Annotated in this window: 108 protein-coding genes, 2 tRNA genes, 1 other RNA gene, 2 pseudogenes and 2 riboswitches (2 of these 115 cut by a window edge); of the genes and pseudogenes, 65 read left to right on the top strand and 48 right to left on the bottom strand. The window is 56.4% G+C overall.

The annotated features are described in order from the left end of the window. A protein-coding gene (aceE, locus tag QMG40_RS02970) for a pyruvate dehydrogenase (acetyl-transferring), homodimeric type (protein ID WP_283527732.1) crosses the window boundary here: on the bottom strand, positions 1 to 2254 show its 5' portion. 491 nt of this gene lie to the left of the window's left edge; only the first 2254 of its 2745 coding nucleotides appear in the window; the start codon lies at positions 2252 to 2254; its stop codon lies beyond the left edge, outside the window. A gap of 322 nt (positions 2255 to 2576) precedes the next feature. Between aceE and QMG40_RS02965 the strand changes: the two genes are divergently transcribed. The 7 genes from QMG40_RS02965 to QMG40_RS02935 all read left to right on the top strand — a co-directional run bounded on the left by QMG40_RS02965 (position 2577) and on the right by QMG40_RS02935 (position 6342). Next, positions 2577 to 2996, top strand: coding sequence for a DUF3052 domain-containing protein (locus tag QMG40_RS02965; protein WP_283527730.1), 420 nt, complete (start codon positions 2577 to 2579; stop codon positions 2994 to 2996). Beyond that, on the top strand, positions 2996 to 3472 hold the full coding sequence (locus QMG40_RS02960; RefSeq protein ID WP_283527728.1) for a peroxiredoxin: 477 nt from the start codon (positions 2996 to 2998) through the stop codon (positions 3470 to 3472). Before QMG40_RS02965 ends, QMG40_RS02960 begins: the two co-directional genes overlap by 1 nt. Positions 3473 to 3474: 2 nt before the next feature. Beyond that, on the top strand, positions 3475 to 4422 hold the full coding sequence (locus QMG40_RS02955; protein ID WP_283527726.1) for a Sir2 family NAD-dependent protein deacetylase: 948 nt from the start codon (positions 3475 to 3477) through the stop codon (positions 4420 to 4422). A gap of 71 nt (positions 4423 to 4493) precedes the next feature. Further along, a tRNA-Val gene (locus tag QMG40_RS02950) sits at positions 4494 to 4569 on the top strand. Between the two features lie 116 nt (positions 4570 to 4685). After that, complete coding sequence (locus QMG40_RS02945; RefSeq protein WP_283527724.1) at positions 4686 to 5588, top strand: exonuclease domain-containing protein; 903 nt, start codon at positions 4686 to 4688, stop codon at positions 5586 to 5588. Positions 5589 to 5712: 124 nt separating this feature from the next. Further along, positions 5713 to 6015: a hypothetical protein gene (locus QMG40_RS02940; protein ID WP_283527722.1), complete on the top strand. Its 303-nt coding sequence runs from the start codon at positions 5713 to 5715 to the stop codon at positions 6013 to 6015. 192 nt (positions 6016 to 6207) lie between these two features. Continuing rightward, complete coding sequence (locus QMG40_RS02935; RefSeq protein ID WP_283527720.1) at positions 6208 to 6342, top strand: hypothetical protein; 135 nt, start codon at positions 6208 to 6210, stop codon at positions 6340 to 6342. Positions 6343 to 6405: 63 nt separating this feature from the next. Here the strand turns inward: QMG40_RS02935 and QMG40_RS02930 are convergent, their stop codons facing one another. Further along, positions 6406 to 7467 carry a D-2-hydroxyacid dehydrogenase gene (locus QMG40_RS02930; protein WP_459252954.1) on the bottom strand — a complete coding sequence of 354 codons (1062 nt, stop codon included), beginning with the start codon at positions 7465 to 7467 and terminating at the stop codon, positions 6406 to 6408. 237 nt (positions 7468 to 7704) lie between these two features. Between QMG40_RS02930 and gndA the strand changes: the two genes are divergently transcribed. Both gndA and QMG40_RS02920 read left to right on the top strand, forming a co-directional pair. Then, positions 7705 to 9171 (top strand): NADP-dependent phosphogluconate dehydrogenase, encoded by a 1467-nt coding sequence (gene gndA, locus QMG40_RS02925; protein WP_283527716.1) that lies wholly within the window; start codon positions 7705 to 7707, stop codon positions 9169 to 9171. A gap of 419 nt (positions 9172 to 9590) precedes the next feature. Beyond that, positions 9591 to 9863: a WHG domain-containing protein gene (locus tag QMG40_RS02920; RefSeq protein WP_283528606.1), complete on the top strand. Its 273-nt coding sequence runs from the start codon at positions 9591 to 9593 to the stop codon at positions 9861 to 9863. A 5-nt stretch (positions 9864 to 9868) separates the two neighbouring features. Here the strand turns inward: QMG40_RS02920 and epsC are convergent, their stop codons facing one another. From epsC to msrA, 3 genes are all read right to left on the bottom strand, one after another. Then, positions 9869 to 10456 (bottom strand): serine O-acetyltransferase EpsC, encoded by a 588-nt coding sequence (gene epsC, locus QMG40_RS02915; protein ID WP_283527714.1) that lies wholly within the window; start codon positions 10454 to 10456, stop codon positions 9869 to 9871. A gap of 174 nt (positions 10457 to 10630) precedes the next feature. After that, a complete protein-coding gene (gene cysK / locus QMG40_RS02910) occupies positions 10631 to 11566 on the bottom strand; it encodes a cysteine synthase A (protein ID WP_283527712.1) in 936 nt (311 codons plus the stop codon). 91 nt (positions 11567 to 11657) lie between these two features. Continuing rightward, positions 11658 to 12182 (bottom strand): peptide-methionine (S)-S-oxide reductase MsrA, encoded by a 525-nt coding sequence (gene msrA, locus QMG40_RS02905; protein WP_283528604.1) that lies wholly within the window; start codon positions 12180 to 12182, stop codon positions 11658 to 11660. Between the two features lie 86 nt (positions 12183 to 12268). Between msrA and QMG40_RS02900 the strand changes: the two genes are divergently transcribed. Together QMG40_RS02900 and QMG40_RS02895 are read left to right on the top strand one after the other, a co-directional pair. Further along, positions 12269 to 13351: a Nif3-like dinuclear metal center hexameric protein gene (locus QMG40_RS02900; protein ID WP_283527710.1), complete on the top strand. Its 1083-nt coding sequence runs from the start codon at positions 12269 to 12271 to the stop codon at positions 13349 to 13351. Between the two features lie 48 nt (positions 13352 to 13399). Then, the gene (locus QMG40_RS02895) at positions 13400 to 14137 is read left to right on the top strand and encodes a zinc ribbon domain-containing protein (RefSeq protein WP_283527709.1); all 738 of its coding nucleotides are present in this window, start codon (positions 13400 to 13402) and stop codon (positions 14135 to 14137) included. A gap of 51 nt (positions 14138 to 14188) precedes the next feature. Here QMG40_RS02895 and QMG40_RS02890 read toward each other — a convergent pair whose 3' ends face one another. Further along, positions 14189 to 14953, bottom strand: coding sequence for a YaaA family protein (locus tag QMG40_RS02890; protein WP_283527707.1), 765 nt, complete (start codon positions 14951 to 14953; stop codon positions 14189 to 14191). A gap of 219 nt (positions 14954 to 15172) precedes the next feature. On the opposite strand from QMG40_RS02890, the gene QMG40_RS02885 reads away from it, so the two are divergent. The 4 genes from QMG40_RS02885 (at position 15173) to QMG40_RS02870 (ending at position 18496) form a co-directional block, all read left to right on the top strand. Further along, on the top strand, positions 15173 to 16660 hold the full coding sequence (locus tag QMG40_RS02885; protein ID WP_283527705.1) for a glyceraldehyde-3-phosphate dehydrogenase: 1488 nt from the start codon (positions 15173 to 15175) through the stop codon (positions 16658 to 16660). 166 nt (positions 16661 to 16826) lie between these two features. Next, positions 16827 to 17210: RNase P RNA component class A (gene rnpB / locus QMG40_RS02880), an RNA gene on the top strand. A 104-nt stretch (positions 17211 to 17314) separates the two neighbouring features. Then, entirely contained in the window at positions 17315 to 17473 is a 159-nt protein-coding gene (locus QMG40_RS02875) for a hypothetical protein (protein ID WP_283527703.1), read from the top strand. Between the two features lie 216 nt (positions 17474 to 17689). Next, the gene (locus QMG40_RS02870) at positions 17690 to 18496 is read left to right on the top strand and encodes an HNH endonuclease family protein (protein ID WP_283527701.1); all 807 of its coding nucleotides are present in this window, start codon (positions 17690 to 17692) and stop codon (positions 18494 to 18496) included. Between the two features lie 47 nt (positions 18497 to 18543). Here the strand turns inward: QMG40_RS02870 and QMG40_RS02865 are convergent, their stop codons facing one another. The 6 genes from QMG40_RS02865 to orn form a co-directional block, all read right to left on the bottom strand. Continuing rightward, on the bottom strand, positions 18544 to 20154 hold the full coding sequence (locus QMG40_RS02865) for a peptide chain release factor 3 (RefSeq protein ID WP_283527698.1): 1611 nt from the start codon (positions 20152 to 20154) through the stop codon (positions 18544 to 18546). Between the two features lie 91 nt (positions 20155 to 20245). Next, complete coding sequence (locus tag QMG40_RS02860; RefSeq protein ID WP_283527696.1) at positions 20246 to 21100, bottom strand: acyltransferase domain-containing protein; 855 nt, start codon at positions 21098 to 21100, stop codon at positions 20246 to 20248. Positions 21101 to 21203: 103 nt separating this feature from the next. After that, positions 21204 to 22649, bottom strand: a complete 1446-nt coding sequence (locus QMG40_RS02855; RefSeq protein ID WP_283527694.1) for a sugar porter family MFS transporter — start codon at positions 22647 to 22649, stop codon at positions 21204 to 21206. A 240-nt stretch (positions 22650 to 22889) separates the two neighbouring features. Next, positions 22890 to 23462, bottom strand: coding sequence for a peptide deformylase (gene def, locus QMG40_RS02850; protein WP_283527692.1), 573 nt, complete (start codon positions 23460 to 23462; stop codon positions 22890 to 22892). Positions 23463 to 23616: 154 nt separating this feature from the next. Beyond that, positions 23617 to 23689: transfer RNA gene (locus QMG40_RS02845), tRNA-His, on the bottom strand. Between the two features lie 185 nt (positions 23690 to 23874). After that, positions 23875 to 24471 carry an oligoribonuclease gene (orn, locus tag QMG40_RS02840; protein ID WP_283527690.1) on the bottom strand — a complete coding sequence of 199 codons (597 nt, stop codon included), beginning with the start codon at positions 24469 to 24471 and terminating at the stop codon, positions 23875 to 23877. Between the two features lie 119 nt (positions 24472 to 24590). Here orn and mptB (QMG40_RS02835) point away from each other — a divergent pair, with 119 nt between their 5' ends. Beyond that, positions 24591 to 26090, top strand: a complete 1500-nt coding sequence (gene mptB / locus QMG40_RS02835; protein WP_283527688.1) for a polyprenol phosphomannose-dependent alpha 1,6 mannosyltransferase MptB — start codon at positions 24591 to 24593, stop codon at positions 26088 to 26090. Positions 26091 to 26154: 64 nt separating this feature from the next. Here mptB (QMG40_RS02835) and QMG40_RS02830 read toward each other — a convergent pair whose 3' ends face one another. Both QMG40_RS02830 and QMG40_RS02825 read right to left on the bottom strand, forming a co-directional pair. Then, positions 26155 to 27342 carry a glycosyltransferase 87 family protein gene (locus QMG40_RS02830; RefSeq protein ID WP_349361587.1) on the bottom strand — a complete coding sequence of 396 codons (1188 nt, stop codon included), beginning with the start codon at positions 27340 to 27342 and terminating at the stop codon, positions 26155 to 26157. 103 nt (positions 27343 to 27445) lie between these two features. Continuing rightward, positions 27446 to 28750, bottom strand: coding sequence for a glycosyltransferase 87 family protein (locus QMG40_RS02825; RefSeq protein WP_283527686.1), 1305 nt, complete (start codon positions 28748 to 28750; stop codon positions 27446 to 27448). 326 nt (positions 28751 to 29076) lie between these two features. Between QMG40_RS02825 and mptB (QMG40_RS02820) the strand changes: the two genes are divergently transcribed. The 3 genes from mptB (QMG40_RS02820) to QMG40_RS02810 all read left to right on the top strand — a co-directional run bounded on the left by mptB (QMG40_RS02820) (position 29077) and on the right by QMG40_RS02810 (position 32437). Beyond that, positions 29077 to 30693 (top strand): polyprenol phosphomannose-dependent alpha 1,6 mannosyltransferase MptB, encoded by a 1617-nt coding sequence (gene mptB, locus QMG40_RS02820; RefSeq protein WP_283527684.1) that lies wholly within the window; start codon positions 29077 to 29079, stop codon positions 30691 to 30693. Positions 30694 to 30991: 298 nt separating this feature from the next. Then, positions 30992 to 31915 (top strand): oxygenase MpaB family protein, encoded by a 924-nt coding sequence (locus QMG40_RS02815; protein ID WP_283527682.1) that lies wholly within the window; start codon positions 30992 to 30994, stop codon positions 31913 to 31915. 60 nt (positions 31916 to 31975) lie between these two features. Next, on the top strand, positions 31976 to 32437 hold the full coding sequence (locus QMG40_RS02810) for a DUF3817 domain-containing protein (RefSeq protein WP_283527680.1): 462 nt from the start codon (positions 31976 to 31978) through the stop codon (positions 32435 to 32437). Positions 32438 to 32484: 47 nt separating this feature from the next. On the opposite strand, the gene QMG40_RS02805 is transcribed toward QMG40_RS02810, so the two are convergent. The 4 genes from QMG40_RS02805 to QMG40_RS02790 all read right to left on the bottom strand — a co-directional run bounded on the left by QMG40_RS02805 (position 32485) and on the right by QMG40_RS02790 (position 35700). Next, the gene (locus tag QMG40_RS02805) at positions 32485 to 33264 is read right to left on the bottom strand and encodes a cupredoxin domain-containing protein (RefSeq protein ID WP_283527678.1); all 780 of its coding nucleotides are present in this window, start codon (positions 33262 to 33264) and stop codon (positions 32485 to 32487) included. A 153-nt stretch (positions 33265 to 33417) separates the two neighbouring features. Beyond that, positions 33418 to 34131, bottom strand: a complete 714-nt coding sequence (locus tag QMG40_RS02800) for a class F sortase (RefSeq protein WP_283527676.1) — start codon at positions 34129 to 34131, stop codon at positions 33418 to 33420. 14 nt (positions 34132 to 34145) lie between these two features. Then, entirely contained in the window at positions 34146 to 34943 is a 798-nt protein-coding gene (locus QMG40_RS02795) for a hypothetical protein (protein ID WP_283527674.1), read from the bottom strand. 169 nt (positions 34944 to 35112) lie between these two features. Further along, positions 35113 to 35700 carry a TetR/AcrR family transcriptional regulator C-terminal domain-containing protein gene (locus tag QMG40_RS02790; RefSeq protein WP_283527672.1) on the bottom strand — a complete coding sequence of 196 codons (588 nt, stop codon included), beginning with the start codon at positions 35698 to 35700 and terminating at the stop codon, positions 35113 to 35115. A gap of 177 nt (positions 35701 to 35877) precedes the next feature. Here QMG40_RS02790 and bioB point away from each other — a divergent pair, with 177 nt between their 5' ends. From bioB to bioD, 5 genes are read left to right on the top strand one after another with little or no spacing between them, the layout of a single operon-like run. After that, positions 35878 to 36978, top strand: a complete 1101-nt coding sequence (gene bioB, locus QMG40_RS02785) for a biotin synthase BioB (RefSeq protein ID WP_283527670.1) — start codon at positions 35878 to 35880, stop codon at positions 36976 to 36978. Then, the gene (locus QMG40_RS02780) at positions 36971 to 38344 is read left to right on the top strand and encodes an adenosylmethionine--8-amino-7-oxononanoate transaminase (protein WP_283527667.1); all 1374 of its coding nucleotides are present in this window, start codon (positions 36971 to 36973) and stop codon (positions 38342 to 38344) included. Before bioB ends, QMG40_RS02780 begins: the two co-directional genes overlap by 8 nt. Further along, positions 38331 to 39587: an 8-amino-7-oxononanoate synthase gene (locus QMG40_RS02775; protein ID WP_349361586.1), complete on the top strand. Its 1257-nt coding sequence runs from the start codon at positions 38331 to 38333 to the stop codon at positions 39585 to 39587. The genes QMG40_RS02780 and QMG40_RS02775 overlap by 14 nt, the downstream gene beginning before the upstream one ends. Beyond that, positions 39587 to 40654: a cytochrome P450 gene (locus tag QMG40_RS02770; protein ID WP_283527665.1), complete on the top strand. Its 1068-nt coding sequence runs from the start codon at positions 39587 to 39589 to the stop codon at positions 40652 to 40654. The genes QMG40_RS02775 and QMG40_RS02770 overlap by 1 nt, the downstream gene beginning before the upstream one ends. Further along, entirely contained in the window at positions 40651 to 41361 is a 711-nt protein-coding gene (bioD, locus tag QMG40_RS02765; protein ID WP_283527663.1) for a dethiobiotin synthase, read from the top strand. Before QMG40_RS02770 ends, bioD begins: the two co-directional genes overlap by 4 nt. On the opposite strand, the gene QMG40_RS02760 is transcribed toward bioD, so the two are convergent. From QMG40_RS02760 to QMG40_RS02730, 6 genes are all read right to left on the bottom strand, one after another. Then, the gene (locus tag QMG40_RS02760) at positions 41358 to 41537 is read right to left on the bottom strand and encodes a DUF1905 domain-containing protein (RefSeq protein ID WP_283527661.1); all 180 of its coding nucleotides are present in this window, start codon (positions 41535 to 41537) and stop codon (positions 41358 to 41360) included. The two genes, bioD and QMG40_RS02760, sit on opposite strands and share 4 nt — an antisense overlap. 41 nt (positions 41538 to 41578) lie before the next feature. After that, positions 41579 to 42334, bottom strand: a complete 756-nt coding sequence (locus QMG40_RS02755; RefSeq protein WP_283527659.1) for a hypothetical protein — start codon at positions 42332 to 42334, stop codon at positions 41579 to 41581. Positions 42335 to 43483: 1149 nt separating this feature from the next. Then, on the bottom strand, positions 43484 to 43741 hold the full coding sequence (locus QMG40_RS02750; protein WP_283527654.1) for a metal-sensitive transcriptional regulator: 258 nt from the start codon (positions 43739 to 43741) through the stop codon (positions 43484 to 43486). A gap of 338 nt (positions 43742 to 44079) precedes the next feature. Further along, positions 44080 to 45933, bottom strand: coding sequence for a bifunctional phosphatase PAP2/diacylglycerol kinase family protein (locus tag QMG40_RS17305; protein WP_349361585.1), 1854 nt, complete (start codon positions 45931 to 45933; stop codon positions 44080 to 44082). A 73-nt stretch (positions 45934 to 46006) separates the two neighbouring features. Further along, positions 46007 to 47083, bottom strand: coding sequence for an App1 family protein (locus tag QMG40_RS02735; RefSeq protein WP_283527652.1), 1077 nt, complete (start codon positions 47081 to 47083; stop codon positions 46007 to 46009). 70 nt (positions 47084 to 47153) lie between these two features. Continuing rightward, entirely contained in the window at positions 47154 to 47687 is a 534-nt protein-coding gene (locus QMG40_RS02730; protein WP_283527650.1) for a DUF488 domain-containing protein, read from the bottom strand. A gap of 159 nt (positions 47688 to 47846) precedes the next feature. On the opposite strand from QMG40_RS02730, the gene QMG40_RS02725 reads away from it, so the two are divergent. Together QMG40_RS02725 and QMG40_RS02720 are read left to right on the top strand one after the other, a co-directional pair. Next, positions 47847 to 48104: a DUF6458 family protein gene (locus QMG40_RS02725; RefSeq protein WP_283527648.1), complete on the top strand. Its 258-nt coding sequence runs from the start codon at positions 47847 to 47849 to the stop codon at positions 48102 to 48104. A gap of 58 nt (positions 48105 to 48162) precedes the next feature. Beyond that, a complete protein-coding gene (locus QMG40_RS02720; RefSeq protein ID WP_283527646.1) occupies positions 48163 to 49281 on the top strand; it encodes an FUSC family protein in 1119 nt (372 codons plus the stop codon). 24 nt (positions 49282 to 49305) lie between these two features. Here QMG40_RS02720 and treZ read toward each other — a convergent pair whose 3' ends face one another. From treZ to QMG40_RS02700, 4 genes are all read right to left on the bottom strand, one after another. Beyond that, entirely contained in the window at positions 49306 to 51093 is a 1788-nt protein-coding gene (treZ, locus tag QMG40_RS02715) for a malto-oligosyltrehalose trehalohydrolase (RefSeq protein ID WP_283527644.1), read from the bottom strand. Next, positions 51090 to 53438, bottom strand: coding sequence for a malto-oligosyltrehalose synthase (gene treY / locus QMG40_RS02710; RefSeq protein WP_283527641.1), 2349 nt, complete (start codon positions 53436 to 53438; stop codon positions 51090 to 51092). Before treY ends, treZ begins: the two co-directional genes overlap by 4 nt. Next, the gene (gene glgX / locus QMG40_RS02705; protein WP_283527639.1) at positions 53435 to 55681 is read right to left on the bottom strand and encodes a glycogen debranching protein GlgX; all 2247 of its coding nucleotides are present in this window, start codon (positions 55679 to 55681) and stop codon (positions 53435 to 53437) included. The genes treY and glgX overlap by 4 nt, the downstream gene beginning before the upstream one ends. Positions 55682 to 55930: 249 nt before the next feature. After that, positions 55931 to 56179, bottom strand: coding sequence for a hypothetical protein (locus QMG40_RS02700; protein ID WP_283527637.1), 249 nt, complete (start codon positions 56177 to 56179; stop codon positions 55931 to 55933). Between the two features lie 558 nt (positions 56180 to 56737). Here QMG40_RS02700 and QMG40_RS02695 point away from each other — a divergent pair. From QMG40_RS02695 to QMG40_RS02660, 9 genes and pseudogenes are all read left to right on the top strand, one after another. After that, positions 56738 to 57310, top strand: coding sequence for a YciE/YciF ferroxidase family protein (locus tag QMG40_RS02695; protein WP_283527635.1), 573 nt, complete (start codon positions 56738 to 56740; stop codon positions 57308 to 57310). Positions 57311 to 57413: 103 nt separating this feature from the next. Beyond that, positions 57414 to 57887 (top strand): hypothetical protein, encoded by a 474-nt coding sequence (locus QMG40_RS02690; protein ID WP_283527633.1) that lies wholly within the window; start codon positions 57414 to 57416, stop codon positions 57885 to 57887. A gap of 96 nt (positions 57888 to 57983) precedes the next feature. Further along, the gene (locus tag QMG40_RS02685) at positions 57984 to 58214 is read left to right on the top strand and encodes a CsbD family protein (protein ID WP_283527631.1); all 231 of its coding nucleotides are present in this window, start codon (positions 57984 to 57986) and stop codon (positions 58212 to 58214) included. A 414-nt stretch (positions 58215 to 58628) separates the two neighbouring features. Further along, the gene (locus tag QMG40_RS02680) at positions 58629 to 59618 is read left to right on the top strand and encodes a pyridoxal-phosphate dependent enzyme (protein ID WP_283527629.1); all 990 of its coding nucleotides are present in this window, start codon (positions 58629 to 58631) and stop codon (positions 59616 to 59618) included. Then, positions 59615 to 60064 (top strand): annotated as a pseudogene (locus QMG40_RS17350) (FAD/NAD(P)-binding protein); the annotation flags it as partial. The gene QMG40_RS02680 and the pseudogene QMG40_RS17350, both read left to right, overlap by 4 nt. Positions 60065 to 60154: 90 nt before the next feature. Continuing rightward, on the top strand, positions 60155 to 61261 hold the full coding sequence (locus tag QMG40_RS02675) for a hypothetical protein (RefSeq protein WP_283527627.1): 1107 nt from the start codon (positions 60155 to 60157) through the stop codon (positions 61259 to 61261). 9 nt (positions 61262 to 61270) lie between these two features. Continuing rightward, positions 61271 to 62677 (top strand): alanine racemase, encoded by a 1407-nt coding sequence (locus QMG40_RS02670; RefSeq protein ID WP_283527625.1) that lies wholly within the window; start codon positions 61271 to 61273, stop codon positions 62675 to 62677. A gap of 58 nt (positions 62678 to 62735) precedes the next feature. Then, a complete protein-coding gene (locus QMG40_RS02665; protein ID WP_283527623.1) occupies positions 62736 to 63230 on the top strand; it encodes a hypothetical protein in 495 nt (164 codons plus the stop codon). Beyond that, entirely contained in the window at positions 63230 to 63439 is a 210-nt protein-coding gene (locus QMG40_RS02660) for a hypervirulence associated TUDOR domain-containing protein (protein ID WP_283527620.1), read from the top strand. Before QMG40_RS02665 ends, QMG40_RS02660 begins: the two co-directional genes overlap by 1 nt. Before the next feature lie 43 nt (positions 63440 to 63482). Here QMG40_RS02660 and QMG40_RS02655 read toward each other — a convergent pair whose 3' ends face one another. Next, positions 63483 to 64892, bottom strand: coding sequence for a DUF2254 domain-containing protein (locus QMG40_RS02655; protein WP_283527618.1), 1410 nt, complete (start codon positions 64890 to 64892; stop codon positions 63483 to 63485). 151 nt (positions 64893 to 65043) lie between these two features. Here QMG40_RS02655 and QMG40_RS02650 point away from each other — a divergent pair, with 151 nt between their 5' ends. Further along, entirely contained in the window at positions 65044 to 65547 is a 504-nt protein-coding gene (locus QMG40_RS02650; protein WP_283527616.1) for a LapA family protein, read from the top strand. 70 nt (positions 65548 to 65617) lie between these two features. On the opposite strand, the gene QMG40_RS02645 is transcribed toward QMG40_RS02650, so the two are convergent. The 6 genes from QMG40_RS02645 to QMG40_RS02620 all read right to left on the bottom strand — a co-directional run bounded on the left by QMG40_RS02645 (position 65618) and on the right by QMG40_RS02620 (position 74894). After that, positions 65618 to 68455, bottom strand: coding sequence for an FAD-binding and (Fe-S)-binding domain-containing protein (locus QMG40_RS02645; protein WP_283527613.1), 2838 nt, complete (start codon positions 68453 to 68455; stop codon positions 65618 to 65620). A 43-nt stretch (positions 68456 to 68498) separates the two neighbouring features. Continuing rightward, the gene (locus QMG40_RS02640; RefSeq protein WP_283527611.1) at positions 68499 to 69638 is read right to left on the bottom strand and encodes a Glu/Leu/Phe/Val family dehydrogenase; all 1140 of its coding nucleotides are present in this window, start codon (positions 69636 to 69638) and stop codon (positions 68499 to 68501) included. 111 nt (positions 69639 to 69749) lie between these two features. Further along, the gene (gene amaB, locus QMG40_RS02635) at positions 69750 to 71279 is read right to left on the bottom strand and encodes an L-piperidine-6-carboxylate dehydrogenase (RefSeq protein WP_283527609.1); all 1530 of its coding nucleotides are present in this window, start codon (positions 71277 to 71279) and stop codon (positions 69750 to 69752) included. Between the two features lie 45 nt (positions 71280 to 71324). Next, positions 71325 to 72725, bottom strand: a complete 1401-nt coding sequence (hglS, locus tag QMG40_RS02630) for a 2-oxoadipate dioxygenase/decarboxylase (protein WP_283527607.1) — start codon at positions 72723 to 72725, stop codon at positions 71325 to 71327. 21 nt (positions 72726 to 72746) lie between these two features. Beyond that, positions 72747 to 73937, bottom strand: a complete 1191-nt coding sequence (locus QMG40_RS02625) for an NAD(P)/FAD-dependent oxidoreductase (protein WP_283527605.1) — start codon at positions 73935 to 73937, stop codon at positions 72747 to 72749. Between the two features lie 291 nt (positions 73938 to 74228). After that, on the bottom strand, positions 74229 to 74894 hold the full coding sequence (locus QMG40_RS02620) for a GntR family transcriptional regulator (protein WP_283527603.1): 666 nt from the start codon (positions 74892 to 74894) through the stop codon (positions 74229 to 74231). 252 nt (positions 74895 to 75146) lie between these two features. Here QMG40_RS02620 and QMG40_RS02615 point away from each other — a divergent pair, with 252 nt between their 5' ends. The 6 genes from QMG40_RS02615 to QMG40_RS02590 all read left to right on the top strand — a co-directional run bounded on the left by QMG40_RS02615 (position 75147) and on the right by QMG40_RS02590 (position 79846). Continuing rightward, a complete protein-coding gene (locus tag QMG40_RS02615) occupies positions 75147 to 75992 on the top strand; it encodes a substrate-binding periplasmic protein (RefSeq protein WP_283527601.1) in 846 nt (281 codons plus the stop codon). A gap of 61 nt (positions 75993 to 76053) precedes the next feature. Continuing rightward, positions 76054 to 77025 carry an ornithine cyclodeaminase family protein gene (locus QMG40_RS02610; protein ID WP_283527599.1) on the top strand — a complete coding sequence of 324 codons (972 nt, stop codon included), beginning with the start codon at positions 76054 to 76056 and terminating at the stop codon, positions 77023 to 77025. A gap of 95 nt (positions 77026 to 77120) precedes the next feature. Continuing rightward, complete coding sequence (locus QMG40_RS02605; RefSeq protein WP_283527597.1) at positions 77121 to 77894, top strand: amino acid ABC transporter ATP-binding protein; 774 nt, start codon at positions 77121 to 77123, stop codon at positions 77892 to 77894. Between the two features lie 3 nt (positions 77895 to 77897). Then, complete coding sequence (locus QMG40_RS02600; RefSeq protein WP_283527595.1) at positions 77898 to 78536, top strand: amino acid ABC transporter permease; 639 nt, start codon at positions 77898 to 77900, stop codon at positions 78534 to 78536. After that, positions 78533 to 79189, top strand: coding sequence for an amino acid ABC transporter permease (locus QMG40_RS02595; protein WP_283527593.1), 657 nt, complete (start codon positions 78533 to 78535; stop codon positions 79187 to 79189). The genes QMG40_RS02600 and QMG40_RS02595 overlap by 4 nt, the downstream gene beginning before the upstream one ends. A gap of 33 nt (positions 79190 to 79222) precedes the next feature. Next, the gene (locus QMG40_RS02590; protein ID WP_283527591.1) at positions 79223 to 79846 is read left to right on the top strand and encodes a short chain dehydrogenase; all 624 of its coding nucleotides are present in this window, start codon (positions 79223 to 79225) and stop codon (positions 79844 to 79846) included. A 9-nt stretch (positions 79847 to 79855) separates the two neighbouring features. On the opposite strand, the gene QMG40_RS02585 is transcribed toward QMG40_RS02590, so the two are convergent. Both QMG40_RS02585 and QMG40_RS02580 read right to left on the bottom strand, forming a co-directional pair. Beyond that, positions 79856 to 81985 carry a HelD family protein gene (locus QMG40_RS02585; protein WP_283527589.1) on the bottom strand — a complete coding sequence of 710 codons (2130 nt, stop codon included), beginning with the start codon at positions 81983 to 81985 and terminating at the stop codon, positions 79856 to 79858. A 99-nt stretch (positions 81986 to 82084) separates the two neighbouring features. After that, on the bottom strand, positions 82085 to 82492 hold the full coding sequence (locus QMG40_RS02580) for a hypothetical protein (RefSeq protein WP_283527587.1): 408 nt from the start codon (positions 82490 to 82492) through the stop codon (positions 82085 to 82087). 435 nt (positions 82493 to 82927) lie between these two features. Here QMG40_RS02580 and QMG40_RS02575 point away from each other — a divergent pair, with 435 nt between their 5' ends. From QMG40_RS02575 to crcB, 6 genes are all read left to right on the top strand, one after another. Continuing rightward, positions 82928 to 83080 carry a hypothetical protein gene (locus QMG40_RS02575; RefSeq protein WP_283527584.1) on the top strand — a complete coding sequence of 51 codons (153 nt, stop codon included), beginning with the start codon at positions 82928 to 82930 and terminating at the stop codon, positions 83078 to 83080. 84 nt (positions 83081 to 83164) lie between these two features. After that, positions 83165 to 83241: riboswitch (Fluoride riboswitch) on the top strand. Positions 83242 to 83261: 20 nt separating this feature from the next. After that, positions 83262 to 84017: a 2,3-diphosphoglycerate-dependent phosphoglycerate mutase gene (locus QMG40_RS02570; protein ID WP_283527582.1), complete on the top strand. Its 756-nt coding sequence runs from the start codon at positions 83262 to 83264 to the stop codon at positions 84015 to 84017. Between the two features lie 55 nt (positions 84018 to 84072). Then, positions 84073 to 85368 (top strand): phosphopyruvate hydratase, encoded by a 1296-nt coding sequence (gene eno / locus QMG40_RS02565; RefSeq protein ID WP_283527580.1) that lies wholly within the window; start codon positions 84073 to 84075, stop codon positions 85366 to 85368. After that, positions 85365 to 85886, top strand: a complete 522-nt coding sequence (locus QMG40_RS02560; protein ID WP_283527578.1) for a universal stress protein — start codon at positions 85365 to 85367, stop codon at positions 85884 to 85886. The genes eno and QMG40_RS02560 overlap by 4 nt, the downstream gene beginning before the upstream one ends. Continuing rightward, positions 85883 to 86434, top strand: a complete 552-nt coding sequence (locus tag QMG40_RS02555; RefSeq protein ID WP_283527576.1) for a fluoride efflux transporter FluC — start codon at positions 85883 to 85885, stop codon at positions 86432 to 86434. The genes QMG40_RS02560 and QMG40_RS02555 overlap by 4 nt, the downstream gene beginning before the upstream one ends. Then, positions 86431 to 86799: a fluoride efflux transporter CrcB gene (gene crcB, locus QMG40_RS02550; protein ID WP_283527574.1), complete on the top strand. Its 369-nt coding sequence runs from the start codon at positions 86431 to 86433 to the stop codon at positions 86797 to 86799. Before QMG40_RS02555 ends, crcB begins: the two co-directional genes overlap by 4 nt. Positions 86800 to 86945: 146 nt before the next feature. Here crcB and QMG40_RS02545 read toward each other — a convergent pair whose 3' ends face one another. Continuing rightward, complete coding sequence (locus QMG40_RS02545) at positions 86946 to 88274, bottom strand: MFS transporter (RefSeq protein WP_283527572.1); 1329 nt, start codon at positions 88272 to 88274, stop codon at positions 86946 to 86948. A gap of 18 nt (positions 88275 to 88292) precedes the next feature. Then, positions 88293 to 88370: riboswitch (Fluoride riboswitch) on the bottom strand. Positions 88371 to 88560: 190 nt separating this feature from the next. Here QMG40_RS02545 and QMG40_RS02540 point away from each other — a divergent pair. Beyond that, a complete protein-coding gene (locus QMG40_RS02540) occupies positions 88561 to 89298 on the top strand; it encodes an alpha/beta hydrolase family protein (protein WP_283527570.1) in 738 nt (245 codons plus the stop codon). 28 nt (positions 89299 to 89326) lie between these two features. On the opposite strand, the gene QMG40_RS02535 is transcribed toward QMG40_RS02540, so the two are convergent. From QMG40_RS02535 to kynA, 3 genes are read right to left on the bottom strand one after another with little or no spacing between them, the layout of a single operon-like run. Beyond that, positions 89327 to 90154 carry a PaaX family transcriptional regulator gene (locus QMG40_RS02535; RefSeq protein ID WP_283528594.1) on the bottom strand — a complete coding sequence of 276 codons (828 nt, stop codon included), beginning with the start codon at positions 90152 to 90154 and terminating at the stop codon, positions 89327 to 89329. 17 nt (positions 90155 to 90171) lie between these two features. Next, positions 90172 to 91410 carry a kynureninase gene (locus QMG40_RS02530; protein ID WP_283527568.1) on the bottom strand — a complete coding sequence of 413 codons (1239 nt, stop codon included), beginning with the start codon at positions 91408 to 91410 and terminating at the stop codon, positions 90172 to 90174. Positions 91411 to 91448: 38 nt separating this feature from the next. Continuing rightward, positions 91449 to 92318 (bottom strand): tryptophan 2,3-dioxygenase, encoded by an 870-nt coding sequence (kynA, locus tag QMG40_RS02525; protein ID WP_283527566.1) that lies wholly within the window; start codon positions 92316 to 92318, stop codon positions 91449 to 91451. Positions 92319 to 92546: 228 nt separating this feature from the next. Between kynA and QMG40_RS02520 the strand changes: the two genes are divergently transcribed. Then, entirely contained in the window at positions 92547 to 93182 is a 636-nt protein-coding gene (locus tag QMG40_RS02520; RefSeq protein ID WP_283527564.1) for a hypothetical protein, read from the top strand. Then, entirely contained in the window at positions 93182 to 93439 is a 258-nt protein-coding gene (locus QMG40_RS02515) for a helix-turn-helix domain-containing protein (RefSeq protein WP_283527561.1), read from the top strand. The genes QMG40_RS02520 and QMG40_RS02515 overlap by 1 nt, the downstream gene beginning before the upstream one ends. Positions 93440 to 93772: 333 nt before the next feature. Here the strand turns inward: QMG40_RS02515 and QMG40_RS02510 are convergent, their stop codons facing one another. From QMG40_RS02510 to QMG40_RS02500, 3 genes are all read right to left on the bottom strand, one after another. Next, positions 93773 to 94321, bottom strand: a complete 549-nt coding sequence (locus QMG40_RS02510) for a sigma-70 family RNA polymerase sigma factor (RefSeq protein ID WP_283527559.1) — start codon at positions 94319 to 94321, stop codon at positions 93773 to 93775. An 843-nt stretch (positions 94322 to 95164) separates the two neighbouring features. Continuing rightward, a complete protein-coding gene (locus QMG40_RS02505; protein ID WP_283527557.1) occupies positions 95165 to 95632 on the bottom strand; it encodes a GNAT family N-acetyltransferase in 468 nt (155 codons plus the stop codon). A 123-nt stretch (positions 95633 to 95755) separates the two neighbouring features. Continuing rightward, on the bottom strand, positions 95756 to 96403 hold the full coding sequence (locus tag QMG40_RS02500; protein ID WP_283527555.1) for a Type 1 glutamine amidotransferase-like domain-containing protein: 648 nt from the start codon (positions 96401 to 96403) through the stop codon (positions 95756 to 95758). Positions 96404 to 96720: 317 nt separating this feature from the next. On the opposite strand from QMG40_RS02500, the gene QMG40_RS02495 reads away from it, so the two are divergent. Next, on the top strand, positions 96721 to 97146 hold the full coding sequence (locus QMG40_RS02495) for an ASCH domain-containing protein (RefSeq protein WP_283527553.1): 426 nt from the start codon (positions 96721 to 96723) through the stop codon (positions 97144 to 97146). 377 nt (positions 97147 to 97523) lie between these two features. Here the strand turns inward: QMG40_RS02495 and QMG40_RS02490 are convergent, their stop codons facing one another. Beyond that, positions 97524 to 97901 (bottom strand): VOC family protein, encoded by a 378-nt coding sequence (locus tag QMG40_RS02490; RefSeq protein ID WP_283527551.1) that lies wholly within the window; start codon positions 97899 to 97901, stop codon positions 97524 to 97526. A 62-nt stretch (positions 97902 to 97963) separates the two neighbouring features. Between QMG40_RS02490 and QMG40_RS02485 the strand changes: the two genes are divergently transcribed. The 5 genes and pseudogenes from QMG40_RS02485 to QMG40_RS02465 all read left to right on the top strand — a co-directional run bounded on the left by QMG40_RS02485 (position 97964) and on the right by QMG40_RS02465 (position 102409). Beyond that, a complete protein-coding gene (locus QMG40_RS02485) occupies positions 97964 to 98545 on the top strand; it encodes a TetR/AcrR family transcriptional regulator (RefSeq protein WP_283527549.1) in 582 nt (193 codons plus the stop codon). Positions 98546 to 99053: 508 nt separating this feature from the next. After that, positions 99054 to 99574, top strand: a pseudogene (locus QMG40_RS02480) (IS110 family transposase); the annotation flags it as partial. A gap of 682 nt (positions 99575 to 100256) precedes the next feature. Further along, complete coding sequence (locus QMG40_RS02475; RefSeq protein WP_283527547.1) at positions 100257 to 101060, top strand: SRPBCC family protein; 804 nt, start codon at positions 100257 to 100259, stop codon at positions 101058 to 101060. Positions 101061 to 101062: 2 nt separating this feature from the next. Then, entirely contained in the window at positions 101063 to 101746 is a 684-nt protein-coding gene (locus QMG40_RS02470; RefSeq protein ID WP_283527545.1) for a DUF4166 domain-containing protein, read from the top strand. 387 nt (positions 101747 to 102133) lie between these two features. Further along, positions 102134 to 102409 carry a hypothetical protein gene (locus tag QMG40_RS02465; protein WP_283527543.1) on the top strand — a complete coding sequence of 92 codons (276 nt, stop codon included), beginning with the start codon at positions 102134 to 102136 and terminating at the stop codon, positions 102407 to 102409. A 108-nt stretch (positions 102410 to 102517) separates the two neighbouring features. Here the strand turns inward: QMG40_RS02465 and QMG40_RS02460 are convergent, their stop codons facing one another. Next, positions 102518 to 103681, bottom strand: a complete 1164-nt coding sequence (locus tag QMG40_RS02460; RefSeq protein ID WP_283527541.1) for an epoxide hydrolase family protein — start codon at positions 103679 to 103681, stop codon at positions 102518 to 102520. A 61-nt stretch (positions 103682 to 103742) separates the two neighbouring features. On the opposite strand from QMG40_RS02460, the gene QMG40_RS02455 reads away from it, so the two are divergent. Together QMG40_RS02455 and QMG40_RS02450 are read left to right on the top strand one after the other, a co-directional pair. Beyond that, positions 103743 to 104330, top strand: coding sequence for a helix-turn-helix transcriptional regulator (locus tag QMG40_RS02455; RefSeq protein ID WP_283527540.1), 588 nt, complete (start codon positions 103743 to 103745; stop codon positions 104328 to 104330). Beyond that, the gene (locus tag QMG40_RS02450) at positions 104284 to 104739 is read left to right on the top strand and encodes a WYL domain-containing protein (protein ID WP_283527538.1); all 456 of its coding nucleotides are present in this window, start codon (positions 104284 to 104286) and stop codon (positions 104737 to 104739) included. Before QMG40_RS02455 ends, QMG40_RS02450 begins: the two co-directional genes overlap by 47 nt. Before the next feature lie 42 nt (positions 104740 to 104781). On the opposite strand, the gene QMG40_RS02445 is transcribed toward QMG40_RS02450, so the two are convergent. Both QMG40_RS02445 and QMG40_RS02440 read right to left on the bottom strand, forming a co-directional pair. Then, complete coding sequence (locus QMG40_RS02445) at positions 104782 to 105747, bottom strand: alpha/beta fold hydrolase (protein ID WP_283527536.1); 966 nt, start codon at positions 105745 to 105747, stop codon at positions 104782 to 104784. A gap of 250 nt (positions 105748 to 105997) precedes the next feature. Next, on the bottom strand, positions 105998 to 106984 hold the full coding sequence (locus QMG40_RS02440) for an AraC family transcriptional regulator (RefSeq protein WP_283527534.1): 987 nt from the start codon (positions 106982 to 106984) through the stop codon (positions 105998 to 106000). An 80-nt stretch (positions 106985 to 107064) separates the two neighbouring features. On the opposite strand from QMG40_RS02440, the gene QMG40_RS02435 reads away from it, so the two are divergent. The 6 genes from QMG40_RS02435 to QMG40_RS02410 form a co-directional block, all read left to right on the top strand. Beyond that, the gene (locus QMG40_RS02435) at positions 107065 to 107907 is read left to right on the top strand and encodes a Rossmann-fold NAD(P)-binding domain-containing protein (RefSeq protein ID WP_283527532.1); all 843 of its coding nucleotides are present in this window, start codon (positions 107065 to 107067) and stop codon (positions 107905 to 107907) included. Further along, entirely contained in the window at positions 107904 to 108392 is a 489-nt protein-coding gene (locus tag QMG40_RS02430; protein WP_283527530.1) for an anthrone oxygenase family protein, read from the top strand. Before QMG40_RS02435 ends, QMG40_RS02430 begins: the two co-directional genes overlap by 4 nt. A 183-nt stretch (positions 108393 to 108575) precedes the next feature. Then, entirely contained in the window at positions 108576 to 109070 is a 495-nt protein-coding gene (locus QMG40_RS02425) for a hypothetical protein (RefSeq protein WP_283527528.1), read from the top strand. A gap of 346 nt (positions 109071 to 109416) precedes the next feature. Continuing rightward, positions 109417 to 110610, top strand: a complete 1194-nt coding sequence (locus tag QMG40_RS02420; protein ID WP_283527526.1) for an IS30 family transposase — start codon at positions 109417 to 109419, stop codon at positions 110608 to 110610. A 1163-nt stretch (positions 110611 to 111773) separates the two neighbouring features. Next, entirely contained in the window at positions 111774 to 112262 is a 489-nt protein-coding gene (locus QMG40_RS02415) for a DUF6998 domain-containing protein (protein WP_283527524.1), read from the top strand. A gap of 335 nt (positions 112263 to 112597) precedes the next feature. Beyond that, positions 112598 to 114964 carry the 5' portion of an NACHT domain-containing protein gene (locus QMG40_RS02410; RefSeq protein WP_283527522.1) on the top strand. The gene runs 2100 nt beyond the window's last position, so the window shows 2367 of its 4467 coding nt (coding positions 1–2367); it begins with the start codon at positions 112598 to 112600; its stop codon lies beyond the right edge, outside the window.

Below are 114964 nucleotides of genomic sequence, written 5' to 3'. Positions count from 1 at the left end.
CCAGGAGCTGGGTACGGGGCCCGTCATGCTCGCTTTTCTTGAGCAGATAGATCCCGCGGGTGATCCCTTCAACATCGATATCTTCGGGTGCTTTAGGTTGAATGATCGGCTCGTTATAAACAGTGATGTAGTACATCACGTTAGGATCCGTGGAGTCTTTACCGTACATCCGCTCTAGACCGGTGCGGATAATCACCCCGATCTCATACCCGTAGGCGGGATCGTAGGTGATCACTGCCGTATTGGTAGAGGCCAGGAGGGGGGAGTGCCCATCAGCGTGTTGGAGGCCTTCACCGGTGAGGGTAGTCCGCCCGGCGGTGGCACCAATAATGAACCCGCGCGTCATTTGATCCCCGGCAGCCCAGAACTGATCCCCGGTGCGTTGGAAACCAAACATGGAGTAAAACACGTAGACCGGGATCAATGGTTCCCCGTGGGTGGCGTACGCGGTACCGGCAGCGGTAAACGCCGCGACGGAGCCTGCTTCGTTAATACCGGCATGAACGATCTGCCCGGAAATGGACTCTTTATACGCTAAGACAAGATCACGGTCCACGGAGAGGTAGTTCTGCCCGTTGGGGTTGTAGATCTTCGCGGTCGGGAAGAACGCATCGATACCGAAGGTCCGTGCTTCATCCGGGATGATCGGGACAATACGCTGACCAATACCCTTATCGCGCATGAGGTCTTTAAGTAAACGCACGAACGCCATCGTGGTCGCGGCATGTTGCTTACCCGAGCCACGATTAGCGACTTCGTAGGTTTTATCCCCGGGGAGTTCTAACGCGGTGTGTTCAGAGCGGCGCTCGGGCACGAACCCGCCCAGGACCCGGCGGCGTTCCATCATGTACTGAATTTCCGGGGTATCCATCCCGGGATGGTAATACGGGGGACGGTACGGGTCCGCTTCAAGGACTTCATCAGAGATCGGCAGACGCAGGTGAGTACGGAAATCTTTCAAGTCCGAGAGCGTGAGCTTCTTCATCTGGTGCGTGGAGTTACGTGCCTCGAAGTGTGTCCCGAGTCCGTAACCCTTCACGGTGTGGGCCAGGATCACGGTGGGCTTGCCCTTGAACTCGCTTGCAGCTTTATACGCGGCGTAGACCTTGTGGTAGTCATGGCCGCCACGCTTGAGGTTCCAAACCTCGTCATCAGAAAGATGCGCGGCGAGTTCTTTAGTCTGGGGTGTTTGCCCGAAGAAATGCTCCCGAACGAACCCGCCAGATTCTGCCTTGTACGTTTGGTAGTCACCATCAACAGTGTCATTCATGACCTTGACCAAGGAACCATCTTCATCACGGGCAAGGAGGTCATCCCACTCACGACCCCACAAAACCTTGATCACGTTCCAGCCAGCACCACGGAAGAACGCTTCGAGTTCTTGAACGATCTTCCCGTTTCCACGAACCGGACCATCCAAGCGCTGTAAGTTGCAGTTAATAACAAACGTTAAGTTATCCAACTTGTCATTAGCGGCCAGTTGCAGCAGCCCACGCGATTCAGGCTCGTCCATTTCACCATCACCTAAAAACGCCCAGACCTGCTGCTCAGAGGTGTCTTTAATGCCACGGTTATGTAAATACCGGTTCGATTGCGCCTGATAAATAGCGTGCATCGGCCCGATACCCATCGAGACCGTAGGGAATTCCCAGAACTCCGGCATTAACCGTGGGTGGGGGTAAGACGACAGCGCGTGGCCTTCCTTGGATTTCTCCTGACGGAAACCATCCATGTCTTCCTCACTCAAACGCCCCTCAAGGAAAGCACGAGCGTACATACCAGGCGAGGCATGACCCTGGAAGAAAATCTGGTCTCCACCACCCGCATGATCCTTGCCACGGAAGAAGTGATTGAAACCCACCTCGTACAACGTCGCAGCACCAGCATAAGTAGAAATATGCCCGCCCACACCAATCTCAGGAGCCTGCGCACGATGCACCATCACAGCAGCATTCCACCGCAACCACGCACGATACTTACGCTCGATCTCCTCATTACCAGGAAAAACAGGCTCCTGATCAGCAGGAATCGTATTAACATAATCAGTCGTAGTCACCATCGGCACACCAACACTCTGCGCACCAGCACGCTGGAGCAAACTACGCATAATGTACTGGGCACGCTCAGTGCCACGCTCCTGAATCAACGAATCCAAAGACTCAAGCCATTCAGCAGTCTCTTCCGGATCACGATCAGGGAGCTGATTAGTCAACCCGCTAAGGATATGGGAGTTGTTCTCGTCTCCAGCAGCCACGTCCAACCTCTCTTAAAAGCAGTGTGGGGGGCCCAAAGCTGTGGCCATGGGCGTGTATAAACACTCTAGACCGCCGTTAGCGGTTGTGCGTAGCTGTGCCTATTGGATGACTACGGCCCGAACCCGCACCATGCTCACCAGCGCAGGGAACTCAAAGCTGTGCGAGTAATATAAATCACACCCAAATCGGCTTATTTACTGGTTTTTCGCAGGATAGGCATTGTCAATGATCCTTAAATAGAGGCAATATGGGCTGTCCCCCCTAGACTGGGGATACATATCAACAACCCGGCACGCAGGTGCTGACCCCAGGAGGAAAAACGTGAGCGAGGCCGACGCCGGCACTGTTGCCAAGGTGGCAGACAAATTGGGGTTCAAGGACGAGGATCTTGTCCAAGAACTCGGATACGACGACGACGTTGATTTTGACTTGCGCGACAGCATTGAGGACCTGATTGGGTCTGCAATGTTCGATGAGCATGATCACGACGTTGTAGACGCGGTCATCCTTTGGTGGCGCGCAAACGACGGAGACCTAGTGGATGCCCTGGTGGATTCACTGACCACTCTGGATGAGGGTGGGATTGTTTGGGTGCTTACACCCAAGCCGGGCCGTGCAGGTTTCGTCGAACCGGCGGACATTGCGGAAGCCGCACCCACAGCAGGGTTGCATGTGACAACGACGGCAGGTGCCTCTACTGACTGGGCCGCAACACGCTTGGCTCCGCGCAAGCGTCAGTAATGTACGACGGCGTCACGCACCCAGGTCTGCAAGTGGGGGACACTTCCCCCGACTTTTGCCTGCCAAACCAGTTTGGTGAGCCAGTTTCACTCACCGGGTTGCGTGGCACCGCCGTCGCCCTAGTGTTTTATCCCTTTGCTTTCTCTGGTATTTGTACCAGTGAATTGGCTGAACTGCGCGATAATTTAGCTGATTTTACCGAAGCTGGTGTGCGGGTACTGGCTGTGTCCGTTGATAGCAAGTACACCTTGCGTGCCTACGCGCAAGCCGAAGATTACAACTTTGAGCTCCTGGCTGACTTCTGGCCGCACGGTGAAGTTGCCAGCGCGTATCAGGTATTTGATTCTGTCCGTGGCATGGCTGGACGCAGCACGTTCCTGATCAATGCTGAGGGTGTCATTGCCGATATTTTTAGCACCCCTACGGCAGAAGGCCGTGAGCTTGCGCGGTACCGGCGGGCGATGGAGCGGCTCTGACCATGGACAGCGTGCGCCCAGGAATCGGTCAAACAGGCTTCGTGCGCCCTGATTCCGTGAGGAGCGCCGTAGCAACCAGTACAGGGTTGACCGCTACTGACATCGAGGCCTTGGATAGCCTCACGGTACTGCTGCGCGAATCCCCTGCTGCGTTTCTGACAGGGGCAGGTCTGAGCACCGATTCGGGCATACCTGACTACCGTGGTCCTGATGCCCCGGTGCGTAAACCCGTGACTTACCAAGAGTTCGTGGGGGACACCCTCTTGCGGCAGAGATATTGGGCAAGGAACCATGTGGGCTGGACCCACATGCATCATGCCGTTCCTAACTTAGGTCACTATGCCGCGGCTGCGCTGGAGCGTGGCGGGTACTCAAGTGGCATCATCACTCAAAATGTTGATGGTCTGCACGAAGACGCCGGAGCCACCAATGTGGTTGACCTGCATGGCCGGTTTGACCAGGTTGTGTGCATGGGGTGCAACAACACGTATTCCAGGACTTTTCTTGCCGGCATCCTGACTGAACTCAATCCTGGTTTCCTGGACGCTGTGGTGGCCGCCGGCGGAGTTTCGGCGGCGCCCGATGCTGACGCTGACCTGGAGGGCGAGAAGCTCATCTCCGAGTTCCAAGTTGCCAGGTGTCCTCTGTGCGGTGGCATGCTGAAGCCAGATTTCGTTTTCTTTGGTGAAAACGTACCCAAGGAAAGGGTGCTGCGCTCCTTTGGGATGGTTGATTCGGCCGAGCTGCTGATTGTTGCAGGCTCGTCATTGACAGTCATGAGCGGCTTGCGTTTTGTAAAAAAAGCCGCCAAAGATGGCAAGCACGTGGTGATTATCAACCGGGGTATAACAAGGGGGGATCCGCTGGCTGACGTGAAGTTGGATATTGGTGTGGGAGAGGCTCTGGGTTACTTGGCAGATGAGCTGGGGCTCGATTGGCGCAATCACTAAAACATGATGTACAGTAGTTTCTCGTTGGTCAGGCCAACAAGCGCAATGCTTGTAAGCCTTAAGCAATGAATGGGTCTTTAGCTCAGCTGGTAGAGCGCCACGTTTACACCGTGGATGTCATCGGTTCGATCCCGGTAGGACCCACCAAAGAAAACCCCGTGAATTCAAGGCGAAAGCTAAGAATCCACGGGGTTTTTTGTTCGTTGAGAGCTGAGCAAATTTTGTACGTGTTGGGCATTATCGAGTACTGACTAGGGAAGCTCATGCAGGGGATATCTTTCACAGCTATTGATTTTGAGACAGCCAATAACTTCCGGGCATCGGCTTGCGCAGTCGGTCTGACGAAGGTTCGGGCAGGAGTTGTTGTTGAACAGGCAACGTGGTTGATGAATCCGCTGCCCGGTTACAACGAGTTCCACCCTGTCAATGTGGCAATCCACGGCATAACCGCAACTCAAGTGCGCAACATGCCTAGCTGGAGTGGCATTCACGGACCCATGATGGACTTTATTGCTGGCGATGCGTTGGTGGGCCACAACGTTAGCTTTGAGAAGTCAGTGATTTCCAAGGCAAATGAGGTGTGTGGGCTCCCAGCGCCCACACTGGATTTTCATTGCACGCTGGCTCTCGCCCGCAAGTTCTTGAAACTGGAGCATTACGCACTTTCAGATGTTGTGGATGCCTTAGAACTTCCGGCCTTCAACCACCACGATGCCGGTGACGACGCCCGGGCGAGTGCCCTGATAGCCCTGGAACTGGCCCGGCGCAACGATGTGTCCAGTCTGGCCGCTCTCTGGCCTGGTGGCGGCAGTGCCGCCCCGCAAACGCCCAGCTACTACGCTGCGGGCTACACAAGAAAACTGGCCGATCTACCGCAGGCTAACCCTAATGCAAATGCCTATGGTCCCCTTTTTGGTCAAACAATAGTATTTAGCGGAGACCTGGCGGCCATGCCGAGGGTGGAAGCCCAGGACGCTGCGGCAGCCAGGGGTGCCTCCATTGCCAACAGCACAACGAAAAAAGTTACCCTGGTTGTCTGTGCCGAGTTGGAGCGGGGCGGGCGCCCCAGCGCCAAGGTCAAGCGGGCCTACGAGCTCGCTGCGACCGGGCAGGATATTGCGGTCATCGGGGAGCTGAAGTTTCTGCGCCTGCTCGCCTTCAAGTAGCTGGCCCCCTCTTCGTGAGGTTGGAGATAATGACGCCACCGCCGACCCGGCGGAGGCGTCATTATCTCCAACCTCACGCTATGGGCAGGCACCAATGTCAGTCCCTGTCCGTAGCATCTGTGACATGAAAACGGGTGTGGAAGAAGTGACGGTAACAATGACCGCGGCAGGGGTTCCTGCCGCTGTTCACCGAGATGGCCGGGTCTGGCTGGTGGGCGCCGAGCCTGTGCGTTGGTATGAGCGGGTTGAATGGTGGAAACATGCGCAGCGCATGCCCAAGGGGCAGGGGCGCGTGGATGTGCAGGTGTGGCGCTTACAGGCTCGTCTTGGGCGTAACCTGCGCAGTGAGCTGGTCACCATGGAATTAGAGCGTGACGCTGATGGCGCGCCATGGCGGGTTCGCGGTCCACTGCAGATGGCAAGTTGATGGGGGCCAATGATTGCAAATGACCGCAGTGGCCCAAGCTGCTGCTTAAAATAAAAGGCTCCCCGCCACAGCTATTGGGGGACGCTGTGGTGGGGAACCAGTACTAAAAATATAACAACTGGCACGGCCAGATGCAAACTGACACACTCCATTGCCAGATGTTCACAGCTTGGGGTCAAGAAGAAGTTTCACATGCTGAAACTTGAGGCAAAAAAATCCGCAGCACCGGAGAAACTCTCAAAACGGGCACTTAAATTGGTGGACCTTCCACTGTGGCTATTGGGGGACGCCACAGGGGAAGGCCTGGAGAAAATATACCTCTCCTAGGGGAAAAACACAACAACGGACGTTCTACCTCTGCGGTGGAGGCCCTGTGGTGGCAGCTGTGAGCTAGTAGAAGTAGACAGAATCCACAGGGTGCAATAGCTCCTCGTCGGCCTGAAAGCGCGTGAGGTTCTCGATGAAACGCTCGGCAATGAGACGGTTCTCCGCTGCACTCAAGGCTGAGCAGTGGGGTGAGACCAACACAAGTGGGTGCGACCATAGTTCACTGTTCGTTGGCAACGGCTCCTCGGCGAAGACATCGAGGCAAGCGTATGAGAGCTGGCCATTGTTCAGTGCTGCCAAGAGATCCTCCTCGTCAACAACCGTGCCACGGCCCACATTGATCAGAATCGTGCCCGGTTTCATGGCGTTGAAGATTTTTGAATTGATTAGTTTTTCCGTATAGGGCGTTCCAGGGAGAGTGTTGATGAGAACGTCGGCTGTGGCCACAAGATCGGGAAGTCCGGCGGTGTCGGTGACTACGTCTATACCGTCGATGGCTTCTACGTTGCGTTTGGTGCCGCTGACGTTCATGCCTAGTGCCCGGGCCAGGCGCGCAGTTTCAAGACCAATCTCGCCAAGTCCGGCAATGACTACGTTGGAGCCACTGAGCAAACGTGTAGGGCTCCGGAGCTCCGGCCAGTGCTTCGCGGCCTGATCGGCGGCAAGCGCTACTGTGCCTTTGAAGCCGTTCAGGATGCCTAGCATGGCAAATTCAGCTAGTGGCAAGGCGTGGACGCCAGCAGAGCTGGTGACAGTTATACGCGCTAGGTCTGAGGGGGACAGGTTGGCCGCCTTGACGGTGCCACCTGCGCCGGCTGCCATGGCTTGAATCCACCGCAGCTTCGGGCTTGAGGAGATGCTAGCCAGCCCCTGAGCATCTTCATTGGGAAAACCGTAGAGCACATCGGCGCTGCGGAGCATTTTCCAATAGCGCGCTTCCTGTTCGGCTGTTCGTTTGAACGCCGGATCCCCTGCGTGGTCGGCCGGGAACCGCTCCGGTGGCAGCAGTTCGGGTTCATAGCGAACGGTCACGGTTGGATGCGCCGACTTGATGCGCTCCACAAGCTCGGAGCTGAGTGGAACAGCAATCGCAATCGTAATATTTTTAGGGCTCATAATCTTCATCGTAATGAAGTGCACACAAAATACTGAACCACGTCCATAGAAACTCGGGTCCGGCTCCAGACCCGTAAATTTTTATAAAGCCAGTCTCAAATGAGACAAGCATCTGTATGCCCGCTCAGCCGCGCACCACCAGCATGTTCGCGCACCTGTCCGCCCGAAAAATCCTGTAACCAACTGGGGAACCTGAGTCGTCACCGATATGCTGGAGGAAACTGTTCAATTCACTCTGGAGGTAGCATGTCTGCACAAAATGACACTGCACAAACTGGCACAGCACAGATGGGCGTCACTGGCCTAGCCGTCATGGGCGCCAACTTGGCCCGCAACCTGGCCCGCAACGGATATACAGTGGCGCTGCACAACCGCTCGGTTGAAAAAACCGACGCGTTGTTGGATGCCCACGGCACCGAAGGAAACTTCGTGCGCACCCAGACGCTCGCCGAACTTGTAGAGTCGTTGGAGAAACCGCGCCGCGTGCTCATGATGGTTAAGGCCGGCGCTCCCGTTGACTCGGTGATCGATGCCCTCGTGCCGCTCATGGAGGCCGGAGACATCATCATAGATGGCGGCAACTCCAACTTCCAGGACACCCGCCGCCGTGAAGCCGCCTTAGCCAAAAAAGACTTGCACTTCGTAGGTGTTGGCGTATCCGGAGGTGAAGAAGGTGCCCTGCTGGGCCCGTCCATCATGCCCGGTGGCTCCAAGGAATCCTACGACGCCCTGGGTCCGCTGCTGGAAAAGATCTCCGCCAAGGTGGACGGCCAGCCTTGCTGTGCATGGATTGGAACTGACGGTGCCGGCCACTTTGTGAAAATGGTCCATAACGGTATTGAGTATGCGGACATGCAGGTCATCGGTGAGGCCTACGACCTCCTCCGCAGCGCCGCCGGCATCGAACCGGCTGAGCAGGCAGAGATCTTCAAGAAGTGGAACGAGGGGCAGCTGGCCTCATTCCTGATTGAAATCACAGCCGAGGTGCTGGGTCATGTTGATGCCAAGACCGGCAAGCCGCTGGTTGATGTCATTGTTGACTCGGCAGGCCAGAAAGGCACGGGCCGCTGGACTGTCCAGTCAGCCCTTGATCTTGGCTCACCCACCTCGGCGATCGCCGAGTCCGTGTTTGCTCGCGGACTGTCTTCCCAGCGCAACCAGCGTGCCATTGGCCAAGAGGTCCTGACCGGCCATGAGGTTTCCGTGGAACTAGGCGCGGACTTTGTTGAAGATGTCCGCCAGGCTCTCTATGCGTCCAAACTGATTAGCTACGCCCAAGGCATCGACATGTTGACCTCCGCGGCCACCGAGTACAACTGGGATCTGAAGCTTGACGAGATCGCTTCCCTATGGCGCGGCGGCTGCATCATCCGTGCAGAGCTGCTCAAGGACATCACAAAGGCCTACGCGGCAGAAGAGAAGCCGGCGAACCTGTTGTTCGCGCCGGCGTTCGCAGCCGAAATTGCCGAGGTTCTCCCAGCTTGGCGCCGCGTGGTGTCCACCGCCGTTCAGCTTGGCATCCCGGTTCCGGTGTTCTCTTCCTCGCTTGCGTACTACGACGGGTTACGCCGCAAGCGCCTGCCCGCCGCGCTGACCCAGGGACTGCGCGACCTCTTCGGCGCCCACACGTACAACCGTGTTGACGAAGAAGGTACGTTTCACACCCAGTGGAGCGGGGACAAATCCGAGGTAAGTGCCGTAGACACTCACTAATCCACGGTGGCGAACGACGGCGGCGGGTAACCTTTGAAAAAAAGGTTACCCGCCGCCGTCGTTCTGGGGTGCGGTGATCAGCGGCCCAAGCGCTGACGTGCCGTTCCTGCGCTCTGCCTCATGAACGCTCGCCACGGGGCAAAGTGAAGGGGTCTCCAGCGCTGGCGGCAAAGTCCTGTCGATGCTCGGGGCTTTCCCAGTAGGCGAAAAATGTGGGGCCTAAGGCAAGACCTCCTATGCACACCGCTAAAGTTTTTATCAGGCGCATGGACGCGGCTGTCTAAGGCGTGGCAGCCGATGTTAAAGAAGAATTTCGCATGCTCGCGGCGTCTGCGTCCGCGGCAGCACCGCGGGGCTTGCTGGCGCTGGGTCGGGCATTTCGGGAATGGGCACTGTGACAACCGGTGCTTCACTTGCTCATGTTTGCCGGCTGGCAAGGATCAGGGGATCGCCGTGAGGGAGCGCTGGACTTTTTCCATGAAGCGCTGGCGCCACTGGTGGCTGCCGTGTCTGCACTGCTTGAGAACGCACCTGCAGCTGGACCTCCGGCCGCAGTCGCCATGGCAGTCTGGGGGCAAGTCCACGGACTCGTCAGTCTGGAGCTCTCGGGGGCGGGGCTGTCCATGGACGCCTGGACGGATGCGAATGAAGCCGCACTTTCCTCCATAGCCCGCGCCTACGTGGGTAGCTGAAAGAACTAAATCCACATGGCCGGGTCGATGTACTCCGCTGGATCGACGGCCGGAGCCATCTCACGCTTAGCGTCTCGATGCCGCCATGTGGCTGGGACGCCCGTGATGATGGAGTTACAAGGTGCCTCTTTGACCACGACGGCGTTGGCGCCAATGGCGGAGTCACTGCCAATGGTGATGGGGCCCAGCACCTTCGCACCGGCACCTATGGTGACACGGTCGCCGATGGTTGGGTGCCTCTTGACCTTGGCCAGAGAACGGCCCCCGAGGGTTACCCCGTGATAGATCATGACGTCATCACCAATGTTGCTTGTCTCGCCAATAACAACGCCCATGCCGTGGTCGATGAAGAAGCGCCTGCCAATGGTGGCACCCGGATGGATCTCGATTCCTGTGACAAAACGCGCCAACTGTGACAATGCCCTTGCAGGAAACCGCAATCCCGGTTTAGCCCACATCTTGTGGGTTAGCCGATGCATCCAGATGGCATGGAGCCCCGAGTATATGAAAAAGTTTTCTGCCGAACTGCGGGCAGCCGGATCATGCGAGCGGGCCGACTCGAGGTCTTCATGTATTCTGCTGAAAAATCCCACAGACTTCCTTCAGTTGAGCGCCACAGATAATTCTTGGCGTGGTTTGCCATGCCTGCGCAAAGGAGCCGTCCCACTACGCAGCGTTCGAACAAACAAAGTCCCCAGACGGCAAGACCCGCATCACTGACACCGACAGCGTCATTGATGCGGGAAATATTCCGCCAAGGATACTTACTAGCCCCGGATGTCGTCGTAAAGCACTGTGGAAATGTAGCGTTCGCCGAAATCGCAGATGATGGCGACTATGAGTTTGCCGGCGTTTTCCGGGCGTTTAGCCAGTTCCAGGGCAGCCCAGACGATCGCTCCGGAGGAAATGCCGCCCAAGATCCCTTCTTTGACACCGAGTTCGCGGGCAACCCGGACGGAGTCCTCTAGCGTGGCGTCGAATACTTCGTCGTAGATGTCTTGATCCAGAATTTCAGGAATAAAGTTGGCGCCCAGACCCTGAATCTTGTGGGGGCCAGGGGCCCCACCGTTGAGGATGGCCGAATCTAGGGGCTCCACGGCAACAATCTGCACGCCGGGCTTGCGTTCCTTGAGGACTTGGCCAACACCTGTGACGGTTCCACCGGTACCAACTCCGGCAACGAAGATATCAACGGCCCCATCGGTGTCGTTCCAGATTTCCTCGGCGGTGGTACGCCGGTGCGCCTCGGGGTTTGCAACATTGGCGAATTGTTGGGCCCAGACAGCATTTTCCGTGTTGGCGACGATTTCCTTCGCTCGGTCTAGGGATCCGCGCATACCCTCGGAACCCGGCGTCAAAACAATCTCAGCACCGTACGCACGGAGCATGACGCGCCGCTCAGTGGACATTGTCTCTGGCATGGTCAGGATAACTTTGTAGCCGCGTGCAGCGCCAACCATGGCCAAGGCGATGCCTGTGTTCCCTGAGGTGCCCTCCACAATAGTGCCACCGGGCTTGAGTTCCCCCGACGCCTCTGCTGCATCAACAATGGCGACACCGATCCTGTCCTTGACGCTGTTGGCAGGGTTGTAGAACTCCAGCTTCACAGCCACCGTGGCATCCAGGCCTTCAGTTAGGCGGTTGAGGCGCACCAAGGGTGTGCCGCCCACCAATTGGGTAACATTGTCATAAATCCGTGCCATGACTTCTCCTTCAATTCTTTCGTGAACCGGTGTGCTGCAGTCTCGGGGTGCTCGGTATGTTCGCCAGCGTAGCGATTCCTGCGGGGTGTTCCTACGCGGAAAGCCACTTCGCGTAATGTTTTCTTACTTTGGCGATTTTTGGGTCGATAATGACCCTGCAGTAGCCGACTTCCGGGCGCTGGGCATAGAAATCCTGGTGATCTGCGGTGGCAGGATAGATGACCCCCAGTGGTGAGACTTCCGTAACTATTGGGTCATCCCACAACGGCTGGTTGCGCTCAATAGCAGCATGGAAAGCTGCTTCTTCCTCAGCATCGCGGTAGTACATGGCTGAGCGGTACTGGGTTCCGGCGTCGTACCCCTGCCGATTGAGCGTGGTGGGATCGTGCTGCACAAAGAACATGTCCAAGATGACGTCCGGGGGAATGATACTTTCATCAAAAGTCACCGATACCACCTCCGCATGTCCTGTCATGCCAGTACAGATTTGTTCATACGTGGGATTTGGCAGGGCCCCGGCAGTGTAACCGGACACTACGGATTCCACGCCTTTGGTCATTTGGTAGACGGCATCGAGGCACCAAAAGCACCCACCGCCCAATACAAAAGTCTTCATGTTCATTTATAAGTCATTTGGTGGCCACAAGATTCCCCAACGGCTTTGAAGTCTCCACTGGGCGCTCTCGCCAGTAAGGTAGGACTATGAGTAAGGAATCATTTCTTCCCACGCACGACGACGGAACTGGCGCAGGTGCCCACGGCGCCGAGGCAGTCACCGGCACAGATCAGGAACAAGATCCAGATCAGGAAAAAGATCCAGTCCAGGAACAAAATCCAGACCAGGAACAAGATTCGTTTCCGGAACAAGATTCGCTCCAGGCTCCGGATCAGGACTCAGGGCCGGATCAAGTCTCAGGGCCGGGCGAGGATGCATTGTTTGCCTTGGAGACTCCGGTACTCTCAGACATTCTCGTCGCTGTTGAGGAGCTGTGGCCGGAATCCTTGGCTGAAGAATGGGACCGTGTGGGTCTGGTAGTTGGCCGCCCTGAGGCGGAAGTAGACAGAATCATGTTCGCTGTTGACCCCACACTTGAGGTCATTGATGAGGCGTTGGAATGGGGTGCGCAACTGTTGATCACCCACCACCCCTTGTTGCTTAAAGGCGTGAACTCGGTGGCCGCCACCTCGGGGAAAGGCAGGGCAATCCACAGGCTGATCGAAGGTGGTTGTGCCCTGCTGACTGTCCATACCAATGGCGATAGCGCTGTAGGTGGCGTCTCCGATGTACTTGCCGACGTTCTTGGCCTGAGCGATGCGCAACCGCTTATGGCAGCCAAACACGGTTTAGTCGAAGAAGGAATTGGCCGTGTTGGCATGCTGCCGGGAGCCGAAAAGTTGGGTGACTTGGCCGCGCGGATCTTCTTAACGCTGCCAGCCGTTGCCGGAGGTGTGCGGGTGGCGGGGGATAAAAACGCGCTTGTCCATAAGGTGGCGGTGTGCGGAGGGGCCGGAGATAGCTTGTTTGACGCTGTTCGTGCCAGTGATGCCGATGTATACGTCACTGCGGACCTGCGTCATCACCCGGCCTCGGAAGCCCGTGAGGCACGCGCGGACGGAAAGCCTTTCCTCATCGACCTCTCGCACTTTGCCAGCGAATGGCTATGGCTTCCTGCCGCGGCCCAAGCCCTGGGTAATGTTCTGAGCGACCAGGGCTTTGAGGCTGAATTGGCAGTGAGTCAGACAAACACGGACCCGTGGGACTTTATTCTCACCCCCGGGAACTAGGCTTGCCCATGAGAATAACCACGCACGTGATGTAGCAGGAGGACTTACATGGCTAAGGCAGCACCGGGCGAGCAAATGCGCTTGCTGGAGATTCAGGGCTTTGACGGCAAACTACGCGGGCTTGATGTTCAGGCTAAGGCGCTGAAAGAAGATCCTCGCCTTCCGGATTTACACGCTGGGGTAACAGTGGCTAAAAGTGATCTTGTAGTCCTTGATACGGCAGTGAGTGATGCTCACAGGACACTAACGAAGGCTGAAGATGATGTGGCGGCTGTAGTTGCCCGGATTGAACGCGACGAGACGAAATTGAACAGTGGCAGTGGATTGTCAAAAGATCTCATGGCGCTGCAGAGTGAGATTGAATCCTTGAATCATCGCCGGGGCGATCTTGAGGACACCCAGCTGGAGGCTATGGAGGCCTTCGAGGAGGCAACGTCGAAGCAAGAGGCTCAGCACGGCCTCGTGGCACAGATGCAATCTGTTCTTGACGAGGTTTTGGATGAGCTGCGCAGCAAATTGGGTGCACTGAAAATGGAGCGCGACGCCACTTTGGCCGAACGGGCTGAGCTGGCCGCCACCTTTGCCCCGGACCTGCTGGCCATTTACGACAGGGCCCTGGGCAAATACGGTGTTGGCGCTGCCCGCTTGTTCCACGGAAAATCAGAAGGTTCAGGCATGCAGCTCAGCGCTGGCGACCTGGTTGAGATCAAAAAGTCAACGCCTGAGACCCTTGTCTTTTGCCCGGATTCAGGTGCCATTCTGGTCCGTTCCGAGGACTGGGGCTAGACCGCATTCCCACTGGTGCTTGGCTATTTGGAGCTTCGGTGGTCGGAAAGCTCAGTCACTGAGGATGATGTTCAGGGCGTGCGCTTTGCGCGAAGTTCCTGCCACGAGTTCAACCGTCCATCGTTCTCCGGCGGCACGGGCCAGCTGCTCCGGGTTTTGTGGTGACGCACCACGGCGAGTCAGCAAGTGTCTGGCTAGTTCCCCGCGGGTGTGTTTGGCGAAGTGTGAGACCACTTTGCGTGTGCCGTCACGTTCTGTGAAAACGTTGATGGCCACAGTGCGCACGGGGTCAGGGACCCACGCGGCGGCGTAACTGCTGGAGCGGCAATCGACCATGAGATGATCTTGGGCGTGCTCCGCCAACGCCGCGGCTAGCCGCGGTTTCCAGTAGCTGGCTAGCTTCCCCAGCCCTGGCAGGCCTACGGACATGGAGAGACGATAGGCGGGGATGCTATCAGCGAATCCCACGGCTCCCCAGAGACCGGAGATCACAAGGATTGTGGCATCCGCTTTGCGTTTTTGGGTTGTTGTGAGGTTTGAATACCCTAGGGCGTCAAAAAGCACACCGGTGTAGATGCTGTGGGCCGGTGCGGCTGGCTCTTTCATCAGGCGCATGTTCCGTGAGACCTCATGCCCCAAGGTTGCTCCTACGCCCAGCTGACGGAGTGCATCATCTTGTCCCGACACGGAGGCCAACGCAACTGCCACCTCGTGGCGGGCGGCGGTCAGCGAGGGAAAGCTCAAATTAGCCAAGTCAGCGGGGGAACCGGTCTGGGCCGGGGTCTTACCTTCAGAAGGGGGAAGCAAAATTAGCACTGTTCGAGCTTATCTGTTGGTGAGTGGGTCAATCTCCACTAAGACTCCAGGTCATCAGGGGATGCTCCGGCGTAGAGACGTCACGTCATCCCGTATAGTTCATTTCTAGATAGACCGGTCTAGTGAACCGTCTCACTGAACTCGCCAGTAACATCTGTGCGCTGGCACACTAGAGGTGGCTTGAACCAAGGGTGTTTTGAGCTGGAAGAGGATGATTACGTGGTGCAAGAACTCGCGGCAAACAATAGTGAAGCCGTCCTAGAGTCATGGATCGAACGCGAAACCATGGCGGAAGCTATGATTCCGCTTATTGGCCGCCTGTATCGTGAGAATAACGTGATTCTCTCAGTACATGGACGCAGCCTGATCAACCAGTCCGCCGTCAGCTTGCTGAAGGCGCACCGTTTTGCCCGCCATGTTGACGGAGTTCTACTCCGTCCAGAAGAAACACTGCCCATGCTCCTTGCATTGACAGCCCTTCGTCTGGGCCCGGCGTCGATTAACCTGGCCACGTTGAATCTCAAATACGCCCAAGAGGGTGTAGGTCAGAGCCGCGAAGAATTCCTGCGCGTTGAGCTAGCTGAGATCGTGGACCGCCAGGGGCAGGATCCGCGGCGAGGCAAGGATGTAGTCCTCTACGGTTTCGGGCGGATCGGCCGGCTGCTGGCCAGGATCCTCATTGAACACGCCGGGGGCGGTCAGGGCTTGCGGCTCCGGGCGATTGTTGTGCGCAATGGTGGCGAATCTGACCTGACCAAACGTGCCAGCTTGTTGCGCCGTGACTCCGTCCATGGGCCTTTCAACGGCACTATCACCGTTGATGAAGAGCGCAACATCATCCAGGCCAATGGCACAGCCATTCAGGTTATCTACTCGGATGATCCTTCCGCCATCGACTACACCGCTTTCAATATTCACGACGCCCTGATTGTGGATAACACCGGCCGGTGGCGCGATGAGGAAGGCCTCTCGCAGCACCTGCAGAGCAAGGGTGCCTCCCGGGTGTTGCTCACCGCACCAGGCAAAGGGGCGCTAAAGAACGTGGTGCATGGAATCAACCATGACACCATCAAGGATGAAGATAAGATCATCACCGCCGCCTCCTGTACCACCAACGCCATCACACCGGTGCTCAAGGCGCTCAACGACAAGTACGGTATTGTCCATGGGCATGTTGAAACTGTGCACTCCTTCACGAATGATCAAAACCTGACGGATAACTTCCATAAGGGAGACCGCCGGGGGCGATCTGCAGCGCTGAACATGGTTTTGACCGAAACCGGAGCTGCAAAGGCCGTAGCCAAGGCACTGCCCGAGCTCGCCGGTAAACTCTCTGGTAACTCCATCCGTGTCCCTACCCCGAATGTGTCGATGGCGATCTTGAATTTGACACTTGAAAACGGCACTACCAAAGAAGAAATCAACACATATTTGCGGGATATGTCCTTGAATTCCGGGCTGCGCAAGCAGATCGATTTCATTGACTCTCCGGAAGTGGTTTCCAGCGATTTTATTGGTTCACGCAGGGCCGGAATTGTGGATGGTCTAGCAACGATCAGCAATGACAAGCATTTGGTTCTCTACGTCTGGTATGACAACGAATTCGGCTACAGCTGCCAAGTGGTCCGCGTGATGGAAGAGATGGCAGGGGTCCACCCGCGTCAATTCCCCGCAGTGGAAGAATCACCGGTACTGTTGCCGGCGTAACGTAACGGCGTGTCAAAGGTGCTGGTCGGCGTCGTACTTTAAAGTACGACGCCGACCGGCACCTTTAGCTTTAACCTCACCCCGGTAGAATTCTGGACCAGACCCAGCTGCCCAGTCTTGCTCCGCTCGATCGGTGTCCCTGCGACCTGTACACTTAGTTGCTGGATAGGGCAGCTAGGCAACCGCGAGCCACGCAAGTGACTCGAGGAACGTCCGGGCTCCACAGAACAGGGTGGTGGGTAACGCCCACTCGGGGTAACTCGCAGGAAAGTGCCACAGAAAGTAAACCGCCCGCACGGCTCGCAAGAGCCGGCGCAGGTAAGGGTGAAACGGTGGTGTAAGAGACCACCAGTTCCCCAGGTGACTGGGGAAGCTCGGTAAACCCCGCCCGGAGCAAGGCCAGACAGGGCATGACTGAGGGCTGTTCGCCCGAGTGTCTGGGTAGGCCGCTAGAGGGCGTCGGCAACGGCGTTCGTAGATGGATGGTTGCCTCTCCGCAGCGGGTAACTGTTGCGGATGACAAAACCCGGCGTATCGGCTGCCCTATCCACTTAAACTTTCCCAATCCGTGAATCGACCGCGAGATGTACCACTACTTCCTACCCGGCTGTGGGTCACTTTTCATTAGCGGCGATGGTGCGGTAAGTTTATGCGATGGTTGGAATAATAATTGCACTTCTTGTCATTTGGCTTGTCCTTTCGATCCTTGGTTTTGTGGTCAAGGGCCTGTTCTGGCTGGCGGTCGTTGGAATCGTCCTGTTCGTGGCTACGGCTGCTATCGGCTGGGTCCGGCGAAACGCCCTGAATAAATAGCACCACTGAATGAGTAGTTGTAAATGGGTCGGTCACTTTAGGTGGCCGGCCTTTTTGCTGCCTGAGGGTTACAACGGCTGCCAGATTCTTCATACACACGCCACATCGGCCTGTGGATAACTCAGAACGCGCCAACGGCTATGTCTCTAGACTTGTTCCAGCACGACATATTCAACGACACAGCCGCTGGTGAGGGAATCAAGGTGGGCAGGGGCCATGGCACGCCACACACAACTCCAACTCCAACGGCACCGACCGCAGGCGCAATGCCGTGCCCCCGTGCGCGCCGCAATTGCTCTAGCCTTGCTGGTTCTAGTGCTCTTGAGCGGCTGGCTGCACAGTTCGGGGCGGTGGCCTTTCGTACCAGAGGCCGGCCCGGCTCCATCGTTCAGCACACCGACGCCAGTTCTGGGCGGGCCAGTCATTGCAGTATCGACAGGAAGCGCCATGATGCTGCTGGACACTCTGGAGGTTAAGGGGAAAGCTCCGGGCAAGGACTACCAACGCAGCGCCTTCGGTGAAGCCTGGATGGACGCCGACGCCAACGGCTGCGACACTCGCAACGATGTCTTGCGAAGAGATCTTCAAGGGGTTGCGTTCAGTGCCGGTTCCCATTGCGTAGTGGCCTCCGGTGTTCTCGCTGAGCCATATACAGGAGCGGAAGTTCACTTCCAACGGGGCAAGGACAGCAGCGGGGCAGTTCAAATCGACCATGTGGTGGCTCTTGGCAATGCGTGGCAGACCGGCGCACCAGCGCTGTCGGGGTTGCAACGCCAAAGTTTAGCCAACGATCCCTTGAACCTTCTGGCGGCAGATGGGCCGGCGAATCAAGAAAAATCTGATGGCGACGCAGCCACGTGGCTGCCAGCGTCCAAAAAATTTCGCTGCCACTATGTTGCCCGCCAAATTTCCGTCAAAGCCGCCTACAACCTCTGGGTAACGGCAGCAGAAAAAGCGGCCATGAAACGTGTCCTTGGCCCGTGTCCGCAGCAGCAAAGCTTGCCATCTGGATACCTGAATTGAAGAGAATCTTGTTGTCAACGCCAGCTGCAGATAAAGCAGGCCAAGTGCTACTTCTGCATGGAAGTACCGATTTCTGCCAGTGAGAGGCCAGGGTGGTTCTTTTCCACCCTACGCATAGCCCAAATATCGTTGAATAGGGCCAAGAACTCCCCGTCGCTTCGCTCAAGTACCTCAGCTCCATGAACCGCGCTCAGCGTGGCTGTGGCCTCCTGCGTGGTCAATCTGGCGAGAGAATACGGCAAACGCTCCAAACGCATAGGAGCGTTGAAATCATGATGCATGCGGTCCTCGACAACTTCAAACTGCATGGGGCCAACAGCAGCGAGCACAGGTGCCTGATCGCCGCGTAAATCCGAGCGCAGCACCTGAATAACACCTTCGTGCTCCAGTTGTTCAATTCCCCGGCGGAACTGCTTGTACTTGCTGGGATCCTTGGATCGGGCCACCTGGAAGTGCTCCGGCGCGAACAGCGGAATGGCAGGGTATTCCACGCCTTCCTCAACGTAAAGGCTGTCGCCCACTCGCAAAGCTGAAGCATTTACCAGCCCCACTACATCACCAGGAAACGCGGTATCGATGACCTCTCGTTCGCGGCCAAACACTTGCTGTGCATACTTGGTGGCGAAGGACTTGCCTGTGCGTGACTGGGTAACAACCATGCCTCGTTCAAATATGCCAGAGCAGACGCGGACAAAAGCCACGTGGTCGCGGTGTGCCTGGTTCATGCCTGCCTGGACCTTGAACACAAAGCCGGAGAAAGGGGCTTCTACCGGGCGGGTGGTGCCGGAAATGTCGGCGCGCGCGGAAGCCGGAGGGGCAAAGTCCACCAGAGTGTCCAGGATTTGTTTGACCCCAAAGTTCAATGCTGCTGAGGAGAACAGCAGGGGAGTGGCTTTGCCAGCGTAGAACGCATCAAGGTCCAAAGGTGAATCGACATCAACAACCAGACTGGCTTCATCGGTGGACTCAACCCATGCTTCACCTTCGGATTCGGCTGCCTGCTCGGGCGTGAGGTACTGGGTCAAGGCGATGTGGGCGCCGGAGCTGTTGCGGGCAAACTTGGCAAACTCGTTGCGTCGGATATCCCACACGCCACGGAAGTCACCGGCAATGCCGATGGCCCACGTCAGTGGCATGGGGGTCAGCCCGGTGCGCTCGGTGATCTCATCCATCAATTCAAGGGGGTCAAGTCCTGGCCGGTCCCACTTGTTGATTACGGTGATGATGGGTAGATTGCGCTGACGGCACACCTCAAAGAGCTTCATGGTCTGAGTTTCCAAGCCCTTGCCAGCGTCAATGAGCATAACGGCGCAATCGACAGCAGCCAATACGCGGTAGGTGTCTTCTGAGAAGTCAGCGTGCCCGGGGGTGTCTAGCAAGTTAATGACAGTGTCGCGGTAGGAGAACTGAAGAGCTGCGGAGCTAATTGAAATCCCGCGGTCCTTCTCCATCTGTTGCCAGTCAGAGACTGTGTCCCGGCGGTTGGACTTGCCGTTAGTTGCCCCGGCGGTACCAATCACTTTGGCATGCAGCGCCAACGCTTCTGTCAGCGTTGACTTACCGGCATCCGGGTGGGAGATGACGGCAAAAGTTCTGCGACGCTGCGCCTGACCGGTAATTTCGGTGGCGCGGACGGGGGACTGGGCCGGAGAGGACACAAGACTACTTTCTAGCGGTGAAGAATTTTGTCAGGCAAAGACAGGACAGCAAATAATAAGTTTACCGCAGCATGGCGGCGTGTTGTTGGCATCATAACTCCAAGGTACCGAAGCCCAACTGCCAGGTGCCTCCGGCATCGATGCGCTCAAGAACAACCTTTTCTAACGTCGTGTTCCGTGGCAACGTGTGCAACTCTTCTAGAGTGCGGGTGCGGAAAGTGAAGTACACGGCATCCGTTGGTTCATTGCGAGGCTGCCCGTAGGGAGTGAAGCGGGCGGCGAATTTGGCAATATTGGAGCTTGGGTCAAGATGATCCCGCAGATAAGGATCCAGTAGCCAGGACTCACAGTTGGCTATTTTTACCGGCTGTGCGGGGAAGTGTTTGGCAAAGAAGCTGCCAGCCCATGCCAAACTTTCACGCACGTTCTCGGCAGCTAAGCCACCACCTTCTGGGATATGGATCCCCAGTATCCATTCTCCGCTGGAAACACCGGGGATGGGATTTGCTGGTTGGTGGATCAGATATTGGAGCCGACCAAGCTGATATATACGGCCCGAGAACACGTGGTTGAGCCATTTCCAGGTGTCCATGCCGAACCGGTTGTGGACTCTGCGATTGATGACCAAATTGCGACCAAAATCAGCCAAGGTGGCACGCGAAATGGCGTCGGGGATGGCCCGCCCCTGATGCCAAGCCAAAAGGTGAGGAACAAAACGCATCATGGCACTGAGCCAATCCTGCTCATTAACGGCCAGTTCTGCAGTACCAAGTTCAGGGACAGGCTCGTCGGCGCTGCCCAAACTGGCGGATAAATATGTCAGAACCCTGGATACTGGCGGGGTGGGGGGTCCCTCAATCAAAATTAAACAGCCACTGCGATCTTCTTCGGCGATGTCAAGGTAGGCAAGGACCAGGTTTGGGCTGAGGGTGGTTCGGGAAGTCATTTTCCCAGCCTACCGAACACCACCGCAGTTGAGGTTGGAGGTGATGACACCCCGTTCATTCCTCCGGGGTGTCATCACCTCCAACCTCAACCTAAAGAGGTGGTTATTTGGCGGCCTTGGGCTTCTTTACGAACAGGGTGTCCGCCTGCTCCAAGGACATGCCGTTGGTTTCCGGGATCTTGAACATCACAAAGAAGAACGATCCCACCGCGAACAATGCGTAGATTCCGTAGGTCAGCGGCAGTGAAGCCGAAGCCATGGAGGGGAACGTCAAGGTGATGATGAAGTTGGCAATCCACTGAGCTGCGGCTGCCAGCCCAAGCGCGCGGGCCCGGATGCGAGAAGGGAAGATCTCGCCCAGAAGGACCCAGACAAGCGGTCCCCACGAGGCGCCGAAACTAACCACAAAGATGTTGGCAGCAACCAGCGCTACAGGTCCCCAGGAGCCGGGCAAACTGATGTCGGAACCTGAGCCAGTGGCATTGGCAAAAGCCAGTGCCATGGTGCCCAAGGACAGTGCCATACCAATGGACCCTGTCAGCAGGATGGGACGCCTACCGATTCTGTCCACGAGAGCAATGGCGACGAGTGTCACAAGAATGTTCACGATCGCCGTTACCACCGAGATAGTCAGTGAATCCTTCTCCTGGAATCCCACCGCCTGCCACAGAGTTGTGGAGTAATAGAAGATGACGTTGATGCCCACAAATTGTTGGAGCATGGAGAGGATGATGCCAATCCACACCACGGGCATCAAACCAAAGCGTTTCCCACGCAGGGAACCTTTCTTAGCGGAAAGCGAATCTTCCTTAACAGCCTCTTTAATTTCGCGGATGCTGCGTTCGGTGTCCTCATGCGGGGCAATGGTTTTGAAAACCTTTGCGGCTTCCTCTTCTTTTCCTTGCAGTACAAGGAAGCGAGGGGATTCAGGCAGTACCAGAGCGATTAGGAAGTACGCCACGGCCGGAACTGCTGCGGCCAGGAACATCCAACGCCAAGCAGGCAAACCAAACCACAGCGTCTGGGCGGCGCCTCCGGCGGCATTTGCAAACAAAGCATCGGAAAGAAGTGCCGCAAAAATACCTGTCGTGATAGCCAGCTGCTGCAACGAAGCCAAACGTCCGCGGTGTTTGCGTGGTGAAATTTCGGAAATGTAGGCAGGAGCAATAACGGAGGCCAGCCCAATACCGAGACCGCCCACGAGCCGCCAGAAAATCAAGTCGTAGACGCTGAACGCGAAACCGGTACCCAAAGCACTGACGAAGAAGAGGAGGCCACCGAGCTTCATGGCCGGGATGCGCCCCTTGGCGTCCGCAATTTTTCCGGCCATGTAGGCGCCAACCGCGCAGCCCAAAAGAGCAACAGCTACGGCGAAGCCGGTCAGGGCGTCCCCTAGAACAAACTGGCCCTGGATGGCGTCTACCGCGCCGTTGACTACTGAGGAATCAAAGCCAAACAGGAATCCGCCTACGGCACCGGCCACTGCAAGGCCTATGACTTTGCGGGGAATCCCTGTCGGGGCTGGGTTGGTCGTGCTTGAGTCGGACATTGTTCCCCTTTGCGGCCACGTCGTAAAGAAAGAAGCGGCCGGAGTAAAAATTTACATACTTTCTGTATGCCCAAGCTACTCCATGCAGGCTGGCTCCGCAGTAATATTGCGCAGAAAACTCCACGTGAGAAACCACTCACAACATCGCATCGCCAGCATCATCGGAGCCGGAGCCGGAGCCGGAGCCGGAGTGGATTGGTGCTGGCGCGGAGTAGTGCCCGGAGCGGAGCCCGGAATGGATTAGTGCCCGAAAGGGTCCGGGTCAACCCCTGGCATCCAGGTCAGATGAGGCACGCCCCAACCGTTGCTCTTTGCGGAGCGCCTGGCTTTCTTGGAAAAACGTGCATTGAGCCTGTCAACGTAGAGCTTGCCGTCAAGGTGGTCATATTCATGCTGCATGCAACGGGCAAACCAACCCGTGGCTTCAAAATCCAAGGGGTTGCCATCTACATCGAATCCGCGCACACGCACCCACTCGGCTCGTTTGAGTGGAAAGTCAATGCCGGGTACTGACAGGCAGCCTTCAACTTCTTCTTCAGGATCCGGAGCGTTCCCAGAGATCTTACCCACTGTCAGCGTTGGATTCACCACAACCCCAAGGGAGGGGACGTCGTCGTCGTTCTCCATCTTGTAGGTGAAGATCCGCAGACCGACTCCTATTTGCGGTGCTGCCAGACCAACACCGTTGGCCGCCGCCATGGTTTCATACATATCTGCGACAAGGGATTTGAGGTCTTCGTCAAAGGTCTTAACCTCATCAGCGCGGCGGTGGAGAACGGGTTCACCCAAGATGGTCACGGGCAGGATGGTCATGACAGCTTCCTTTTCAGGCTGGAAATCAGATCAGATTTTACTATGTGGTTCAAAATTCGGGAGGTGCGGACACCGGGGCAACGCAAGGGAGAGAATGAAAAACACCCCGATCAATTGACCGGGGTGTTTCGTGATTCCTGTGAATCACACTCGGGGTGAGATACGGGGGTTGAACCCGCGACCTCCTGGACCACAACCAGGCGCTCTGCCAACTGAGCTAATCCCACCATGTCCGCCGAAGTGCAGAAATACATCTATTCGATGTCTTCCGCGCTTATGGCAACGACGACTAGTCTACCCGATCAAAAAGGTTGCCAAGACCAAAGCGGCTCTTTTTGACTTTTCTGTGAGTTAAATCGCATTTTGGCGGCGGAAATTGTGTTGTGAGAATTTTACAAGTTCACAAGGAGGGTTAGAGAGCCGCTGAAATGTTCTTGGCTGTGGCGGAATCCGGACCTGGAGCAGGGACAAATACTGCTTCCCTGTAGTACTTGAGTTCCTTGATACTGTCCATGATGTCGCCCAGCGCGCGGTGCCCACCAGTTTTTGCCGGTGATTGGAAGTAGGCGCGAGGGTACCAACGGCGGGAGAGCTCTTTAATGGTGGAGACGTCAATGACGCGGTAGTGCAGATGCTCCACGAGTTCGGGCATGTCACGGGCAAGGAACACTTTGTCAGTGCCAATGGAATTTCCGGCGAGGGGAGCCTTGTTGGCCACGGGGACGTGCTTGCGAATGTATGCGAGTACCTGTGCTTGGGCGTCCTCCATAGTGGTGCCGCCGGCCAGTTCCTCCAGCAGCTTCGAGGTGGTGTGCATGTTGCGGACAAAGTCACCCATCTGCGCCAAAGCCTCCTCGCTGGGCTTGATGACGACGTCAACACCCTCGCCCAAAATATTCAGTTCGGAGTCCGTCACGAGCGCTGCCACCTCAATCAAGGCGTCATTGACGGCATCCAAACCCGTCATCTCACAGTCAATCCACACAATGCGTTCATTAGTAATAGCCACCTCCCCAATGTACCGGAACTGCGCTGCCGTGGCCGCGTGCGGTAAAATCTACTCCAGCGGTTCCGATACCGCCCAATATTTTGTTGCAGGAAACTTACGACGACGGCTGGAGACTTGAGATGACAGCCTCGCCTGCCGTGGAGAACGATGTTGCCTTGCATCGATCGTGGATTGCCGTAGTGCAAGGATTCATTGGTTCTCTCATGATCACGGTCGGCTCTGTAGGGGTGGGCTGGATCGCAAACGGCTCCCCGATGATTCGCAATCCTCTGGTGATAGCAATGCGTACCGAGGGTGCCGGGGTCATTACCTCAACAATTTTACTGACTCTTGGCGCCATGGTCCTGCTGCGGTCTTGGCTGCGGCTCGGGCAGCGACTTTGCAAGTGGGGGCCGGGTTCGCTGCGTACCGTGGTGATTGCCATCATCGCTTGGGGAGCGCCACTTGTTCTAGCCGTCCCTATCTTCTCCCGCGACGTCTACGCCTATACAGGCCAAGGCCGGCTCATGGCAGAGGGACTGGACCCCTATACTTCAGGGATTTCATCCTTGAGTAACTGGTTCATGCTTGGCACGGATCCCTCATGGGCTGAGAACCGGACACCATACGGACCAGTTATCCTGTGGCTGAGCCGAGGCGTTGTTGCCCTGACCGGGGGGCAACCTGACTTTTCCGTCCTGCTCTTCCGCGTGATCGCCTGCGTGGGGGTGGCATTGTGTGTTCTCTATGTGCCTAAACTTGCACGCCTTCATGGCATCGACGGTGCCAGGGCACTGTGGATTTCTGTGGCGAATCCGTTATTTCTGCTCTCGTTTATCGCCAGTGCACACAACGATTCCCTGATGCTTGGCCTGGCGGTGGCAGGGACCTACTTCGCCGCTACCAAGCGGGGACTGCTGGGAGTTGTGCTTGTGACGGCTTCCATAGCCGTAAAACCAATCACGATTGTTCTGTTGCCATTCATTGGTTTGTTGTGGGCGGGGCAGGCTGCCGGTTGGGGAAGGCGCTTCCTCTACTGGGCCGGGACTGCCTCGTTGAGTCTGCTTCTCTTGTGGCTCATGGGTATTCCACAGAATTTGGGGTTGGGTTGGACTTGGGCACTCACTGATACCGTGCCCGGTTACACGGGTTATTCGCCCTCGGGCTTCGGTGGGCAGGTGGTAGAACTGGCCGCCAATACGGTGGGTCTTAACGGAGCGGTCATAGGAGATGGCTTCCGAACCGTGTTGAAAATTGCCAGCATTGGGATCGCGGCTTGGTTAGTGCTCTTTGGAGACCCGCGAAAGGCTGTCCGCCGGATGGGGCTGGCGTTTGCCGCCGTGGTACTTTTGGCCCCGATCATCCAACCTTGGTACATTTTGTGGTTCCTGCCGTTTCTAGCCGTGACAGGGATCCGTAATAACTGGCAAACGAAGGTTTGTTATGTGGTGATTGCGTTCTTCGTGGTGTTTGGTGCCCAAGACCAGCTTTTTGTATGGAATTTTGTGCAACTTCCGATCGATTCAGAGGTGCTTTCCATCACCGTTGCGTGGGTGGTGGTCATTTACCTACTGGTTGTGGATGTCCACACTCGTAGGCTGCTGTTCGCACGCGAGGCTGACTCGAAGCAGCTGGTGTGATGGTGAATCAGCCGGTCAAACTCGGTCCGTGCCTAGCATCAGGGCAGGACCCGCTCCGGGTTCGTTAGCTCGGCGGGTGGGGGATCGCGTTGCGGCCCAGCTCAACCGTGCGTTTGGCAGCCCAGAGTAAAAGTGTCACAAGCAGTACGTTCCGGCTTGTTAGCACCGCAGCCATGATGGGGTTTGCATGGATCAAGGGTGTGTAGAACAACGGATAAATAATGAATGTGGTGAACGCTATACCCATCAAAAGAGTGGCAGGAACCTTCCACCTGTCCCAATCGTGAACTAGTCCGGCCACCACAACAGGCAGCAGCCAGATGATGAACTGCGGTGAACCAACTTTGTTGAACACTATGAATGCCGTGACCATCAACAGTGATCCTTCAAGAAGTAGTTCGTGGCGCTGGGCACCTCGCCTTAGAGCCCAGATCATCACCACCGCACCGGTTAGGGCGGCCATGATCAACAGCGGCTGCATTAACCAGGCTGCAACTTCCGCTCCCGGGCCGTAAACCTCGGTGGAGTTAATGGCCAAATTGTCCGCGATTTTGGATCCGCCCACATTAAACACACTCATCCACACCCATGGGGTGGAGAAAGTGGCTTCCAACTGCATGCCTCTATCGCCCTGATTGATGGCAAAATCCAACAGGTGAGAACCAGCCCCGGTCAGTACGGCAAAGGCCGCCACCGCCACACTGACAAAAATGCCTGTCACCAACACCTGAACCCGTTTGGTGCTGGCAATGAGCAAGGGAGCAATAACGGCAGCCGGCCACACCTTGATCCACGTGGCTACGGAGAGGAGCAGCCCTGCGATAACAGGGCGCTGAACTGCGTACAGGAGGGCAACCAGAACAAATGAGGTGGTGATGCCTTCTACACGGGCAAAGCTGAGAAAGCCCATGAACATGGTGAAGAACAGCCAAAACCAGGCCGGTGCTATCCCGCTCCGGGACCGCGAGCCACGGGTCAAGAAATACAGGCCCACGGCGTTGAGAACTGTGATGATCAGCGTCCAGCCAAGGAGGTACAGCGAGGGGCCAAACACGTTGGCGGCAAAGATCGGCAGCTGTGCCAGTAGCGGGTACACCCACGGACTGATCGCATCACCTAAAACCTCTGGGTTATAGCCAAGAAGCGCCCACTGGCGGTACTGCTGGGTGTCACTGAAAGTATCGCCGTGGACAATGAAGCTCATCATCCAGAGCAGGAAGAAAAGATGAACGGCGGCGAATCCCCACCACACGCTAGCGAGTGTGCGGAACCATGCCAGTACCTGCGGGGAGATGAATCTTGTGCGGATAGTGATGGCCCGTTCCAAGACCCGGTCGGAGAAAGGAGCTGAAATGTCAGGGCTCCTTGGTCAGCGGGGACTCGGTAGCCCCGGCGGGACTAGCGGCCGCAGCAGAAGTAGCCCCGGCGGGGGCCGAGCTGGCCGCTAAGGAGGCAACGGCGTCGTGCCGAGGAATCAGTGAAGGGTTCTTGCCCATGAGGAAGAGTTGGCGCACACTCCACACAAACAAGACCACCAGCAGGAGGTTACGTAAGGTCAGAACGGCGGCCATGGCGGGGTTGTTGTGGGAGAGTGCGTCGTAAAAGAGTGGGTAGACAAGGAATGTCAGCACCGCGACGCCGATGAGCATGGTGGCGGGGACGCGCCAGGCCTTCCACTGATAGGACAGACCAACAGCCACCGCAGGTGCCAGCCACACCATGAACTGCGGCGAGCCCACCTTGTTGAACACCACAAAGGCTGTGACAAGTGCCAGGGAGCCAAAGAGCAGGAGCGCCGTGCGATCGGCCCCACCATTGCGCTTACCTGTATGCAGGGCCCAGAAAATCAGGGCCGCAACCAGTAGTGCGGCGGCGATAAGCAGCGGCTGCATCAAAAAGCTCATGAGCCCAGATCCCGGGCCATCGACCTGCATCGAGTTAATGTCCTGATTCATGTACATGCGCGCACCACCAAGCCCAAGCACACTCATCCAGAGCCAGGGCATGGTGAACGTTGCCTCGAGCTGCATGCCACGATCGCCTTGTTCGAGCAGAAAGTTCAGCAACTTGGGCAGCGCGTCCATGCCCAGCGCTAAGGCAACAACAACTGCTGTGACGAGTACCCCGGCCAGGACCACCTGGACGCGTTGCTTCACTACAGTGAAAAGGGCAAGTACGACGGCGGCCGGCCAGACTTTTGTCCACGTCGCGATACTCAGGATCAGCGAGGTCAGGAACGGGCTTGCCACACCGATTGACAGGGCGATCAGGACCACGGGGGCTGTTAACCCGTCAACGCGGGCAAAGCCAAGCCACGCTAACAAAGCAGTGAAACCAATCCACCATAGGGCTGCCGGAATAGCCTGAGAGTTTTTACCCCAGCGGGTGAGTTTGCCAATGGCCAAGGTGTTCAGGGCGGTGATCAGCAGGACCCAGATGAACAGGAACGGGCCCCCGCCAAAAAGGTACGCAACCGCCATGGGCAGGAGGGCAAGGATTGGGTAAACCCACGGGCTGGGGCCGGTTACAAGGTTTTCGTTGAAGTCCACCGATGCCCAGATGCGGTAAATGAAAGTGTCACTGAACGCCTCGCCCCGAAGCGAGAGCAGGCCCGCCAACAGCAAGAAAAGTATGTGAACGCCAGCAAAGACACTCCACATGCCGCGAGGTGTTTTTACCCAGTTTTGGATGCGGGCGGGAAGCAGCACGTCCCGGAATCGGGCGAGGGCGGCAAAAAAAGTATCCGTGGAGATGATGCTGTCCTTCTCAGGTATTGTTCCAGCTTGGGCCAGGCCAAGCCTCGATACGACACAGTGGGTTCTAGGTGATCCAATGAACGCTCTGGCTGAAGTGGGTAGAATGCCAAGGACGGAGTCCTTGGCATTCTACATATTAGCGCAGCAGTTTGCTGCGCCCCGGATCTGCCCGGCCATGTACACGCCAATCTGCCCTGCGTTCAGGGCGGCAAAAGTTCAGGAGTTAGTTGTTGACCAGTACGCGCGCGGCCCTGCCGGAGGTGAAGCACAAGTTGTTCAGTAAACTGCCTTTCCGTACTGGCACGGCTGCATCAGCCATGTGGCAGGGATTTGCCGGTTCACTGCTGTTGCTCTTGGGATCCTTTGGAGTTGGCTGGTTGGCCAGCAGTTCGGTACTGATTCGCAACCCGTTGTTCATCCTGGCCCGAACAACACCTGTGGCCGTTATCACCACCACCGTGATGTTGTGCGTGGGGGCGGCATTGATGCTGCGGGCGTGGGTGAGGCTGCGCCAGCACTTGGCCGGCTGGGACGATGACTGCGGCCCTGTCCTGAAAAAGGCGTTGAGCTTGTGGGTGGCACCAATGATGCTTGCCCTGCCTTTATTCAGCCGTGACTCATACGCCTATATTGGTCAGGGCCGGCTCATGCAGCAGGGCCTTGACCCTTATACAAACGGTATTTCAGCGCTGAACAACTATTTTTCACTTGGTCCCGACACGCTGTGGACGGAGGCACCCACCCCCTATGGGCCGCTCTGGCTCTGGCTTGAGCACCTGGCGGTGATATTGCCGGCCAGTAGCCCTGAGATAGCGTTGATTCCATTCCGTCTGGCCAGTTTGGCGGGCGTTATCTTACTGGCAGTCTATGTGCCCAAACTGGCTGCACGCCATGGTTTCAACCCCCACCGCGCACTGTGGCTGACTGTGTTGAACCCGGTGGTTTTGATCAATTTTGTGGCTAGTGTGCACAACGATTCACTGATGCTGGGGCTTGTGGTTGCCGGCATTTACTACGCCTCGGCCAAACGGCCCATAGTGGGTATCTTGTTTGTCACGGCTTCTATTGCCATCAAACCCATCACCTTGATTGCCCTCCCATTCGTGGGGCTGCTGTGGGCAGGCTATCAGGCCGGTTGGGTGCGCAAGTTTGGTATTTGGGCTGCAACGCTGGGCATTTCAACAGCCATTATGGCGGCTATGGGTGCAATCAATGGGTTTGGTTTCGGCTGGCTTGCCGCCTTGCAAACTCCGGGCACCGTGTGGATTTGGTATGCACCTGTGGGCTTGTTCTCCAACGCAATTGGTTTTGTGGTCATGGTTCTCGGCGGTGCGGGTGCTGCAGTGACTGATGTTATTCAAACCATTGGTCAGCTCACCTCCATCCTGATTGTGATGGCGCTGGCGTTTTTGAAGCTCACACTGCCACCGCAGTCACCGCAGTCGCCGCAGTCACCGACGAAAAATGGTGCCATATTTCTTGATCAATCCCAGCGCTACAGCCAGGCGGTGCTCCGGCGCATGGCCTGGGCGTTCGCAGCCGTGGTCCTGCTGGCGCCAATGATCCAACCCTGGTACATGCTGTGGCTGTTGGCCTTCTTCGCTGTCACCGGCATTCCCGAAGGCTGGCAGACCCGTTTAACGCTGTACCTGAGCGCATTCTTTACCTTGATTGCCCTCACTGACCAACTAAGTGTTTTTCCCTGGATTCCCGTGGTGTTGATCAGAACCATAGCCATCGCATTGGGTCTTATCTGCATCCTGTACGTGATGTTCTTTGATAAAAAAACACGCGGACAGTTTCTGCGCCCACGCCAGCTCGCATCGTTTCCAACCACGGCACCGTAAACCACTCACCCGGGAAGCCGCGTAAGCGTTTGCCTAAACACGCACCAACCGTAAGGAAAAAACACGTGGACAACACCTTTGATTCGGTGTTGGGCGCGCCGTCACTGGGGAACCGGAGGCTGCCATGCTGGCCTCAATGGCGTTGAAATGGCGTTGGCGAGCACGTACGGAAACCGCCGAACAAGATACGGCCAAGCTCAACTTTTGATAGCTCTTAGCGCGGACTCTGAGCGTGATGGGGGAAGTTCCAAGTTGAGGCAGCTGTGCATTTGTGCTTGCAAGGGCTCAGAATAGAATCATGGAGAACATAGTATCCCGGTGGCAACGTGAGCTGCGTGGAACCTTCGCCAATAATTCGCTCACCATCCCGCAATGGCAGGTGGACCTGGAAAAGGGCGACGACGGAGGCTACTTTGGGCCCGGATCGGCAGTCTGGGCGGTGCACGGCTCCATGACGACTACTGTGGCAGGGATCCAAGCACTTTTGATCCAGGCGTTGCACCCTGGCGCGCTTGCGGGAGTGCACGATCACTCAAATTACCGCACAGACCCGTTGGGCAGGTTGGCCGGAACTATCCGCTGGATCTTCACCGTCAGCTACGGTGATACTGCTACGGCGCAGAAGGCTTCGGCAAAGGTCTTGCGCATCCACGAGCACATCCATGGCACATACACCACCAACAACGGAGACGAGCGCCCCTATACTGCCAACAACCCGGAATTGCTGCGCTGGGTGCATTTGGCTTTTACACAGGCATTTTTGGGTACACACCAAGCGTATGGGGAACCAATACCGGACGGCGCTGATGCGTACGTGGGCGACTGGGCCGTGGCAGGAGCCCTCATGCGGGTTCTCCAGCCTCCTGTTACCGTCCAAGAGTTACAGTCACAATTGGCTGGATTCACCCCGGAGCTTCGTTACGACCATCGGGTGAAAGAAATTGTTACCTTCATCAAGAACCCGCCGTTGCCGCGTTCGCAGCAGGGCGGCTACAAGATTCTCTTTGCCGCAGCCGTGGCGTCACTTCCGGAAGAATACCGTGAACTGCTGCGATTAAACCCACCCCGCCTGGGCCAGCTGGCCCTGCCAATGACTGTGCCTACCAAGGCAGTGCTTGGGGTAGTGGGCTGGAGTTTGGGCCCCATATCACCAAGTGAGTCTGCGGCCAGGAGGCGCAGGAGCCGATTGGGCATGGGGGAAATTCCCAAATTACCTCGCTAAGCTGTTTATGGCTTTATCGCCTTGCACCTGCCCCACCTACTCAAGGACCGCAACCAGCACATGACACCACGTATTTTCTACCGCACATTGGCCATCGCCGAAGCGGTCACCTGGACACTGTTGATCGCAGGAATGATTTTGAAATATGCGGTGGGTGTTGGTGACTGGCCTGTCAAAGTGGGTGGTTTTGCGCACGGCTTGGTGTTCATTGGCTATGTGACCGCCGCCGTGTTGGTAGGCCTGAACCAGCGCTGGCCCAAACGCCTCATTGTGGGAGCGGGTGCCACAGCCTTTGTCCCGTACTTGACCATCCCGTTTGATAGGTGGCTTGAGCGAAAGAATATGCTTGAGGGGAACTGGCGCACCAGCGTCACTGATCACCCACATGACGGACATTGGGTTCAAGTCCTTCTGCGCTGGATGCTTAACCGTCCAGTGTTGCTGGGGGTCATCTTTGTGGTTTTTGTTGGCGGCATCATGTCCACGATGTTGTTCATTGGCCCGCCCGGGGGGCGTGCTTAGACAGTCAGTGGACTCTGCCCAAGCACGGCTCCGGGGGACCTGCTCGATCAGTGGTGTGCCGTCCAGCAGCCCAGAATGGTGGTGGCCATTTCGTAGGCGAATTTGCTGGGGGTGACACGATCTGGACCCACAGCTGAACTCAGTGCTGTTGCGTCAACGTGGAGCGTCATATTGTCTTTTGCAAAGATGACAGTTCCGGAATCAGACTGGTACCCGGGCAATCCCAAATTGGCTAGCCCCTTGATAGGTGCCGCCTTGGCTGAACCGGCCATTTTTTCTGCCAATGCGCCCGCTTCGGCGTCACTGGCCGATTCGGTTACTTCCATCACGAACGTTCCTTCAGCGAGCGGGTAGGTACAGGAAAATATTTTACCGTCCCAGTTTTCTGATGTTTTAGGCAGTTCGCTCAGAGAGAGGATGTCGCGAACTCCCTCTTTTGCCACATCAGCGCACACCATTTTAGCGGCCTCGGACGGTCCCTGGGACTGGACAGTCAAAACACCCTTCATACCTCCGGTGGTGCTATGGAAAGGGTAGAGCCCAGCCTTCTTTGGCGCCTGGAAATTTGCCACCCCGCCAGCTGCGACAGTGAGTTTAAAACTGCTTGAATCATCAGCCACGATTTCTACCGTGGAGGCTTCCATATTCATGACGGTCACGGTGGCGCCCGGTGGAAGCGGCTTGGGGTTATGGAACATGCCGTCCTGAATGTGAATCATGGACTCCATTGATCCCATGGAATCCATGGCACCCATTTCGGGGGCTCCACTGGCAGTGGCAGAAGCACTTGGAACAGACGGGGCCTGTGCCACTGTTGTTGCGTTCATACCGCATCCTGTCAGGGTGAGCGCACCGGCCAGAGCCAATACCGCGGCAAGTCTGGGTTTTTTATACACGTTCTTCCAATCCAAAACTCTTAGGGGCGCTGGGACGCGGGGCGATTCTGTGATGCGGGATGTGAGGCTGCTGGCTGATTACTACTATCCGGCGTTGCTGGAGACAAGGTGTGCGTAGACTACGAAGTTCTCGGTGAATTCTCCCGAGCTGGCTTCATAGCCGTCGCAGGTGATCAACCGGATCTCGGCGCGATCGGTGTTGCCATATACGGCCAGGGTGGGGAAGGCGTTCTTTTTGAATATTTCACTTCTGTCTACAGCAAAAACGGCAACGCTACCGTCGGCGCGGGTGACGGAAAACTCTTCGCCTTCGGTGAGTTCATGCAACCGAAAGAAGACACCTTCGGGGTTGTTGGTTGCGTTGACGTGACCGAGGATGACGGAGGGGCCGAGCTCTCCGGGGGTGGGGGAGTGTTTGTACCATCCAGCGGGGGAGCCTACAGCTTCCGGGGGTACTTCTGCCTCGCCATTGGCCTCGCGCGCCAGGGTCATTAAGTTTGTGGTTAAACCAATGTCAGGGATCGTCAATGAAACAGGTGCTGAAGCCGGGAGTACCTCGCCTTGGATGGCCGGTTTAGCCGGTGGTGCTGGTGCGGGACTCGAGGGTTCAACAGTGGGTGGTGGCGCAGCGGTGGTAGGTGCTGCTGGTGAACTTGAGGTGCTCTGTTGTGTCTGTGTAGTGCTTGCGGATGTAGTGGCGGGCCCACATGCGGCAACACCAAAGGTGAGGGTTGCCAGGAGGACCGCCGCCGCCGCGGGGCCCAGAGGGCCTCCGCGACGACTGCAGTTTTTTACCATGGTGAAATCAGCCGCTACTTAACCGAAGCGGTCTTTTTGCGGTTCATGGCAAGAGCTGCACCGGCTGCAAGTACCAGGGCACCTCCGCCAGCAAACCATGCAACATCAGGAGAAGTGGAAGCGTTAGCTGCTGCTACCTGAGTTGTAACACCCGTTCCGGGTGCACCGCCGGGCATGGCCGCCATCTGTGAAGCAACTAGCGTGCCGCACAATGCTGGTGACGTTGCTGCCAACGGCAGTGAGGGAACCAGATCGCTCTTAGCTTCCTGGCCTGCAGCTGACAAGGTGGCCGGATCCAGTCCATGGACTACAACAACGCCGGTGCCGGCCTTGATAGCGTCAATGGTGGCAGCGTTCATGGTGAACGTGCGCTCATACTTGTAGTTGGCGCCCATGCCGCCAACGGCAAGGTCCAAAGCGGCCTTGTCACTGGTGTCACCGGTGGTGGAAAGCGTGGTGCCGATCTTTCCGTAGGACGGGCCGCCTTCTGTGGTGCTGATAACGCCGTCGCCGTCGGTATCAGCGCCGGGAGCCGGGCAAGTTCCGGCACCTTCGATGTGAATGTGCTGAACGTGGGGGTAGTCAGCGCCATCGAAGGTTGCTGCCAAGCCCTTGACGTCCTGTGTCACGGTGGCTTGATCGCCTGTGATGGAGAGCCAGAGGGAGCCGCTGGCATTGCTGCCGTTGATGGCGCCCAAGTTGGCTTCGTAGGTGGTTGCATCGCCGTCAGCGGCCATAGCGGCCCCACCGGAGAGGGACAGCGCAGCCAGTGCAAGCACGGGTGCTACGAGAAAAGCAGATTTCTTATTCATGTGAATTCTCCTCATAAGTGCCGGACGCCCCATCTTTGGGCGCGTCCACTATGTGCTTCGGAGCACAAGGAGTTTCGGATTGGAGAAAAGAAAAGATTCATTTTGGCCAGGGCACCAGAAGGCGTCCCAGGCCTCTTGCGCGGCTCGGTGGTAGGGGTTGTATCCCCTGTCAGCGCATCAATTTTGTAACCCCGGCCAAGAACAGATCCAGACCAAAATTGAAAGCAGCGCTCTCACTCTCGGGGTCAAGCGGGCCGGGGAGAACCCCGGCCTTCACCAGGCCGCTACGTGTTTGTTCTTGGGTCACTGTGCCCAAAATGTAGTGCACCAGCGTCAGGCCAGCCCACTGGGCCTGCTCGGCTGGCACGCCCGCTAAGACAAAGTGCCCTAAGGGTTCCTGCAGGCTAGGGAGGGAGTCCGGGGCTAGTGCGTGCGTGAAGGCAACCATCTCGGCCCCGTCACGGACCTGTATAAGTACGTCTCGGATGTTCTGAGCCCAACGTCTCAGGATCGAGAGCCCGGTGGTTGGCTCCGTGGAAACGTAAGCATCCGCAACCGTAATGCTCTCTCCAGCCGGAGCTAGGATCATGACCGAGAGGATGCCCAGGAGATCTTGTTTGTTCTTCACATGCCAGTACAGTGCGCCAGGTTGCACGCCCAAATCTCGAGCTAAACGGCGCATGGATAGATCTGCCAAACCGTAGTCGCGCAGGATCCCAAAAGCGGTTTCAATCACCTTTTCACGAGTCAAAGACATGGCGGGGTCCCTTCCTGAGGGTTTGTAGATGACTTGATTCGGGACCAAAAGGATCCACTGCGGTGGGCGGGAGGCTGCGTGTTTCCCCTCTATCCTGCCTTATGCCCGGGGTTCGGAGCTGAACGGGCACGCAGGGGCCCATTTGACAGCAGTCACACGTTTTTCGATACTTGAACGGTGTTCAATAACTTTCAAGCCCTAGCCGACCGGCAGTTGACCGGTGCCACCCTGACTCGTGAGGATGCTCTTGCAATCCTGACTTCTTCCGATGAGCAACTGTTGGAAGTCGTGGCCGCCGCGGCCACCTTGCGCCGTGCCTACTTCGCCAACACGGTAAAGGTGAACTACCTGGTAAACCTCAAGTCCGGGCTTTGTCCAGAGGACTGCACCTACTGTTCGCAGCGTTTGGGTTCCGCCGCACAGATTCTAAAGTACACGTGGCTCAAGCCTGAAGAAACCTTGAAGCAGGCATCGACTGGTGTTGCGGCAGGCGCTTCACGTGTTTGTCTGGTGGCCAGCGGGAAGGGACCCAGTGATCGAGATGTAGATCGGGTCGCGGACATGGTTGCAGGGCTAAAAAGCGAACACCCTGACGTGGAAGTTTGCGCGTGTTTAGGAATTTTGAAGGATGGCCAGGCGGAACGGCTCAAGGCGTGTGGGGTGGACGCGTACAACCACAACCTGAACACCAGCGAGGAGATGTATAAGGAAATCTGTTCAACCCACGAATTCTCCGATCGGGTGCGCACGGTGGAGCATGCCAAGAGCGCAGGCCTCTCACCATGCTCGGGCCTGATTGTTGGGATGGGGGAGAATAATGAGGACCTCATCGATGCTGTGTTCGCGTTACGCGATCTTGGCTCAGACTCCATCCCCGTGAACTTCCTCATGCCTTTCGAGGGCACTCCCTTGGCGGACACCTGGTTGCTGAGCCCTACTCACTGTGTGCGCATTTTGGCCTTGATTCGCTTCGCGTGCCCAGAGGCGGAACTTCGCATGGCAGCCGGGCGTGAAATGCACCTGCGCAGTCTCCAACCGCTGGCTCTGAACATTGCCAACTCGCTATTCCTTGGCGATTACCTCACCAGTGAGGGTCAACCTGGTCAAGCCGATCTTGAAATGATTGCCGACGCCGGATTCATCGTCTTGGGCGCTAAGTCAGCTGAAGGTGCTGTGCCTGAACACGTTGTGCCCGGGCATAGCGGCGATTCCGGAGCAGGTGCCCAGCCCGCCATTCGCCGCCGTGGTGCTGGAACGGAACTTGCCCCGAATGCCTGAGCGCACCGCCGCGGATCCCTTAACTGATACGTCATTATCAAAGGGAACCCACTCACGCTCACTGGTAGAGCGAGACCGTGGGCTGCTTTGGCACCCCTATGCTCCGCTGGACGGTCCGGATCCTTACGCCGTTCTTGGTGCGGCCGGGACCAAACTGCACCTGCAGGACGGGAAAGGGGAGGAATTTGAGGTGGTTGATGCTATGAGCTCGTGGTGGTCGGCCGTCCATGGTTACCGCAACCCGGCACTCGACGCTGCGCTGGCTGAGCAGGCCGGCACTTTTTCACATGTCATGTTTGGTGGACTGACGCATGCCCCGGCCGTGGAACTAGCCGAGCGGCTGGCGGCCATGGCACCTGCGGAGTTGGCCCACGTCTTTTTTGCTGACTCGGGTTCTGTCTCGGTGGAGGTGGCCTTGAAGTTGGCGCTCCAGTACCAACGCGCTCGCGGTTTTCCCCAAAGAAGCCGGTTTTTGGCGCTTGCCGGTGGATATCACGGAGATACTTTCGCTGCCATGAGCGTCTGTGACCCGGTGGATGGCATGCACGCGGAGTTTTCCAGCCTCGTGGCGAAGCAGTTGTTCCTGCCTCGACCGCCGCAGGCTCATCTGATGGGTGACGAGCTTGTGTGCGACCCGGTGGAGGTAGCGAACTGGGTGGCGGTATTGGAGGAAACTGTCCGTAGATACGGGGACGAACTAGCCGCAATTGTGCTGGAGCCGGTACTTCAGGGTGCCGGTGGCATGTATGTTTATGCACCCGAATGCCTGCACGCAGCGCGACGTGTGGCCAACGAGTTTGGATTGTTGTTGATAGTTGATGAGATTGCCACCGGTTTTGGCCGCACCGGAAAACTGTTCGCCGCCGAGTGGGCGGATGTGGTGCCGGACATCATGTGCGTGGGTAAGGCGCTCACCGGGGGGTACCTGACACTGGCTGCAATGCTGTGTTCGCGTGAAGTTGCGGCCGTCATAACCGCCTCGCCGCTCCGGGCGCTCTTGCACGGGCCAACGTTTATGGCTAACCCTTTGGCCTGCGCCGTTGCTGTGGCCTCACTGAAACTATTGGAAACCGTGCCTTGGAAAAAACAGGTGGCAGCCATAGAAACAGGATTAGCCTCCGCTCTGGCCCCTGCGTTGGCGCTGGGGCCGGTTCGCGAGGTCAGGGTGCTGGGTGCAGTGGGGGTTATTGCCTTGAATGCACCCGTAGATGTTCAGGCGCTTACCCGTGCGGCTGTCCTGAGAGGAGTTTGGGTGCGGCCTTTTCGCAATCTTGTTTACACCATGCCGGCCTATATAAGTACCCCCGAGGACGTGGCCACGATCGGGGCAGGCTTGGTATCGGCAGTGGCCAGTGTCCACGGCTGATAGGGGAACCAAAGACGTAAGCGGCGAAGGAACCGGGCCCGGGGCCATGGAGCAGTGGTTGCATAGCCGAGCTTTTGTCCGCGAGCGCCGCGGCCTGGTGCGGACGGCTGATGCGCCTGCCGGAACTACCCTTGAGAGCGGCCGGCACGAGGTAAGTTCCGGCCCACCGCTGGATCTGGCAGCCAACGATTACCTTGGCCTGTCCAGGGATCCTCGGGTGACGGCGGCTGCCATTGACGCCGTGGCACACCATGGCTGCGGTGCGCGAGCATCGCGGGTGGTCAATGGCACCTTGGCGGTACATAATTACCTCGAAGAGCAGCTGTGCCTGCTGACAGCAGCGCAGTCAGCGCTGGTGTTTTCTTCGGGCTACCTGGCCAATCTCGGTGTACTGACATCACTGGGTGGGCCAGGAACACTGTTGATTTTGGATTCCCATGTTCATGCCTCGCTATTAGACGCCGCACGGCTGGCCCGCTCTCCTGTGGTCATGGTTGCCCATGGCGATACGGCCGAAGTGGGTGCTGTGTTGGCAGCCCGCACACAGCCACGGGCAGTTGTGGTCGTTGAATCGCTGTATTCGGTGCTGGGGGACGCCGCGGACCTTAACGAGTTGGCCGTGCTGTGTGCACGTCATGACGCATGGTTGCTGGTAGACGAGGCGCATGGGATAGGTGTGGCTGGAGCTGGGCGGGGTGCCGTGTATGAAGCTGGTCTGGGCCATGCCAGTCATGTTGTGAGAACCGTGACGTTATCCAAAGCACTTGGTTCCCAAGGTGGTGCCGTACTGGGCTCCGCTACTTTACGAGAACACCTGGTAAATACGTCAAGGACCTTCATTTTCGACACAGCACTGGCTCCGGCCGCCGCTGGTGCTGCCGCAAAGGCCGCCCAGATCATCCTGGCCGAGCCGGCGCTTGCACAACAATTACATAGCAATGCAACTACGTTGGCGAGACTGTGTGGCTTTGCACGCTCTCCAGGAGCCGTGCAGTCCGTTCCCATGCGGTCGGCAGAAGATGCCCTCCAGGCTGCCCAGACACTGCGCACTGCCGGATTGTTAGTTGGTTGTTTCCGACCTCCTAGCGTGCCCGACGGCGTATCCCGCCTACGCCTGACAGCGCGCGCTGACCTCATGGCTTATGAACTAGAACATGCCGCCGTGCTACTTGGCCGGGTTATGCCCGCACTGCCGGATAGTTCTCTTGGCTCAGCTGTGGCTGAGCTAGATAAGGAAAAGTAATGACTTACCACGTTGTCAGCGAACCCTCTGCGGTCAAGGAGGTTATGCGTAGAAGCGATGATTTTGCACCGACGAATGCACTGACATCAGTAGTGCCGCTGACCCCTGCCACGCTGCGCATTCTCAGCAAAGCCGGATTTGCGCTGCCACCTGTCCTGGCCTCGGCCACGGGGGAGCGCCACCGTACCGTCAGGAAAGCTGTTGCCGGGTTCTTCACGCCCGCCAAAGTTGCTGCCGTTACACCACGGGTAAGGGAACTGACTCGTCACCACCTAAGTGAGACCGCTACTGCATTGACTGCAGGGCCCGTGGATCTAGCGCTCTGTCTTGCCCGCCATATCCCGCCAGTGATCATGGCCGAGCTGACGGGACAGGCGAATCCACCGCTTGAGGAACTCAAGAAATGGAGCCGTGACTCCTTGGAGCTGTTCTGGGGCTGGCCCCATGCTGAGCGTCAGATCGAGCTCGCTCACAGCGCAGCGGACTTCTACCGTTGGCTACGCAGTGAGGTGGTTGCTAGCCAAGGGAAGGAATCTCTCTTTGGCGTGTTGCTGGATACAGGATTAAGCACTGCCGAAGTGTGCTCGCTGGGCTATTTTTTGGTGATAGCTGGCCAAGAGACTACCTCGCAGTTGATTAACACCGCCCTGTACAGAGGGATCGGGCTAGGAAGACAGGAATGGGCCAAACTGGCAATCGCCGAGAACGCTTCGCACCATGTGCAGGGGGTATTGGCGAGCGAGTCATCTGTCCACACGTGGCGACGCCGCGCACTTCATGACACAGAGCTTGGCGGTGCCGCCTTACCTGCCGGTGCCGAAATCCTGTTAGAGCTCTCCGGCCGGCATACCCCCGATTCACCTCCCACCGCGTATTCCCTGGCGTTTGGCTACGGCTTGCACCGTTGTCTTGGTGCCAAGTTGGCAGAGCTTGAAACCATGCTCGTGATACAGGAGAGCGCTGCGGCGTTACCTGAACTGGAGCTGGCGGGTCCGGAACCCGGCTGGCTGCGCCTGCTTTCCTTTCAAACTCCAACAACCGTCACGGCGACAAGGATTCTAGGATGAGCCGCACACAGGTGGAGCTGCCCGCCGTCGTCCTTATTACAGGGACGGACACAGAGATAGGAAAAACACTCACCACTGCGGCCTTGGCCGCAACGCTGCAGGGGCAGGGGGCCACAGTGGCTGTGTATAAACCAGTTCAAACAGGAGTGCGTGCCCAGGAGGCCGGTGACGCCGGTGAGGTACGGCGGCTGGCCGGAACGCTCACCTGTGTGGAAGGGATTAGATTGGAATTGCCCATGGCCCCAACGGCGGCTGCCGTTCGTGAAAACCGCACGTTGCCTACACTTGCTGGCCATCTACGCACTATCCGCTCACTGGCTGACCAGCACGACCACGTGCTAGTGGAAGGCTCCGGGGGGCTGTTGGTTTCCCTGGATGAGCAGGGCAACACCATGGCCGAACTCGCCGCAGCATGCCAGGACTGCGCAGTGGTTGTTGTGTGCCGCAGCGGCTTGGGCACGCTGAACCACACGTTGCTAACCCTGGAAGCGCTCGCAGTCCGAGGGGTCACTGCTGCCGGGTTGGTGGTGGGATCCTGGCCAAACGAACCAACCATGGTGGAACTAGATAACGTGGACTACTTCTTGACGCTGCCGGTTCCTGTGCTCGGACGCCTGCCGGCCCAGGCATCCTTGCTCACCAAAGAATTATTTAGCGCGGGGGCCGCAACTTGGCTGTCCGTACTGGCACGCATAGCCAAGCGTTAGCTCAAGCGTTGCTGAAGATGCACGCTGACCTGCTCACCGGCGTCGGACTTTCCTATTGCCTTGCACAGAGCAGCGCGCAGTGGCAGCCAGTGTGGTCCCGTGCCGAAGGCTCCGTCCTTACAGATAGGAGCAGTAAAAGTGAAGTCGAGCGGCTGTGGCTCCTTGGCTGCTGCCATGATCAGTCCTTTGGATACGGTTTTCTAGCTCGCAAGAGCTCCTAAAGTCCCGGAATTGTGACAGTATCATTTTTTGCCGGGGCGGCATGTGGAGCCACTGCGTTCCATTCGCTCATGGTTATAGTCCCTGCGTCCTTACCGGTTGTCCCAAACTGGAGCAGGTACGGCTCACCCTCTGCTGCAATCCAGACGGTCGCTTCCTCGTAGACGTACTTAAATGCTTGAGCACCGTTGAGATCGGCCACTGATGAAGAGGCAAGTTTGCCCAAACCATCATTCACGGGTTTCTCGTTATAGATCCCGAGAAAGGAGCCAATATTCCGGTCTCCAAAGACGCTGGTGTCCTTGACGGAGATCCACTTGTTGCCGGCCATTTCCTTGACTAGATCGGCTGTTTGCTGTCCACTTTTCTGGACGAAAAATTCATTGTCGGCCTTTATATACGCTCCGCCATCAGCGTTGAGCAAGGTGACGGTTGCTCCGTCTTGAGTGACTTCGGAGAGTGAATTAGTACCATCACGGGAACCCGAGACCTTGATCTTAAGCTTTTTGGGGCCGCTTGTGGAGGTACCCTCCAAAGCAACAGAGGTGGCTTTCTTCACGGTGTCGGTGACTTTGGGAAAAATTACGTCCGCATCTGGGACGGTTAGGACCGGGGCTTGAGTGAGCTCGGGAGCAGACGTTTCCGCATTTGGGGCAGGTGCTGAAGCTTCTTTGGTGCTTCCACATCCAGCAAGTGCTAGCAAAAGCGCGCCTGTAATGGGCAGGACCAAAGCTTTGTGCTTGAGATTATTCATATTCGTAATGCCTCCATGGAGCGGCTAGTGAGGATGATGGTCCCAGAGCCTGGTGATTGGCTTTCCTTACTGGAAACGAAACCGGGGAAAGTCTATCTGATGGATTTAATGGTTGTTTAGTGTCCAAAGTGCTGTGACCGGACATCTCCAGCCCAGCGCAGCCATTGGATGTGCCGCCTCGCTCGAAATCGACCAGCACATCATTTGGTGCCGCTGCTATGCCAGCACCCTTGATCCTGAAGAAGCCAAAAATTTCAGTGACGCCCATTTTTTGTAATGTCACCGAATTTCAAGAAATATTCGTATATGTGCTGTTATGAACTGGATAGATGCCCATATGTTCGTGTATATTTATTACCAGTCCATGGTGAACTGCCTTGGATTTTCGCGTGCAACTGAAGGGAGGCAATGATGTTTACAATTTTCAGCTCCGGAGTTATCGGATCCCATCATGCCTGGCCCTGCACGCCTGTTAATTGCCGTCACAGCTAACACTGTCACCGCGTAGGGCTGCCAATATCAGGCTGCCCCGACTTGGCCGCAACTTATGCGGCCACTTCCCCACTGAACAACGTTTCTCAAACACCCCGCAGCTATTTTCATGGAGCCCCGAGTAGCATTGCTATTTTTGGCATCTTGATTTACCTGAGCATGTTTTAAACGTTGTTTCAGCGGAAATAATACACGCAAAATAACTCGCGCTTTTTTGTGTTCTTATAATTCCTTTCTGTTTTTGCTTCCAAATGAAACAAATACAAAAGGGCTTTATTTGTCGCGCCAACATACGTCCACAGTTCACGCAATATTCATGAAAGGGGGTGACACATTGAATCCCAAACCCACAAGGTCAGTTCTTCACAGACTCTTCTTCTCCCCGGTTGACCAGCGTAAGTTCATCGAGCTCCGCGAGCGTCAGTATCGCGAAATCGTACGGGTGGACCTGTTCAACATCCGCTAACCGTCCGCACCACTGATGGTGTGGAGGCGACTGTACACCGCTGAAGGGAGGAGCGAGATGGCCATTACACGTCTCAAGCACCTCATCTCTACTGCCGGCAAGACGCATGGTGTCCTTGTCGTATTCCGTGAACAGCCCGTGCTGACTAGCACGGGCTGTTCCGTTTAATCACAAGTTCTTGGGATAAAAGATTAGGCAAGGGACAGGAAAAGCTTTTCCAGATCCTTGATGCTCATGTTGGCGTCCTCTTTCCTAATGCACTGCTCAAGGCCCGCGGCGATAATGGCAAAGCCCGCCCTATCCAAGGCCTTGGACACAGCGGCAAGTTGGGTGACAACATCTTTGCAATCCCGGCCTTCTTCAAGCATGCGTGTGACGGCCGCGAGCTGTCCTTGTGCACGTTTGAGCCGGTTGATAACAGGGGTGAGTTCTTGTGAATCAAGTTCCATGATGGGCTCCGATAATCGATTGGTGTTACTGCAATCTTATACCCTATGGGGTATACTGTTCAAGTAATACACACAGACAAAGGAGCAATCAGATGTGCCGTGCAGTGACATGTAAGAATTGTGGAAAAACCACGTGGGCGGGTTGTGGCCAGCACGTTGAGCAAGTGATGCGAGCGGTTCCTGCTGCAGACCGTTGCCGAGGGCACGAGGGCAAGAAGCCCACACGAAAGGGTTTTTTTGCCAGCTTGTTCAACCGCTAATCTAAGAAGTCGCTAGCTCCGATGCGGAGTATAAAATCTTTGGGAGGTGCCGTGCTCGGCTTCTGCTGCCCCGTCAAATCAGTACGCTTCGGCCAAGTCCGCCGTTCTCATTCTGATACCTAGCGCCAGCGGTTCTACTGTGAGAAGAAGATGTTGCACAGGACCAAAGTGATCGCCGTCGAGCTGGAATTCTTGCGGCTGATCAAGTGCGATCTGTGCAGATTTACCAGAAAAGCTCTGCACTGACGCGGCACCTTTGCCCTTCTTCCCAAAAACACGCCACAGAACGCCCAGCCAGCCCAACTTGCCTCGTGGGGAAAGAGTGAGGAGATCCAGAATGCCGTCATCAACGACAGCTGCAGGGAAGATCTCCAACCCACCCATGAGCTTTCCGCAATTTCCAGCCATAACGCCACGGACCTTATGGCGAACAGGGTCTGCACCATCGACGGAAATTCTGGCAGTGACAGCCTTGCCGGGTAAATGTCGAATGCCGGCCTCCACATACGCGAGCCAACCGACCCGATCCTTTAGCCCGTCATGGGTATTCGCCATAATCGAGGCGTCATAACCCAGCCCGGCCGCAACGAGGAATAGGTGTTCTTCCCTTCCATGATCAAGCACGGCCCTGACAATATCTATCGAAGTTACCGTACCGTGCAGCACGTCTTGGGCTGCCGCCAGTGGGTCCTTAATATTAATTCCCAGATTACGAGCAAGGAGATTACCGGTCCCCAGCGGTACCACGCCCATCGGAGTTTTTGATCCAGCGAGAACGTCAGCAACATAGCGCACCGTACCGTCGCCGCCAGCAGCAATGACGACATCGACTCCAGCTGCTATGGCTTCTCGGGCCTGGCCCCGTCCGGGATCTTGCGCTGAAGTTTCCAACCACAATGGATCGGACCAGCCAGCATCCGCGCACAGCTGCACAAATGCGGCTTTAAAGTCATCTCCGGGGGATTTTAGCGGATTGATGACCATGGCGGCACTCTTGGGCTTATGAACGTGGGTCAGGGTCATGGCGTCCTTTGTTGTATTTTGTAAGCTACTTGTGCTGGTGGAAGTTCGGTTTGCTGCGGCTGCAACGTCTCTATTGACGGTCAGATATAACCGGTGCGCTGTAATGACCAGTGAGAGCCAAACGGCGCCCAAGGTCCAGGCTGCCAGGACGTCGGTGAACCAATGATGCCCCAAATAAACACGACTTAATCCAACAGCAAACGCAAAGACCCCGGCTACTATAACTGTCCATACCCGCCCCCGGACGGTGCGCCGACGAAGGAGAATCAGGTAGGCCACCACGCCTGCTATCACGAATGCGTTAAGCGTGTGGCCGCTGGGAAATGAAGGAGAGTATTCGTAGGGAGGCACGGCGTCGATCAGCGATGGGCGGGACCGGCCAAAAAGCTGCTTACCCGCAACTGTCATTAAAAGAGATCCCGTAGCTGCAGTGAGAATGAGGATGACGGGAGTCCAGGACCGCCGTTTGAGCGCAAGAATCACCATGATCGTTGCCGCCAAAATAGGCATCCCAATGGTCCCGGCAATGTCGGTGAAACCCGTCATTGCGGCGTTCAGTCCGGGCGAGCGGACACTCTTGGCTGCTTCCAACAGCGGGTGATCCAGGGCGGCAACCCCATCGGCTTCAGTGACGCTCTCATAGACTTCCGTGGAAGCGTACGTCAGCAAAGCAGCGATTGAAGCGCCGATTGCGAGGGTGAGGATCAACGCTGCGTTTGGGCCCAGCCTTTTACTGAGCCAGCGCACAGCATCGGCGAGCAATGCACCCAAGGGTGCATGCCACCGAGTAAGGTCTTTACGCCCCAGAAAACGGTCTTCGCGGAGTTCACCCTCCCGCCCTGTCGTTGGACCGGATGGATCCGCGGGATCATTTGGTTCCGTTGAGTCTTGAGGGTGTTGTTCAGTCATGCCGATGTCCTAATTTTTCGCCAGAATCAGATGGTGTTGGACGTTTGAGCGGCCTAGCCTGCCAGCTGCCAACTTAGAGCAAACCGTGCTCCTTGAGTTTCTCCGCCAATCCTGCGCCGTCAGGAGCACTCACCCACGGTACGGCTCCATGCTCGGTGGCAAGAGCGTCCTCGTGTGAGCGGCCACCTGCCAACAGGGCTTCCCCGGCCGATAACTCGCGAATGGCGACCGCGGCTGTCTGCGTGGCATGAATCCTGGCAAATTCCGCGTATATCTGTGGATCGTGCTGCCCATCGTCACCTACCAAAAGCCATTTGATACTGGGAAATTCCTGCGCTAATCGCGCCAAATTTTTAAGTTTATGTTCGCGCCCGCTACGGAACCAGTGCTGCCTTGATGGGCCCCAGTCTGTCAAGAGCAGAACCCCTGCAGGATATAAATTTCGGCCAAGAAATCTTTCTAAAGCCGGTGCCACGTTCCATGCGCCGGTAGAGAGGTAAAGGACAGGGGCCTCAGGGTGCCGGGCAACAATTCGCTCGAGCAACACGGCCATACCCGGGGTAGGTGTCCGGGCCCTCTCGCTCAGGACCAGGGTGTTCCACAGGGCCAACAATGGTCGGGGCAAAGCAGTGACCATGACGGTGTCATCGATATCAGAGATGACCCCAAAGCTGACATCCGATGCGACGACGAGGATTCGGGCTTCCGTGGGAGCCGCAGTTTGGCTTCGCAGTAATACTGAATGCCAGCCCGGAGTTAAGGACGCTTCCAACACCACGTCGATGATTCCGCCGGAATCTGCTTGAACAGTATGGCTGACGCCATTGATCTCCACTTCAATTTCGCTGTAACGGATGGGCACGCTGGTGAAGGCCCGCCATCCGCGCACTTTACCGAGAGTCTTGGCAGGTTTGCCTATCAGCATGACCCTGCCCAGCACGCGCACCCATGAAGTGGAGCCGTAGCCTGGATAGGCCAGAATGGTGGGAGTGAAGCCTTTAACCTGGGCCAGACGCGAGCGCACACCATGGACCATGTCGACAACGTGCATGACAGGACCAAGCAAAGCACTGGCCGGGGGTTTTGCGGCAGGAAGGTGATGCATGCGATCCTCGCTGCTTAGCTGGTGCTGTGAAGGTCTGGGAGCCATGACACTACTGTTCCACACGAGTGGGCTTGCAACTGCCAGTACGCGGGCATATGAGCAAAAGCGTTGAGAATCAGCCGGCAGTCTCAGGTGGATACGTGATGCTGGTGCCATCAACGCGAGCGAAGGAATGGAGAACATGCTCTGTGGCTTTCTTCTCAGTCATGATGTCAAGAACGGTGACACCGCGGACCACCAGCGCATCACCGATCATGGATCGGTGACACCGCCATGGCACTGCCTCAGCACACATGATAACCACATCACTGTGCTGCGAACGATCCAGTAAGTCCTCCAACGCTTCAGTGAAATCAGGAGTTTGCATGTAATCGGCGTAACCCTGAAATGATTTGTTACGCCACCCACTGTTGGGGCTGTCCTTGCGAACGTGACGTAAACCTCCGAGAGCTTTCGCTCTCCTGTAGGTAATGCCCTCAGCCCGCAGACTCGTGGCCAAAGCATCCGCCATGAACTGTGGATTGTGTCCAGATTTGGGAATTGTTCTGACATCCACCAACTTTTTGACGCCGTGAGCATGCAGCATGGCAATAAATTCATCGATGGGGTGGGTGGAATGCCCGATCGTGTATATTTTGATACTCTCCATAGCTTCACACTATCTAAAACACGCTGGAAGTACCCCAAGTCACACCAGATGCATTGAGCTGGTTGTAGCATTATTGGAGTACTGAAGCGCCGCGGTTGCGCATTTTTATGTCCCCGCACTGATCGTTGTGACAATCTACTGAAAGAAAAGGTAATTCTCATGAGTATTGGTTCTGGAATCTTCCTGTTCGTTGTTGGTGCTATTTTACGATTTGCCTTGAACATCGAGGTGGCTTGGATTGACCTGATGTTGGTTGGCAACATCATGATGATCGCCGGTGCGGTTGTTTTTGTGCTGGGCTTGGTCTTTATGTTCCGTCGGCGTCAGTCAACCTCAACCCGCCGCACAGTGGTGGGCCAACCAGACGGTCAAGCTCTCGTGGAACGCACAGAGAACACTCGCGACACCGATCTGTAGCTCTGACTGCACTAAAAAAGTGCGAGCAATACGTTATTAGCTTGCTCTGAACTACACCATGAGTGGAAAGATCTCATTGCAAACCCTGAAAGTATGGGCCGCAGCCACAGTGAGCGGTCGGCGCGTGTTGCTGGCCGCCAAAACCGCCCTTGCCGTTGGCATCGCCTGGTTCTTGGCGCCCCACATGCCCGGTGTCACGCAAGAGTTTCCTTACTACGCCCCTCTAGGAGCTTTGGTAAGCATGTACCCCACCTTCATGGGGTCAGTGCGCACTGGCTTTCAAACACTGACCGGTTTGGTGTTGGGGATCTCATTGGCGGCGATAGTGCTGCTGTTGGGCGATCCCAACATCATTACCATTTCTGTTGCCGTTGGGCTGGGGGTGTTACTGGCGGGCGTGCCACGTCTGGGTGCTGGGCGCGACTATGTTCCGGTGGCAACACTTCTTGTGTTGCTTATAGACGGGCCCAAGGGTGTTGATGCGTTCTCCATCGGGTACGCCGTCCAGATGGCGATGGGCGTAGCGGTCGGCTTGACTGTCAACGTGACACTTTTCCCGCCGTTGTCATTGGACGCCGCCCGGGCACGGATTTCCCGTGGACGCTTTGTACTTATCGAACAGCTTGAGGATGTGGCGAAAGCACTGGTGGAGGCCTGGCCGCCGGAACATGAGGCGTGGGCAGCCCGTCGCCACGTTTTAGACGACTCGGTTGCCCAGATCCGGGGAGCGGTTCATGAAGCCAAGGAGAGTCACCGGGCCAACCCCCGCGGCTTTCTGAAGTCTCGCCATCACATAGTCAGTGAAGGGTTCGAAGATCTGACCGTTCTAGAGGTCATCACTTTTCATATCCGGGATCTTTCCGAAGTCCTGGTGGCAGCCATTTGGGAGGGGTCATTGGACCTAGCCCTGAAGGATGAATTGCGCCAACCCTTAAGTGACTGTTTACAGTCCACAGCAGAGGTGCTCCGCGCATGGGATGAGGAAAGAGACTGCGCGCACGCTATAGAGAGTGCACGGCAAAGCGTGGCTGTCCTCACCGACGCCGTAAGTGCCGAAGAAAAGTACGATCAGCTTTCCATGTCTCCAGGAGTAGCGGTAGCACTTGATCTGCAACGCATACTTGCTGCCCTGAGTAGCCGACTTCTGCCTCCGGAGCGAAGTGAAAAAGGTGCGTGAGAGCTGTTGATTCGAGTCTAAGATTTACCGCTTCGCGATAATTGCGGCGCAGTGGCCCGGCATTTGAAGGAGTGTTGGGGATCCGTCAGGGATGAGATGCACACCGTCCTCGGTGGCCAGGAGCAGATGCGTTCCTTGGACAGGGACTTTTCGCCTGCGCGGAGAAAAATTAAGCGCCACCTCAATGCCGTCTCTGCGCAGCAGCAACCATTTGTCCGCTTCAGCGAATTCAACACTGATGTTGGCAAAGCCCGGCTGGCTAAGTTCAGCGGTAGTTCGGCGCAACGAGGTTAGACGTTTGTACAAATCCAGCAACCGTGCGTGATCGCCACTGGCGGCCTCGGACCAGTCAAGCACGGATCGTCGGAACGTAGCCGGTTCCTGCGGGTCGGGCACCATTTTTGGGTCCCACCCCATGTGCTCAAATTCTTTAATTCGCCCGGCTGCGGTTGCTTGAGCCAGTTCCGGTTCAGGGTGGGATGTGAAAAACTGCCATGGGGTACTGGCACCGTATTCCTCGCCCATGAACAGCATGGGGGTGAACGGGGAAGTTAAGGTGGCAACTGCGGCTACGGCCAACTGTCCATAACTAAGATTCTTCGAGAGTCTGTCACCAGCGGCGCGGTTGCCGATCTGGTCATGGTTTTGGCTGCACACCACCAGAGCTGAGGGGTGGACAGTTGTGCGATCGATTTGCCGGCCATGGTGGCGGCCGCGGAAACTGGAATAGCTGCCGTCGTGGAAAAATCCATACTCCAATACTTTCGCTAGCGCCCCAATACTGTCAAAATCAGCATAGTAGCCGTCAGCTTCTCCACTGAGATTGACATGTAAAGCGTGGTGAAAGTCATCACTCCATTGTGCTCGTAGTCCATGCCCGTTCCGGGTCCTGGAATAAAGTAACCGGGGATCGTTAAGATCGGACTCGGCGATCATCGTCACTGGCCGCCCTGACTCTACCGACACGCAGTCGGCTAGTTCGGCCAACTCTTCAAGCAGAGGTAGCGCCCTTTCATCCTTGAACGCGTGGACGGCGTCTAGCCGGAGACCATCAACATGGTAATCTCGCAGCCACATGGCTGCATTGTCCAAAATATAGCGGCGGACGGTATCTGAGCCGCCACCATCCAGATTCACGCTGTCACCCCACGTGTTCCCCGCATCCTCGTTGAGGTAGGGGCCAAAACGCGGCAGATAATTTCCGCTGGGTCCAAGATGGTTGTAAACCACGTCTTGGATAACACCAATTCCCACCCTGTGGGCGGCGTCAACAAAGCACTGGTATTCCGCTGGACCGCCATAGCCCTCGTGCACGGCGTACCAAAGGACGCCGTCGTAACCCCAATTATGCGTGCCATTGAAATCATTGACAGGTAATAGCTCAATAAAATCGACACCCAGCTCCGCAAGATAATCCAGCTTCTGCGCTGCGCCGGCTAAGGTGCCAGCACTGGTGAACGTGCCCACATGCAACTCATAAATAACCGCCCCCGTCAGTTCACGCCCCTGCCATGCTCCATCCCTCCATTCGTGCGCGGATGGGTCAAAGGTGTGTGAGAGAGAGTGCACACCATGGGGCTGACGCCGGGACCTCGGATCTGGCAGAGCGTGTGTGTCCTGATCCAAGAGGTAGCCGTACTCAAACTCCCCGTGGGCGGGAGCGTTGGTGCACGTCCACCACCCCTCGCTGCCAGGGACTTCCTCGGTGCACCTGGTCATGGGAAACTTGTTCTCCCCGGCCAGCAGGGTGAGCGTAGTTGCTTTTGGTGCCCACACATCAAAGCGTCGGCTGCCCGGTGTTGGTGAGGTCATGAGCGTTGTGCTGTTCTTGGAGTCAGGAGGGCAACAGGATAGTTGCGCAGAATGTCGGCGATGGCCACCTGTCCTTGACAGTAGTCACGTTCGGTGAGTGCGTCACGCATATCAACGTCGAGGTGAACTGACGTTTGATTCCAACCGCCTCCACGTTCCAGCCCACGTGGTAGCCGTGTGACGAGTGTCAAGGCCCCATCGGTAATGCCGTTGGTACCGCTGGCTCTACTGAAGGCAAGCAAATGCTCGGCAGCGGGACCTGTGGCGGTCACCGGGGTGTATCCGCTGAACAGCTGCGGCTGGTCCCGGCGCAGACGCAAGGCACGCGAAGTCACCAACAGTTTTGTTGTTTCCAAAAGGAACGACGGCGGGAGCTCACCACTATCCAAATCCTTTAGTGCGTGCCTGCGTGCGTTAAAATCGACGGGCCGCCGGTTATCTGGATCCGTCAGGGAACGGTCCCAGAATTCCGTGCCCTGATACACGTCGGGCACACCAGGGCAGGTCAGCTGCACAAGTTTGGCGCCGAGCGAATTAGAAGCACCATATGGTTCCACCATGGCTACTAGAGAATCCAGCAGGCCGCGCAGCTCAGAGTTGTCGAAGGCGGCATCGACTGTGGTGGCTAACTGCTGTTCAAAGTTCAGTTCAGGTGTGGCCCAGTTAGTTGAGTTACCTGCTTCCCTGGCAGCCTTCTGCGCATAACTGTGGAGTCTTTCTCGCCTTGCAGGCCAGACACCGGCAATGGATTGCCAGAGCAGGTTAGCCAGTGGCCCATCCGGGAGTGGAGCTAGTTGCTGCGCGCGGAGGAGGAACTTCTCCCATTCGCCGGTGACCTCGGCGAGAGTTGAAATACGTGCCCGCGTGTCCTCGCTGCGTTTGGTGTCATGAGTGCTCAAAGTGGTCATGGACAGGGGCAGGTGTTGGCGCCGATGTTGCATGCGCTGGTGAAATTCGTCCGGAGCAATAGCGAACTCCGTTGGGTCACCACCCACTTCAGTGAGCGTGCCCAGACGCGTGTGGCGGAAGAAGGCGCAGTCTTCGACCCCCTTGGCCATCACCATGCCGGAAGTTTGCTGGAAACGCCGGCCAAGCTCAGCGCCGTCCTCCGGGCCCGCTTCGAGCAAGAGGGGCAAGAGTAGACCCACTGCGCCTTGCAGGTCTGGACGTCTCTGGGTGGCAAGAAAGCACGCCGAGCGCAGGGTAGTTTCCCCTTCGGGAAGGTAAGTGCGGTAGATAGGGAACGCCGCAATGATTTCTGAGATTGCATCGGCGGCCAGCTCAACGCTGAGCGCGGCATTGGCGGGCACCAAGCGAGCCAAACGCAGCATCTCCGAATGCAGAATCCCGTCCGTGACGCTGCGTTTTGTCCTGTAAATAATTTGTTCATAGTCGGGTGCGTGCCCGCCTCGGATACTGGCGTCCAGGGCATCGAGCCCGGGCTGGCCAGCTGCATCAATGAATACTCGGTCTATGTCAGCAAGAGCGTCATAACCTGTAGTTCCAGCACACGTGAAATCGGTAGGCAACGACTCGCCTGGTTCAAGAATTTTTTCCACAAGCACATATTTTCCATTGATGAGGGCACCCAGCTGTTGCAAGTACCCTGACGGATCGGCCAGGCCGTCAGGGTGGTCGATCCGCAGGCCATCAACCAGATCCTGAAGAAACCAGCGCTGAATCTCCGTATGTGTTTCAGTGAAAACCTCAGCGTCTTCCACCCGCACACCGGCAAGAGAATTTACCGCAAAAAACCGGCGATAGTTCAGGTCATAATTTGCCCTGCGCCAATCAATTAACTCATAGTGTTGCCTAGCATGGACTTCTTCTGGATCGTCCCCGGGAGAGTAAGTACCTGGTGCCAGCGGAAAACGGTGTTCGTAATAGCAGAGTTCGCCATCCTCGATGGCCAGCGCTTGGCGGTCTTGATCATTGGATAGGACGGGGATTCTGATGCGGCCCGCCCCAGCTGCCCAATCGACGTCGAACGCCTTGGCCCACGGCGAATCCGCCCCATCGCGCAAAAGTGAGAACCACCAAGCGTTTTGTTTCGGGGTAGCCACGCCCATATGGTTGGGCACAATGTCCACCAGCACGCCAAGACCTGCTTTCCGGGCCGCGGTGGAGAACGCAAGAAAACCTTCGGGGCCTCCACGTTCTGCATCCACACTGCCAGGATCGGTGACATCGTAACCGTGGGTTGAACCCTTCTCAGCTGTTAGAACCGGGGAAAGGTACACCCAATCCACTCCCAGCAACTTCAAATATTCAACGGTTTGGGCCGCGTCGTAGAGAGTGAAATCCGCATTGAGTTGCAGCCTGTAAGTGGACACCGGTGTTCTCATGGTGAGGTTTCCTCCGGCTCGGTCTCCACCACTTCCCCTGACTCCGTGCCCGGTGCGGGTTCCTCAACCTCAGGCGGTGCGGGGTCCTCGGCCATGGCGGCCAACGATGCTGCGGCAGAGTAGTCCACAACCTCTTCGGGTCCAGAGTAGGCTCGCAGGATTACGGTGGATTTTGCTGCCAAATCAAGGGTGCTTCCAGCCGGAACCGGCTCGATTTTCCCACCGCTAGCTGTGTCAACCAAAATTTCCCAGAACGGGGAGTGCTCCTTTGAGGGGAGCTGAAAGCTCACGGCCTCATTGGCTGCATTGAAAAGCAGCAGAAAGCTCTTGTCAGTAATACGCCGACCACGTCTGTCTTTTTCGCGGATGCCGTCCCCGTTATAAAAGACACCTACGCAGCGGCCGAATCCACTATCCCAGTCCTGCGGCAACATGTCTGCTCCGTCAGGTCTGAGCCAGACGATGTCAGGAAGCGCCTCACCCTCACCACGCAGGACTGGTCTGCCGTCGAAGAACCGGCTCCGGCGAAAAATGGGATGGTCGCGACGAATCTTATTCACCATCGCCGTAAACTCCACTAGCGGTTGATCCACTGAATCCCAGTGCACCCAACTGAGCTCGGAGTCTTGGCAATAGGTGTTGTTGTTTCCTTGCTGGGTACGGCCAAGCTCATCTCCATGCAGGATCATCGGTACGCCTTGGGAAAGCAGGAGCGTGACGATCATGTTGCGTTGCTGCCGTGCCCGCAAAGTCAACACATCGTCGTTATCCGTGGGACCCTCCGCTCCACAGTTCCAAGAGCGGTTGTGCGCCTCACCGTCGTTGTTGTCTTCACCATTGGCTTCGTTTCGTTTCTCGTTATATGAGACCAGATCCCGCAGTGTAAAACCGTCATGGGCGGTGACAAAATTAATAGAGGCGACTGGACGGCGTCCTGAACTTTCGTACAGATCCGCCGATCCTGTGAGCCGAGAAGCGAACTCGCCAAGAGTTGCCGGTTCACCACGCCAGAAATCGCGAACGGTGTCCCTGTACTTACCGTTCCATTCGGTCCACTGTGGCGGGAAGTTGCCCACCTGATAGCCGCCCGGACCAACATCCCAGGGCTCGGCAATGAGCTTGACCTGGGAGATGATTGGGTCCTGTTGGATGAGTTCGAAGAACGTGGAGAGTTTGTCAACGGCATAAAATTCCCGCGCCAAAGTGGAGGCCAGATCGAAGCGAAAACCATCAACATGCATCTCCGTCACCCAGTAGCGCAACGAGTCCATGAGCAGTTGGAGGGAGTGTGGGTGGCGAACATTCAATGAGTTGCCCGTACCCGTGTAGTCCATGTAGTACTGCGGATCATCGTCCACCAAGCGGTAATAGGCAGCGTTGTCGATCCCTTTAAAGGAGAGCGTGGGGCCAAGGTGGTTGCCTTCAGCCGTGTGGTTGTACACCACATCAAGGATGACTTCGATATCTGCCCTATGCAGGTCACGAACCATGGCCTTGAACTCTTGAACCTGGTTTCCCTGCTCACCTGTGGAACTGTAGGTATTCTGCGGGGCAAAAAAACCAATGCTGTTATAACCCCAATAGTTACTCAGACCCTTCTCCACCAACGTGCCGTCATTGACGAACTGATGAACGGGCATTAGTTCGACGGCGGTGACGCCGAGTTTGTGAAAATGTTCAATCATCACCGGGTGCGACACGCCGGAATACGTACCGCGTTGATCTTCCGGAATATCTTGGTGAAGTTCCGTCAGGCCTTTGACATGGGCTTCGTAAATAACTGACTCGTGGTACGGGATGCGTAGCTGGCGATCGCCGTTCCATTCGAAGAACGGATTGATTACCACGCTGTACATTGCATGTGCTGCTGAGTCGTCCTCATTCCGGGCGTCCTGATCCTGAAATTGGTAGGAAAACAGAGCTGGATCCCAGTCGATTTGGCCTTGGATGGACTTCGCATATGGATCCAACAGGAGCTTGTTGGCGTCGAACCGCAGCCCGTTCTTGGGCTCATAGGGTCCGTGCACACGGTACCCGTATTGTTGGCCGGGCTGGACCTCTGGGACGTAGCAATGCCATACATGCCCGTCCACTTCCTCCAGCTCAATCCGCGTCTCGCTGCGATCCTCTGCCAACAGACAAAGCACCACCTTGTCTGCGTGCTCACTAAATAAGGAGAAATTGGTGCCGGTTCCATCAAAGGTGGCGCCCAAGGGGTATGCGGTTCCGGGCCAGACTTCCAAGGGTCCTCCTATGGAGAGTTCATCGATAAGATATGCAATTCACCATTTCTGGTTATGCACGACACAGTACCTGATTCAACGCGCGCCGGACTGATGCCCCCGTGTGCCCAAGACAATGTGCGTAATAAACAGTTGTGCTCCCAGGATGCTTCGCGGGCCCTTCGCAGCCGTGGGGCACGTGTTGTTGCCACTCTCAACTGACCTATTTTGCCTTTAGTCGGGACGCCTTGGTTTGGGCCAGATCCGCGTTTACTGACCGGAGGCTTCGCCATCAGGTTCGGAGGAGAATGACTCGCGGTCGGCACTGGTTGGCCCAGCGTTACCCTCATCCAAGGGGGCCTCCGTTGATGGAAGGTCCACAGCAGATTCGTTGTCCTGTTGAGTTTTGTTCCCCGGCACCTCATCCTCCGGAGTTGGCGAGCCGTATCCACCTTCGGCCGGTTCCTTGTTGCTGGGGTTGCTGGGGCTGCTGGGGTTTTCGGATTTGCTCGTGCTCATCGTGTTCTCCTTAGTCGTGATGCTGTCCTTAGGTGTTGATGCCGTGCCTGATGATCTGGAAAAATTAAATTACTGGAGGGACTGGAGGGAGGAACGGATCTGGGTGAGTTGGGGAGTTTGGATCCGAAACAGGAGGGACCGGTTCCGTGGGGTCAACAGGTGAGGCCGGATTCGGATTGCTAGGAAACGGATCCGGTACCAGAGGTTCGGGCTCAATGGGCTGGCGATCATTCATCTGCGGTTGCCTTTCGTGGGGGGCTTTGTGCGATTGATGCTTATGCTAGCCAGTCACCGCCACCGCGTCTACAGTTCTACCTAGCGGGGCACTGGCTCAGAACCACCCCTGACATCGCTGGCTGGTGCGTTTGTAAGCCGTTTGGATCATGGATATTTCAGGCCGTCCTCGCTAGAGTAAAAGTTGGAAACTGCCAGCGGCATCAGAACAGCGAACCTTTGAAACTTGGGAGTTTCCATGGCCCTGTCGGCAGCGGTTTTTCCATGATGGGACCGGAAGAGAATGTTCATGTTTTGCCCTACATGAATGCGGAAGGACTAGCTATGTTCGAACATTTCACCACTGTCGAAGAGATCTTCAATTACAAGCTCGGTTCAGCCTTGACCATGGAATACGATTCCTTGGAGATGCTGGGTGAGCTAGAAAAAACCGTCATGCGCAGCGATCTCAAGGGCCTCTTCCATGAGCATGCCCATGAAACACGTCAGCAGATTGAAAACCTACTGCGCTGCTTCGCCCTTTTGGGCGTGGAGGCCAAACAGTCGCCTTCGCCAACCACCAAAGGTCTGGCCAAGGAGACAAAGTTGTTCACTGCCAAAACGGATAATTCATTGGTGGACGCCGTTGCACTTGCAGGGGCATTGGAGAGCGAACATTACGAGACCGCGGTCTATGAAACGCTCATCACTCATGCCAAGGCCAGTGGCGTATCCGAAATTGTGCATCTATTGAGCTCAAATTTGGCCCAAGAAGAATCTGCCATCATGAGAATCAGAGCCGCCGCGGATGCTGTTGTGAGAGCTGATGCCACGAATGCTGCGGATCAGGGTGATGCCGGTGCTGTGCAGGATGCGAGCGTTCAAGTACCGCCGTTTCTGCCGCCATCCAGCATCTAACACCAGTAAGCTTTCTAGACAGGACGGTTCCAACAATCAGCGGCATTCCAGTTTCGGTCTGTCTGGAGCAGCAAGCATCTAGTAAGAAAAAATGGAGAATGAGATGAACGAAAGCACTAACGAACCAGTGGAAATTTCGACCAGGATGCAGGAGGGCGAATGGACTGAGGAATCGTTAAGTCAGTTAGTTGGCGCCTATGAGGAAAAGCTGATCGAAATGGGTGCGCCGCGCAATGAGATCGAGACATCAGTGCAGCAGCTTGACAACGGGGCAGTTGATGTTCATGTTGGTTGGCTTCGAAATGGTGTTCAGACGTTTTCCGATACGGGGCGAACAGAAACTCAGGAGGCGCAGAATGCCCGTGGTGATGGAGAGCACATTCCTGCTGGTGAGGTAACCCAAGACTCTAAAGGTTTGGGTGCCGTGCTCGGCGACGCTGAACGGTCCGCAATTGACGAACCTGCCACACCGCGGTCGGAACAAGCTAAAAAGGACCAGCCGCCCGCTGAATTCGTAGTCTTTACCACTGAAGAGGGTAAGAGCTATGTTGAAGATGCAGGGGATGCGAAGGCGTAATTCAGCAGTCAGTGAAGTTTCTAAAGTTGTTTCTAAAGTGGTTCTGATAGCTCCCGTGAGGGTCACATAATCGGTATCGACAGCAGGAGGAATTCAATGGGAATCGGTGAAAAATTTGATGCGGCCAAAGATAAAATTGGTGGCAAAATCAAAGAGACTGTGGGTAGAGCTACGGATGATCATTCCCAGATCATGGACGGCAAACTCGATCAGGCAAGAGGTGTTGCCAAGGATAAGCTGGCAGATGCCAAGGCGCACCTTGAACAAGACGATGCTGATCTGAACACGGATGACACTGAAGGCGGAGCAGCCGCACACGGAGTCTAAGAAGCTAGCCGTAGTTCAGCTGAAAAGGCTTGGGATACAAGGAATTCTTGTATCCCAAGCCCTTTTTCAAGAAGCCTCCATAGTTGGAACCGGAGGCATCCCTGTAGCTACTAAGAGATTTAGTCCTAGATCGCTGAAACGATCCAGATGACCAACGCAATGGCCACCAAAACTCCGACGATTGTCCAAATAAGGCTATTTCCGCGCATGTGAGTTAATCCCGTCCTCTTGATTGTCACTTCTCATTATGGATATAAGAGAAGATGACAACTATAACCGAAGCGGGAACTATTCCGGAATCGGTGGCATCGGTTGTATCGTGTATTGCGGTCAGACTTTGCTTCACCAGCGTTGGTCTATGATTGTTTTTCACAGGACCTGATCGTGAGCCATAGTGAAATGTGAGGAATGTTTTTGAACAATTCGGGAACGCTAAAACCATTCGCAACTCCGACGGTGAATCTGCGGCGCCTCTTTGAATCCTCCGAGGTGGAGGTTTACGCCAAACTTGATCTGCTCCAACTGGCTGGCAGTACTAAGGAGCGGACGGCTCACGGGTTGATCGAAGAGCTCCTGCGCACGGGGGCGCTGCAGGTAGGCGGCATGATCATAGAGTCTACGTCTGGAAATTTAGGTATAGCGTTGGCACGCCAGTGCGTGGTGCGTGGCATCACGTTCGTTGCAGTTGTCGATGAGAACGCCAATCCTCTTGCCCTGCAACTGATGGAAGTGTACGGGGCAACTGTGGATCGTGTTCTAAACCCCGCAGACGGGAACAAGCTCGCCGCCCGCCGTCGTCGGGTTGAGGACCTCTTAGCAAAGCACGCGGGTTCCGTCACCACAAACCAGTATGGTTCTCTGGCCAATCCACGTGCCCATTTCGAGTCCACGATGCCTGAGATTATGGCCGCCTGTGAAGGGAAACTGGATTATCTTTTTGTTGCCACGAGTACTACCGGGACCCTTCTTGGCTGCCAGCAATACATTCGCGCGCATGGTCTGGACACCAAAGTTGTGGCTGTTGATTCGGTTGGCTCAGTGCTCTTTGGCGGGCAAGCCGGTACGCGCAGACTCCCGGGGCTTGGCGCCGGGGTGCTGCCAGAATTATCTGCATCGGCTAAACCGGATATTGTCTGCCAGATCGAAGAAATTGCAATGGTGCGCGGCTGTAGGTTTCTGGCACGCCGTGAAGGCATCCTGGCCGGAGCTTCCACGGGTGCCATCGTGGCCGCTATGAGAAGCTTGATACCCAGCCTCGAGACCGGTACTCGTGTCGCATTCATTGTTCACGACACAGGGGTACCCTATCTGCAGACTGTGTACAACGATGAATGGGTGCGCAGAACATTCCAAGCAGAACCAACTACAGATGAAGCTTACTTTGACGATTTTTCAGAGAATTGATACGCCTAGCCGTCATAGGGGGCGGACCTAAAAGTCTTTTTGCTCTGCTTGCGCTCCACGATGCACTGCCAGCCACCGCTGCCAGAGAACTCGCGGTAGATGTTTATGATCCCCTGCCTCCCGGCTCTGGAAGTGTATGGCGGGAGAACCAGCCTGAAGTCTTGCGACTGAACGTCAGTGCGCACATCGTGGACGCCTCGTCTACGCTGAGTGCCGAGAGCTTCGACCTGTGGGTGAACAGAGTGTCACCTCATCTGTCCGGAGAAAAATATCCGCCTCGTGCGCTTGTGGGTCGTTACTTGCAAGAACAATTCCAGCTTATGTGTCAGTTCGGGAACATGTCCTTGGCACACCTGCCCTTCGTGGTCACCACAATTGAACGTGAAGGTCAGAAATGGCGTATAAACGGATCATTTGGAGTCCGTCACTATGACGAGGTGCTCCTCGCCACGGGACACGGTTTAGCTCACACAACCGTCCCGAAACCTCTCGCGGCTGCATTGAACTCCAGTCCTCTGATCGGGGACTATTCATCAGTGTCGGAAGTAGCCATTGACGCCGAAAGTACGGTCTGGGTTCGCGGGGCTGCATTGACGGCCTACGACGTCGCTCTGCTCCTGACAGAAGGCCGAGGCGGCACGTGGCAACGCTCCGAGGAAAATGCCGGGGACCCTAAGCAAATACAGTACGTGGCCAGTGGGGGAGAGCCACGGAAAATTATATTCTACTCGCCAAGTGGCAGGCTCATGGACCCGAAGACTGAGATTGTGCCAGCCGGAGTTCTTGCCTGCATACAGCAGTACCAAGGACTGCTGCGACAATGGGGCCGCGATGCTCACGATCCGGGATGTGAAGTGGTGCCCTTAAATAAAATGTGGGTGCTTTTACTCCACTGTGCCCAAGAATGTGCCCAACTCATGGACTCATCGGTGAGCGCGCTGACGCTGTGGCGAACGGCTTTCATGGGTTTGTCGGTGGAGGCCACCTTAGATCCTCCGATTCCGGCGAAGACTTTCACTGCTGCTGAATCCTTGCGAAATTCTCTGGCTGTAAACCACCTCGAAGCACCAGTCACTACCGGGTGGCTTTGGGCAAGAGTGTGGTCTGGACTTTATGCAGAGCTGGTTGCGGCGTTAGACAGGGTGCCACGGAGCACCAGAGAGTGGAAACGTTTCAGACGGGTTGCCCACAACCTCGAAAAGTTCACGTTCGGTCCTCCGGAGCTCACCGCACGCAAAATGGTGGCATTGTTCGACGCCGGGATCCTTCACGTTGCTGCACCGCATGAATCCCTGCCGCAAGAGCCGCTGCCGCAAGGTACGGTGCTCATTGACGCCGTAACGCCAGGACCCGGTGCGCTCCAATCACCGGCACCGGAGGGCCGCCCTCACAACGAATTGGTGGAGACGCTGCTGCAAAACGGGGCAGTATCAGTTCGAGCTGGTGACCGTGGTCTGCGCACAGATCTGGACGGCACCTGCTTGGCACAGGACGGCTCCAGAAGTGAATCATTGGCGGCACTGGGCCGTCCTACCGAAGATCCAACGCTGGGCCATGACACCCTGAACCGCTCTCTCCATCGAGAATACGGTGGGTGGGCTCACCGCCTCACCGCCCTCGTGACACATCAACTCGACGCTTAGGACGTAATGATGCAAACAAAAATGTACGGTACAGCACCCTTAACAGCCCGGCTCGAGCCTTGGATGGAGGAACTGCTGGCCAACCCTGTGCTCTGCAAGAAACTAGTGAAGACTCACGGTTCCCCAGTAAACATTCACGAATTCAGCGCTATGGGGCGCAACGTCAAAGAGTTGCGAGCAGCCGCAGCCACCCACGAAATCGACTTCCAAATCTTTTACGCGCGTAAGGCGAACAAGACGCTGGGGGCTATTGACCAAGCCGTCCGTGAGGAATGCGGAGTCGATGTCGCAAGTCTGAACGAGCTACGTCAGTGCCTTCAGCGTGGGGTTCGCGCCGATAGGATCATTGTGAGCGCCGCGGTGAAGTCCAAGGATTTGCTTGAGCTGGCCATCAAGTCCGCAGTGACCATCAGCCTGGACAACGAAGATGAGTTCCGCGATGTGCTTGACCTCGCGAGCCGCGGTAGCGAGGCCGTCACCGTGGCGCTACGGCTTGTTATTGACCACCCCTCAGTCCCGCCCACCCGTTTCGGGCTCCTGGCCGGACAGTGGCTGGAACTACTGACCGAGGTCGAACTAGGAAACAGTGTCAAGGTGACCGGCATCCACTTTCACCTCAACGGTTACAGCGCGCACGCACGATCGCTTGGAATCAACCAGGCGCTGGCTGTCATCAAAGAGCTCCAAGCAATAGGCCACGAACCAACTTTTGTGGACATGGGTGGTGGGATACCTATGTCCTACGTGGACAGCGCGGAGCAGTGGAGAGATTTTTGGTCCACGTTGGCGCACTTGCCTACCGGTGACGAAACGCTGACATGGAAATCAGACAGACTGGGTGCCTCGGCAAGCACTCCCGGTTCCGCCGTATATCCGTATCATCAAGAACTTATTCGTGGTCCGTGGCTGGAACAGGTCCTGAGGTATGTGCCCGAATCCGAGTCTTCTTCGATCGGCTCAGCATTGTCCAGTGCGCAGATTCAGCTGCGCTGTGAACCGGGACGGTCATTGCTAGACGGCTGCGGGCTCACCCTGGCCGAGGTCGCATTCACCAAGACCCGCAGCGATGGTGTACCGCTCGTGGGCTTGCATATGAACCGAACACAATGCAGATCTACCTCCGCTGACTTCCTTGTTGATCCGATCCTGATCCATGCCGAACAACCGGGCAGGACGAGAAAAGTAGGTAGTGCGTTCTTAGTGGGTGCCTACTGCATAGAGGAGGAGCTGCTCCTGCGCCGGCGCCTGGAATTCCCTGCAGGTGTTGCACCGGGAGACCTGGTCGCCTTCCCCAATACGGCCGGATACCTTATGCATATTGTAGAGAGCGCCTCCCATCAACTACCTCTGGCAGCCAATGTTATGTGGGATGGGGAAAAATGGTTGGCCGATGATATTGAGCAAATAGAGCTGTAAAACAAGCCTCATTCTGTTGTTCTGGATCTAAGCTGTGGATGGATCTATGCTGTGGGTTATGAAACCTTCGCCAGCGCAGGACGGACCGGATGCCCGCCACCGACGGGGAGCGGGCATCAGCGATGAGACAGTGCAGGCTCTAGGGAAGCTCTCCGAAGCCCTCGAAGTGGTGGAACATGCCCGAGGACTGTTGTACGGCTTCCACCGGTTAACGGGAAAAGCCGATCTTGCTTTGGGAGAGGCGCTTTCATTGCTTCGGGACGCCGGCCACGTGGACATGGCAAATAGCATCGAGCGGGACATCGTTGGCCGCAACGTCCTCGGTGGGCGTTGGACTTTTCAAATAGTTGAGGAGTATGACGCTGGCTATTACAAGGATTTCAAGGCCGCGGAGAAACATGCTCGTCACCACCTCGTTGAGGGAAAACGCCACCTGTTTGAGGCGGAGATGAAAGAGCAACGCCGTACGCATGGGCGCGTCAACCATGAGGCTGTGCCGTTGGAGCATTATTCGCTACCGCCGGGACCAGATGAGCAAAAAGGAGCAAGTTGATGTCACAAGAATTCTCCGTAGGAGACCACGTGCGGTGGAACTCCGAGGCAGGATATGTGGAAGGAAAAATCGTCAAGGTGCATAACCAAGATGTTCAGTACAAAGGTCATATGCGCCGGTGCAGCGAGGATGACCCCCAGTATGAGATTAAGAGTGATAAAACAGAACACGTTGCCATGCATAAAGGCGGGGCACTAAAGAAGATTTGAGCACTGGGCCGAAGTAGTAACGGAAGCCGCCCGCGTGTACTGTCTATACGCCCGGGTAGTCAGCGTTCATGATAGCTAAAATGCGTTCAGTTTCAGCCTCGCTAAGATCGCTGTTTCTAAGAGCTTGCGCCGCCAGCCTGCTTTGTATTTTCAGCGTCTCATCAAGCTCTTCCGCTGTGTCCACCCATGCCAGCTCACGGAGCATGATGATTGTGCGCTCAGCGGAACGGGGGTCATCCATTGCGTACTGCAACAGCTGGCGCATGGCGATATCAAGCATGTGAGAAAGTGTTGGCCGCTTCATGAGCACGCGAGGGTTCTCGTCGTCGTCCCTCACCAGGTACGGACCTGTGCTGCAATCCGCCAGTCCGCACAGTAGCGCGGAGACATGCCCAATGGCGTGAACGGCGGTGGTGGCGTCATTGATACCGGGGGAGAGTGCTCGGGATGCAATATCCAAGAGTTGTTGCAGTCCAAGAGTGGCGTCTTGGACGGAGGTGCGTTCAAACCCGATCCCCATACTTGCCTGTACAGCGTCGGAAAGCGCAACGAATGCTTCCTCATCCAATCTGCCACCGCCAGCGGAGCGTGCTCGAGCGCATGGAACGCCCTGAATCAAGGAGTCACCGGGGGTGCTCTGAAAGACGACGACGGCCCCTGCCTCTGCGGCGCCGGCACAGACGGCGGCACCATCGACAGTCAAGAGGAAGCCCGAAGCTCCGCTCTCGATGGGCCTGAAGCCCGCACCACTTTCAAGGGCCGTCTTGGACGCCAAAGTGTCAGGTTCCTCGTCCTCTGGAAAGACCCGCCCAAGAGAGGTGACGGTTTCATCGTAAACAGTTTTCAGCATGCTCTCCACCCGGATCTGCCGGGCAAGGTGTGACAAGAAACCAACCAGCGCCAAGACACTTGCCACGGCCAGCAGGAAAGCCACCGTGACAGAGATTTTCGGGACAAACCCCTCGCTGAGATCCGTAGACGTTCGGATACTGCGCAGCAGGGTCAGCGAGAATGCGAAGGTGGCAAGAAAAAGAGCAAGGGTAGAGTGCACAACTCTGTCACGCGTAAATGTTCGCAGCAGGCGCGGGGAGAACTGGCTGCTGGCTAGCTGCAATGTCACAACGGTGAGGGAAAAGGTGAGGGCGGTGACCGTGACCATGGCACCGGCGATTGTCTGAAGGAGGTTGCTTGCCGCGTCCGGACCGCCACCAAAGATCCAAGCCGAGATCATCGGTTGGAGGTTATTTTGCACTTCCTTATCCAGGTAAGGCAAAAATTGGCCGGCAATAACGGCTACGATAATTGCGGCCACAGGTACCGGCCATAGCTGCGTACGAACCGAATCGACAAGGCTGGCGAGGCGTCCACTCCCAAACACAGAGGAGCCGCCAGGTGAAGTTTTTGGACGGCGTCGTTGCGCCGGTGTAGTTGATGAGGTCTTCGAGCTGGGCATGAGCTAAGGATATCTGAGGATTGCTGGAGCCGTGGGGTAACCGCCGCGGCACCTCGGAAAATCTCAGTTCAAGACTGCGCAGATGCTACGGGGTAACATGAGGCCAAGGACAGAGGCGAGTAGCCACAGTAAAACCACGAAATGGGGAACCATGGCAACCGATCCAGCACCGCACCCGCAGGAGGATCCAACCCTAAAGGATCCAGCCCTGAAGGATCCAACACAGGAGGATCCAACCCTGAAGGATCCAACACAGGGAGATTTTCCTTCTGGGGAAGCAACCCTAAGGCCTGCCCCGGTATCCACCCGGGGGCGGTCCTCAAATAAGCGCATTGTTTCCCAGGATGGAAACACGGATGTCACCAGGGCCGGGATGATCTGGGTTGCCGTTAGTTCTGGACTCGTTGTACTGGTGTTGCTGATCATCTTTATCCTGCAAAACCAGGACCGTGTGAGCGTGAAATACTTCGGTATTGTGGGCGAGCTGTCTTTGGGCATGGCACTTTTCATAGCCGCTGTTGCCGGCGGAATAGTAGTGGCTGTAGCCGGAGCGGTCCGCATCTTGCAGCTTCGGCACCAACGCCGCCGTCAACGTAACCTGGACCAAAATCCTCTGAGCGAGCCCGCCACTTCCACCGGCAAGGCCACAAACTGACCTGAGCGCTAAAGTCCCTTTGCACTAAAAGAATCAGTCCGGGTTGTCCCTGGGATCTAGCCTGTGGGATCTATTGTTTGGGAGCGTCCAGTGCTGTCGCAATGATCTGGACCAGGTGGCGGGAGTCTCGCTGTGCCAGGTCGGATACTTGTGTCCGGCAGGAGAAGCCGTCAGCGAGGATGCTTCGTTGCGGATCATCCTCGATTTTAGTCAAAATGCCTTGTTCGGCAATCGTCACGGAAACGTCGTAGTGGCCCTTCTCCATGCCGAAGTTGCCTGCCAAGCCACAGCATCCGCTGGAAACTTCCACATCACAGCCCATCGAGTCCAAGAGAGCCAGATCTGCTGTGTATCCCATGATGGCGTATTGGTGGCAGTGTGGCTGTGCCAGAATGCGTTCTGCGCTGAGAGGCGGCTGCCAGTTGATCGAGGCCAAGTATTCGGAGACCGTTTTGACCTTGGCCGAGACCTCTTGGGCGCGCGGGTCATCTGGCAGTAATTCGAGCAGGTCCGAACGAAGCACAGCGGTGCAGGACGGTTCTAGGCCTATGATCGTTTGGCCTTTGAGAACATAGGGGTGGAGTACATCAAGGGTTTTACGCAGTTTCACTTTAGCGGCAGTGAGCTGGCCGGTGGAGATGAGAGTGAGTCCACAACACGCCCCTGGACCAGTGATATCAACAGTGCATCCTGCAGCCGCAAGGACCTTTAGAGCAGCCTGGGGTACCTCCGGACTAAGCGTGTCGGAAAAAGAATCTACCCAGAGCACCACCTGACGATCACTCGTCCCGCCGACCTGCACAGGCGCGGCCCGTTCGGACATAGGGACTGAGGGGTGCTTCATGGAGTGGAATGGCTTTTTGGGAAAAATCGGCAGTGACCGTCGGGGATCGGCCCCAGCCATTCTCAGCAGTGACTTCCGGATAAAGCTGATAGACGCGAGCTGATTTAGCAGCGGCCCGAAGGGACCTACAAGGGCTAGCCAGGTGGGGAGCCTACCCAAACTGTAGTGAGTGATGGGGCGGATCCTGCCCTTGTAGCTTTGATGGAGGGCTTCTGATTTGTACATGGCCATGTCAATGCCCGTTGGGCAATCATTGGCGCAAGCCTTGCAGCTAAGACATAGATCTAGGGCGTCATGAACTTCGGGGGAACTCCAATCCATGGAAACCACACCGCCGTTCAACATTTCTTGCAAGACCCGGGCCCGGCCTCGGGTGGAATCCTTCTCATCCTTTGTTGCAAGGTAGGACGGGCACATGAATCCTCCGTCATCACGAAGGTCAGCACGGCATTTGCCCACACCAACACAGCGGTGCATAGCGTTGGTGATGTTGCCATCATCATGGGCGAACGCAAACCCGTCAGTGGCTAGAAGGCTCTTTGCTTGTGGACGTCGAAGGTGAGCGTCGAAGGGTTCGGGGCTGACAATGACACCCGGATTAAACGTGTCCTGCAAGTCAAAGAGTGCTTTGAAGGCGGCCATGGCCGCGATGGCTTTGGTCGAATACATGGCGGGTAAAAGTTCACTGCGTGCCCTGCCATCGCCATGCTCTCCGGAAAGGGACCCACCGTACTTGGCGACCAGATTTGCGGCAGCGCTCAAAAAACGCCGCATGACATGTGCGTGTTCAGCCAAAGGGAAATCTATTCTTACGTGTACACAGCCATCCCCAAAATGTCCGTAAGCCATGCCTGAAACATTTTCATCATCCATGAGCTTTTCCAGGTCACGCAGGTAAGCTCCCAAATGTTCCGGGGGTACAGCTGAGTCTTCCCAGCCAGGCCAGGCTTGGGCCCCGTTGGCCGTTCGGCCAGCCAGCCCTGCGCCATCGGCTCGGATCTTCCACAGGCGTTGGGCTTCGGGGCCGGCAGGCATAACAACAGAATCGATCGCACCAGCGTCCTGCACCATGCGTTCGGCGGCTGCAACAGCTTCAGCGGACGTGGCACCGCCCATCTCAACCATCAACCAACCGTTACCACGCGGCATCTCCGGGACCGCATGATCGCCCTTGGCATTTCGAATGACGTTCACAAGTTGGGCATCGAGCCCTTCAAGCGCCAACGGATGATGCGGGAGGAGTCCCGGGACAGCGTCGGCTGCGGAGGGCATATCGGCATAACCGAGAACTGCCAACGCCGGAGCCGGTGCGGATTTGACCAGCTTCACTTCCGCCTGCAAAATGATTCCGCAAGTACCTTCCGTGCCGGTCAGAGCCGCAGCTACGTTCCTGCCGTTCTCGGGCAGCAGGTGCTCCAAACTGTAACCGGAAATCTGACGTCCGAATCTCCCGAACTCCAGACGGATGACCTCCAAGTTGGCCATGACAAAGTCTTCCAGGCCAGGGACCTGGGCCACCGATTCCTTCCCGGCTCCCAGTTCCAAGATGCGCCCGGAACCCGTCAGCCAGCGAAGGCTGCTTACGTTATCAGCTGTGCGGCCATAGGACAGCCCATGCGGTCCACAGGCGTTGTTGCCGATCATTCCGCCCATAGTGCATCGTGTTGACGTTGAAGGGTCCGGACCGAAGCGTAAACCATAAACGGCCGCGGCTCGTTGCAGGTCGCTGAGGACAACCCCTGGCTGAACTAGTGCGGTTTGTTTGACGGGGTCAATAGAGATGATCTTGTTCATGAAGCGGCTAAAGTCCAGCACAAGTCCGGCCCCAACCGCATTACCGGCACACGAGGTACCGGCGCCTCTACCGGTGACCGGCATCCCATGCTGCCTTGCAAGTGCTACTGCAGCAACGACGTCGTTCTCATCTTTTGGCATGAGAACTATCTGGGGGACCACCCGGTAGTTGGAGGCGTCGGTTGAATACTCGGCGCGACGACGTGAACTGGCGTCGACAATCCCGGCAACGGAGGAGCTCAATTCTTGGACGAGTTTGTCAATGTTCATGTGCTGTGGGAATCCCTCTCCAGAGTGTGGCAGATGTGATCAGTCAGTACTGAAGCGGCTTACCGCGGTACTTCATGGCGCGGAGTACCCGATCTTGAGAAAGTGCGCGGGCTGCATGATGAGTCGTGGAGTCCAGTTTCTCTGCCTCTGCTAGCACTGTGTTGGTATTTGCCCGGAGCTTGGTTGAAACAGCACTGTAGATTTGCTCGGTTTCGGGGCGGAACGGGGAATAGCGCGCTTCCATGGCGAACGCTGCGCTCACAACGCCGCCGGCATTGGCAACGAAATCCGGGACTACTGTGATGCCGGAGGAGTGAAGAGCCTGTTGAGCGGCGGCGTTCGTGGGAAGGTTGGCACCTTCCACCACCATTTTCGCCGAAATCTTTCCTACGTTATTTTCGTTGATGACGTCCTGTAACGCGGCAGGAATCGCAATGTCGGCGTCCACGAAGAGTTCACTGCCCATGGGAATGGCGAATTGCGGTAATTCCTTGACAAAACCATCCCCGGAACGTGCGCGCATAGCCAGCATTTCAGGAACGTCCAATCCTGCTGGATTGTACAAGGCTCCTTCCGCGGTGGAGATGGATACAATGCTGTAATTGAGCTCGTGCAAACGCGCGGCAGTAGCATGACCCACTGCACCGAATCCTTGGATGGCTACACGCTGTCCCTGTAAACCAACAGCCAGGGCAGCCTCATCTGTCACTTCCGCAACTCCGTAGCCTGTGATGCCGAGCTGGTCATACGGCACCCCGCCTAGATCGTAAGGCGTTCCTACCGCGGCACCGCGATCTCCGAGTTCATCGACAATGATGGCGGCGTCGTCTTCGGTTAGTCCCATGTCTAGACCAAAAACATACTCTGAGGGGACCTCGTTGCTCAGCGCCCGGACAAAAGACCTCAAAATTGCTTCTTTGTGGGGGGAGTGGGGGTCTGCTCGGATGCCTGCCTTGGCGCCACCAAAAAACAAATCAACGCCAGCCCATTTCCAGGTCATGACACGGGCTAGACGTGCAATCTCATCAACACTGACGTTGGGTTGCATCCGGGTGCCACCCTTGCCCATGCCGCGTGCGGTGTTGTCAATAACAAGGACTCCCTTCATGCCTGTTTTGTTATCACTGACCGTGACGATCTTTTCAGGGCCCCACTCATCCATCATGTCGAACAGACTCGTCATTGCCAGTTACTCCCTAATAAATTGTTGTCAACGGTGGTGCTTGTCAAGGAAATCCACGCACAGCGTGTTGGTGGCGTCGTCCTGGTAGAGCGACGCCACCAACAGAGATTCTTAGAGGAACTTCACGCCCTGTGCCAAAGGCAGTTCGCCCGAGTAATTAACAGTGTTCGTGGCTTGGCGCATGTATACCTTCCAGGAATCGGCGCCTGATTCGCGACCACCACCAGTTTCTTTCTCGCCCCCAAAGGCGCCACCGATTTCAGCACCAGAGGTACCGATGTTCACGTTCGCAATTCCGCAATCGGAGCCGGCCGCGGACAGGAACTGCTCAGCTTCGGCATGATTGTTGGTAAAAACGGCTGAGGAGAGGCCCTGCGGAACATCGTTTTGCAAAGCGACGGCGTCATCAAAGTCTGTGTAGCTCATCACGTACAGCAGCGGCGCGAACGTCTCATCTTTGACCACGGGTGTTTGAGATGGCATGCGCACAATTGCCGGTTCCACGTAGTAGGCGCCAGGCTGCTCGTCTGCTTTAACCCTTGCGCCACCGCACAGTACGGTGCCGCCTTGTTCCTTCGCCGCGGTAAGGGCATTCTGCATCCCCTCGAAGCTGGACTTATTGATTAGGGGACCGATCAAATTCTCCTCATCTAACGGGGTGCCAATGCGCAAGGTCCCGTAGGCGCTAACAAGTTTCTGTGTCAGATCATCAACAATGGACTCGTGCACAATTAGGCGCCGCATGGAGGTGCACCGTTGACCTGCTGTTCCCACGGCAGCAAAGACAATACCCCGCAACGCAAGATCCAGGTCTGCTGAAGGGGTGACGATGGCAGCATTGTTGCCGCCGAGTTCTAAGAGTGCGCGGCCGAACCGCTGAGCTACACGCGGGGCAACTTCTTGCCCCATCCGGACTGAGCCGGTGGCTGAAACCAGTGCAATACGGGGATCATCCACTATTAGTTGTCCGCCTACCCGATCGGTAAGGGCCAATTTGTGCAGGTTTTTGGGCGCTCCGACTTCTTGGGCTGCGCGAGCCAGCAGCGCATCAGCTGCTATGGCACTGAGCATCGTCATGCCTGAGGGCTTCCACACAACAGTGTCTCCGCAGACCAAAGCAAGCGCTGTGTTCCACGCATAGACCGCGACTGGGAAGTTAAACGCAGAGATGATCCCGACCACGCCAAGTGGATGCCAGGTCTCCATCAATCGGTGGCCTGGACGCTCCGATGGCATGGTTTTCCCGTACAGCTGGCGGGACTGGCCTACGGCGAAGTCACAGATGTCGATCATTTCCTGCACTTCACCCAGTGCCTCTGAAGTGATTTTTCCGGCCTCCGCGGTGACTATGACTGCTAGATCGCCCTTGTGCTGTGTTAGGAGTTCACCCCACCGTTTAACCAGGTTGCCGCGGACAGGGGCCGGGACGTCACGCCAGGTCTTGAAGGCTTCTGCGGCCTGAGCGATCATCGTATCTATTTCGGTTTCAGTGTTAACCGGCAGGTTCATGAGGATTTCGCCAGTCAACGGAGAGAGGGCTTCGTGGGCGCCGCTCAAAGCGTCAATATCGACTCCACAAGCCTCCAGCGAGGACCGAACTTTGGATGTTAGTTCGATGTTTTGAGTAAGTGTTTCAGTCATGGGATTCTCCTTGTGATTTTCTTTTTCTAAAGGAATGCGTGTGGTCTAGTGGGTGATGCTGATTTTGAGGAGTTCGGCTAAGGCTGCAACAGAAAGATCCTGCTGTCTTTGGTAGAGAGTATTGGGATCATGAACCTCTGCGCCGATGATCGAGGACATGCGGTAGATGTCGTAACTTGTGCCGGTCTGGCTCTCATCTTTTGAGCCTTCCTCGGTCAAGTTCGATTGAAAAATGCCAGCTGCTGAGCGTGGGAGAAAGTCTTCGTAGACGATGGGTTGGGGCACAGCGATCCCAGCCGTGATTAACTCGCGTAAAGAGATGGTTTCGGGAACAGATGCGCTGGCGAGTGCAGTTTCATCCAAACCGAAAGTGAAGAATGCCAAACCACGCGCGGCCAGCTCCTGCTCCGTCTGGGGGAGCTCTTCCGCCCAGACCTCAGCAGCTACACCAGCGCGTGTTGCACTGTTAGCCGAGTTGGCCAACCGTCGCTCGGCCTCCGCAACCATTCGGTCATACAAGTCACGCCCTGCTGGGGTCAAAGCGATTCCACGGGCCTCGACCTCCCCGAAACGCACACGGAGTTGGCCTTCATTGGTTGTCCCATCCGCATAGCGAAAGACTCTATTTTCACCCAACGCCCGGAAGGAGGTCTGCCGCAGCAGGACATCTGGACCATCCCACCTCGGTGGCCCCTGTATTTCATCGATCATGGAAATTCCACGTGACTGCATCCGCTCGTAGAGATCGTCAATGTCAAGAACCCTGGGCGTGAGGTGGTTAATATGTGTACTGCTCACTCCACCAATGTCGGCAGCAACTGCGGAAATTGCCTCAAGTTTTTTGTACCACTGGTAATCAACAGGGTCGCTGGAGAGTTCCAGCGACGCCGTCGCTAGTTCTAAAAGACGATCCGCTCTCTCCTGAGGGAGCTCATCAACGCTGACCGCATAGTCTGCCAGTTCCAGAAGCTCCGGACAGAAGAGTTCCCGGGCACCAATGAACGCAGCAAGTTCAGCTTGTAGTTCCGCGTCAAAGAACCGCGGATCTTCGGCCGCCAACATCGAGGTGAAAACGCGGAAAGGATTTTTTGCAAGCTCCTGCTCATCAATGGGTCGAAAGGCTGTAGCAACCACCGGCACGGAACTTGAAGATGCGTCCCGAAGGTCATAGAAACCCACAGGAAACATCCCAAACGCAGCAAAAACTCGAGCTACCTGAGACATTTCTTCGGCTGACCCAACACGGATTGCTCCATGCCGCTCTGCCGTGACACGTGCGATGCTTCCGAGGCGTTCTGCTTCTGCACCATTCTTAGCGACATAGTCTTCGTTGACTGACGTGGATACCTCTACGAGGTCGTTGTAGGCAGGAACTTCATTGCCGTACATGGTGGAAAGCCGTTTAGCGAACTCGGCACGAAGTTCCCAAGTTTTCAGTGATCTCATAATATTGCTCCTTTCGAAGGATTAGATAATGTGTACTTCTTGGAAAAGTTTGGCTGCCTCCGTGAAACGGTCAGCGGAAAACGAGCTGTGATCAATGAACGATTCCCGGCCCAAGAACAGGTCTCTGATGAGCTCGCCCACGGCTGGTCCCTGAAGGAATCCATGGCCGGAGAATCCGGTGGCGTAGTAAAAGCCCTGGACTGTTTTCGAAACGCCGATCAATGCGTTGTGATCAGGTGTATTTTCGTAAAGGCCCGCCCAGCCTTGGGCAAGCTCTGGCTCTGCCAGTGCTGGGGCACAGATTCGTGCTGCTGCATTGAACTCGGAGAGCCATTCGTGAGTGAAATCCCGGTTGAACCCTGGCTTCTGGTCTGAGTTGGAAATTCCAAGCAGCATACCGTTGGCGTAGTTGTGGAAGTACATGGTGGTGGAAAGGTCCAAGGTGAAGGGGACTGTCGGCATGGGTGTACTTAGCTGCGGTGTCATACCGATTTGTCGTCGAACGGGTGTCACTGGAAGGTTGACCTCAACCATTTCTCCTACGCGCTGGGACCACGCGCCCGCGCAGCAAATGACAGCGCTGGTTTGGATCGTTCCACGGTTGGTGGTGACAGCGCTGATACTACCGCCGGCGGTGGAAACGTCCATGACCTCTGTGTGTTCAAGGATGTGCACGCCCAAACTACGTGCCGCCTGTGCATAGGCATGCACCACTTTTTCGGGTTCAGCAAATCCGTCTTCTGGAGAAAAGGAAGCCCCGACAAGCGCTTCTTGCCTCAGGAATGGATTGATTTCTACCGCCTGGGTTGGCGAAACCATCCGGCTGTTGCTTCCTAACCGATTCTGAATGTGAGTGCTTTGTTCGCAGGCGAGCAGTTCAGCCTCGCTTCTGCATAGGAAAAGGTAGCCTACTTTGCGTAATCCAATATCAGTCTTGAAGCGATCATTGAAGTTCTCAAACGAGCGAAGGCTTCGTTGACCCAAAATAATATTTGCTGGGTCTGAGAACGTGGCCCGCACGCCTCCAAGAGGTTTGGCCGAGGAACCGCGGCCCAACTCAGCCCTTTCGATCAGGACTATATTGCGTACTCCAGCTTCAGCGAGATGGAAAGCAATGCTGGTTCCCATGACGCCGCCCCCAACAATGACCACATCAGCGTGGGTGGGCTGGCTGGTACCAACTGGGAGATTGAGCGAGACCAACTTTGACATTGATCCTCCTGACTCAGAAGTGCCGACGCCCACAACGCTGTAGGTATCAACTATCGGTAACGGGTTATATATAACCATAGTGAGTGCGGATGTGATCTACGTCAAGTGTTTGGTGAAATGGATTTTCGCTTCAGTCGTTATCGCACGTAGTGCCCCACAGTTTTTTTGCACTGCTGGGTGCAGCTGTGCGGGCGTAGAGCGCTGCGCTGACGGCTTCTGGGGTGGGTGCTTTGTTTCTTAACCGGCTCACGGCTCAAAAACAACTTCACACAGGAGTGACTCGGGCAGTGACTAGGGCAGCGAGTAGCTTAGGTGCGCAGCCATCAGTTCTTCGACTCGAACGCGGTTGCCGGCCAGGAGTGCTTCCAGAATGGGCAGGTGTTCGGCAGCACTGATTGCCAGTAGCCCTCGTTCCGCCAGATAGTACGAACCGCTAATTCGGCTTTGGTCGCGAAGGTTTTCTACAATTTTGGTCATCCGGGAATTACCAAGCAACTCAACTATGCCTAGATGGAAGTTCTGGTCGGCCTCGAGATAGTCGACCATATTATCGGCCTGCGAGGTGGCGACAGTGTCTTCGGCAAGCTTGGTGAGCCGTGCTGCGTCAGTAGTGTTCACCCCGCGTTCAGCTACTCGTCCAATGGCCGTTACTTCCACCAGCATTCTTAGATCGTAAACTTCTTGCTGATCTGCCGCGCTCATTTCAACAACACGGAATCCTCTATTTCTGACAACTTCCAGAAGTCCCTTCTCGCTGAGTGCCATCATGGCTTCTCGCACCGGACTATTGGAAACGCCAAGCTGAATCGCTAAAGCATTGGCCGAATAAATGCGCCCCGGTTGCATGGCACCTGACATCATCGCGCGGCGGACAATGGAGAGAGCCTCATCTCGTAGAGTCGCCCGGCCCTCACCCAGTGCGCGTAATCCGGTTACTGCGATTGGCTGCTCCTGCATTTTGCTCCTCAGGTGATGGTCACACTCGATAACACTTCCATAACACTAGGTCACGTCAGTGCCGATCTGCGACGGTCGTTGCGGTCGAGCCGTCTGGATCAATGCGACTCTTGCTTACGAACGCTTGACATATCACTAATTTCCCTGCAGATTGGTTATCGACAATCGATTGTGTGTCATACATCACTATTATTGCTTTGTTCGTTTACCGCAAATTCTGACTGAGGTCAGTTCTGATCAAAGAGGATCACCATGAACATTCGTAAATTTTTGGTAGGTACCGCATCGCTAGGGTTGCTTGCTTTGTCCCTTTCTGCGTGTGGCGGCAGCGAGGTCAGCAGCGTTGCGAAGGACTGCACACCAGAGTCGAGTTTCAAGACCATGTCGGAAGGGTTCCTGACCGTAGCGGCGCCTGAGTTCCCGCCATTCTCTTCGAACAAGGATGGCAAGCTCACCGGAGTCGACGCTGATGTCATCAAGGAATTTGCAGCCAAAAACTGTTTGGAAGTCAAAGTAGAATCCACCTCGTACGCGGGCACAATTCCTGCAGTACAAAGCGGCCGGGCCGATGTGGCCATCGGTTGCTACTACCGCACAGCAATTCGAGCCAAGATCGTTGATCTTACGGACCCGATCTATACCGATGAGATGGGATTCATTTCTGAGGCCGGTGTGAACGAGATTCCAAAGCTGGAAAGTATGAAAGTTGGCACTGTAGATGGATATCTGTGGGTTGCTGACATGAAAAAGGTGATGGGATCAAATTTGACCATCTATCCAAGCGCTGTGGAGATGCAAGCAGATCTTAAGACCGGCCGCATTGAGGTTGGCATTGACGGGTACGGATCAGCTGTTGAAATGTACAAGGGAGATTCCACGTACAAGGTGGTTGGTGCGGCTCCGGACCCTCGCGTCATTGCCTCTAAAGAACCAGCCCAAATTGGGTTCCCGGTTTCCAAGGACAAGGCTGATCTGACGAAGGCCATCAACGCCTCAATCACGTCCATGAAAACTGATGGAAAGATCGTGCAAGTTTTGGAGTCCTATGGTTTGCCGGCAACCGCGGCAGACACTGGCGAACCTCGTTTGGTGGAATAAGGGCAATGAATGATGCCCGTCTGTAAGGAAAGTACCCACCGATAGGGAGGATTCCGGAGTAATGAACTCAGAGACGAATCGTACTCAAATGCCCATGAAGGTCCCTGAGTTCATGGACGAGGCGGCTGTTGGGAGCGCCTTGACGGCACAGGCGGCAATTGATTCCATGACAGCTTTTCTACTCGCTGGATTCGACCCCGAGGCAGGGGTTCCTAGAACCAGGATTGAAACCTCGGCCGGAACATTCATGCAGATGCCTGCTTCGAATGATCACTACGTCGGGACAAAGCTGCTGACAATCACTCCGAAGAATGCGGCTTCTGACTCTCCTGTTATTCAAGGTTTGTATGCACTCTTCGGTGGTGCCGACCAGCGCCCCTTGGCCATACTCGACGGTATTGCACTGACGAACTGGCGCACGTCTTGTGTATCAGCCCTATGTGTTGGCTTGGTGGCCACCCCCGGTCCCAAGCGGCTGCTCATCTACGGCACGGGGGTTCAGGCTTGGGAGCATATCAAGATATTTAGCGAGATCTTCGATCTACTTTCCGTGGAGATCCTTGGCAGGAATCCAAGCGCAGCAAAGGAGCTTGTTGCACGGGCAGCTGAACTGGTACCGAACGTTTCTATCGGTGATGATGACTCCATTTCCAGCGCTGACATTGTTGTCTGTTGTACAGCATCAGAGCAGCCGCTCTTTGACGGTTCACTAGTGAAACCAAACGCTGTTGTGGTGGCGATGGGCTCTCACGATAGCGATCATCGTGAGCTTGATGATGCCCTCATGGCTCGGGCTACCGTCTGTGTTGAATCGTTGGATTCAGCGCTTCGGGAAGCCGGAGATGTGATCCAAGCATTGGAATCTGGCGCTATCGCCTCGTGCTCAGATCTCATCACGGTGGGTCAGCTGGTTCTTGAACGGGCCACTCCTGTAACAGGCAAACCGGTGGTTTTTAAAACAACGGGTATGCCATGGCAGGACTTGGCCGTAGCTATTGCCGCTTACGAGACTCACATGTGCGACGGCGGATAAGCCCTCCTTTCGGTGTGGTTGTGGGCGTTTCGTTCGTGGTCGCGAAGGAAACGCCCTGATTGAGGAAGCACGACTAAAAGAAATTAGGACAACTGATGACACAGCTTAATTCCGTATCCGCTACGCCCGTGGTGCAGGTCAGGAACCTTGCCAAGGCCTACGGTACGAACGTCGTTCTTCGTGACGTCTCATTGAGCGTTGCAGAGGGGTCGGTGACAGCCATGATTGGACCCAGCGGTGCTGGCAAAAGCACCGTACTTCGCTGCATGAATCTCTTGGAGCAGCCGGACAGCGGAGAAATCGAGATTGATGGGCACCGCATCGTTGCGGGAGAAAAAATTAACCCCAAAAACTTGGCCGCTCTCCGGCGAAGTGCAGGAATGGTCTTTCAGCACTTTAATCTTTTTCCGCACATGACAGTACTCAGAAACATTAGCCTGCCTCAGGAGCGGATCCTGGGCCGTACCCGCGATGAGGCCAATGAGAAGTCAATGGAACTACTTGAGCGCATGGGACTGGGGGATAAGGCGGACCAGTACCCGTCTCGTTGCTCCGGTGGTCAGCAGCAACGAATCGCCATCGCCAGGGCTCTGGCTCTTGGTCCTCGGGTCATGCTCTTTGACGAACCAACTTCCGCACTTGATCCGGAAGTGGGAGTTGAAGTACTTGAGGTCATGAAAGAGCTGGCCGCAAGTGGTATGACCATGGTGGTGGTCACCCACGAAATGGCGTTTGCCAAGAGTGTCTCCGATGAGCTGGTGGTCATGGCGGACGGTGGCATCATCGAGCGAGGCAACCCGCTGCAGATACTTCAAGACCCGCAGCAGGATCGTACCCGCCGTTTTCTGCGTGCAGTACTGGAGCGTTAGATCATGGACATGCTAAAAGTAGTCATGATGGGCCTGCCAATGACGATTGTTGTCACGGTGCTCGCTCTGATGATAGGCAGTGTGATTGCACTACCCATCGTGGCCGGTCTTCGAAGCAAGAATAAGCTTATTTGGTTGCTTTCGCGTGGTCTCGTGGATATTCTGCGCGGTGTGCCCCCTGTTGTGTGGTTATTTATTCTCTACTACGGAATAACCATCGGGGCCGTAAAGCTAAGCGCATTGCAAGCCGGCATTATTGGGCTCGGAGTGGTTGCAGCTGCCTACTTAGCGGAGATCTTTCGAGGCGCAATTTCATCCATACCCAAAGGACAGTGGGAGGCCAGCTCAGCCCTCGGCTTTCGGCAAGCAACCGTCTGGACTCGCATCGTGGGACCGCAGACCGCACGCTCAGTTATTCCGGCGTACACCACCTTCGCTATTGGGCTTCTGAAGGACTCCTCAATTGCTTCAACCATTGGTGTCTCGGAAATTGTTTTTATGTCCAACCAGTATGCTCGGCAGTCAGGTGAGGGCATTATGGTCTTCTTTGTTGCCGCCGCAGTTTATATAGTGCTCAGCGTTCCGTTGGGACTGCTCTCTAGGCGTCTGGACATTAAGATGCGAAAGGCGGTGGCGCGATGAATAACCTGTTTGAGATTGCGATCGAATACGGACCAACCCTGCTTGGTGGTCTTAAAGTCAGCCTCACGCTCACGCTTCTAAGTCTAGTTATTGGCCTACCTATAGGCCTTGTCTTTTCCTTCGGCGTGGTGGCACGGAACAAAGTATTTAGGTATATTTCCGTGTTCTTTGTTGAAGTTGGGCGCGGGGCGCCGGCATTGGTGCTGTTGCAGCTGATGTATTACGGACTGCCCAATGCCAGCATCACCTTGAGCGCCATGGCGTCTGCCTGCCTGGCTCTGACTTGGACAACTGCCGCCTACAGTGCCGAACTTATCCGCGGCGGCATGCAAGGGGTTCCTGCCGGGGAAATCGAAGGATCGAACGCGCTGGGGATGAGCCGTCGAGATAGCTTGCGGTTCATTATCATTCCGCAGGGACTGAGGATAGCGCTCCCGTCTCTGATGGGTTTTGCTGTCCTTTTGTTTCAGGCGACCTCGCTGGCCTACTCGGTGGCCGTTCCCGAACTAATGAGCCAGGCCTATTCCATTGGCTCATCAACTTTCCAATACCTGCCGATCTTTATTGTTGCTGGACTGCTTTATGCGGCTATCTCAGTGCCGGCAACGTGGTTGTCGGTTTGGGCCGAACGGATCCTTAGTAAACACCTCTAATAGTTTCGGTGAAATGGAGAAGGGACTAAACTGATGCGGATCCTCGTTATTGGTGCCTCTGGCGTTATGGGAGGACACGTGGTGCATGCTCTTTACGCTCATCATAAGGAGTTTGGCGAGGGTGAAGTTGAAATTTTGGAGGCGTCCAGATCTTCTGCGAAATTCCCTGTTGATTGTCATGATGATGCCAGCGTGTTGCGGCTTTTCAAGAAGATTGGTCGTGTGGACGCCGTGGTGAGCACCATTGGGGGTGCCCAGTGGGCATCGGCTGAGGTAGCTACCCTTGAGCATTTTAAGACTACGCTTGATGGGAAACTCCTATGCCAGATAAGGATTGCCCTTACTGCTCGTGACTACGTCATCGACGGCGGATCGATCACGTTAACAAGTGGCATTGTGGGCAGCTTCGCCTTCCGCGGCGGTTCTCCTAGCTCCATTGCGAACAAAGGCCTTGATGCCTTTGTCAGCAATGCAGCCCAAGAATTACGGAGAATCAGATTAAACACGGTCAGCGCAACAGTGTTGCAGGAATCTGCCAGCTCATACGCCACAATCTTTCCCGGATTCGCGCCTATCCCCGGAGCACATGCCGCTAGTGCCTATGTTCGAAGCGTCTATGGTGCGGAGTCGGGTCAAACTATCAAGGTGTGGTCTTAGCTTGGTGTCCTATTTCACCAGGAGCTGCCCCAACTCTTGGGTGCAACGGGTGAGAGCTACATAGAGTCCGTTCCATCCTCGAGGCTGGGCTGCAATGCTTGGGGCGTCCACAAGTAACGTGGCATCCCATTCCAGACCTTTGGCATCCGTTGCGGAAAGAACTGGTGTTCCCGGCAAAGCTGTTCGCAAAGTGTAGAGGCGTTCGAGGGGAGCGATGACACCGACCATCCCGCCCTTCCACCGGGTGGATAGTTGCTCCACGGCGAGTGCAGCTTCGGCGTTTAGACTCTCCTCGGTCACGGTGCGTTCCCACGGTTCAATGCCAGAAGTTCGAACCGCGCGAGGGGGGTCGTTATGGCTGCCGGCATTGCGCAGCACTGATGCTGTGAGCGCCATGACTTCCATCGGGGTGCGGTAACAAATAGTGAGTTGCGCTTCGGTCCATCGTTCACCGAAGGCTCCGCTGACAGCTTCTGCCCATGTTGTGTGCAGATGAGGGGCCTCCGCTTGGTCGATGTCGCCAACAGCTGTAATAGAACGAGATGGGCAGCGGCGCATGACCATGAACCACTGCATTTGTGAAAGTTCTTGCGCTTCGTCGATGACCACGTGTCCGTAAACCCAGTCTCGTTGTGCGGGTGCTCGATCGGATAAGAATTCGCCTTGTTCGCTCTTTGGGTGTGTCTCGCCCAGTAAATCAGCCAAAGCATCGTAGAGGGGTATGTCGCTACTTGCCCAGGTTTGCGGTTCGCCGACGATTGCCGTTCGTTGGCGAGCAGTCAGCTCAGGCACCCACTGAGAGAGCAATGTTGTTTCTCCTAGGAACCGGTGTAGCTCCACGGCAGTATCGCGGCTCGGCCACCATCGGTACAGCACAGCACGCAGACTGGCATCGTCAGCGATCCTATCCCGCAGTAGTTCGATGTCTGCTTCTGTCAGTACCCCGTCAACTTCGGCCCCGGTTGCGCCGCTAGTGGCGGCGCGATTATCGGTGTGAGTGAATGCGGCATCGAATTCGCTGAGCAGGTCTTCAAGGCCAGCTTCCACCTGTCTCAGCGTTTCTTCGTTGCGTTCGATTATTGCGTCGGTGAGTAAATCGTGAACCTGCGCTATGAAGACTGCCCGTGCCGCATGGTAGGAACGCCCCGAGGTTGCTGAGCGGATCGCTCGTGCGATTCGTCCCTCATCTATTGTGTAGCGCTCACCTTCCCACAGTAGCTCCAGGTCGGCAGGCTCTGGCACAAACGATCCACAATACCGCGTGAGTGCCTGTTGCCAGAGTGCCCGGCCCTTGATCTCTGCTACTTCGCGCTGCTCAACGCGCTCCACCTCGATGCCAGGTACCAGGGTGTCGCAGGTGGCTGAGGCCATTGCGGTTTCCCCCAGTGCCGGTAAAACCTGGGCAATATAGTCCAAGAAGCGGTGTGATGGTCCAATGACTAACACGCCCTGTGCGGCAAGTTTGGGATAAGTGAAAAGTAGATAGGCAACTCGGTGAAGTGCCACCACTGTTTTCCCAGTCCCGGGGCCGCCTTGAACAACCAGCGGACCACGGGCGCCAGCACGAATCACATCGTCCTGTTCGCGCTGCAAGGTTGCTGCGGCAGTACTCATCTGGCCTGTCCGCCGCTCATCGAGCGCGGCCAGCAGCGCGCCCTCACCAACTAGTTCACTGGCTCTCGAGCCATCAAGTGGCTCGTCGTCTACGCCGATCACCTCACGCCCGTTGGTTCTTATATGCCGACGGCGCGCCTGGCCTTGTGGGTCCACGGGTGTAGCAGTGTAGAAGGCGCGTGCGGCAGGTGCGCGCCAGTCAATGACTAGAGGATCATCGTCATCGTCGGAGCTCGGTATACCCACGCGTCCCAGATGACGGACTGTTTGATCTAACGAGTCGAGTCGACCAAAGATCAGTCCTTGCCCTGCGTGTTGTAGTTCAGCGCGGCGACGTGCGAGCATGCGCAACCGTGCCTGCGCCACTGTGTCCTGGGCCGGGAATTGAAGTTCGGTATTGAGGTACTGAAGTATTCCGTCGCGCCGCTTGAATGCTTCGTTGAGGATGAGCTGCTCCTCTGCTGATCCGCTGACCTCTGCAGCGGCGTCTTCGATAACATATGTGGTCACGTTATTCAGGGGCACTGGCACTCTTTCGATACGTAGTACTGTCGTCGCTCCGAGTTAACGCCACGTTCTGGAAAAATATTCCTCCTAGCGGAACCTTTCAACCTTCTAAACTATTTACTGCTCTGGGAGAGCAGACTTCTGTGGCTCAACAACCGCTGTTGCCACGGAAAGAATCAACAGTGTGGCCGTGGCAAGTATCCACAGGAATATGCCACCAATATCGCCTGAAGCGCCAGCACTGCTTCCCATGGAAATTAAAACCAGGCTGGCAGATGCTGAGACTACGGCCAAACTACCGAAACAGATCAGGAAGAACCGGCGGACCATGTTCCCTTTAGGTTGAAAGTTTCGTGAGAGCCACGCATAGCTAAGTGGCACAGCCACCGCGAAAATAAGTGCTAACACATGCCCCAGTAGGTAGAGAACGTCAATGCGAGGAAATACCAGGCCGCTGACTATTGCCAAAACCGCAAAAGCTGCCGGAATAATCCGTGGTGCAGAAAAATTTTTACGAGTACTCACGTGTTTTCTCCATCTTGTCATGACAGGGCTATCAGAGAACTTGATCAGGTACCTCAGCGTAGTACCGTGACCCGCTGATCGGCCCAAGTTTTAGTTGACCTTTCGGCCAGCAAATGGATTTCTGATACTATCTTTTGGCCATATTCAACAAGCATTCTGCATGCGGAGACTTGGTCAATACCTGTAATAAGAAACAGTAGGTTTCGGCTCTGATCACCAAAGCGTGCATGTTCAGTGGGGTTAGGTATGAAATATCCACCCTCTGGAACTCGATTTTGTCCTTAAATAGCATGTTGCGGCTGTAAGTTTATTCTGTTATTTTTGCGGCGCAAACTATGTGTTTTTTCTGGTAGAGAAATCTCTTATGAGTGCACAATTCAGCATGAAAAATAAAGTTACTTTCACGAGATATTAAACGAAATATACAGACGGAAGATGTTAGTGATGGGCATTTTTGGCGTGATACTGACCGTGCTGGCGCCGATGCTGGCCGCAGCCGGGCAGCCACTGACAAGTTCCATTCTGGTAGTTGGCGCCGCTGTGGGGATCGGCGCCTTTCTTCTCTTGAGGCATTTTATGAGACTCTAATGTCCACTGGACACCGAATTTGGCGGCTCCTTCTGGAGCCGATAAGTGAGCATAGCTGGTGCTAGTTGCACGAGTCACGCTATGGTTAGTTATGGCGATGGATCCCGCCGGAATTGCTTAGCAGTTCGAACCGCCGTTTGGCTGATGGTTCCTACCTTTGCTCTTCAAAGGTAGGTGAGTTATGTCCGAGCTAGGTACCCTGATCCTTTTGCGTCATGGCCAAAGTACCCTCAACGCACAGGGACGGTTCACCGGACTGCTCGACCCGCCTCTGACTTCTCAAGGTCGCAGGGAAAGCCAGCGTGCTGCCGAGTCCCTCGCTGATGCCGCTCTCATTCCAGAGTGCATATTTTCATCCGCAATGTCACGTGCCCTGGAGACAGCGCAGCTGGTCAACGAGATTTTGACGGCAGGGACCGTTCCCATCCAGGAAGTCTGGGAACTCAACGAACGCAGTTACGGAGCATTGACCGGGCTGTGCAAAAGCGAGCTTTTAGCCCACGACGGGCCTCAGGTACTTCATTCGTGGCGCCGGTCCCTCTACGGTGCCCCGCCTCCGATGACACCTCGCCAGCTGGCCGCGATTGGCAGCAACAGGGCAGTTACTGCCATGCCCCAAGGGACAACTCGCCCCACCGAGTCACTCCACGCCGTGGTGACACGGCTGCAGAGCTTCTGGAATGAGACCGTCCAGCCCCTACTGCATGTGGGAACCGACGTCCTGATAGTGGGTCATGGCAATTCCTTGCGTGCTTTGTGCCTGATCATTGACTCTCTTAGTGAAGCTGAGGTCGAGGACTTAAACCTGCCCACGGCCCATCCGCTGGCATACCGTTTCCGCCCTGGATTTATTCCCTTTCCCCGGGCCGGGACTTACCTCGACCCCGGTGCAGCCGCTCAAGCCGTAGCGGCGCTCACCGCCAACGGAGGTACATAAACGTCACAAATTTTTCCACTTTTCTTACCCATCACCACTGACTGGAGCTACCACCGTGAATGAATTGACCTTCACCGACATCCATGCTTTTCAGATCCTAGATTCGCGCGGATACCCAACCCTGCGCGTGAGGCTGACCTCTAGTAATGGAACATGGGAAACGGCGTCTGCACCATCGGGAGCATCCACCGGAGCTCACGAAGCAGTTGAATTGCGTGACAGCGGCAGCCTGTATTCAGGTCGAGGCGTGGAAACCGCTGTTGCTGGAATTAACACATCTATACGGGAACTTTTGCTTTCTCGGACCTGGCCCAGCCAACGAAGTGTGGACACGGCATTGTGTGAGTTGGATGGGACGGCGGATAAGTCCCGGCTGGGCGCCAACGCCGTCGTGGCTGTATCCATGTCCTCTGCGCGTGCCTTCGCTACCTTCTCAGGTCAAGAACTGCATGCTTGGATCGGAAACTCTCTTGGTCAGCCGGAAAGGTTACCAGTCCCGCACTTTAACGTTCTCAATGGTGGCGCCCATGCGCCGAACCCACTAGCTTTCCAAGAATTCATGATCGCCCCCACCGGCGCCCCTACCCTGCCCGAGGCCATCCGGTGGGGTTCAGAAATTTACCATGCACTGGGCCTGACACTGCGGCAGAAGGGCCTCTCCACCGGGCTCGGGGATGAGGGAGGCTACGCCCCGGAAATCTCCCGGCCGGAGGAGGCACTGGAATTGATCACTGCCGCCATCACAGATGCAGGGTACGTCACGGGCCCCAGCGGAGTGACTATCGCCTTGGATCCGGCCGCGAACTACTTCTATCATGAGGGCAGCTACGACCTGAACGGGCGCTCGTATAACCCCTCACAGCTGACTAAGTACTATGAGGGGCTCATTTCGGATTATCCGATCCGCAGCCTTGAAGACCCTCTGGCCGAGGATGACCCCTACGGCTGGCCTGAACTTACGGCGTTGTTGGGCAGCCGCGTTCAGGTCGTTGGAGATGACCTGTTCGTCACCAACCCTGACCGGGTCCGGAAAGGTATCCAGGAGGCGGCTGCTAATTCTGTGCTGATCAAACCCAACCAGATAGGTACGGTCACAGAAACCTTAGACACCCTGACTATCGCCGAGCAGGGTGGGTTTACCGCCATGGTCTCACATCGTTCTGGGGAGACAGAAGATACTTTTGTAGCGGATCTGGCAGTTGGCTCCGGCTGCGGACAGCTCAAGTCCGGTGCACCAGCCCGTGGTGAGAGGGTGGCAAAATATAATCGACTGCTTGAAATCGCGGATGCATTTCCCGCTTTGCCCTACGGCCTGGTGGAGAAGTTCTCAAAAGATAGGGGCACATCATGAGTGAGCCAAAAGAGTCCCTCCAGATGAACTACCGGATTACCCGCCCCGTGGTGATGGGGGTTATCCCAGGGCAGCCGCTGAGCGTCGCGAAACAAGCCGCGGAACTGGCTTACAGTTTGGGGGTCGAGCTCCTCTGCGCCTATGTGGACATCACCACTTACGTGGTGGAGGAAGACCCCAACGGCCATGTTGCAACCCAGCCCATTGATCCTGACAGGTTCGATGATGACATTGAGCGTATTTCGGCCGCAATAAAAGAGCGGCTGGCATCGGTCCTTACCCCGTACGGGATCAGCTGGAGCTACCGATGCCTAGCGGGGGATCCTGCGCGGGCGCTGGGACGTCTAGCCAAGACAGTGGATGCGTCCATGATTGTTGTTGGTACTCGTGAACGCGGAATATCTCACAGGCTGGAAGAATTATTGAGCGGTTCAGTTGCTGTGCACTTGGCCCACCGGCAGCACAAGCCGGTACTGGTGGTGCCCTTGAACCCGCGTCCGTTGGCAGGCGAGGAATGAACGGGCTGACTGCGAAAATTTTCCGTAAGGCAGGGACATTACCGGTAGACAGTGACGTGGATACTTTGGGGTCCTCTTCGGCTCACCGATCTATCCACCTGCATCCCGGATATGTGGCTCTAGTGGTTGTGGGCGGGATGCTGGGTACACTCGCCCGCTATGGAATTGAAGAAGCAGTGCCTTCAGTGAGTGGCTGGCCACTACCAACGTTGTGCGTGAATCTTGTGGGAGCCTTTGCGTTGGGGGCACTGTTAGAGGGTTTAGGGCGGCGTGGCCAAGACGCTGGACGACGGCGGATTATCCGTTTGGTGGCTGGCACTGGTTTTATGGGTGCTTTCACCACTTACAGCACTCTCGCTTTGGAGGCCGGACTGTTTATCGAAACCAACAGGATCCCCACCATGCTGTTGTATTTGTCCCTCACCATCATCGGTGGGGTACTCGCCACAGCGCTTGGCATCTGGGCCGCCGGCCGTCACCACCGCATTGCAGTGACTCGAGCCAAGAACACGCGGTTAGGGCCGCAGATGGAGGGGGATCTACCATGACCATTGTGCTACTTGCGGTTGCCGGCGGACTGGGTGCCGGCACCCGATTCATCCTGGACGGATTGCTGCGCTCCCGCCTCCGGACAGCTTTACCCATAGGGACAATGCTCATCAATATCACCGGCTCACTCGTCTTAGGGTTTTTGACGGGGCTGGTTATGGTTCACCAGGCTAGCCCGGAACTAGTAAAAGTTTTGGGCGTCGGGTTTTTGGGTGGTTACACCACGTTCAGCACAGCCAGTTTCGAAACGGTCAGACTTTTCCAGACTGGCAGGGTCGGCTTCGCCTTAATCAGTGGTCTTGGCACACTCGTTTTGAGTGTTGGGGCGGCAATTTCCGGTTTGATCTTGGCAGGCAGCCTCTGACCACGGCTGGACAGGCCTCGAATCCGTCGTGCAGCAGCGGACCTAGACGTGCTGCGGGTATGGAAAAGGTCCACTCGCCATGATTCGTAAGGTTCTTTGTCACTGGCCACCATGCACACGGCTCAAACCCCACCGAGGCTGGAAAATCAACGTTTCTTGGCTACCCTTTGCAGCGATAATGACGGGGATGAGACAAGCGCGCCAACCATCCAGAAAGCTGCATAGAGAAAAGCTTCGGTTGGTGAGAACACTGCCCACAGGATTCCGGCCACCACGGTGGCGCCTAAGTCACCAAAAGACTGCACCAGCCCCAAGAGACCGTATCCGTTGCCTCGCAGCCGGTCCGGAAGTAATAATGCCACGGCTGTTTGCTCGGAGGTCTCCGCGAAACCGATACCGAAACCTGCCAAGAAAAAACCCGCTACCAAGATCACTGGACCCCCACTGTCAATGGCAAAGAGTAGATAGGCGGCCACATACATGGCCGTGCCGAGCGTGAAAACAAGGCGAGGACTCAGCCGATCTATCAGTCGGCCACCAACAAGAGCCGCAACAGAGGCCGATGCGTTGTGGCATGAGTACATGAGAATAGCACTCGTCACAGCCGCTCCGGCTGCCACACCACCGGCTTCTAAAACCGTCGTGGCGCGAAGAATTAGCAGCGTCGCTGCAAGATTGCCCAATTCAAAAAATGACACCGGAACGAGTACCGTAAACAACCCTGAGAGTCGCAATCCAGCCAAGTTAAAACTCAGTGATCGCTTCACTTCTGGTCTGGCCACAAATAGTCGTGCCTGCCGCGCAGCCACGACTATTGCTCCGGCGGCAAACATGCTGGGGATAAATGAGAAGAGAATCGCCGTTCTAATGCCAAGCGCGCCCACCAAAGCAGCCGCAAGCAGCGGGCCCACAACTGCTCCAGCGTTATCCCCTGCACGTTCAATCCCGGCTGCTCGTCCATAGGCATTGCGGGGTGTAATTGAAACCAACAAAGTGTCCCGGGATGGCGAGCGCAGCCCGCGTGCCGCCCACGCCAACGCTCGGAAACCGGCAACTTGCCACACGGCCGTGCACACGCCGATAAGCGCCGTCGCAACGGCTGTCAGTAAATATCCACTCGCTGCTACTTTGCTGCGTTGGGCTGGATCGTTGGACAGAGGACCGCCAGCCAATTTGCTCAGGCCTACTAAGGCATCGGCGACACCTTCTATAGCTCCCAGCGCCGCCGGTCCGCTGTGCAGGGTTGAACTTAGGAAGGACGGTAACAAGGATGTGACGAGCTCGTGACCCGAATCGCTAAAAAAGGATGCTGCACCAATCCCAAGAATGCCTGTATTCAGCCATTGTGTAGACGGTGCCGCTACTTCGAATGGGTCAGCTGGCGCTGGAGCGTCCTTGACGGGATTCGGAGAGGGTTCGGCGCCCGTGACGGGCGAATCCTCCGCACCGTTGTGATCTGCAGGTGTTTGGCACATGGTTTCTCCCACCCGTGAATCGGGGCAGGAAACCATCAGCCACAACGGCGGTTCGGACCGAAAACGGTCCCGGCGGGATCCATCGCCGTTAAGGCAATCTTAGTTCAATGGTGGACTTTCAAGGCTATATAGCGGCGCCATTTTTTCGTTGGTAGCTGTGAGGGCCACCCAGTATGCTCAGTACTCTAGGGCTCACACCATCAGGGAAAGAGCAGACCTGCACTTGAATGAACGACTTGCATGAACGCTCCGTGCCGCAGCCAATTAATGGAAAGACGAATTGACCATGGCGAATCACTTCGCAGCAGTCCTCGAGCCGGAGATAGTGCGGTACGGGAAAATGGATCCGCAGTATATTGAGCTGTGGGCGCCAGAAATCGAAACCCCGAAAGGTTACGCCATCCTGATCCATGGTGGGTACTGGCGAGCAATGTGGGATGCCACGCTCATGCATCCCCTTGTACGCGATCTGCTGGCCCGCGGCTGGGCAGTAGCAAATATCGAATACCGAAGTGTAGGTAACGGGGGAGGATGGCCGCTCACCCTCGACGACGTTCGCAGTGCAATCCAATGTGCCAAGGACGCTCGCCCGCAGTGGTGTGCTAACTGTCCCGTGGTCAATGTGGGCCATTCCGTGGGAGGTCAGCTGGCGCTCCTTGTCGCCGATCTCGCCGACGCCGTGGTGGGTCTAGCCCCGGTGACTGATGTGCGGCGCGTAGACGCCGAGGAGCTCGATGATAACGCTGCCTCCGGCTTCATGGGTGGACACTATGCTGACCTGTCTGATGCCTACGATCTAGCTTCACCGATCCGCCAGATACCCCTCAAGCGCCCTATTCTTGTAGTCCATGGTGATGTTGATGTGTGGGTCCCGGTAGAACACTCGGAGGACTTTGTTAAAGCTGCATTAGCCGCCGGAGACCTTGTTGATTTCCAGAAGATTCCGGGGCTAGACCATATGGCTGCAATAGATCCGGCGGCTGCACATTGGCGGCACACGGTGCAGTGGATGCAGCAGCGATGACCCTGCCTGGGCCGCCATCTTGCTGGTTTTAGAGCGTTCGGCTTGAGTGTGAACTGACTACTGATCCAACGAATGATTTGCTGGCCAAGGCATGGGAGGTGCTGATCTTGCGGAATATGGCAACGCCCTGTTTGCCAGGCCAATCGGCAGGAAGACAGTCTACCGGCAACCCTGGGTCGAGATAAGGGATCATGCGCCAACGGTCAATCAAGTTAACATAGGTGGCAAATGTCTGCGGGCTTACACCGACTGGTTCTGTGGGGACTTCTTCATGGAACTTTATGAAGTCCACGTACAAGGTTCCAATCGCGTCAAAGTCCCACCAGCTAGAAACAACCTCGCGCAGGTCCCTTGTAACGTGTGGCCGCGAGGTAGTGAACAGCACGCTCCGGTCGCCTAGCCCCAAAGAGTCAAGAATTTCCTGTACTTCTTCACGGAGATAATCCGGAGCTACCCATAGGCCAGGGGAGACCATTCCACACCCGATCCAATGCAATTGCCGGCGTAACTGATGACGGCGCTCGCGTTCGGTCTCGGGTAGCGAAAAAGAGACCAGACACCACGGATCCGCAGCTTCCATGGACCTGGGAGTTTGGATGCGCCGGTCTCCACGCTCCAGCATGCGTGCCGCACGTGAATCCACCTCATACCCAGCCACCCCATCACGGACCGCCGCAACCACCACGTCTTTTTTACGTAGTCGCGTTAGGGCAGTACGTGTTAGGGAGGCCGGGATCGCCATAGCCTGCATTAGTTCCACTAGAGAAGCGGATGACATCCATCCGCCCTCATCCCTTAAATACAAACCTATAATGGTTCGCAAGAGGGAAGTGGTGCTTCCGGGTCTTGAAACCATGTCATCCAGAACCGCCGTCACGCCAGAGATACCAACGCATCGCGGATTGCCTCGATGCCCAGCTGCACTTCGGCAAAGCTAGTACTTAGCGGCGAGAGACCAATGCGCAGTCCCTGAGGTGGACGGAAGTCTGGAATTACTCCCTGCTCCCAAAGCCGAGCTGTGAGATCTGCAAAACGTGGGTGGTTCACGCTCACATGGGATCCACGTTGCGACGCGTCTCGAGGGCTGGCTAGTTCAACGCCGAGCGGTGCAAGTAGTTCATCCGCCACTGCAATGGCATGCTCGGTGAGAGCGATCGATTTTTCTCTGATGGCGACCATTCCGACTTCGGCGATCAGCTCGGTCATATCCTTGAGAGGTTGCATGGCGAGGATCGGGGGAGTGCCCGTAATGAATCGCCGCACGTTGGCTGCGGGCTCAAAGGTGGCAGTCATGCCGAAAGGATCGGCTGCACCCATCCATCCCCAGATCGGCTGTTGTAGCTGGGAGATTATGGAGCTATTGATGTAAGCCAGCGCGGGTGCCCCGGGGCCGCCGTTGAGGTATTTGTAGGTGCAACCCACAGCAAGGTCCACACCCCAAGCATCAAGTTCTAGTGGGACGGAGCCCACGGAATGGCTAAGATCCCACATCATCAGCCCGCCGGCGTCCTTGACAATTCCAGTGATGGCTTGAGCGTCTGCTAGAAAACCGGAACGGTAGGCAACATGGCTCAGTAGCACCACGGCGGTTCCCGACCCAACTACGGCACTGACATCTTCAGGTGTGACACCGGTGGCGGGGTCAGGATCTATCCATACGATCTCCGCGTCGCGTTCAGCGGCGATGCCCTCCACTATGAACCGGTCGGTAGGAAAGTTGTCTCTGTCGATGACGATCTGGTTACGACCCTGCTGAGCGTCCAAGCCGGCACGCAATAACTTGTAAAGCAGTACGGAAGTTGAATCCCCGATCAAGGTTTGCCCTGGAGCGGCGCCCAGTACAACTTCACCGAGCCGGTCGCCAACACGGGTGGGTTCCTGCATCCACTTTTTATCCCACGATCTGATCAGACCGGTACCCCAGTCTCCTTGGACAAAAGCAGTAAGGTTTGTAGCTGTGACACGTAAAGGCCGGCCCAGGGAGTTGCCGTCCAGATAGGCAACGACGGAGTCATCGTTGGGTTCAGTAAAGTGCTCGCGGTATGCGGCCAGTACATCGTCGGCATCAAGCTGTGCGCTGGTAGGAGCATTATGCTCCGTGCTCTTGGTCATCGGGGGTGTCCTTCGTCAGAGGGGATGGGGTGGAAAGGCTACTTGCCGATTTCGGTACGGACCGCGAAGAGTTCGGGAAAAAACGTTAGGTCCAGCGCGCGCTTTAGAAATTCCACGCCGGAGGACCCGCCTGTACCGGCCTTGAATCCGATGGTCCGCTTGACCACGCTCATGTGCCGGAAGCGCCACGCCTGGAAGTTATCCTCAAGGTCCACCAAGTCCTCGCAGGCTTGGTAAAAGCTCCATTGGGTTGTATCAGATTCGTATATTTGTTTGAACACTGGAACCAGTGATTCCTGGAAGACCCAGGCAGCACTAACGTTTCGCTGAAGAACGCTGTCCGGGATGGCGAAGCCGGCTCGGGCCAGTGCACGCAGGAAGGCGTCATAGATGGTGGGTTCCTCGATCAGGGTAGAAAGAAGTTGATGAGCCTGCGGATCAGACTCAAAGACCTTGAGCATGCCGCGGTGCTTGTTGCCTAAAATGAACTCAACAGCCCGGTACTGAAAAGACTGGAATCCTGAGGATGAGCCGAGGAAGCCGCGGAATTCAGCGTACTCACGGGGAGTGAGGGTGGCCAACACCGACCACTGTTCGGTGAGCGTCTTCTGAATGTGCTTGACCCGTGCAAGGCACTTCAGGGCTTTACCAATTTCATCGTTGTCCATGAGGCGACGGGATTCGATCAATTCGTGGAGGATCAGTTTGAGCCAGAGTTCGCTCGTTTGATGCTGGATGATGAAGAGCATCTCATCGTGGTGCTGGGGCAAGCTCACGGGGTGCTGCGAGGAAAGGAGGCGATCCAGATCGAGATAGCTTCCGTAGGACATGGTGCTGTGGAAGTCCGTATGCATCGTGTCTTCGATTTCGCGGACACTTTCGGGGGTGTTTGCGTGGGGGCAGCTCATCAAATAACTGTATCAATATACTGACGAGCGTCAAGAGAGTGAAAGTGGCGCCATCGCACATTACCCGGGATGCGCCGTCGTACTTCAAAAAGTGAGCCTCAAAGATAACTGTTGGCTCCAGGTTCGAGTGAGCGAGCGTTGATGGCTCGATGATTCGAGGCTTGACTGGGCCGGTATAACGGCTTATATTAACGATATTCATTAGTATCGATTATCGTTAGGGTGAGCATGTCTCAATCAGTGCAGATCGCCGGCCCTCCTCTAGTTCGCAGGCTGACCCGGGGCTTCATGTGGCTGTTCTTTATTACGGCAGTGATTGCGGGTGCGCTTTTCGTCCTCTTCGGCACGATCCGCCTTGTGCAGAGTCTCTCTTCCGGTCATGTCACACTCACGTTGGTGGCTGGCCACATGATGCCCAGCAGCGCAGCTCAAGGCTCGGTTGCAATTCTTGAGGGTGGTTACGACACAGCCACGCTAACGCTATCGGGAGTCTCTGGACCCACACTTGTTCTGTGGGTCATAGCGTTGGTTGCAGGCATCCTGACTCAGTTGGCATTTTGTGGATCTGGCGCAATCTTGGCATGGAGGTTGCTGCACCCTCTAATGTTCAAGCATTCCTTTTCCGTGAGTGTCACTATTGCCGGCGGAATTGTGGCAATAGCGGGGCTGTTGACTCAGGGAGCGTCATCGTTGGCCTCCGGTTCTGCTGCGGCTCTACTGAACGGGTCTGACCCTAACGGGTTTTGGCCGATAGCCGGGGAGATTGATCTTACATACGTTGGTATGGGCTTAGTGCTCATGCTTGTGGGGCTTGCTTTTGACTATGGTTCACGCCTTCAAAACGAAACGGATGGTCTAATCTGATGGGCGGCCCTGCTGGAAAGCATGGAGGGCAGGCGCGTGCGCTCGCAGAGAATACGGGAATCCATTGCCGCCTAGATGAATTGCTCGCCGACCGCGGAATGACGCTGACCAGGCTTGGTGAACTCGTCGGAGTGAGCGTTGTCAATCTCTCGATACTTAAGAACAATAGAGCGAAGGCTATCCGATATTCCACACTTCAGGCGATCTGCGCGGCCTTGGATTGTGAAGTGGGCGAGTTACTCGTGCATATCCGATAAGCCCTCTGGCAGCCTCGAATCGGTATTGATGCAATCCGCCAGTAGACATTGGGAGCGTGCGTTGACTGAGCTTCCGCGTCAGAAGCATAGGACAAGAAAAGTGCATTAAAATCATAAATCAAGCATCCGTCCACCGATTGGCTCTCCAACGCCGCATATCGTGACGAGCATGGCTAGGTGTATTACCTCTCCCGCCACTACCTAGACCCCTTGTTCTACCCAGCACCGTTTCCCTGCTGCTCGCAGAGACACTGTGAGAACAATGTCCTTGCCCAGGACAACACCTCTGAGGGTTGGGACTGGGACGCTCTCTCAGAGGTGTTGCTTTCGGTTTTAGGAGAGGCCGGAACGTTTGAATCTGGCCGTTACCCTGAGGAGTCCTTCGCGGAGGTTCAAATTTGCAAGCTCCTGATCCACGCCGAGTGCTGCGGCAATTTCGGCGGTGGTGCGGCCTTCAAAGTAGGCCAGATAGATTGCTTCGCTTTGGATGGTGGTCAGGTCGGCCAGGGCCGGGATTGTTGGATAAACGGTACGTTCCGATAAGTGGCTGACAACTGGATGGGCTCGTTCTGCGGTTCCGGCAATGGGCATTGCTTGGCTTGTTCGGAGCCGATCAACAGCCATGCGGTGTGCGATGGCCATGATCCAGGTTTGCGGGGTTGACTGGGCTGGGTCGTACTCCGTGAGGTGTGCCCAGATTCTCACGTATATGTCTTGGACAGTTTGCATACAGTCAGCGGAGTTCTTAAGTATTCTTCTCACGAGCGGGTATATGTACCCGGCGGTCTGCGCATAAAGATGTTCAAAAGCCAGGGTATCCCCGTCGCTGGCAAGTTCCAGTAGTTGGCGAAGATCTTGGGGGTAGCGCTTGGTGTGAGTCACCGGTAGCTCCTCCATGACTGTAGATGCGTACGTGATGTACGGAAGACAAGCTTCGCACGAAAAGTGTTCGAAGCTGGTGCTGAAAATATTGCGTTACCAGATTGGAATCAAGGTGGTCTTGAAATGGCCATGTTGCCCAAAATTTGCCAATGGTGCTGGGTTTGGTGCTGGGTTGGATCGTTGGGTTGGACCGTTGGGAGCTGTGAGAATGTTTCAGGCTCCGGGAAATTCAGCGTCAGGGGGTTGGATGGTGTCATGAGCCTGTGGCCACTGTTGGTTTCCATCTTGGCCCGCGTCTAGCCGTTGGTCCCAGAAGCTTGGTGACAGGGTCACTCGCGGCAATCATAGAGCCGGACGGAACAACTACAGGTCAAAGCCGAAGCGTGCCCATAGAGTTCGCCTGACGAGGCTCTTTTGAACGCTATGATCATGCCCTTCGACTACGAGCTGGCGAGTTGACCAGCTCGTTCAACTTGGCAGCTCATGGGCCTTCCCTGCACAGAGACGCGACCAAGACGGCGTCCTGGAAAAATCGGCAGTCTGGGAGACCAAACAGCGTCAGGTGACACTGGTCTATTTAGCTTCCCCCACGCCACTACTACGCCAGTCCTTCCCCAAGGGCGCAGACCTGGGCATCCACAGTGCGGCGGACTTCGGCAGGGTCGTCACCTAACCCTCTGTGGTTCGGAAGGCGCGACTGTGTGACGAGGCGAAGAAGCCGTTGATGGGTCTGAACCTAATCCACGCTGTTGTATCAGGCGCCTGAGTCTGACCTGTAAATCTCAAAGACAACATGCTCGGCCCATTCGTCGTTTTGGAGCCTCAGTGGCTCAGATCCATGGATTAAAGTTGTTTATTCATCTTCGTGCTCACTGTCGCGTAACCCATTGATTCGTAGAGTCCACGGGCGCCGTGGTTAAATCCGAAGACGCTGAGTCCAAGTGTGTGGGCACCGTGGGAACGCGCGTAGTCCTCCGCTAGTTTCATAGTCGCTCTCCCCAGACCCTTGCCGCGATGCTCATTATCAATGACGATGTCCCAGACCCACCAAGAGTTGCTATCTAAAGAACTGTCCGTTCCAACCCAGAGGTAGCCGATGGTGGAGTCGGTAGTGTCAAGAACATCGAAAACGGCATTATCTATCGTTGGAACGTTCTGTAGAAACGCAGCATCGAGGCTCTTCTTTGCGTGCCTATGTGCATCGTGCGGGGATTCGCCGCTCGCAATGAGATCGGATTCATATTCATGGCGGCTTCGTTCGATCCAGGCAGGGAATCGTTGGGCGCTGAGTGGGATTAGTTGGACAGTCATTTGATCAGTTTGCCAGTGGGGCGCAGGAGCAGCGAAAACCGATGCAGATATTCCCGCTGACGTGTCTCGCGGACAACCCTAGCCGCACACTTTGGTGACTTGCCGTGGAGTGCAGTGGCTGGATTAATGTCCTTCGTGGGTGGCAGGGGAAGCAACCCGCCTCACCTGTTTGTCCGTGACGAGTAGCCCGTCGACGTCGGCTAGCAGCGTCAACCCTGACGTTCCCTTGAGACCATGGGCTACCTCAGCGATCCTTACCGGTGGATAGGGCGGAAGCAGACCATCGGCATGGGGCAAAATCACCGCGTCCACGAGTCCGAGTCCGCTGTAATCGTGCAGGCTAACCCCTTCGGTTCGGCCATCGAGTGCAATCGCCGAGTCAATGCTTGTTCCCATGATGATCGCCCCGGCACTGACCCCGATGTAGGGCAATCCTGCCCGAACCCGTTCAGCAAGGATCGCGTCGGTAGCTGTGCGACGCAGAACAGCCATAAGATGGTCGGCCATGCCGCCTGCGACGTATATGGCATCCACACCGTCAAGAACGCTGGAAAAATCATCACCGGAACCCTCGCCAATATTCACCGGAACGAGTGTGTAGCCGAGATCTCGGAGTTGGGCACGTTCCCGCTCCACAAAGGGAGCGTTCCCTAATGGTTGGGCCGCATCATCAACATAGGCGATACGTGTGGCAGCCCTAGTCGCAGCGTCCATCCCTCCCAAGAACTTTGGAACAGCACCAATGAAACGAGATAACAGCAGCATCTTCATGTCACCCACCCTAGAGGGAACCCCCGACTTTCGCTTCGCAGGCTCGTCTCCGCGAAAGGTACTACTTTCGAGCGTAGTTATCGCACCGATTTACGGTTCCGGAGACCTACCCCTGACCGGCGCAGCCTGTAAGCGCCAATCGTAAGATAGGACTCCATTTGCCGTCGCGCTGCCGTATTGTGCCCGCTGGCTTCGCCACAATGACTCGTTGTCACTTTAGGGGCCGTGAATTGTGGCCGGACTAAGGCGCCGAGCACCTGCCGATGAATTGGCTCAGGGGGACCATCAAGGGCCTGGCGGGGCGATACGCTGACACTATGACCGATTACAGTGCCCTGCCCGTGTGTGAATTTGCTTTCCCTGGTCCTCTTCGGGATCAGCTAGTGGCAGCCGTTCTGGACGGTTCCAAGACCTCCACGACGGCGTTGCTCATCGGGTACGAGATTGATCAGGAAGAGCTGCCCGTGGCCGGTTTGCAGGAAGTGGTCATTGACTCCGCCGGAACGCCAGTGGCCGTAATTGAGTTGACGGAAGTACGCCAGGCCCGGCTGGCCGAGGTGGATGTGCAGCACGCCATCGACGAGGGTGAGGGATTCACTACCGTGGCCCAATGGCGCGCGGGTCACGAGGAGTTCTGGCATTCACGGGACCTCCGAGATGAAATGAACGACCCACATTTCACGGTCAATGACGACACTGTGCTGGTGCTCCAGAGATTTAAGGTCATTGCGCGCCTGCCGTAGTGATGCAATCTTTACCGGTCACATCCAAGACGGCGAGAACGGTGTCGAGTTCGAGTTTCGCTCCGAGCGGTAGCGCTGCCATTTGGATTGTTGTGCGCACGGGTAAGGGATACCGCTGCCGGGATGCTTTGAGCCGGAGCAATAGGTAGCGGTGCCGTCGCGACTTTCCGTGGATGACGGCGTGTGCGCCACGGAGCATATGACGCCAACTCGTCTTCAATGACTACGAGGCGGCGCAGTAGCTCAGGGTGCGCAGGCACGACGAGCAGCGCGGTGTGGTCTCCCACCGCGTGGCCCACGAAGCACACCGCCTGTCGCCCCGCTAACGCAACTGTCTCCACGTTGGTGTGCACAAGTGTCCTACGTGAGCTGGACCGTTAGACCGGTTGTGTGAACTGTGCTTCGAACTCTGCGCTCGGTGGGATCGGTGTGATTACATCAACCAATACGCCGTTGGGGTCTGCGGTGATGAAATGCCGCTGCCCAAAGTCCTCATCGCGGAGTGATGAAATGATCGGCAAGCCTGCGGCAAGGAACTTTGCATATGTAGCGTCGACGTCGTCAACCTCAAAGTTGAGCAGAATACCGGAAGCTGTTCCCCGATAAGCCTCGGGCACGGTCTCATGCTGGCCGTCCAAGACGGCTAAAGCGTGCTCCTCACGCTGCAGATGGATATACCAGTCGCTCGAAAATAGCTGTTCAAAGCCGAAATTCTGCTGATAGAAAGCAGCGGTATTAGCCACATCATCGGTCATGATTACGGGATAGGAGCTCGAAATGATTTGCATGCAAGAAAAGTAACATACAGACTGTATGTATGCAAAAGGTTCAATCTCACACGAACGCACAGCGCAGTGCTCAGACCCGCCAGACACTCCTTGTCGCAGCACGATCGCTTTTCGTTGAGAAAGGGTTCGCCGCCACATCCACGCCAGAGCTGGTTAAGCGTGCGGGACTGACCCGAGGCGCGCTGTATCACCACTTCAGGGACAAAGGCGAGGTTCTGCATGCAGTGCTCGAGGAGGAAGCCCGCCAGGTCGCAGAGGAGATAGAGAAAGCTGCACCGGCCAACGCTAGCCCTATCGATACTCTACGAGTCGGTAGCGTCGCCTACCTCGATGCAATGGCCCATCCGGGACGGACTCGCCTTCTGCTTATCGAAGGCCCGGCAGCGCTCGGTGCGGTCAGGATGGCCGCAATTGATGAGGGCTATGCCGCTGCATCACTACGCGAAGGCCTCGAAGACGCAATGCCTGGCCGCCAAGTCACTGCCTTAACGAACTTGTTGTCGGCGTCATTTGATCGGGCTGCACTGGATATTCACGGTGGAGATGATAAGGCTATGGTTCGGGCAGCGATGCTTTTCCTCATTGATCAGGTTGTGGCTTCCACCCCATGACGGGCCATGCCGGGACAGGTCTGTGCCGCAAACGGACGTTCTATGAAGGTCATGTTCCGCTAGTAAGGAGTCCCGCCGAGCAAACGGCTTCCTGTGATGATGATAATAAGTCATCAGTTCGGTGTGACTCACCCGCTTACTGACGCACCTGAGGGGCTGTCCTCGTCCCGATCCGTCCGCCGGTTGGTGGCCCGCACCAAACGTGCTGCCCAGCCGAGCGTGACTTCTCTAATGGTTCTTGGCAGGTCTGGTGCCCGCTGGCAGGATCGATGTCAATCTACTTTGGCGTGACTCATATGACTTTTGACCCCGGGGTTTCTCAGGTGTCTTACCTATGACATGTCCGCCAAAGTGGATCGGCGTCGACCTGACCTCTTGCCATGGCTTAATAAAAGGTTGTCCGAATCACTGGTTCGTGCCTCATTAGAGAACTGCCTGACGAGAAGCAACTTCCAGACTGATGCCTCAAATAATGGTCATTAATACATTGGAAGAGAGGATACTAGCCATGACCATCGTTGCAGAAAAATACGCTCAGGTCATCGGTGTTGACACCCATGCACGGCCCACACTTATGCGATTATCAACACCACCACAGGCGCCCGCACAGGCTGCCAAGTCTTCCCTGTCACCACGTCCGGCATTAGCCGTGCGATTGCATGGATCCGCCGCAACACCACCGCACCTATCCTCGCTGCGATTGAGGGAACGTCGTCATACAGTTCGTCTCTGACCCGTATCCTGACGCAGCAAAATATCACCGTTGTTGAAGTCAAGCCACCGTCCAGGAAATCCCGTGCTGGAATCGGCAAGACGGATGAGATTGACGCAACTGCGGCAGCGATGAGTATCCTCGGAAAAGACGTGGAACGGTTGCTGCAACTGCGTTCGGACGGCATGCGTGCCGCGATCAGCGTGCTGCTGGCCAGCCGGCGCAGATTGGAGCAGCAGGACACCGCAAACTGTAACGCGCTCAACGCGCTGGTGCGAACCATCGATTTGGGGCTTGATGCCCGGAAGCCACTGTCTCAGCACTGACCACCAACCCCGGTTGGAGGAGGTCACCTCCGGTCAGCGACCGTGCCCATGAGAAGCCGGTATCCGCTGCAATGCCCTGAATTTGAAGGCATCGACTGGTCCTGTCGGCGGAATCGGCTCGGACTTTGACGACCACTACGCCTAGCCCGTTGGAGTCGTAGCGGAACTGACGAGACATTTGACCGCCAGCATCGGCACGCAGCGATGTGAGGGTGCCGTGGCCGAGCACGCGAAGACACCACGCCTCAACTTCAAGAGGCATTGATCTCGACACCACAGTTCAATTCTACAAACAGGGACCCGGCGGTCTAGTTCCGTCATGGGCTATTACTCACTGGTGCGGCACCTTCTACTGTGCCGCATGCAGAACGGTCTGCGGGACGGTTGTCGGCCGGCCTGGCTGGTTGATCGGATAGGCCCGATTACATGGCAGAAGGCCATGCGTGTTGACGACGTCGTTGTAGCCGCAAGCGGGACCGGATGTTCCCTTGTCCTCGGGACTGTCCCTTGCTTTTCCTGATTGGTATGGCCGCGTTGAGATGGGTGATATCTGTGGCTGACCGTGGGGTGACGGTTTGTTTTGGTGCCATTCTGAAAGGATACGTTGGCGCCTACGCAATCAAGACCGACTGCCGGCAGAAGGCAATGTCTATCCCGGGTTTAAGATGATGTGATGGTGGAAAAATTGGGGAGGACCGTAGCGGCCCGCAAGCCGCTCTACATTGAGATTCGCATCAGGGCCCCTATGGAGCGGGTATGGGAGCTGAGCCAGGATCCGCAGATGCACCCTCGATGGGATCTTCGGTTCTCACGTATTGTTCCTATCGACGAAGATGAGCAGCGCCAGGTCCGCTTTGGCTATGAGTTCCTGCTTCCGCTGCACACGATCAAGGGGACAGGGACGTCGTTGGGGCACCGTCATCGGGCGGATGGACAGGCAACGTCGGTACTTAAGTTCGATACGGCAGACGTACTCTCGCCCATTGGCCCAGGGTCGGGATACTGGCGCTACATCCCCACCGATGACGGGCTCCGGTTCATCACTGGATACAACTATGAGCCGGGCCTGGGGATGGCGGGAAAGGCCCTCGATAGCCGGACCATTCGTCCGGCACTGGGCTGGGCCACCGCGCTGAGCTTTGACCGGCTGCGGCTGTGGGCTGAATCGGACCTAGAGCCCCGTCATTCCCGGAACCGCTGGTTCCTGGACGCCGGAGCCAGGATAGGCGGCGTGCTGGTGGCAGTTGGGCTTTTCCGCCGGGCCCTCGCTAAACGCAGTGCGACGATGGCAGCATTGGGTGCGGCGGCCGTTGCGCTCTCTTGCCTAGTCAAGCCCCATTGGTCAGTCCCACGGGCGAGTCGATGCCTGCGGAATGCACCGGATGCGAAACCGGCACGAGCCCCCTCGACACTGGCGGGCCTACGAGAACCCAGCCAGTCGGGTCTTGATAACCAGCAACCGACGGAAATGGAATAGCTGTGGCCTCAATCTTTGAAATTGAACTGGGGGTAGACTTCCATCGCCTGCATCCCATGATGCAGAAACGCTTTGGTGTGGATGTGGCCGCTGGCTATGCGTGCGTGGGTACCGGCGTCTTTTCTGAAGTTCGCCGCGGTGCTTGGTGGACGGTGCCTTTTCTGCGTTTAGGCGCTTTCCGTAATATCCTGTTTCCGGATCAGGGAACCAATATCCCGTTCACGATCGAGAATTATCCCTACATCGACGGATTCGGCCGCCCTACTGTCACTTTTGTCCGGACGCTGCACCTGCCCGGGGCCAAGGAACGCCGTTTCGACGCCACCATGGTGCACAACAAGAATCGTGGCGCAATTGTGGATTACCTGGGCACTCACCAGCACCTTGCCACCGACTTGCTTCTGGAAGTTCTCCCCGATGGGTCCCTGCATCTGCAAACCAGCGGACAGCGGTTCTATGAGGGACCGGTGGCATTCAGCTTTCCTGCCATCGGCACCGGCACCGCCGACCTCTATGAAAGCTACGACGAGGCCCGCGGTGTGTACACGATTCAGATGCAAGTACGGAGCCCGTGTTTTGGTTTCCTCTTCGGGTACAAGGGCGACTTCACCTGCCAATTCCCCGCCACAGTCGGCGAGGCAACACCCGCACGCCTGAAACCCGCCCGGGAGGAAAAACGGGGCTAGGCAACGTCGGCAACCGGCAACTACAACACCGGGAATTATTCTTCACTCGCGGAGCGCGAATACACCGAAGATCCGATTTGTGGTCTCCACAGCCCCGTATCCCGAACCTTCAGTGAAACATTTTGGACCGGCTAGGTTGAAGCTTGTTGAAAGAAGGCGTTGTATCCACGTAATGAGCTGTAGGCTTTCCCGATGGGGAAGACAAATAGCTCGTTGTCAGTATTGGTATCCGTAGTTTTGGCTTGCGCTCTTTCTGGGTGCACGAACGGAGATGCGCCACCGGCTCCGACGTCGGTGGAGACAAAAACTCAGACGAGCGGTGACTCTACAAAGATCTTCGGGGAGCAGAAGGCAATGGTAGAGGACTCACCGACGTCTTCAATGGTGATGAAGCAGTTTAGTGGGACCGGGCCTTCGACTATTCAAGTTGGGGCTTTCCCTGAGGGATACAAGAAGTTGGGCGCAACTGTGTCCTGTGCGGGTGCCGGTGACTGGGAAGTCATTTTGAATCAAGATGGCTCGGGCTGGGGCAAGAGCAAGTGCTCATTGGACGTCGGAAACAGCGTGGCATACCCAGTGGACGATCGTGCGAAGGACCAGGCAGTTGAGATCAAAGTCGATGCCGGAGCTCAAGTTTGGGTGACCTTCTTCGCCACCAGGTAAGCGACATCCCCATGACAAGCACTCATCACCTCACGCATCGGAGGGGGAACCTCATGTGGGACACCTGAGCGGCGAGTTGGGTGGTGGTTAGAGTGCCCGTGCCTCACTTCATTTCTTCAGCTCGTGCAGGAATTCGCGGAGATCGTTGATGAGTAGTGCTGGTTCTTCAAGGGCGGCGAAGTGACCGCCGCGGTCTTCGATGTCGTTCCAGCGGACAATCGTGTTGGTTTGGTTTGATTGTGATCGGATGCCGACATCGTGGGCGAATTGGATTGCCGCGGTGGGCACTCCGGAGTTTGTTGGTGTGGCACCCCATGAGTTTTGGGCGTAGCCGACGTAGGCGGACGAGCCGCCGCTGGCGGTGAACCAGTACAGGGAGGCGTTCGCTAGGATCCAGTCTCGTCCGAGGATCTGCTCTGGTGTGGTTTCGAGGGGCCAAGTCCATGCACGGAATTTGTCGAGCATCCATGCCAGCTGTGCAACTGGCGAATCGGCAAGGGAGACGCCGATGAGGCCGGGTCGGGTGGACTGGATGGCAATGTAACCGTATTCCTCGTTCATGAACGTTCCGATGCGCGCCAGACGGTCTTGGTCGAGTGGGCTCATGGCGGCGCGAGCTTGCTTGTCGATGTTACCGGGGAAGCCGAGTGCTCCGTTGATATGCACGCCGATCACCCGCTCGGGTGCGACGCGGGCAACTTCAGGGGAGATGGTGGCTCCAACGTCGCCGCCTTGGACCACGAAGCGATCGTAGCCAAGGCGGTCCATCAGCACGACCCATGCCGAGGCGATGCGTGCGGTGTTCCAACCGCTGCTTTGAAGCGGGGTGGAGAACCCGAAGCCCGGCAGCGAGGGGATGATCAGGTGCATGGCATCTGCCCTGTCCCCGCCGTGGGATTCCGGGTCGGTGAGCGGGTCAATCAGGTCAAGGAATTCGAGAAACGATCCGGGCCAGCCATGGGTGAGGAGCACCGGCGTCGCTTCCGGTACGGCAGAGCGAACGTGCGCAAAGTGGATCTGTTGACCGTCGATAACTGTCGTGAACTGGGGGATCGTGTTCAGGCGTGCTTCGAAGGCGCGCCAATCGAAGTCCTCCGCCCAGGTGGCGACGAGCCCATGGAGGTACTCACTGGGGATGCCCGTGTCCCAATCATCGCCAGGCAGTGGTGCCGGAAATCGGGTCGCGCGGAGCCGGGTGGCCAATTCGTCTAGCTCTGTTTGGGGGATGGCGATGTGGAAAGCAGTGATGGCGGTCTTGTTTGTGGTGGTCATGAGAACACTCTTGCAGGCATAGCGGACAGCTCTTGGCCTCTTTCTGCGCCATGATGGATTCATGTGGGATACCTCCGGACGACTACTGAAATTGCTGGCGCTCCTTCAGCGACGATGCGACTGGAACGCGAATCAACTTGCTGAAGAGCTCGAGGTGACGCCACGCACTGTGCTGCGTGACATCGGTCTATTGCGTGATCTGGGCTACCCCGTCGCGGCCGTGTTGGGTGCTGGTGGAGGTTATCAACTCGAGGCCGGGGCAACCTTGCCGCCTCTCATGTTTGACACCGATGAGGCTGTCGCCGTATTGGTCGCCCTCCGGGACGCGGTGGCCCACTCGGACCCGGGCACGGTCGAAGGCGCCTTGAGTGCGTTCGACAAACTGCACAGAGTCATGCCGCCCCGACTACATCCCGTCGTTGAAGTGGTTCTGGACCACACCAGCAGTCTGGACTTGGGGACATCAATCGGGGCAACAATGAATCCGGTCAACATCACCATGCTCGTGCTCCTCGCGCGGGCCTGCCGCGAACGCCGACAAGTCGCATGTAGCTACCGGCGCTACTCCGGTGAGTCAGGAAAACGGCGGCTAGAACCGCTACATGAGGCACTCGATGGGCCGCTGGTACCTCATCGCCTACACTATTGAGGCGGACGCATGGCGCACCTTCCGGGTCGACCGGCTCAGCGGGGCGCAGATCACGAACAAACCCAGCTACCCACGGAAACCACCCGCCGAGAACCTGCACGAATATGTGACAGCTCAACTAGCAGAGGGATGGCGGCAGGTCACCGGGACCGTCCGGGTACACGCCCCCATCAACACAGTCGCTCCGTGGATCAAACCAACATGGGGGACGGTCACCGAAGAAACTCCTGAAACATGCATTGTGAACGCCGGCGCCGACAGCTATGCGGCAATGGCCAGATGGCTGCTGCTAATCGGCGCCCGCCTCACCGTCCTGGAGCCAGCCGAACTCCGCGCCGCATTTACCGATCTCGCAAAAGACATTACCCACATCGCCGTCGACAACCCCGCACGGGAACGCTTCACATGACGAAGACTGAGCGGATAAGTGACGACTCGACAGATTCGTGTATCAGCCGAGTTGTCTTGCGACGAGTTCGGCATTTGCATGGCTCCAATGCTCGAGCATGCTTTTGCCGCCATGTCCCTCACCGTCATCAATGATGAGTACCGAGCCTGGCCAGTGACGATGCACTTCCCAAGCGGTGATGGCGGGACCGGAAAAATCACGCCGTCCGTGGATGAGTGTTCCCGGTATTTGCCGTATGCGGCCCATGCGTTCAAGCAGCGGAGGTTCACAAAACCCGTCGTGCGCCCAGTAGTGCGTGGTGAGCCTGGCAAAGGCCAGCCGGAACGCATCGTTCTCCCACCGAGGATCACGCTTGAATCCGACGGCACCGATAGAAACGTGGGTGTCCTCCCACAGCGCCCACTCACTAGAAGCCGCGGCGCGAGTATCAGGATCTGCTGAGTTCAAGAGCTGAGCGTAGGCCTCAACCAAACGACTCTCATCACGCTGAAATCCGATTCCGCTGCGTTCTGCGTGCGAGGCAAATCTGCTCCAAGCTTCCGGAAAGATCTTGCCAACACCTTCCGAGATCCAATCAACTTCTTGTCTGCTCGTAGTTGTCACGGCAAAGAGAACAATGCCGGTGACGCGCATAGGGTGGGCCTGCGCATAGGCGAGAGCCAAGGTTGAACCCCAGGATACGCCGTTGAGGATCCAGGCTTCTACACCTAATGACCCGCGCAGTGCCTCGATATCGTTGATGAGATGCGCGGTGGTGTTGGTGTGCAGGGATGTATCGGGGTCTGAGGCATGGGGGATGGAACGTCCGCAGCCGCGTTGCTCGAATCCGATGACACGAGTACGCGTTAGGTCAAAGCGATGTCGGTACCCGCTGGCACCAAGCGTGCCACCCGGGCCGCCATGCAAGCAAAGTGCGGGAACACCGTCGGGCGATCCCCACTCCTCCCAATAGATGCCCTGGCCGTCCTCGACGGTCAGCAACCCGTGTGCTCGTGGAGCCTCATTCATTGTTGCCTCATCGCTAACCGTGCAAAATTGCATCTCCTGGATATTTAGGAGAAGAGTTTCCCAGCCTACAAATCTTTTCGATGGACCAAAAATTCAGATCAATTGAGATTTTCACAAGGGGACAGCAAGACAGTTTCACGCCCGTAGCGGGAACGGCGTACGGGGCGTTTGGCGAACCCTAGACGAGGAGGTATGCGCTGAATCAGGCGGGTCCATGGAAGGAGTTTTGTCGGGTGTTTGGCCTGGATTTTCACCGGTGGGGCGAGCTTCCGGTTGGGGAGAAAATCGTCACTGCAGCAGCTATTGGATAGGTTTGGTCTCTGTATCGGGTTGGGCTCACCCCGAATCTTCTCTTGAAGGCAGTACTCAAGGCGAAAGGACTTCCATACCCGACCTCGGTGGCGATCTGCGCGGTTGTGAGCCGTGGGTCGGCAAGCAGTTCGCTGGCAAGGAGCATCCGCCAATTCGTCAGGTAAGTCATGGGTGGTTCGCCCACGGTGGCGCGGAACCTGTTCGCCAGGGTTGCCCGAGATACGTTGAGGCGCTGTGCGATCGATTCAAGGTTCCAGGGCTCGGCGGGGGATCCATGGAAGAGCGTTAGCGTTTGGGCACTGATGGGGTCGGTACCACCGGCGAGCCAGCCCCGTGCCGAATTGGGGTTGAGTGTGGCCCATGCGCGGATTGAATGGACGAGCAGCACATCGAGCAGTCGGTCGATGACGCTGCCTTGTCCTGGTGCCTCGGTGGTGATTTCTCCTTCAAGGAAGTCCAGCAGGGAGGGGTTGATGTGACCGGAAGGAACTAAAGCTATGTTGGGTAATGCGTTCGTGACGGCCGCGCCAACCTCCGCCTCGGTTTCGTAGGTGCCGATGAGCATCGTCGTTGCACCTAAACAGGCGTTTCCCCAGGTGCGTATTCCATGCGTCAGACTCGTATGAACATCTTCTCCGGAAGGGGACGTGCACCGCTGCCCGGGGTGAATAACCACATCCGGGGCGCGGGAGAAGTCATCTGTCACGGTATACGGGTCTGGGCCTCGGACGAGAACAACGTCGCCTTGCTTCAGCAAGATTCGTTCGTTATTTGCTTCCAGGGATGCGGTGCCTGACATCATGGCCATGACAGTCAGGGGTGCTTGATCCTGTACGAGAATGGACCAACCAGGTGACATGACCATACGGAGCCCAAAGGCGCGGCGCGCCCGTGGGCCATCTAGGAGATGTGTCAACGGGCCCATAGGACGAATCTAGACGATCACGCATGAATCTACACCTTTGAACTATTCACAGTCCGGGGTAAATGCGATTGGCTGGTGCCATGACTAATCCTAATGTCCTTGTACTTGGTGGAACCGGCCGCACTGGTGGCCGCATCGTTCGTCATCTTCACGAGCGCGGCATCCAAACCCGTGTCGCTTCTAGGCAAAAGAATCCACCGTTCATATGGGAGGACCGCTCTACCTGGAAGAATGCGCTCCTTGGAGTCTCTGCTGCGTATATATGCTATTTCCCGGATCTGGCTTTTCCCGGGGTATCAGAACTGATCGGGGAGTTCGCTGAGCAGGCGCGCAACTCGGGCGTGAATCGCTTGGTGCTGCTCTCAGGTCGCGGGGAAGAGGGCGCCCTGGCTAGCGAAAGAGCAGTGCAAGAGAGCGCCGCAGAATGGACGATAATCCGCTCTGCATGGTTTGCCCAGAATTTTAGCGAGCATTTCCTCCTCGGTCCTGTTCTACGCGGGCGGCTCATCCTCCCTGCCGGGGACGTACTGGAACCATTTATCGATATTGACGATCTTGCCGAGATCGCAAGCAAAGCACTCATCGAGCAGGGCCATGCGGGGACCGTGTATGAGGTGACCGGGCCCAGACTGTTGTCCATGTACGACGTGGCAGCCGAGATCTCCGCAGCCTCCGGACGCCACATTGATTACTCACCCAGTACGGCTGAGGAGTTCGTAACCGACCTCGCCCAAGACGGAATCCCGCACGATGATGCCCAGCCCCTCGCGGAACTTTTCGAATCGATCCTCGATGGACGCAATGCCTCCCTCACCGACGATCTGGAATCTGCCCTTGGCCGGCCCGGGACAGACTTCACCGAATATGCCCGCCGCGTTGCTGCCCACGGCACCTGGAACCTGCGCAGTGAGGCACGTGCATGACCAGCACGTTCATATCCGCCGTCACGATCACCTCAGCTTTAGGAGCAGGGGTCACCGGAGGGGTCTACTTCGCCTTCTCGGCGATTGTCATGCCCGCACTTCGTACCCTGCCCGTAACCGATGCCGTCACTGCGATGCAACGTATCAACGACAGCGTGGTCCGTCTGCCCTTCATGACCGTTTTCTTCGCTGGGGCAGCCGCCTCCGTCGCCGTGGTCGTTTCCGAAACAGCAACAGGTGGTGCCGCGCTAGAAAATCCAAGCCGTATGGTCGGTGCTGCCTTGGCTCTCGCGTCGTTCGGCATCACCGTCGCACGCAACGTTCCCCTCAACAATGCCCTCGCCCGGGTTACCCCTGATTCCCTTGAATCCGCAGCGCAATGGACTGCTTTTGAGCGTCGCTGGAGCACAGCGAACCTTCTGCGGGGATCGACCGCAGTCGCCGCGACGATCCTTCTGGCCGATCCGCTATCAAGAGCGTCATGATCACCCCTGTGTCGTCCATCAACCCTAAGCGCTACGCCCGCCAACAATTCATGGGTGTGAAAGTGGATCCGGCATTTTCACCCATCTGCATGTAGTTCGAGAGGTTCTCCGCCGAGGCCATAGGCTGTTGAGAGGATTCCTGATAGTGGAAAATCGGTTGGGGGCCGCTGCTAGCCTTGCATGATGCGGATACTGCTTACACTCCTCGGAATCGTTGCGATCATCGTTTATGCCCTGCTTGGAGCGACGTTGATGAATGATTGGGCCGTGGTCGCCGTGAGCGAGATGCCGCTTGAAACGACGATTGCTGATATGCATGCTGCCGGTCAGAACTACAGCACGATACCGGGCTTCGTCTTCGCTGCGCTCGGCTTATTGCTCGGTCTTCTTTGGGGCGTGACGACTCTTTTCCGCCGAACCACACTTCCGAACTGGGCAGCAGTGTCACTGTGGGCTGGAATTATTACCCTGGGTGCGCCAGCATACTTCTTCATGTCATTTAGCAATCTGAACTCCGTGGGCGATACCTATTTCGATTGGAATTCCGAGGCAGCGTTCGCGTTGGTGGCACCCCTGTACATAGCCAGCGGGCTCGCATTCCTTGTCGTCGTTGCGTTGGTGATGGTGACGGTGGCGATCAAGGCAACGGCTCGGAAGAGAGCGTTGCCGGTTACCTAGGAGGACAGTAGCAAATGCGCGTATCCCCCATACCGTTGGCCACGCGAGCGTTGCAGCGGAGTCCTCCTAGTGATGCGCTGGGTGATTGTTCTCGGTGACCCAGTGTGGAAAAATCGTTCCCGCGATCGTAGGTGTTGAGTGAGTGTGCGAAATATCCTGATTCGTCATTGACGTTAGCGTCGCAGATGGACAACACATCTCGTGTCAAACCCGCGGATAGCGACCCACGAGGTTTTTGGCGGCGTCCTGTCAGAGCGTTGTTCGGAATGGCTTTTCTCCGTGTCCCGTTAGCCGGTGGCGAGTTCAATCGGTCGTTGCACCACCCCTTTGTTGTGAGGTGTTGTGCATGCTGTCAAAGAAAGAGCGTATTCAAAGGGAAGCCCAGTTCTGGGTGTTGATGGCCCAAGGTTCGACGTTGATTGCGGCGTGCAACGCTGTAGGAGTGAATCGACGAACAGGCCGGCGTTGGCGGCAAGCAACTGGCGGGCGGATCCCGCGGAAGAAACCTGAGCCATCGGGTCGGTATCTGTCGTTGGATGAGCGGCTGAGGATCGCAGACCTTCACCTTGCTGGCTTCAGTGCACGGTCAATCGCGATACAGACGGACCGTGCTGCTTCGACGATCAGCAGGGAGCTATGTCGCAATGGCTCAGCCAAGAGTAAACGTGGTCGCGGGAAATATGCTCCGTATGCGGCTCAGAGGAAGGCCGACTCACGCGGGTGTCGCCCTAAGTCCAGCAAGTTCGACGACGTGGAACTGGCCGAGGTGGTGCAGGCTAAGTTATGCGTGAAGTGGAGCCCGGTGCAGATCAGCGACCATCTCAGCGCAACGTTCCCAGATCGGGCCGAGATGCGGGTGTGTCCTGAAACGATCTACCAAGCGCTGTATTCGCAGGGACGCGGGTATTTGGGTGCTGACCTGCATCAACACCTGCGGACCGGTCGCGCCGTCAGGCGAGTGAGACGCTCCACCGGAAAGCGGCCTGCCAAGATCTCGGACATGATTTTGATCAGTGAACGACCCGCGGAGGTCGATGACCGAGCCGTGCCCGGGCATTGGGAAGGCGATTTAGTGCTGGGGTCAAACTGCCGCTCAGCGATGGCCACGTTGGTGGAGCGGCAAAGCAGATTCACGATATTGGTCCATCTGCCCAACGACCACGGTGCCATCGCTGTCCGAGATGGGCTGGTGAAGGCTTTCAACGCCTTGCCGGAGCACTTGCGCAAGTCGCTGACCTGGGACCAGGGAACCGAGCTGGCCCAGCACAAGAAAATCACCCTGGCAACGAAAATAGACATCTACTTCTGCGACCCTCACTCGCCTTGGCAGCGCGGAACCAACGAGAATACCAATGGGCTCCTGCGCCAGTACTTCCCCAAAGGCACGGATTTGTCTGTGCATTCACCGAAGCGGCTGCTGGAAGTCGCCACCGAGCTCAACGCACGACCCCGCAAAGTCCTCGGAGGAATCACCCCCGCACACGCCATGGAACAGCTACTATCGGAACCTAAGAACCCCGCTGGTGCGACGACCGCCTGAATTCGCCGGTCCACCACCGGAGCGTCTGCAGGCAAGTTCGGAATTCTCTCCAAACTACGTGTTTCCATGGACGTCAGATTCGCGTTTACCCCGCCCGTCTTAATGCCCGGTGAACGTGCCCTAACTGCAACACCCTAGAGTCTCAGAGGTTCAGGGCAACGACACGTCTCGTCGACGGCCAGCGGCAGCGGAGCCGAATACGTACTATCGACCGCTTGAGCGGCCCGGCAATCGTCTGGCATGACGCCGCAAATGCCTGTCTTGGAGCGAAAAAGGGGAGCTGGTCATTTTGACAACAGGGAATGGAATTTGAAGAAAATCTGGACGAATTGGGGGAGTAAGAGGGGAGTTGGCCCGAAACGCCTCTGACCTGCGGAACATAACCGCAGGTCAGAGGCGTTTTTTGGTGCCCCGGGCGGGAATTGAACCCACGACCAAGAGAATCTCACCACCTAGGTATCGCGGTGTGTCGTTGGCCCTCAAAAACATTGAGTTTTAGGGACTTTTGGACGATTTCAAAGATGATGACATGCCGTGGACGGTGGTTGTTTCTGTTTGAAAAGGGGGAGTAAAGGGGGAGCTCTTCTTCGTGGGCCGGTGGCGCTGTCCGTATTCGGGTTCAACTTCTCGGCGGAGTGGGCCACGGGTGCGGTTCCTAATCGCCTGGAGGTTGCTGTCCATATTGACTATTTTACGCCTGCTGCCCGAGTGATATTCGGTGTCGCCGAGATCGAGAGGCCGGCGGTCGAGGCGGCATTGGGAGCCGGTTGATTGTGCGGTTTTCGAAAAGAAAGCCCTCAAAGCCTCAAATAGTCAGATATCTCACCGACGACGTCCCTATGTCGCTGGAATCCGGAGGGTTCAGACCGAAACTGCACTCTTGATTCGGAAGAGCCTGTTTAACTTCTAGCCGATGGCAACTGCGCCACGGTGTCAAATTTCAGTGCAAATGTTCGAATGATGGCATCGGCTTCTGTAGCTTGACAGTAGCCTCCGAAAGTGCTCCTCCGCAACCGTTTTTTATCGGACGGCCTCGGAAGCTCTCAAGCGGTTCGCTAGTCTTATTAGGGCGTTGCCAAAGTATGAAATAGACGGGCGGTGCCGTGTTGGCTATGTCGGATGGGCGCTCCACGACCGTTGACCGTGGACAGTAAGGTGAGACCATGACTGATTTGAAGCTTGAAACGCTGGCACTCTCGGAGCTTTTTGATCTACATGCCCGCATGAAGCGAGAATTTGTCAGGCGCGGGGTCGTACGGACCTCAGGTGCTATCCAGGGCGAGATTGGTGAGGGTTTGGCGCTAGCGGTCTACGGCGGCCAGTTGCCTCCGCCCGGCACGAAGGCGTATGACCTGACAGATACGAATGGGCGTCTCGTTCAAGTTAAAACCCGAACGTTGCCGAGGGGAGACAACCGCATGTTCCAGTTCCACAGCCTCGATTTCGACCTTGCGCTCTGTATTCGGTTTGACCGCGAATCGAATGATCTCGACTGGGCGCACGAGTACGACGTGGCAGAGCTACGTTCCCTCGTCAGCCCGCACGCGCAGGGTCCGCGGCTCCCAATGGGTCGGGCGCGTGCGAATGGACGCGATGTGACCGCAACTTTTCGGGCTGCATACGACGAATTCCGCGGGCTCGGCGTTGCCTAGTGCACGAGTGTGTATGAGGTGCGAACGACAAGATGCGCGTTCTTCCTAGAGCAGGCGCGTCGGCACTGTGGATGCCGGCGTTCGTCGAACTCACCAAGTTGGTATTCAGGAGGATCAACTTGCAATTGAAAAACCGTACCTGTTGCCTCGGCCGTCCATGGTCGATGGTCGTCTGTCCATGTCGCAATTGACGGCCCGAAATTCGCCCACTTTTGTTGTTGGGCGTTTCCAATGCCTTGAATACCTGACTAATTTTGGAGAAGTCCCCGATGAATATGCGCGCCAATCGATTCGTTGCCATCCCCCGAATGGTCGTTGACCGAAGCGAGCTACCAATGCCCAACTTGCCGGAGGTCAATACTGTTGCACCCTCCTACTCGTTGGATTCCGGATTTCTTGACGCTTCCCGAGCCGACGATTGTTGCAATTTTGACCGGGATCCAACCTTCCTATCGGAAGTTGTCTCCAAACACTCAGTCGTTTTTCTACTGGGCGAACCGGGTATCGGAAAGAGCGTGGCGTCCCATCAAGTGGCACAATCCCTTGCTTCCATTTCCGGCTGCCCGATAGTTGAGCTGCATGCACAGGACATTGATGCAAGTCTTCAGGCAACGAGGGATGAATTGGGTGGCTACCTGGCCGAGTTGTCGCCACGATCCGAACCGGGCGCACGGTCGGGCAATGTGGCCTGCAAAGAGGAAAGGGCTGAAACAAACCTTGTTGTTGTCATAGACCAGGTTGATGAATCGGGAAAATCATCCCGCCTGCTGGACTGGATCGCAAGGTTGCTGGGACCTAAAAACCTTCAAGGAGTATTGGTCCTAGTTGTTTGTCGAACCGCCGACTTCCCGGCAGGTGCTAAGGATGCCTTTGTTCGAGCCGGCGTCGCTACCAAGACAGTCGACCTTTTACCTCTAACCGTAGAACAAGCCACCAGCATGGCTGAGTTCTCCTTGTCTTGCAGTTTGAGCCGGGCTTCAGCCTTCATCCAGCAGATTGCTGATCGCGGACTTGGTGCCCTCGGTGCATATCCACTGACCTTGGTCATGCTTGCCCGAGTATTTGAATCGGATGAAACGCTCCCTGGCGATCTCCTTCAGGTTTTCCACCGAGCGGCTGCGGTACTCCTGAAGGGCTATGACGCTGAATCTTCAGGACGGCGTAGTCCAAGCTTCTCTACAGAGGAGTTACTTCTTGTTGCCGAACAGCTGGCCGCCATTTCACTGATCTCAAGTCGACTTACTATGCACGAGTCTGGAGTTCCGGTTGAAGATGACCATCGATGGTCAGCTGAATCAATTGTCGGCAGCCGGCTTAGCATCGGCGACACAAGGTTGCTGGTATCGAATGACATAGTCATACAAGTCTTGAGGAGCCCGCTATTCATTGGGAGCCAGACCAGCGGCTTCACATTCAGACACGGCTCCATCGTGGCATTCCTGGCCGCCAAAAGATTCGTCGACTCTGGATCCTCTGCCGACCAGATCCGACAGATACTGGTGCCCGCGCATCTTCCGAAGGATTCTAGAATTGCCGCTCCACATCGGGAGTTTGCATCGTGGCTCGTGGCTATGGATCCGGATCGCAACGGTTGGATTCTAGATGCTGATCCCCTCACGATCATTGAACACGCTCGACTAATTTCGTCAGACCAAGTTCGAACGATGGTCATCAGAGTGCTGTTGAAGAACGCAGGGGACTATGAACTCAGCAATCTCCGCTGGCAAAGAAACTTCAACTTCCTACGCTTTGACGGGGTAAGCGCCGTAGTCAACGATGCCTACCTCCACTTCACAAAGTCCGACGATTCCTCGTGGGACGCTGCAGCTGGGCTCCGTCTCGTTTTGCGATTGATGGAACAACTTCCAGACCCAATTTTCCTGCCCGCACTACTAGCAACTTTGGACAATGAAGCGGCACCTGCTCACATTCGGGCACACGCTGCCAGGGTTGCCTGGGATATTTCGGTGAAGGAGACCAAGTCCACTGCGCGAAAGGTACTTGGGTCGTTGGTGACACGGGAGAGGATTCTGGCTGTTGATCGTTTCGACGAACTTAGGGGGCAGTTATTGACGCTTATGTATCCAACGGAACTTGATGCAACGCAGCTCAGCTTGCACCTGTCGAGACCCGCTAACCCGGAGATGTTTGGCGTTCTGACGACTTTCGTCCTCGGACTCTCGGACAGGATTCCGTCAGAACACGTAGACGAACTGCTTAATTGGCTTGCGGGTGCCGCGGCCACGGATTCTGAGTCCGCGGAGTCTGCGGGCAGCGAAGCCGACCAGCACGAAGCCACCCCTTCGCGCACAATCCGAGCACAGATTGTCAACCGAGCACTGGAACTTCGCCTTGGTCAAGAGGCGATGGACATCATCGCCAAAATCATCCTTGATTCCCTAGGCGACGACGAACCAGTTGAGCTTTGGAAGGAAGTTCTCCCTGAAGGGACACGACGACGATTGGTCGTATCTTTGGCCAGAGCAGCAGCCATCGGCGGTGGAAGTGAGGGAACCCTGTGGTATTTGGCTCATATGATCTCGAATATACGATTGCAATCAAATCGAGGCAAATCGAGGACCATGGTCGCTTCCGACGGACCCGCCGGGGACTCCAACCTCCTGAGTCCCCCTGATCTCGAGTGGCTTCTCGGCGTCGGGGCCGGACTATCAGACATCGAATCCGAACTAGCTGACGTCATT

The organism is Arthrobacter antibioticus (assembly GCF_030063205.1).
In the GTDB taxonomy this organism is placed as follows: Bacteria; Actinomycetota; Actinomycetes; order Actinomycetales; family Micrococcaceae; genus Specibacter.
Note: the sequence above shows the minus strand (reverse complement) of the source record. Positions and strands in the feature narration are given on the sequence as shown.

Coding starts and splice junctions, on each gene's coding strand:
- QMG40_RS02460 (WP_283527541.1), bottom strand. CDS start 103,681: ATGACCACCACAAACAAGACCGCCATCACTGCTTTCCACATCGCCATC.
- QMG40_RS02670 (WP_283527625.1), top strand. CDS start 61,271: ATGCAAACAAAAATGTACGGTACAGCACCCTTAACAGCCCGGCTCGAG.
- def (WP_283527692.1), bottom strand. CDS start 23,462: ATGACCATCCTGCCCGTGACCATCTTGGGTGAACCCGTTCTCCACCGC.
- QMG40_RS02940 (WP_283527722.1), top strand. CDS start 5,713: ATGAAAACGGGTGTGGAAGAAGTGACGGTAACAATGACCGCGGCAGGG.
- QMG40_RS02425 (WP_283527528.1), top strand. CDS start 108,576: ATGCGGATACTGCTTACACTCCTCGGAATCGTTGCGATCATCGTTTAT.
- QMG40_RS02655 (WP_283527618.1), bottom strand. CDS start 64,892: ATGCCCAGCTCGAAGACCTCATCAACTACACCGGCGCAACGACGCCGT.
- QMG40_RS02600 (WP_283527595.1), top strand. CDS start 77,898: ATGGACATGCTAAAAGTAGTCATGATGGGCCTGCCAATGACGATTGTT.
- msrA (WP_283528604.1), bottom strand. CDS start 12,182: ATGAAGACTTTTGTATTGGGCGGTGGGTGCTTTTGGTGCCTCGATGCC.
- QMG40_RS02825 (WP_283527686.1), bottom strand. CDS start 28,750: ATGTGGAGTGTCTTTGCTGGCGTTCACATACTTTTCTTGCTGTTGGCG.
- treY (WP_283527641.1), bottom strand. CDS start 53,438: ATGAGAACACCGGTGTCCACTTACAGGCTGCAACTCAATGCGGATTTC.
- QMG40_RS02535 (WP_283528594.1), bottom strand. CDS start 90,154: ATGGTTTCAAGACCCGGAAGCACCACTTCCCTCTTGCGAACCATTATA.
- QMG40_RS02945 (WP_283527724.1), top strand. CDS start 4,686: ATGCAGGGGATATCTTTCACAGCTATTGATTTTGAGACAGCCAATAAC.
- QMG40_RS02900 (WP_283527710.1), top strand. CDS start 12,269: ATGAGTAAGGAATCATTTCTTCCCACGCACGACGACGGAACTGGCGCA.
- QMG40_RS02455 (WP_283527540.1), top strand. CDS start 103,743: ATGTGGGATACCTCCGGACGACTACTGAAATTGCTGGCGCTCCTTCAG.
- QMG40_RS02420 (WP_283527526.1), top strand. CDS start 109,417: ATGCTGTCAAAGAAAGAGCGTATTCAAAGGGAAGCCCAGTTCTGGGTG.
- QMG40_RS02620 (WP_283527603.1), bottom strand. CDS start 74,894: ATGCAGGAGCAGCCAATCGCAGTAACCGGATTACGCGCACTGGGTGAG.
- QMG40_RS02920 (WP_283528606.1), top strand. CDS start 9,591: ATGTTTGCCGGCTGGCAAGGATCAGGGGATCGCCGTGAGGGAGCGCTG.
- QMG40_RS02690 (WP_283527633.1), top strand. CDS start 57,414: ATGAACGAAAGCACTAACGAACCAGTGGAAATTTCGACCAGGATGCAG.
- gndA (WP_283527716.1), top strand. CDS start 7,705: ATGTCTGCACAAAATGACACTGCACAAACTGGCACAGCACAGATGGGC.
- QMG40_RS02780 (WP_283527667.1), top strand. CDS start 36,971: ATGCCTGAGCGCACCGCCGCGGATCCCTTAACTGATACGTCATTATCA.
- QMG40_RS02430 (WP_283527530.1), top strand. CDS start 107,904: ATGACCAGCACGTTCATATCCGCCGTCACGATCACCTCAGCTTTAGGA.
- kynA (WP_283527566.1), bottom strand. CDS start 92,318: ATGAGCTGCCCCCACGCAAACACCCCCGAAAGTGTCCGCGAAATCGAA.
- amaB (WP_283527609.1), bottom strand. CDS start 71,279: ATGACTGAAACACTTACTCAAAACATCGAACTAACATCCAAAGTTCGG.
- QMG40_RS02695 (WP_283527635.1), top strand. CDS start 56,738: ATGTTCGAACATTTCACCACTGTCGAAGAGATCTTCAATTACAAGCTC.
- QMG40_RS02750 (WP_283527654.1), bottom strand. CDS start 43,741: ATGGAACTTGATTCACAAGAACTCACCCCTGTTATCAACCGGCTCAAA.
- QMG40_RS02450 (WP_283527538.1), top strand. CDS start 104,284: ATGAGGCACTCGATGGGCCGCTGGTACCTCATCGCCTACACTATTGAG.
- QMG40_RS02800 (WP_283527676.1), bottom strand. CDS start 34,131: ATGGTAAAAAACTGCAGTCGTCGCGGAGGCCCTCTGGGCCCCGCGGCG.
- QMG40_RS02495 (WP_283527553.1), top strand. CDS start 96,721: ATGACCGATTACAGTGCCCTGCCCGTGTGTGAATTTGCTTTCCCTGGT.
- QMG40_RS02755 (WP_283527659.1), bottom strand. CDS start 42,334: ATGAATAATCTCAAGCACAAAGCTTTGGTCCTGCCCATTACAGGCGCG.
- QMG40_RS02440 (WP_283527534.1), bottom strand. CDS start 106,984: ATGGGCCCGTTGACACATCTCCTAGATGGCCCACGGGCGCGCCGCGCC.
- QMG40_RS02415 (WP_283527524.1), top strand. CDS start 111,774: ATGACTGATTTGAAGCTTGAAACGCTGGCACTCTCGGAGCTTTTTGAT.
- QMG40_RS02660 (WP_283527620.1), top strand. CDS start 63,230: ATGTCACAAGAATTCTCCGTAGGAGACCACGTGCGGTGGAACTCCGAG.
- QMG40_RS02795 (WP_283527674.1), bottom strand. CDS start 34,943: ATGAATAAGAAATCTGCTTTTCTCGTAGCACCCGTGCTTGCACTGGCT.
- QMG40_RS02810 (WP_283527680.1), top strand. CDS start 31,976: ATGACACCACGTATTTTCTACCGCACATTGGCCATCGCCGAAGCGGTC.
- QMG40_RS02530 (WP_283527568.1), bottom strand. CDS start 91,410: ATGACCAAGAGCACGGAGCATAATGCTCCTACCAGCGCACAGCTTGAT.
- QMG40_RS02465 (WP_283527543.1), top strand. CDS start 102,134: ATGAAGCAGTTTAGTGGGACCGGGCCTTCGACTATTCAAGTTGGGGCT.
- QMG40_RS02855 (WP_283527694.1), bottom strand. CDS start 22,649: ATGTCCGACTCAAGCACGACCAACCCAGCCCCGACAGGGATTCCCCGC.
- QMG40_RS02515 (WP_283527561.1), top strand. CDS start 93,182: ATGGGCGGCCCTGCTGGAAAGCATGGAGGGCAGGCGCGTGCGCTCGCA.
- QMG40_RS02640 (WP_283527611.1), bottom strand. CDS start 69,638: ATGACGAGTCTGTTCGACATGATGGATGAGTGGGGCCCTGAAAAGATC.
- mptB (WP_283527688.1), top strand. CDS start 24,591: ATGACAGCCTCGCCTGCCGTGGAGAACGATGTTGCCTTGCATCGATCG.
- QMG40_RS02700 (WP_283527637.1), bottom strand. CDS start 56,179: ATGAGCACGAGCAAATCCGAAAACCCCAGCAGCCCCAGCAACCCCAGC.
- QMG40_RS02570 (WP_283527582.1), top strand. CDS start 83,262: ATGTCCGAGCTAGGTACCCTGATCCTTTTGCGTCATGGCCAAAGTACC.
- QMG40_RS02575 (WP_283527584.1), top strand. CDS start 82,928: ATGTTAGTGATGGGCATTTTTGGCGTGATACTGACCGTGCTGGCGCCG.
- treZ (WP_283527644.1), bottom strand. CDS start 51,093: ATGACCTCACCAACACCGGGCAGCCGACGCTTTGATGTGTGGGCACCA.
- QMG40_RS02790 (WP_283527672.1), bottom strand. CDS start 35,700: ATGTCTTTGACTCGTGAAAAGGTGATTGAAACCGCTTTTGGGATCCTG.
- QMG40_RS02725 (WP_283527648.1), top strand. CDS start 47,847: ATGAGTATTGGTTCTGGAATCTTCCTGTTCGTTGTTGGTGCTATTTTA.
- QMG40_RS02930 (WP_459252954.1), bottom strand. CDS start 7,467: ATGAAGATTATGAGCCCTAAAAATATTACGATTGCGATTGCTGTTCCA.
- QMG40_RS02485 (WP_283527549.1), top strand. CDS start 97,964: ATGCAAAAGGTTCAATCTCACACGAACGCACAGCGCAGTGCTCAGACC.
- crcB (WP_283527574.1), top strand. CDS start 86,431: ATGACCATTGTGCTACTTGCGGTTGCCGGCGGACTGGGTGCCGGCACC.
- QMG40_RS02560 (WP_283527578.1), top strand. CDS start 85,365: ATGAGTGAGCCAAAAGAGTCCCTCCAGATGAACTACCGGATTACCCGC.
- QMG40_RS17305 (WP_349361585.1), bottom strand. CDS start 45,933: ATGACTGAACAACACCCTCAAGACTCAACGGAACCAAATGATCCCGCG.
- QMG40_RS02770 (WP_283527665.1), top strand. CDS start 39,587: ATGACTTACCACGTTGTCAGCGAACCCTCTGCGGTCAAGGAGGTTATG.
- QMG40_RS02625 (WP_283527605.1), bottom strand. CDS start 73,937: ATGTCAAAGTTGGTCTCGCTCAATCTCCCAGTTGGTACCAGCCAGCCC.
- QMG40_RS02595 (WP_283527593.1), top strand. CDS start 78,533: ATGAATAACCTGTTTGAGATTGCGATCGAATACGGACCAACCCTGCTT.
- QMG40_RS02815 (WP_283527682.1), top strand. CDS start 30,992: ATGGAGAACATAGTATCCCGGTGGCAACGTGAGCTGCGTGGAACCTTC.
- QMG40_RS02875 (WP_283527703.1), top strand. CDS start 17,315: ATGGTTGGAATAATAATTGCACTTCTTGTCATTTGGCTTGTCCTTTCG.
- QMG40_RS02605 (WP_283527597.1), top strand. CDS start 77,121: ATGACACAGCTTAATTCCGTATCCGCTACGCCCGTGGTGCAGGTCAGG.
- QMG40_RS02895 (WP_283527709.1), top strand. CDS start 13,400: ATGGCTAAGGCAGCACCGGGCGAGCAAATGCGCTTGCTGGAGATTCAG.
- QMG40_RS02720 (WP_283527646.1), top strand. CDS start 48,163: ATGAGTGGAAAGATCTCATTGCAAACCCTGAAAGTATGGGCCGCAGCC.
- QMG40_RS02650 (WP_283527616.1), top strand. CDS start 65,044: ATGGCAACCGATCCAGCACCGCACCCGCAGGAGGATCCAACCCTAAAG.
- QMG40_RS02960 (WP_283527728.1), top strand. CDS start 2,996: ATGTACGACGGCGTCACGCACCCAGGTCTGCAAGTGGGGGACACTTCC.
- QMG40_RS02610 (WP_283527599.1), top strand. CDS start 76,054: ATGAACTCAGAGACGAATCGTACTCAAATGCCCATGAAGGTCCCTGAG.
- QMG40_RS02685 (WP_283527631.1), top strand. CDS start 57,984: ATGGGAATCGGTGAAAAATTTGATGCGGCCAAAGATAAAATTGGTGGC.
- QMG40_RS02860 (WP_283527696.1), bottom strand. CDS start 21,100: ATGACTTCCCGAACCACCCTCAGCCCAAACCTGGTCCTTGCCTACCTT.
- bioD (WP_283527663.1), top strand. CDS start 40,651: ATGAGCCGCACACAGGTGGAGCTGCCCGCCGTCGTCCTTATTACAGGG.
- QMG40_RS02540 (WP_283527570.1), top strand. CDS start 88,561: ATGGCGAATCACTTCGCAGCAGTCCTCGAGCCGGAGATAGTGCGGTAC.
- hglS (WP_283527607.1), bottom strand. CDS start 72,725: ATGAGATCACTGAAAACTTGGGAACTTCGTGCCGAGTTCGCTAAACGG.
- QMG40_RS02505 (WP_283527557.1), bottom strand. CDS start 95,632: ATGACTGTCCAACTAATCCCACTCAGCGCCCAACGATTCCCTGCCTGG.
- cysK (WP_283527712.1), bottom strand. CDS start 11,566: ATGGCACGGATTTATGACAATGTTACCCAATTGGTGGGCGGCACACCC.
- QMG40_RS02445 (WP_283527536.1), bottom strand. CDS start 105,747: ATGAATGAGGCTCCACGAGCACACGGGTTGCTGACCGTCGAGGACGGC.
- QMG40_RS02490 (WP_283527551.1), bottom strand. CDS start 97,901: ATGACCGATGATGTGGCTAATACCGCTGCTTTCTATCAGCAGAATTTC.
- QMG40_RS02735 (WP_283527652.1), bottom strand. CDS start 47,083: ATGGCTCCCAGACCTTCACAGCACCAGCTAAGCAGCGAGGATCGCATG.
- QMG40_RS02555 (WP_283527576.1), top strand. CDS start 85,883: ATGAACGGGCTGACTGCGAAAATTTTCCGTAAGGCAGGGACATTACCG.
- QMG40_RS02435 (WP_283527532.1), top strand. CDS start 107,065: ATGACTAATCCTAATGTCCTTGTACTTGGTGGAACCGGCCGCACTGGT.
- QMG40_RS02590 (WP_283527591.1), top strand. CDS start 79,223: ATGCGGATCCTCGTTATTGGTGCCTCTGGCGTTATGGGAGGACACGTG.
- QMG40_RS02805 (WP_283527678.1), bottom strand. CDS start 33,264: ATGAACGCAACAACAGTGGCACAGGCCCCGTCTGTTCCAAGTGCTTCT.
- QMG40_RS02520 (WP_283527564.1), top strand. CDS start 92,547: ATGTCTCAATCAGTGCAGATCGCCGGCCCTCCTCTAGTTCGCAGGCTG.
- QMG40_RS02870 (WP_283527701.1), top strand. CDS start 17,690: ATGGCACGCCACACACAACTCCAACTCCAACGGCACCGACCGCAGGCG.
- QMG40_RS02730 (WP_283527650.1), bottom strand. CDS start 47,687: ATGGAGAGTATCAAAATATACACGATCGGGCATTCCACCCACCCCATC.
- QMG40_RS02615 (WP_283527601.1), top strand. CDS start 75,147: ATGAACATTCGTAAATTTTTGGTAGGTACCGCATCGCTAGGGTTGCTT.
- QMG40_RS02645 (WP_283527613.1), bottom strand. CDS start 68,455: ATGAACATTGACAAACTCGTCCAAGAATTGAGCTCCTCCGTTGCCGGG.
- QMG40_RS02500 (WP_283527555.1), bottom strand. CDS start 96,403: ATGAAGATGCTGCTGTTATCTCGTTTCATTGGTGCTGTTCCAAAGTTC.
- QMG40_RS02475 (WP_283527547.1), top strand. CDS start 100,257: ATGGTGGAAAAATTGGGGAGGACCGTAGCGGCCCGCAAGCCGCTCTAC.
- QMG40_RS02935 (WP_283527720.1), top strand. CDS start 6,208: ATGCTGAAACTTGAGGCAAAAAAATCCGCAGCACCGGAGAAACTCTCA.
- QMG40_RS02665 (WP_283527623.1), top strand. CDS start 62,736: ATGAAACCTTCGCCAGCGCAGGACGGACCGGATGCCCGCCACCGACGG.
- QMG40_RS02760 (WP_283527661.1), bottom strand. CDS start 41,537: ATGGCAGCAGCCAAGGAGCCACAGCCGCTCGACTTCACTTTTACTGCT.
- QMG40_RS02955 (WP_283527726.1), top strand. CDS start 3,475: ATGGACAGCGTGCGCCCAGGAATCGGTCAAACAGGCTTCGTGCGCCCT.
- QMG40_RS02545 (WP_283527572.1), bottom strand. CDS start 88,274: ATGTGCCAAACACCTGCAGATCACAACGGTGCGGAGGATTCGCCCGTC.